Annotated in this window: 91 protein-coding genes, 1 rRNA gene, 6 pseudogenes and 1 other annotated feature; of the genes and pseudogenes, 54 read left to right on the plus strand and 44 right to left on the minus strand. The window is 40.6% G+C overall.

What is annotated here, in order from left to right; all coding sequences use genetic code 11:
• Positions 1–400: 400 nt before the first annotated feature.
• The 8 genes from M3221_RS15915 to M3221_RS15945 all read left to right on the plus strand — a co-directional run bounded on the left by M3221_RS15915 (position 401) and on the right by M3221_RS15945 (position 6,437).
• The gene (locus M3221_RS15915) at positions 401–649 is read left to right on the plus strand and encodes an HPr family phosphocarrier protein (protein ID WP_242235609.1); all 249 of its coding nucleotides are present in this window, start codon (positions 401–403) and stop codon (positions 647–649) included.
• A gap of 279 nt (positions 650–928) precedes the next feature.
• Positions 929–2,293, plus strand: coding sequence for a D-alanyl-D-alanine carboxypeptidase family protein (locus tag M3221_RS15920; RefSeq protein ID WP_396120295.1), 1,365 nt, complete (start codon positions 929–931; stop codon positions 2,291–2,293).
• Between the two features lie 123 nt (positions 2,294–2,416).
• Positions 2,417–2,653: a YgiT-type zinc finger protein gene (locus tag M3221_RS26840; protein WP_369335180.1), complete on the plus strand. Its 237-nt coding sequence runs from the start codon at positions 2,417–2,419 to the stop codon at positions 2,651–2,653.
• A gap of 145 nt (positions 2,654–2,798) precedes the next feature.
• Positions 2,799–2,999, plus strand: a complete 201-nt coding sequence (locus M3221_RS15925) for a helix-turn-helix transcriptional regulator (protein ID WP_251272719.1) — start codon at positions 2,799–2,801, stop codon at positions 2,997–2,999.
• Positions 3,000–3,003: 4 nt separating this feature from the next.
• A complete protein-coding gene (locus M3221_RS15930) occupies positions 3,004–3,444 on the plus strand; it encodes a hypothetical protein (RefSeq protein ID WP_251272720.1) in 441 nt (146 codons plus the stop codon).
• Between the two features lie 26 nt (positions 3,445–3,470).
• Positions 3,471–3,947 (plus strand): small multi-drug export protein, encoded by a 477-nt coding sequence (locus tag M3221_RS15935; protein ID WP_251272721.1) that lies wholly within the window; start codon positions 3,471–3,473, stop codon positions 3,945–3,947.
• Positions 3,948–4,453: 506 nt separating this feature from the next.
• Complete coding sequence (locus tag M3221_RS15940; protein WP_251272722.1) at positions 4,454–5,926, plus strand: protein adenylyltransferase SelO; 1,473 nt, start codon at positions 4,454–4,456, stop codon at positions 5,924–5,926.
• Positions 5,927–6,023: 97 nt separating this feature from the next.
• Positions 6,024–6,437: a YflT domain-containing protein gene (locus M3221_RS15945; protein ID WP_251272723.1), complete on the plus strand. Its 414-nt coding sequence runs from the start codon at positions 6,024–6,026 to the stop codon at positions 6,435–6,437.
• Between the two features lie 143 nt (positions 6,438–6,580).
• Here the strand turns inward: M3221_RS15945 and M3221_RS15950 are convergent, their stop codons facing one another.
• Positions 6,581–7,159, minus strand: coding sequence for a hypothetical protein (locus tag M3221_RS15950; protein WP_251272724.1), 579 nt, complete (start codon positions 7,157–7,159; stop codon positions 6,581–6,583).
• 369 nt (positions 7,160–7,528) lie between these two features.
• Between M3221_RS15950 and M3221_RS15955 the strand changes: the two genes are divergently transcribed.
• The gene (locus M3221_RS15955; RefSeq protein WP_251272725.1) at positions 7,529–8,668 is read left to right on the plus strand and encodes an NADH:flavin oxidoreductase; all 1,140 of its coding nucleotides are present in this window, start codon (positions 7,529–7,531) and stop codon (positions 8,666–8,668) included.
• 185 nt (positions 8,669–8,853) lie between these two features.
• Here the strand turns inward: M3221_RS15955 and M3221_RS15960 are convergent, their stop codons facing one another.
• Both M3221_RS15960 and M3221_RS15965 read right to left on the minus strand, forming a co-directional pair.
• Positions 8,854–9,468 (minus strand): YczE/YyaS/YitT family protein, encoded by a 615-nt coding sequence (locus tag M3221_RS15960; RefSeq protein ID WP_251272726.1) that lies wholly within the window; start codon positions 9,466–9,468, stop codon positions 8,854–8,856.
• 11 nt (positions 9,469–9,479) lie between these two features.
• Positions 9,480–9,926: a GNAT family N-acetyltransferase gene (locus tag M3221_RS15965; RefSeq protein ID WP_251272727.1), complete on the minus strand. Its 447-nt coding sequence runs from the start codon at positions 9,924–9,926 to the stop codon at positions 9,480–9,482.
• A 126-nt stretch (positions 9,927–10,052) separates the two neighbouring features.
• Here M3221_RS15965 and M3221_RS15970 point away from each other — a divergent pair, with 126 nt between their 5' ends.
• A complete protein-coding gene (locus M3221_RS15970) occupies positions 10,053–10,505 on the plus strand; it encodes a MarR family winged helix-turn-helix transcriptional regulator (RefSeq protein WP_251272728.1) in 453 nt (150 codons plus the stop codon).
• Positions 10,506–10,713: 208 nt separating this feature from the next.
• Positions 10,714–12,327 carry a PTS sugar transporter gene (locus M3221_RS15975; RefSeq protein WP_251272729.1) on the plus strand — a complete coding sequence of 538 codons (1,614 nt, stop codon included), beginning with the start codon at positions 10,714–10,716 and terminating at the stop codon, positions 12,325–12,327.
• A gap of 273 nt (positions 12,328–12,600) precedes the next feature.
• Here M3221_RS15975 and ggt read toward each other — a convergent pair whose 3' ends face one another.
• From ggt to M3221_RS15995, 4 genes are all read right to left on the minus strand, one after another.
• Complete coding sequence (gene ggt, locus M3221_RS15980; protein WP_396120291.1) at positions 12,601–14,682, minus strand: gamma-glutamyltransferase; 2,082 nt, start codon at positions 14,680–14,682, stop codon at positions 12,601–12,603.
• Between the two features lie 406 nt (positions 14,683–15,088).
• A complete protein-coding gene (locus tag M3221_RS15985) occupies positions 15,089–15,922 on the minus strand; it encodes an STAS domain-containing protein (protein WP_251272730.1) in 834 nt (277 codons plus the stop codon).
• A 338-nt stretch (positions 15,923–16,260) separates the two neighbouring features.
• Positions 16,261–17,097 carry a hypothetical protein gene (locus tag M3221_RS15990; RefSeq protein ID WP_251272731.1) on the minus strand — a complete coding sequence of 279 codons (837 nt, stop codon included), beginning with the start codon at positions 17,095–17,097 and terminating at the stop codon, positions 16,261–16,263.
• 684 nt (positions 17,098–17,781) lie between these two features.
• The gene (locus M3221_RS15995; protein WP_251272732.1) at positions 17,782–18,615 is read right to left on the minus strand and encodes an STAS domain-containing protein; all 834 of its coding nucleotides are present in this window, start codon (positions 18,613–18,615) and stop codon (positions 17,782–17,784) included.
• A gap of 536 nt (positions 18,616–19,151) precedes the next feature.
• On the opposite strand from M3221_RS15995, the gene M3221_RS16000 reads away from it, so the two are divergent.
• From M3221_RS16000 to M3221_RS16040, 10 genes and pseudogenes are all read left to right on the plus strand, one after another.
• Entirely contained in the window at positions 19,152–20,000 is an 849-nt protein-coding gene (locus M3221_RS16000) for an STAS domain-containing protein (protein ID WP_251272733.1), read from the plus strand.
• 142 nt (positions 20,001–20,142) lie between these two features.
• Positions 20,143–20,766 carry a LysE family translocator gene (locus tag M3221_RS16005; RefSeq protein ID WP_251272734.1) on the plus strand — a complete coding sequence of 208 codons (624 nt, stop codon included), beginning with the start codon at positions 20,143–20,145 and terminating at the stop codon, positions 20,764–20,766.
• Positions 20,767–20,924: 158 nt separating this feature from the next.
• Entirely contained in the window at positions 20,925–21,953 is a 1,029-nt protein-coding gene (locus M3221_RS16010) for an ROK family transcriptional regulator (RefSeq protein WP_251272735.1), read from the plus strand.
• 79 nt (positions 21,954–22,032) lie between these two features.
• A pseudogene (locus M3221_RS16015) lies at positions 22,033–22,481 on the plus strand (maltose acetyltransferase domain-containing protein).
• Positions 22,481–23,110 carry a DUF1349 domain-containing protein gene (locus M3221_RS16020; RefSeq protein ID WP_251272736.1) on the plus strand — a complete coding sequence of 210 codons (630 nt, stop codon included), beginning with the start codon at positions 22,481–22,483 and terminating at the stop codon, positions 23,108–23,110. The pseudogene M3221_RS16015 and the gene M3221_RS16020 overlap by 1 nt, the downstream one beginning before the upstream one ends.
• 50 nt (positions 23,111–23,160) lie before the next feature.
• Entirely contained in the window at positions 23,161–23,544 is a 384-nt protein-coding gene (locus M3221_RS16025; RefSeq protein WP_251272737.1) for a VOC family protein, read from the plus strand.
• Between the two features lie 214 nt (positions 23,545–23,758).
• Positions 23,759–24,682, plus strand: a complete 924-nt coding sequence (locus M3221_RS16030) for an RNA polymerase factor sigma-54 (protein WP_251272738.1) — start codon at positions 23,759–23,761, stop codon at positions 24,680–24,682.
• 15 nt (positions 24,683–24,697) lie between these two features.
• Positions 24,698–24,979: pseudogene (locus M3221_RS26845) on the plus strand (RNA polymerase factor sigma-54); the annotation flags it as partial.
• Between the two features lie 35 nt (positions 24,980–25,014).
• Complete coding sequence (locus M3221_RS16035; protein WP_251272739.1) at positions 25,015–26,094, plus strand: RNA-guided endonuclease InsQ/TnpB family protein; 1,080 nt, start codon at positions 25,015–25,017, stop codon at positions 26,092–26,094.
• Positions 26,095–26,321: 227 nt separating this feature from the next.
• A pseudogene (locus tag M3221_RS16040) lies at positions 26,322–26,540 on the plus strand (RNA polymerase factor sigma-54); the annotation flags it as partial.
• A 77-nt stretch (positions 26,541–26,617) separates the two neighbouring features.
• Here M3221_RS16040 and M3221_RS16045 read toward each other — a convergent pair.
• Entirely contained in the window at positions 26,618–28,048 is a 1,431-nt protein-coding gene (locus M3221_RS16045) for an amino acid permease (RefSeq protein WP_251272741.1), read from the minus strand.
• A 466-nt stretch (positions 28,049–28,514) separates the two neighbouring features.
• On the opposite strand from M3221_RS16045, the gene M3221_RS16050 reads away from it, so the two are divergent.
• The 3 genes from M3221_RS16050 (at position 28,515) to M3221_RS16060 (ending at position 30,645) form a co-directional block, all read left to right on the plus strand.
• Positions 28,515–28,673: a hypothetical protein gene (locus M3221_RS16050; RefSeq protein ID WP_251272742.1), complete on the plus strand. Its 159-nt coding sequence runs from the start codon at positions 28,515–28,517 to the stop codon at positions 28,671–28,673.
• A 120-nt stretch (positions 28,674–28,793) separates the two neighbouring features.
• Positions 28,794–29,648 (plus strand): YitT family protein, encoded by an 855-nt coding sequence (locus M3221_RS16055; protein ID WP_251272743.1) that lies wholly within the window; start codon positions 28,794–28,796, stop codon positions 29,646–29,648.
• 442 nt (positions 29,649–30,090) lie between these two features.
• Positions 30,091–30,645: an STAS domain-containing protein gene (locus M3221_RS16060; protein WP_251272744.1), complete on the plus strand. Its 555-nt coding sequence runs from the start codon at positions 30,091–30,093 to the stop codon at positions 30,643–30,645.
• Here M3221_RS16060 and tnpB (M3221_RS16065) read toward each other — a convergent pair.
• Positions 30,642–31,856: an IS200/IS605 family element RNA-guided endonuclease TnpB gene (gene tnpB, locus M3221_RS16065; protein ID WP_251272745.1), complete on the minus strand. Its 1,215-nt coding sequence runs from the start codon at positions 31,854–31,856 to the stop codon at positions 30,642–30,644. The genes M3221_RS16060 and tnpB (M3221_RS16065) overlap by 4 nt on opposite strands.
• Positions 31,857–32,001: 145 nt before the next feature.
• Between tnpB (M3221_RS16065) and M3221_RS16070 the strand changes: the two are divergent.
• Both M3221_RS16070 and M3221_RS16075 read left to right on the plus strand, forming a co-directional pair.
• A pseudogene (locus tag M3221_RS16070) lies at positions 32,002–32,232 on the plus strand (STAS domain-containing protein); the annotation flags it as partial.
• Between the two features lie 315 nt (positions 32,233–32,547).
• Positions 32,548–33,372 carry a hypothetical protein gene (locus M3221_RS16075; protein ID WP_251272746.1) on the plus strand — a complete coding sequence of 275 codons (825 nt, stop codon included), beginning with the start codon at positions 32,548–32,550 and terminating at the stop codon, positions 33,370–33,372.
• A gap of 104 nt (positions 33,373–33,476) precedes the next feature.
• On the opposite strand, the gene M3221_RS16080 is transcribed toward M3221_RS16075, so the two are convergent.
• On the minus strand, positions 33,477–35,054 hold the full coding sequence (locus tag M3221_RS16080) for a glycoside hydrolase family 10 protein (RefSeq protein WP_396120292.1): 1,578 nt from the start codon (positions 35,052–35,054) through the stop codon (positions 33,477–33,479).
• Positions 35,055–35,326: 272 nt separating this feature from the next.
• Here M3221_RS16080 and M3221_RS16085 point away from each other — a divergent pair, with 272 nt between their 5' ends.
• From M3221_RS16085 to xerS, 7 genes are all read left to right on the plus strand, one after another.
• Positions 35,327–35,641 (plus strand): helix-turn-helix domain-containing protein, encoded by a 315-nt coding sequence (locus M3221_RS16085; RefSeq protein WP_251272747.1) that lies wholly within the window; start codon positions 35,327–35,329, stop codon positions 35,639–35,641.
• A gap of 997 nt (positions 35,642–36,638) precedes the next feature.
• Positions 36,639–37,079, plus strand: coding sequence for a CPBP family intramembrane glutamic endopeptidase (locus M3221_RS16090; protein WP_251272748.1), 441 nt, complete (start codon positions 36,639–36,641; stop codon positions 37,077–37,079).
• Positions 37,080–37,182: 103 nt separating this feature from the next.
• Positions 37,183–38,052, plus strand: coding sequence for an AraC family transcriptional regulator (locus M3221_RS16095; protein ID WP_251272749.1), 870 nt, complete (start codon positions 37,183–37,185; stop codon positions 38,050–38,052).
• A 359-nt stretch (positions 38,053–38,411) separates the two neighbouring features.
• Positions 38,412–39,830 (plus strand): sugar porter family MFS transporter, encoded by a 1,419-nt coding sequence (locus tag M3221_RS16100; RefSeq protein ID WP_251272800.1) that lies wholly within the window; start codon positions 38,412–38,414, stop codon positions 39,828–39,830.
• 88 nt (positions 39,831–39,918) lie between these two features.
• Positions 39,919–40,842, plus strand: coding sequence for a sugar phosphate isomerase/epimerase family protein (locus tag M3221_RS16105; RefSeq protein WP_251272750.1), 924 nt, complete (start codon positions 39,919–39,921; stop codon positions 40,840–40,842).
• Between the two features lie 30 nt (positions 40,843–40,872).
• The gene (locus tag M3221_RS16110) at positions 40,873–42,060 is read left to right on the plus strand and encodes a Gfo/Idh/MocA family protein (RefSeq protein ID WP_251272751.1); all 1,188 of its coding nucleotides are present in this window, start codon (positions 40,873–40,875) and stop codon (positions 42,058–42,060) included.
• Positions 42,061–42,747: 687 nt separating this feature from the next.
• Positions 42,748–43,863, plus strand: a complete 1,116-nt coding sequence (xerS, locus tag M3221_RS16115; protein WP_251272752.1) for a tyrosine recombinase XerS — start codon at positions 42,748–42,750, stop codon at positions 43,861–43,863.
• 87 nt (positions 43,864–43,950) lie between these two features.
• Here xerS and M3221_RS16120 read toward each other — a convergent pair whose 3' ends face one another.
• From M3221_RS16120 to M3221_RS16130, 3 genes are all read right to left on the minus strand, one after another.
• Positions 43,951–44,481, minus strand: coding sequence for a methylated-DNA--[protein]-cysteine S-methyltransferase (locus M3221_RS16120; RefSeq protein WP_251272753.1), 531 nt, complete (start codon positions 44,479–44,481; stop codon positions 43,951–43,953).
• Between the two features lie 76 nt (positions 44,482–44,557).
• Entirely contained in the window at positions 44,558–45,013 is a 456-nt protein-coding gene (locus M3221_RS16125; protein WP_251272754.1) for a putative immunity protein, read from the minus strand.
• Positions 45,014–45,256: 243 nt separating this feature from the next.
• Complete coding sequence (locus M3221_RS16130; RefSeq protein WP_251272755.1) at positions 45,257–46,285, minus strand: glycine-rich domain-containing protein; 1,029 nt, start codon at positions 46,283–46,285, stop codon at positions 45,257–45,259.
• A 298-nt stretch (positions 46,286–46,583) separates the two neighbouring features.
• On the opposite strand from M3221_RS16130, the gene M3221_RS16135 reads away from it, so the two are divergent.
• Positions 46,584–48,323: a glycoside hydrolase family 13 protein gene (locus M3221_RS16135; RefSeq protein WP_251272756.1), complete on the plus strand. Its 1,740-nt coding sequence runs from the start codon at positions 46,584–46,586 to the stop codon at positions 48,321–48,323.
• 96 nt (positions 48,324–48,419) lie between these two features.
• Here M3221_RS16135 and M3221_RS26595 read toward each other — a convergent pair whose 3' ends face one another.
• The 3 genes from M3221_RS26595 to M3221_RS16150 form a co-directional block, all read right to left on the minus strand.
• Positions 48,420–49,235, minus strand: a complete 816-nt coding sequence (locus tag M3221_RS26595) for an STAS domain-containing protein (protein ID WP_251272757.1) — start codon at positions 49,233–49,235, stop codon at positions 48,420–48,422.
• Between the two features lie 349 nt (positions 49,236–49,584).
• Positions 49,585–51,549 carry a hypothetical protein gene (locus M3221_RS16145; protein ID WP_251272758.1) on the minus strand — a complete coding sequence of 655 codons (1,965 nt, stop codon included), beginning with the start codon at positions 51,547–51,549 and terminating at the stop codon, positions 49,585–49,587.
• 40 nt (positions 51,550–51,589) lie between these two features.
• Positions 51,590–52,807 carry an ATP-grasp domain-containing protein gene (locus tag M3221_RS16150; RefSeq protein ID WP_251272759.1) on the minus strand — a complete coding sequence of 406 codons (1,218 nt, stop codon included), beginning with the start codon at positions 52,805–52,807 and terminating at the stop codon, positions 51,590–51,592.
• 277 nt (positions 52,808–53,084) lie between these two features.
• On the opposite strand from M3221_RS16150, the gene M3221_RS16155 reads away from it, so the two are divergent.
• The 3 genes from M3221_RS16155 (at position 53,085) to M3221_RS26600 (ending at position 55,947) form a co-directional block, all read left to right on the plus strand.
• Positions 53,085–53,651, plus strand: coding sequence for a GNAT family N-acetyltransferase (locus M3221_RS16155; protein ID WP_251272760.1), 567 nt, complete (start codon positions 53,085–53,087; stop codon positions 53,649–53,651).
• An 81-nt stretch (positions 53,652–53,732) separates the two neighbouring features.
• The gene (locus M3221_RS16160; protein WP_251272761.1) at positions 53,733–55,079 is read left to right on the plus strand and encodes an alanine/glycine:cation symporter family protein; all 1,347 of its coding nucleotides are present in this window, start codon (positions 53,733–53,735) and stop codon (positions 55,077–55,079) included.
• Between the two features lie 49 nt (positions 55,080–55,128).
• A complete protein-coding gene (locus tag M3221_RS26600; protein ID WP_251272762.1) occupies positions 55,129–55,947 on the plus strand; it encodes an SIR2 family protein in 819 nt (272 codons plus the stop codon).
• 71 nt (positions 55,948–56,018) lie between these two features.
• Here M3221_RS26600 and thrS read toward each other — a convergent pair whose 3' ends face one another.
• The 4 genes from thrS to M3221_RS16185 all read right to left on the minus strand — a co-directional run bounded on the left by thrS (position 56,019) and on the right by M3221_RS16185 (position 60,629).
• Positions 56,019–57,953 carry a threonine--tRNA ligase gene (gene thrS, locus M3221_RS16170; protein ID WP_251272763.1) on the minus strand — a complete coding sequence of 645 codons (1,935 nt, stop codon included), beginning with the start codon at positions 57,951–57,953 and terminating at the stop codon, positions 56,019–56,021.
• A gap of 119 nt (positions 57,954–58,072) precedes the next feature.
• Entirely contained in the window at positions 58,073–58,297 is a 225-nt protein-coding gene (locus tag M3221_RS16175; RefSeq protein ID WP_251272764.1) for a hypothetical protein, read from the minus strand.
• 594 nt (positions 58,298–58,891) lie between these two features.
• A complete protein-coding gene (locus tag M3221_RS16180) occupies positions 58,892–59,752 on the minus strand; it encodes a metallophosphoesterase (RefSeq protein WP_251272765.1) in 861 nt (286 codons plus the stop codon).
• Between the two features lie 241 nt (positions 59,753–59,993).
• A complete protein-coding gene (locus tag M3221_RS16185) occupies positions 59,994–60,629 on the minus strand; it encodes a class I SAM-dependent methyltransferase (RefSeq protein ID WP_251272766.1) in 636 nt (211 codons plus the stop codon).
• Positions 60,630–60,865: 236 nt separating this feature from the next.
• Between M3221_RS16185 and M3221_RS16190 the strand changes: the two genes are divergently transcribed.
• On the plus strand, positions 60,866–61,480 hold the full coding sequence (locus tag M3221_RS16190) for a hypothetical protein (protein ID WP_251272767.1): 615 nt from the start codon (positions 60,866–60,868) through the stop codon (positions 61,478–61,480).
• Between the two features lie 109 nt (positions 61,481–61,589).
• Here M3221_RS16190 and M3221_RS16195 read toward each other — a convergent pair whose 3' ends face one another.
• Complete coding sequence (locus M3221_RS16195) at positions 61,590–62,390, minus strand: GH25 family lysozyme (protein WP_251272768.1); 801 nt, start codon at positions 62,388–62,390, stop codon at positions 61,590–61,592.
• Positions 62,391–62,700: 310 nt separating this feature from the next.
• Between M3221_RS16195 and M3221_RS16200 the strand changes: the two genes are divergently transcribed.
• On the plus strand, positions 62,701–63,084 hold the full coding sequence (locus M3221_RS16200; RefSeq protein WP_251272769.1) for a hypothetical protein: 384 nt from the start codon (positions 62,701–62,703) through the stop codon (positions 63,082–63,084).
• Between the two features lie 100 nt (positions 63,085–63,184).
• Here M3221_RS16200 and M3221_RS16205 read toward each other — a convergent pair whose 3' ends face one another.
• Entirely contained in the window at positions 63,185–63,397 is a 213-nt protein-coding gene (locus M3221_RS16205; protein WP_242235522.1) for a hypothetical protein, read from the minus strand.
• A gap of 570 nt (positions 63,398–63,967) precedes the next feature.
• Here M3221_RS16205 and M3221_RS16210 point away from each other — a divergent pair.
• On the plus strand, positions 63,968–64,378 hold the full coding sequence (locus M3221_RS16210) for a helix-turn-helix domain-containing protein (RefSeq protein ID WP_251272770.1): 411 nt from the start codon (positions 63,968–63,970) through the stop codon (positions 64,376–64,378).
• 18 nt (positions 64,379–64,396) lie between these two features.
• Positions 64,397–65,182: pseudogene (locus tag M3221_RS16215) on the plus strand (RNA-guided endonuclease TnpB family protein); the annotation flags it as partial.
• Positions 65,183–65,832: 650 nt separating this feature from the next.
• On the opposite strand, the gene ileS reads toward M3221_RS16215, so the two are convergent.
• Positions 65,833–68,907, minus strand: a complete 3,075-nt coding sequence (gene ileS, locus M3221_RS16220; RefSeq protein ID WP_251272772.1) for an isoleucine--tRNA ligase — start codon at positions 68,905–68,907, stop codon at positions 65,833–65,835.
• A 72-nt stretch (positions 68,908–68,979) separates the two neighbouring features.
• Positions 68,980–69,209, minus strand: a binding site (T-box leader).
• A gap of 246 nt (positions 69,210–69,455) precedes the next feature.
• Between ileS and M3221_RS16225 the strand changes: the two genes are divergently transcribed.
• A complete protein-coding gene (locus M3221_RS16225; protein WP_251272773.1) occupies positions 69,456–69,911 on the plus strand; it encodes a CBO0543 family protein in 456 nt (151 codons plus the stop codon).
• A gap of 534 nt (positions 69,912–70,445) precedes the next feature.
• A complete protein-coding gene (locus M3221_RS16230) occupies positions 70,446–71,645 on the plus strand; it encodes an aminotransferase-like domain-containing protein (RefSeq protein ID WP_251272774.1) in 1,200 nt (399 codons plus the stop codon).
• A gap of 71 nt (positions 71,646–71,716) precedes the next feature.
• On the opposite strand, the gene asnB is transcribed toward M3221_RS16230, so the two are convergent.
• The gene (gene asnB / locus M3221_RS16235; RefSeq protein WP_251272775.1) at positions 71,717–73,618 is read right to left on the minus strand and encodes an asparagine synthase (glutamine-hydrolyzing); all 1,902 of its coding nucleotides are present in this window, start codon (positions 73,616–73,618) and stop codon (positions 71,717–71,719) included.
• A gap of 335 nt (positions 73,619–73,953) precedes the next feature.
• The gene (locus M3221_RS16240; protein WP_251272776.1) at positions 73,954–75,087 is read right to left on the minus strand and encodes a tyrosine-type recombinase/integrase; all 1,134 of its coding nucleotides are present in this window, start codon (positions 75,085–75,087) and stop codon (positions 73,954–73,956) included.
• A 577-nt stretch (positions 75,088–75,664) separates the two neighbouring features.
• Here M3221_RS16240 and M3221_RS16245 point away from each other — a divergent pair.
• Positions 75,665–76,642 (plus strand): helix-turn-helix domain-containing protein, encoded by a 978-nt coding sequence (locus tag M3221_RS16245; RefSeq protein ID WP_251272777.1) that lies wholly within the window; start codon positions 75,665–75,667, stop codon positions 76,640–76,642.
• 248 nt (positions 76,643–76,890) lie between these two features.
• Here M3221_RS16245 and brnQ read toward each other — a convergent pair whose 3' ends face one another.
• The 3 genes from brnQ to M3221_RS16260 all read right to left on the minus strand — a co-directional run bounded on the left by brnQ (position 76,891) and on the right by M3221_RS16260 (position 80,147).
• Positions 76,891–78,249 carry a branched-chain amino acid transport system II carrier protein gene (gene brnQ, locus M3221_RS16250; RefSeq protein ID WP_251272778.1) on the minus strand — a complete coding sequence of 453 codons (1,359 nt, stop codon included), beginning with the start codon at positions 78,247–78,249 and terminating at the stop codon, positions 76,891–76,893.
• A gap of 272 nt (positions 78,250–78,521) precedes the next feature.
• Positions 78,522–78,779 (minus strand): HPr family phosphocarrier protein, encoded by a 258-nt coding sequence (locus tag M3221_RS16255; RefSeq protein WP_396120293.1) that lies wholly within the window; start codon positions 78,777–78,779, stop codon positions 78,522–78,524.
• 657 nt (positions 78,780–79,436) lie between these two features.
• On the minus strand, positions 79,437–80,147 hold the full coding sequence (locus M3221_RS16260; protein ID WP_251272779.1) for a DUF421 domain-containing protein: 711 nt from the start codon (positions 80,145–80,147) through the stop codon (positions 79,437–79,439).
• Between the two features lie 595 nt (positions 80,148–80,742).
• Between M3221_RS16260 and M3221_RS16265 the strand changes: the two genes are divergently transcribed.
• The 5 genes from M3221_RS16265 (at position 80,743) to M3221_RS16285 (ending at position 85,973) form a co-directional block, all read left to right on the plus strand.
• A complete protein-coding gene (locus tag M3221_RS16265; protein WP_251272780.1) occupies positions 80,743–80,943 on the plus strand; it encodes a hypothetical protein in 201 nt (66 codons plus the stop codon).
• 670 nt (positions 80,944–81,613) lie between these two features.
• The gene (locus tag M3221_RS16270; protein WP_251272781.1) at positions 81,614–81,838 is read left to right on the plus strand and encodes a hypothetical protein; all 225 of its coding nucleotides are present in this window, start codon (positions 81,614–81,616) and stop codon (positions 81,836–81,838) included.
• A 963-nt stretch (positions 81,839–82,801) separates the two neighbouring features.
• Positions 82,802–83,020, plus strand: coding sequence for a hypothetical protein (locus tag M3221_RS16275; protein WP_251272782.1), 219 nt, complete (start codon positions 82,802–82,804; stop codon positions 83,018–83,020).
• 632 nt (positions 83,021–83,652) lie between these two features.
• Complete coding sequence (locus M3221_RS16280; RefSeq protein ID WP_285880925.1) at positions 83,653–84,303, plus strand: 2OG-Fe(II) oxygenase; 651 nt, start codon at positions 83,653–83,655, stop codon at positions 84,301–84,303.
• Between the two features lie 404 nt (positions 84,304–84,707).
• Positions 84,708–85,973, plus strand: coding sequence for a sensor histidine kinase (locus M3221_RS16285; protein WP_251272783.1), 1,266 nt, complete (start codon positions 84,708–84,710; stop codon positions 85,971–85,973).
• 123 nt (positions 85,974–86,096) lie between these two features.
• Here M3221_RS16285 and M3221_RS16290 read toward each other — a convergent pair whose 3' ends face one another.
• Together M3221_RS16290 and tnpB (M3221_RS16295) are read right to left on the minus strand one after the other, a co-directional pair.
• Positions 86,097–86,465, minus strand: a complete 369-nt coding sequence (locus M3221_RS16290) for an HD-GYP domain-containing protein (protein WP_285880928.1) — start codon at positions 86,463–86,465, stop codon at positions 86,097–86,099.
• Between the two features lie 116 nt (positions 86,466–86,581).
• Positions 86,582–87,796, minus strand: a complete 1,215-nt coding sequence (gene tnpB / locus M3221_RS16295; protein WP_251272784.1) for an IS200/IS605 family element RNA-guided endonuclease TnpB — start codon at positions 87,794–87,796, stop codon at positions 86,582–86,584.
• A gap of 734 nt (positions 87,797–88,530) precedes the next feature.
• Between tnpB (M3221_RS16295) and M3221_RS16300 the strand changes: the two genes are divergently transcribed.
• Complete coding sequence (locus tag M3221_RS16300; RefSeq protein WP_242237686.1) at positions 88,531–88,656, plus strand: YjcZ family sporulation protein; 126 nt, start codon at positions 88,531–88,533, stop codon at positions 88,654–88,656.
• Positions 88,657–89,756: 1,100 nt separating this feature from the next.
• Here the strand turns inward: M3221_RS16300 and M3221_RS16305 are convergent.
• Both M3221_RS16305 and M3221_RS16310 read right to left on the minus strand, forming a co-directional pair.
• The gene (locus tag M3221_RS16305) at positions 89,757–90,050 is read right to left on the minus strand and encodes a hypothetical protein (protein WP_251272785.1); all 294 of its coding nucleotides are present in this window, start codon (positions 90,048–90,050) and stop codon (positions 89,757–89,759) included.
• Positions 90,029–90,349: an IDEAL domain-containing protein gene (locus tag M3221_RS16310; protein ID WP_251272786.1), complete on the minus strand. Its 321-nt coding sequence runs from the start codon at positions 90,347–90,349 to the stop codon at positions 90,029–90,031. Before M3221_RS16310 ends, M3221_RS16305 begins: the two co-directional genes overlap by 22 nt.
• 573 nt (positions 90,350–90,922) lie before the next feature.
• Between M3221_RS16310 and M3221_RS16315 the strand changes: the two genes are divergently transcribed.
• Positions 90,923–91,285: a hypothetical protein gene (locus M3221_RS16315; RefSeq protein ID WP_251272787.1), complete on the plus strand. Its 363-nt coding sequence runs from the start codon at positions 90,923–90,925 to the stop codon at positions 91,283–91,285.
• Positions 91,286–91,565: 280 nt separating this feature from the next.
• Here M3221_RS16315 and M3221_RS16320 read toward each other — a convergent pair whose 3' ends face one another.
• From M3221_RS16320 to M3221_RS26850, 8 genes and pseudogenes are all read right to left on the minus strand, one after another.
• Positions 91,566–91,733, minus strand: coding sequence for a LexA family protein (locus tag M3221_RS16320; protein ID WP_251272788.1), 168 nt, complete (start codon positions 91,731–91,733; stop codon positions 91,566–91,568).
• A 512-nt stretch (positions 91,734–92,245) separates the two neighbouring features.
• Positions 92,246–92,626 (minus strand): YmaF family protein, encoded by a 381-nt coding sequence (locus tag M3221_RS16325; RefSeq protein WP_251272804.1) that lies wholly within the window; start codon positions 92,624–92,626, stop codon positions 92,246–92,248.
• A gap of 287 nt (positions 92,627–92,913) precedes the next feature.
• Positions 92,914–93,306, minus strand: coding sequence for a DUF1259 domain-containing protein (locus M3221_RS16330; protein WP_251272789.1), 393 nt, complete (start codon positions 93,304–93,306; stop codon positions 92,914–92,916).
• Between the two features lie 168 nt (positions 93,307–93,474).
• Positions 93,475–93,720: a hypothetical protein gene (locus M3221_RS16335; RefSeq protein WP_251272790.1), complete on the minus strand. Its 246-nt coding sequence runs from the start codon at positions 93,718–93,720 to the stop codon at positions 93,475–93,477.
• A gap of 194 nt (positions 93,721–93,914) precedes the next feature.
• Positions 93,915–95,051 (minus strand): annotated as a pseudogene (gene tnpB, locus M3221_RS16340) (IS200/IS605 family element RNA-guided endonuclease TnpB).
• A gap of 354 nt (positions 95,052–95,405) precedes the next feature.
• Positions 95,406–95,546 carry a hypothetical protein gene (locus M3221_RS16345; RefSeq protein WP_251272791.1) on the minus strand — a complete coding sequence of 47 codons (141 nt, stop codon included), beginning with the start codon at positions 95,544–95,546 and terminating at the stop codon, positions 95,406–95,408.
• Positions 95,547–95,704: 158 nt separating this feature from the next.
• Positions 95,705–95,896: a hypothetical protein gene (locus M3221_RS16350; RefSeq protein WP_251272792.1), complete on the minus strand. Its 192-nt coding sequence runs from the start codon at positions 95,894–95,896 to the stop codon at positions 95,705–95,707.
• A 497-nt stretch (positions 95,897–96,393) separates the two neighbouring features.
• A complete protein-coding gene (locus M3221_RS26850) occupies positions 96,394–96,489 on the minus strand; it encodes an XtrA/YqaO family protein (RefSeq protein ID WP_396120294.1) in 96 nt (31 codons plus the stop codon).
• 691 nt (positions 96,490–97,180) lie between these two features.
• On the opposite strand from M3221_RS26850, the gene M3221_RS16360 reads away from it, so the two are divergent.
• Positions 97,181–98,374, plus strand: a complete 1,194-nt coding sequence (locus M3221_RS16360) for a hypothetical protein (RefSeq protein WP_251272793.1) — start codon at positions 97,181–97,183, stop codon at positions 98,372–98,374.
• A 328-nt stretch (positions 98,375–98,702) separates the two neighbouring features.
• Here M3221_RS16360 and M3221_RS16365 read toward each other — a convergent pair whose 3' ends face one another.
• Positions 98,703–98,948, minus strand: coding sequence for a hypothetical protein (locus M3221_RS16365; RefSeq protein ID WP_242237701.1), 246 nt, complete (start codon positions 98,946–98,948; stop codon positions 98,703–98,705).
• 203 nt (positions 98,949–99,151) lie between these two features.
• On the opposite strand from M3221_RS16365, the gene M3221_RS16370 reads away from it, so the two are divergent.
• Together M3221_RS16370 and M3221_RS16375 are read left to right on the plus strand one after the other, a co-directional pair.
• Complete coding sequence (locus M3221_RS16370; protein WP_251272794.1) at positions 99,152–99,352, plus strand: hypothetical protein; 201 nt, start codon at positions 99,152–99,154, stop codon at positions 99,350–99,352.
• A 45-nt stretch (positions 99,353–99,397) separates the two neighbouring features.
• The gene (locus tag M3221_RS16375) at positions 99,398–99,640 is read left to right on the plus strand and encodes a hypothetical protein (RefSeq protein WP_251272795.1); all 243 of its coding nucleotides are present in this window, start codon (positions 99,398–99,400) and stop codon (positions 99,638–99,640) included.
• A 103-nt stretch (positions 99,641–99,743) separates the two neighbouring features.
• Here the strand turns inward: M3221_RS16375 and M3221_RS16380 are convergent, their stop codons facing one another.
• The 3 genes from M3221_RS16380 to rrf all read right to left on the minus strand — a co-directional run bounded on the left by M3221_RS16380 (position 99,744) and on the right by rrf (position 101,695).
• On the minus strand, positions 99,744–99,938 hold the full coding sequence (locus tag M3221_RS16380; protein WP_251272796.1) for a hypothetical protein: 195 nt from the start codon (positions 99,936–99,938) through the stop codon (positions 99,744–99,746).
• Positions 99,939–100,243: 305 nt separating this feature from the next.
• On the minus strand, positions 100,244–101,161 hold the full coding sequence (locus M3221_RS16385; protein WP_251272797.1) for an LCP family glycopolymer transferase: 918 nt from the start codon (positions 101,159–101,161) through the stop codon (positions 100,244–100,246).
• 418 nt (positions 101,162–101,579) lie between these two features.
• Positions 101,580–101,695, minus strand: a 5S ribosomal RNA gene (gene rrf / locus M3221_RS16390).
• Positions 101,696–101,706: the final 11 nt, after the last annotated feature.

Raw genomic sequence — 101,706 nt, forward strand, 5'->3', positions numbered from 1 at the left:
TTGAAATCATTGGAAGCACCACCTGTATGTATTGAATTTATTATAAATGAAAAAAACCAGGTATTCGACGATTCAATCGTCGAATACCTGGTTTGGTTAAAACTATCTAGACTTTTTCAGTGCCCTCTGAGCAAAACAAGCGGGGTGTTTAACATGATTGTTATTTCCTACTGGATAAAAAACGGATTTCAACAGATATAGAAAGAAATCAAAAATTCATCAGATTGTCACCCATTCAGTCCTGATTCGTATGCCATTAAAAGTGAATCATGTTATACTAATTTGTACCAATACAAAGTATGATCTATTATTCAAATTTCAGCCATTGGATGATATTGTACATAAAGCAGCCGCGGGGTATGCTTGAAAAAAGACTACACTTTCAAAAGGATGATCTTACATGTTACTAGACAAATCAAGAGCACAGGTTGTTGTAGAAATTAACCAGACAGCCAGCAAATTCAAATCAAGTATTGTGATTATGACAGATAACCAAACAATCGATGCTAAAAGTATTCTCGGACTGACATACAGTATTTTAAATTCAAAATCATTTAAACTAGAAATTCACGGACCCGATGAGGAAGAAGCAAAAGTAGCGATGTCGAGTGTATTTTGGAAACACAGCCTGCCGGTTGAAGTAGTATAAATAAAATATTTGTAAAAAGTGCAAACCATCAAAGGGTTTGCACTTTTCTTTTTGCCCGTAGTTTAAAAGACAGGGTTAAAGCAATAAAAAAACAAATTTCAATTTGTGCAAAATTCAAAAACAAATTCTTTTTAAGTTTCTAAAAAAATGAATAGGTTCTTTCTTTTCTATTTTTACTTCCTATTTTAAAATAGAAAACGGTGTGAAAAATCGTTCGCTGTTTATGTGTTGATAATAAGAAAGAAGGTCTATTTTTTGAAAAAATGTCGTTGCTTCTCTATGAAATTCATAAAAAATGAAAAAACTGTCTTTAAAAAAATAACTGCCAGTACTTTCATTACAAGTATGCTGATTCTGCCAGTAACTCCGTTTTCCTCTCCTGCCGAAATTTCCGCTGTGGCAGCTGAAGGAACCAACGATACGGCTTCTGCAAAAGCAGACAGCGTTCCATCTGCTGATTCGCTAAACCTGCATCTTAAATCAGCTGTACTTATGGAGCCGACAACGGGAAAAGTCCTTTTATCGGTAAACGCTGATACAGCTTATGCGCCGGCCAGCATGACGAAAATGATGACTGAGTATATTGTGATGGACAAAGTAAAAAAAGGCGAAATAAGCTGGAATGATACCGTAACGGTGAAAGCAAATGCGGATCAAACAATTGGTGCCAGTGTACACCTGGCCGAAGGTGAACAGCACACCGTAAAAGAGCTGTACACAGCGATGGCCCTGCATTCTGCGAATGATGCAGCGGTTGCCCTTGCTGAATTTGCAGCCGGCTCGGAAGCCGAGTTCGTCAAGCTGATGAACGAAGAAGCGCAACGGATGGGAATGACGAAAACCCAATATATCAATGCGACAGGGCTGGACCGGTCCGATATGCCGGCTGCATTCCGTCCGGCTGAAGAAAAAGAAACAAAAATGTCAGCAATGGATGTAGCAAAGCTTGTCCAGCATATTATCCAGGATCAGCCGGAATTCAGCGACTTTACGTCTCTTCAAACCTATCAATTCCGCGAGACTGATGCGGAGCCTCTCGTGAATTCAGACTGGATGCTTGAAGCCAACAAAAATGATCCAGAGCTGAAGAAATATGCTTATGAAGGGCTTGATGGATTAAAAACAGGTTATACCACCAATGCCGGCTATTGTTTTGCAGGAACAGCTGAACGCGATGGCATGCGCCTGATCAGTGTGGTAATGGGCGCAGAAACAATGGGCAGCCGCTTTACCGAAACGAAAAAAGTGCTCGATTATGGATTTGATCATTTTGAAGTCAAACAAGTCGTAGCCGCTAAAAGTTCCGCACAGGAAGAAAAAGCCCCTGTACTGGATGGAAAAGAAACAGAGGTTTCGGTTGTGCCTGACCAAACGATACATTTTGTGGTTCCAAAAGGTGTAAAGTCGCCCAAATTGGTTGCGGAAACAGACTTTTCAAATGAAGGTTTAACTGCTCCCGTTAAAGAAGGGATCAAAGCAGGAACGGTTACCTACACGTACCGCATTAACGGGGTAGAAGGTGCCCAGACTCAAACGGTTAATCTTGTTACGGCAGAAGAAATAGAAAAAGCAGGTTGGTTCCGGTTAATGTTCCGTTCAATCGGTCATTTTTCGGCAGGCATTTTTTCTGATGTAAATGAATAATTTGTATCGATGCTTCTTTCATTTTCTATGAGAAAACCAGTTTTAAAAATGTTGTTTTCAGATCGAACCAGAGATGATATAGTAATTAAAATACAGAGATTATTATATTGGGGGTAGCAAAAGGTGTTAGCGAGTTGTAATTATTGTCATCATGGCGTTTTGTTGCCGTCTCTGGACATTGCCTGCCTTTACTATAAAGGACGAACATTGTTTATTCACAACGTGCCATATGGTCACTGTACCCATTGCGGAAACAGAGATTATGATTCTTTGCAAGCGAGCAGAGTACAGGCCTTGGAAGCATTTGAACAATACGGAATCACATCCATTGATTTCGTTCAAAGTCCTGAAAGAATATAAATTAACAAAAAGAACCAACAAATTGATTTTGTTGGTTCTTTTTTTGTATAAAAAGCAATTATATATAACATAATGCAAATAATCATTTACATTATGTTATATATCATTTACAATAAAACAAAATAGTGATGGAAGGAATATGAGGATGTTAGAAAACCGAGTACGTGAACTTCGTGCACGTTTTAAATGGACACAGCAAGACTTGGCCGATGCAATCGGAGCTACCCGCCAGACCATTGGGCTGATCGAAAAAGGAGATTATGCACCTTCAGTGATTTTAGCTTTGAAAATCTCTAAAGCATTTAATGTACCGGTTGAAGAAATCTTTTATTTAAAGGAGATGTAACTTCGTGCTTCCAAACATTCTGCGTTCGCCGTTTGTCCCTATGGCCTTGTTAGTTTTAATTATGACATTTCTGATTTTGTCGTTGTCAGGTCCTGATTCTGTACAGCAGGAATTAGCGAGATACAGCTTTTTGGGATTTACCTGTTTTTTATTTCTCTGGATTTTTTTGATCCGGTTGAATAACCGCAAAAACCCTCAAAATCGGATTCATTCCTGGGGAGTAATCCCGCCGGAATTTCGAGAAATGGATGAAGGACAGCAATGGGTAACGTTCAAGGCCTGCCGTAATGTGTATATCTATTACACTTACGCATTGCCGGCAGCAGCTTTATTTTGTTTTGTGTTTTTTAAGTGGCCCATTGCTCCTTTACTGGCTATAGGTGTTCTTGGATTAGGACAGTATTTGGTGTACTGGTTAACGATTCGGAAGCTAAATCATTTTTAACTGAATTGCTAAGGAGCTGAATGGCGATGTTAGAGTGGGCTCAAGAAGCAAATGCTATATGGCAGTATGTTGTTTTGTTTTTGCTGGGGGCAGCGCCATGGATGGATGTATCCATCATTGTGCCACTCGGTGTTTTATGGGGGCTATCACCTGTGGGAGTTGGTTTAACGGCTTTTATGGGGAATTTCCTATTAATTGTCCTGCTTGGCCTATTTTTTAAGCAAATTGAAGAGTGGAGAACAGCAAGAAAGCAAAAGAAAGGGATAATGAGCCCTACCAAAAGAGAAACCCGGTCAAGGGAAATATGGGATAAGTATGGAATCCCAGGCTTAGCTCTGCTGGCACCTATCCTTGTTGGAACCGATATTGCTGCAATCCTGGCCCTGACATTTGGGTCTTCGAAAATCGTCGTCGTGGGCTGGATGACTGTCAGTTTAGCATTATGGACTATTGTATTTGTAGTTGCCTCTATGTATGGTTTTAGTTTTTTGAATGTTATGTAAAAACAAAATGGGCATCGGTTAATGTGATCATGAACCATTCTGGGCAAGTTATTCATTGATATTTAAAGTAAGTAAATTAGAAACATGAACATTCACTCACGGTTATGGAACAGGCATTGAGGGGAAACAATATCCAAAATTAATCTAAGTATGATTGGTAAGCCAATTTTCGTAAAAATTGGCTTTTTATTGTATTGTTCGCTTGATATGATTTTCGTTTTCAAAATAATATTCCTATTGTTTTTTTTAATAATACATTTTGTGCAAAATTCAAATAGTATCCAAAAAACAATTAAACAGCAAAAGAATTATAAAATCAGCTTTTATTCCAAATCGCCATTCATCATACCATTTAAAAGCTTGATCAACGGCTGGAAAGGGTATAAGAAAATGATTAGAGCAAACATTAATCATGCTTGTAACATGATAAAATAAAATGCATTGTTTAAATGAAGCAAAAAAGGAAACCCACATAATAAAAGACACAAAAAAGAAAAGGGGATACGATGATAAAGGAAAACAAATCAACCCAAACAGGCTGGAACTTTGATAACAGTTATACCCGTCTGCCAAAAGCATTTTTCTCTGCTATTGACCCAAATCCTGTACGCTCGCCGAAACTTGTTGTTCTGAATGATTCACTGGCTGCCTCTCTTGGACTGGATGCACAGGAGCTTAGGAAAGCAGAAGAGGTCGAAGTGTTAGCCGGTAACCGGGTTCCTGAGGGCGGCGCAAAAATTGCGCAGGCCTATGCAGGCCATCAATTTGGGCATTTTACGATGCTGGGGGATGGCCGGGCCCTGCTCGTCGGCGAACAGATCACGCCTACTGGTGACCGTTTTGACATTCAGCTTAAAGGCTCAGGCCGAACACCTTATTCACGCGGAGGCGACGGTCGGGCAGCACTGGGTCCGATGCTGCGTGAATACATTATCAGCGAAGCGATGTATGCGCTCGGAATTCCGACTACCCGCAGCCTGTCTGTTGTAACAACAGGTGAAACCGTTAACCGCGAAACCGGACTAACAGGCGCGATTATGACCCGTGTAGCGGCGAGCCACCTGCGTGTCGGCACGTTTGAATTTGCGGCTCAATGGGGTTCTGAAGAAGACTTGCGCAGTCTGGCTGATTACACCATTGCACGTCATTATCCTCATATCGAGGCAAATGAAGACCGATATCTTTCACTGCTTCGTGAATTAATTAAGCGTCAGGCTGCTTTAATAGCCAAATGGCAGCTGGTCGGCTTTATTCATGGAGTTATGAATACAGACAATATGACCATCAGTGGAGAAACCATTGATTACGGTCCTTGCGCTTTTATGGACGTATATGATCCAGAGACCGTTTTCAGCTCTATTGATATTCATGGCCGTTATGCGTATAAAAATCAGCCGCCGATCGGCGGCTGGAACCTGGCACGATTCGCTGAAACGCTGCTGCCGCTTCTGCATCAAGACCAGGATGAAGCCGTCAACCTTGCTCAAAAAGAATTAACGGATTATCTTGAGATTTACCGCTCGAACTGGCTGGCAGGAATGAGAGCCAAACTAGGCATCCTAAATGAAGAAGCTGGGGATGAAGCACTTATTGAAGAACTTCTCAGCCTGATGCATAAACATCGTGCAGACTATACGAATACGTTCCGTGCATTAACATCTGATGAGCGGGAAGATACGACTTTGTTTAAAGCACCGGAATTTACCGAATGGCAAAAACGCTGGCACGAGAGACTGGACAGACAGCCGGAATCAAAAGAGGCTTCGCAGCAAGTAATGCGTAACAACAATCCGGCTGTGATCCCGCGGAATCACCGGGTAGAAGCCGCCTTAGAAGCGGCGGGGCAGGGCGATTACAGCGAGATGGAAAAGCTGGTGAAGGCTCTTTCTCAGCCATATGCTCATTCCCAGGAACAGGCGGAATATGCGTGCCTTCCGGAGCCGACTTTACGCCCATACCGCACTTTCTGTGGGACATGATAAGAAAAGCTTTTGTATGTTCAACTTAAGATCGGTTCAAAATAAGGATGCCTTTTCTAAAGGCATCCTTATTTTAAGTTTAAGGAGAATATGGCTGATGGAAGAAAAAAAATTTATATACGTGTATTATGACGAAGACGATTTGTTGTGGAAAATTAATGCTTTAAAAGAAGAAGGCTATAAGGAAGAGGATATGTACATTATCGTAAAGGATAAAGAAGAAATCCTGATGACAAAAGGGCAGATGGGTATCAATGTGGAATCAGCCGGTCTTCAATCCTGGCGGGACCGCTTTGCCGCATTCCTATTAGGGGAAAAGCCTGTCCGTGATGCTTTGCTTCGTATAGGTCTGTCTACCGGAATGTGTGAGGAAGAAGCAGAAAAACATTATACAGATGTTATCACCGGCGGCATGCTGCTTTATGTGGATACAAATTCGCAAAACAGCAGCGAAAATTTTCATCCAGCAAGCCAAGATACAAGCCAGGTTATGGAAGATTACTCAATCTGAAAAAACGGATTGCAGAAAAAGCCTGGATAAGTTCTATACTTATTCAGGCAAATATCATCAGTAACCAGTTTTGTTTAAAGGTATTCATTTATCTTTATTCTGCCATCCCTAAATCTGTCCTTTATCTGTACTGTTCCCTTTTTTCAATGATCCTGCTTCTGTTTTTTAACTTCTTTGATTTTTTTCATTTTCTGTTGGTATTGCTTTTCTACATCCTTTGTAGCAGGGATAAGCGGTTCCTGGTTATAATCCATTCTCCTGCCGTATCGAACCATTTCGTAAATAATATAACCGTTATTTGGCTTCCCATTGACCGTCTTCATCGGCACAATATCAAACAATACGTAATAAAAAGCATAAAAAATAAACCGGTCCCAAAATGTGGCATGCGTTTGCCAATAGCCGTTTGCTAAAAGCGAATTAATGGTTAAGGCAACAACAATGTTTATTAAAATGGGGCCTGCGTATACACAAACATAAACCCATCTATTTTCTTTGGTTAAGGAGTCATAAGAAAACCAGCTGTACAGGTGATAATATTTTCTAACGTCAAATATCCCAATCTTAAACAGCCTAGGACCTGAACCAATTGTAATTCTTGGATTTTCGACCCCAAAAAGGACACTGACAATTAAGTAGCCCGTTTCTCGTAACAGTATGACCATTGGCAAAATAATAAAAGCTGAAATGATTAATGATAGTAAGTCGGATAACCCGAACATCAAATATTCACCTTAGTTTCTTGCTGTAGTTTATGTCTTTATTTAACAGCTACCCCTCTTTAAAGTATACAAACCGCTTTTTTCTTCCCGAATGTTTTCATCTGCAAAATCTATCCCTTTTAATTCTTATGCCAATTTCTTCTTTTTGACTTGCTGGCTAACCTAATGAGCAGCGAATCATACAACAGTTCAGGTTGAAAAAAAGCGACCGGCTGCTCCAAGGGATCAATCAGGTTTTGTTTAATTTATAGTGAAATGTGAAAAAGGAGACATAGGTGTTTTAAAAGATGTTATCCAAAACAAAAAGTGAAAGTTTAAGAATGAATTGAACATAATAGGGTTGTGCAAATATAGGAAGGAGTTTTGACAGTGCCTGATACAAACATTTTATTTCAAAAAGTAAAACTGGGAAGTACAGAATTGGAAAACCGGGTAAGTGTGGCACCCATGACACGTACAAGTGCAACACCTGAAGGGCTTGCGACTGGCCAAATGGATTCTTACTATACATCATTTGCCCGTGGCGGTTTTGGCCTCATTATTACAGAGGGGATTTACCCGGATCAAAAATACAGCCAGGGCTATTTCAATCAGCCTGGCATCACAGATGAAGAGCAAACAGCGGCCTGGAAGAAAGTAGTCGACTCTGTTCACCAGGCCGGTGCCAAAATCTTTGCGCAGCTGATGCATGCAGGTGCGCTTTCGCAAGGAAATCGTTTTATGGAAGACTCAATCGGTCCTTCTTCAGTCCAGCCCAAAGGGGAGCAAATGGAGTTCTATGGAGGAAGCGGCTCATTTCCGAAACCAAAAGAAGCCTCAAAAGAAGATATTCAGGACGTCATTAAAGGATTCACAGAAGCGGCAGTAAGAGCAAAAACAGCTGGATTTGATGGAGTCGAAATTCACGGAGCCAACGGCTATATCCTGGATCAATTTTTAACGGACTACACGAACCAGCGTACAGATGAGTACGGCGGCTCGATTGAAAACCGGGTGCGTCTGCTTGTTGAGGTATCCAATGCTGTCCGGGAAGCGGTTGGAGAAGATTTTACGGTAGGCATCCGGATCTCGCAAGGAAAAGTGAATGATTATGAACATAAATGGGCGGAAAAAGAAAAAGAAGCCGAAATCATTTTCGACCAATTGGGGAATGCACCATTAGACTTCATTCATGTGACAGAATATGAAGCGTGGCAGCCGGCATTTCCGGAAGGAGAAGGAACCGCGGCTGTGGATTCTGCTTTTGGTGACGGCGGTCCTTCTTTAGCTGCCCTGGCTAAAAAATATGGAAAACAGCCTGTTATTGCAAATGGGCATTTAGAAAAGCCAGAACTTGCTGTCAGTATTGTTGAAAAAGGAGAAGCGGATGTAGTTTCGCTTGGTAAAGGAGCTCTTGCGAATCATGACTGGGTCAAAAAAGTCAAAGAAGGGGAGCCATTAGCGGAATTTCAGCCAGAGAAAGTGTTAAGCCCAGATGCGAAAATTAAGGATTTTGAAGCGCAAGGATAAATAGCGTTTTGTACGCCTAAGAAAGAAGCCTTACGGAATCTAATTGTTCCGTAAGGCGACTCTTATTATTTGGATAAAAGTTCACCGCAAAAAGGGAAATATGGCGAATTAGCAACATTCTGCAGTGTAAAAAAGAGCCGGTGTGGCTCTTTTTAAACGCATAAACCACGCTCTTTATTTCTCGTTTAAATGCCTGTCTGTTTAGAAGAAGGAGGTTTTAGCTTAAAGTCTGTCAAAGCCATACAGTAATGAAGAATAGGACCCCCTAAACAAACAGCTAGTATCGTTCCAACGCCAACAGGTCCTTGAAACAAAAGAGATAAAGAGAGGAAAAGAATATAAATGATTGTTTTCGTAAGCCATATGTTCATTTTGGTTAATTCCCGGATGATAAGCATAAAGCGATCAACAGGGATAGGGGCGAGATCGGCGTATAAATAAATGGCGGTGCCCATCCCTATTGTTAAAAGACCTATGCTAAAACATAAAAATTTAGTAACCCATAACTCTGGCGTAACGAAAGTGCCCAGTGAAAAAAGCCATACATCAATGCTGATTCCTGTAATCAAGGCCGTTAACAAGCCGGAAAACTCTGGTTTCTGCTTTTTTAACATCGAATTGCAGCCAATTAAGATAAAAGCAATGATCACTTCCCAGCTCCCTACTGTCAACCCTAGATTGGCGGCTAAACCGACTAGCAGAGCATCAAAAGGAGACACGCCGAGGTCTGACTGTATTGTAAGTGTAACACCAAGCGTGAGAATAACGATCCCCGTTGTGTAGTACATATATTTCGCCATTCTCAGACGCCTCATAGTGGTTCAGCAGATAATTCTTTTTTCATTAAAAGATGGGGGATACCATCTTCCATAAAAACATCAGACGCAGCATAATAGCCGAGTTTCTTATAAAAACCTTCTGCCTGTATCTGGCCATGCAGTTTAACTTGAGATGTTCCTTGTTCCTTAGCGATCGTCTCTAGCGCTTTAATGATCACTTTCCCGAGACCGAACTGACGGTAAGGTTTTAGTATACAAATTCTCTCCAGTTTACCGACACTGTCAGCCCATCTTATCCGCCCCGTTCCAACAGCTTGATCCTGATAGTAAACCAATATATGCAGAGCGGGTCCCTCAAGAGTATCAAATTTATCAAATTCGTCTTCTAAAGGTACTCCTTGTTCGTCAACAAACACTTCTTTCCTGATGGAAAAAGCTTTTTTTAATTCACTTTCTAATGTTATTTTTATTGCATCCATTTTTCTTCAGTCCTTTTCTAGATTTCTCAAAACGGTCCAGTCATAATACAGATATGACTTGTTATAATAAAAACTATAATGTATTTTTGTTGCAAATACAACAAAATTTTATAAAGGGGTTTACATATGAGGGAAATTCTTCGGGAAATCGGCATGATTGCAAGAGCGCTCGATTCGATCAGCAATATTGAATTTAAAGAGTTTGACCTTACGAAAGGGCAGTATTTATACCTTATTCGAATCTGTGAAAATCCGGGCATTATCCAGGAAAAAGTGGCGGAAATGATCAAAGTAGACCGTACCACAGCAGCGCGTGCGATCAAAAAATTAGAAATTCAAGGTTTTATTGAAAAAAAAGACGACGATCAGAACAAAAAAATTAAGAAGCTACATCCAACAAAAAAAGGCAGAGAGCTTTATCCCTTTTTGAAAAGGGAGGGGGATTATTCTAACAAAGTAGCTCTATCTGGGTTTTCAGAGGAGGAAGCTGAGGTACTTCATGATCTTCTTCAAAGAGTTAGAAAAAACGTAGAAATCGATTGGGATTTTGTGAAAAAAGGGAACAAAAGAGAGTATTAACTATACCTACCTATCCAGCCACTGAGCATTTGATGTATAAACGTAGGTAAATGGATTGAGAAAAGAATTAAAAATTCTTTTAATTTTTCAGAAAAAGAGTGTTATATTAAATAAATAAACATATTCATGTATTTTTATTCTTTTTCATCAGTCTTTATTTTTAAGGGAAAGTAGATTTTTGCTCAGTGAAGTATGGAGGGAGTGCGTTATGAAGAAGATTGCTATTATAGGAAGCAGCGGTGGGAATTTATACAATTTAGGAGGGAAGGATCCCGAAAAGCTGCTGCAGGAGATCATTACACAAAGTGATGCAGCTGGGTTAACCATTTCTGCTGTTCAGTTTATTGCTGCGGCTGAATCGATGGATTCTATTAAAGATACGACTAAAGCAAAAGTATTTACCTTTGATAAACACGGACAGCCGGCTGAAATGTTCCATGGACTTCTTGCAGAAGCCAACAAGGCAGCGGTGGAGCTGGATAAAGATATTGCTCAAAAAATTCGAAACGGGCAGATAGATGGATTAATTTTAATGAGTGCAGATCCGGAGGGCACGAACAAGCAGGCCACTGAAGCCGCTGTTGAAATGAAGCTGCCCATTGTCGGTACAGGCGGTACATCCATGGCTATGATCGGTTCAAAAGGAGCCAACATTATAGCGCAGTCGGGAACAACCGGAACAACAAGCCGGACGCGTGCTATTTCTTTTGTTACTTCCTTATGTAAGATATGGGGGATAAAATACCAGCCTATTATTGGCGCATCCAGTAAAAACCATTCCGCACAGCAGGGAAATGTATTTAAAAGAATTAATATTCGCGGAATCATGGTTTCGGCCCTTCCTGGTTTTATTGCAATGGCTATTGTGTTGGCTTTGAGCCAGGTTCCCGGCCTCTCTGGCATGAAGGAAGTGTTCGATGTAATGATTCAGGCACTTCCCGTAGTGGTGGCAGTCATAGCAGCTAAACAAGTTTCTGATTTAGATGAAGTATCCATTGTTTCCGGTGTGATTGCAGGAATTTTATCTGTAAATGGCGGCATTATCGGAGGAATTATTGGCGGTATTTTAGCTGGTATACTCGTTCAGTTTCTTTTTAAAAAATGTATTCAATGGCGCTTTCCAATGACAACCGTCAATATTGTGGCCGGAGGATTTTCAGGATTGATTGCCGGGTTAATAGTGTACTATCTGCTTGCTCCGCTGGCTTTACAGATCGGTGACGGATTCAAAGCTGCTATCGAGTTTGCGATCAATTTCAATCCAATTCTTGCAGGAGTAGTGGCAGGCCTATTAATCTGGCCAGCTATTTTAGGTGGTATTTATCATGCCGCTATTCTGCCTATTGTTTTATTGGAAATGGAAAAAACGGGAGCCAGCTTTTTAGGGGCTGTTGATATGGTAGGACTTGTTATGGTATCTGCTGGAATTAATTTAGCGAATGTGATTGCTCCAAGGGACAAGGGAGAAGCAGCGGCCGCAACTCCAGGTTTTTTGATCAATATGGGATTTGGCACCTTTGTAGAAGCCGCGTATCCTTTTATGTTTTCCAATAAAGCCGTGTTTGCAGGAGCGATTCTTTCAGCAGGGGCAGGGGGGGCCTTGGTTGGTATGTTTAATGTTCGTGGAACAGCTTATGTACCGACCTTTACAGCGCCGCTGTTAACCAATAACATGGCTGGTTTAATTATCGCGATGGCTGCTGCATTGATTTTGTCTTTTATCATAACGATTATCGCCAATAAAGCAGCAGGCTTAATGAGGAAGAAGGATAACGCAGTGAAAGGTAAGGCAGAGAATCCAAAGTCTTATAAAGCAGAATAGAAAATACACTATAAAACCTTTGTTATCAATGATTCGTTAACAAGGGTTTTTCTTTTTTTAATAACATTTAAACTTATTACATTATGTGCAAAATTCAAATAAAATCAATCAAAAACAAAGAAATAACAACAATCAAACAAGGAGATAAAAATTATCACACGCTATCTATTTTTATATATTCAACATAAAAAATACCCCTGTCGACTTTAAAAAAGACAGGGGTCATAATTTGGATTTGTAAAAATCAATCTGATACTCCACAAAATGAAATCTTTAGTGGGTAATTACCTCGTCATCTTCATCATCATTTGGATTGTCAACGTCAGATAAGTCCTTTTGGAGAAGTACTTCTTTTGTTTCCTCGTTCCAAGTCACTTCATATCCAAGTGATTGTGCCACTTTTAAAACCGGCAAGTAAGAGCGCTTATGCGGTTTGTATGCATTTAAATCGGAAGAGTCAATTGCACCTAAGCCAAGCAGCAGCTTATCTGACTGAATATAAGGTGTACCATTTAACAGCTTCATTTGATCAGCAGTGTATGGATAAACAGCGCCATTGACTTTAAGGGTAAACGGCCCTTTTTTCTCGTCTTTTATCTCCTTTGGCTGTTTAGACGTGTAGGAGACAGCATCCACCCCTAGAACCGTTCCTTCTCTCGTGTTATCTGCTCCGCCATACATTTGGCCATTTTCGTAATCAAAGATCACGGCTTGTACGTTGCCGATATTTTCAGGCTGTTCCTCAAAAACGTGTCCTTTCGCCATTAATTCCAATCTTGTATTTTGACTGATTCCCGATTCCCATCGTACCGTTGGATAGCCTGCTGAGTAAATGCGAGGCGTTAAAATGGCTTCTTGAATCGGCATCTGGTGATCAATGACATTCATGATCGTTTCAGCCACTGACGCAATAATAGTTGGTCCGCCGGGGGATCCAAGGGACATAAATGGCTGTCCGTCTTTTAACACAAGAGTAGGGGACATACTGCTTCTTGGCCGTTTGCCGGGTTCTACCTCGTTCACTCCGCCTGGAGCTGCATCAAAGTCTGTCATTTCATTATTTAGCATAAATCCATAGCCTGGAACCATGATGCCTGATCCAAATACCTGTTCAATTGTTGTGGTATATGAAACCATATTTCCCCATTTGTCCATAACCGAAAAATGAGTGGTCTGCCCGGTTGGGTTTGTTTCTTTTACCGTCACCTCAGCAGCAGGTTCTTTATTTTCATACTTCCAAGGATCGCCTTCTTTGACTACCGCTGTTGCTTTCAACGGGTTGATCAGCTTTCTTCTTCCTTCAATATATTGCTCATTTAAAAGTCCTTCTGATGGAACATCATAAAAGTCTTCATCTGCCATATAAGCAGCACGATCTGCATAAGCGAGATGCATGGCTTCAATCAAATGATGAAGGTAGGCAGGAGAATTCACACCCATTTTTTGAACATCATAGCCTTCCATTAACTTTAGAATTTGAAGAACAGTTAAACCGCCTGAGCTTGGAGGAGCAGCACTGACCACATCATATCCCCGGTAATTTGCCTGCACGGGTTCCCGCTCTTTTGCAACATACTTCGCCAAATCTTCAGTTGTCATTGTTCCGCCGGTTTTCTGCACTTCTTGTACAATCGCTTCTCCGATTTCACCGCCGTAAAAAGCATTCGTCCCTTGCTGCTCGATCAGTTTAAAGGTTTTAGCCAGGTCCTGCTGAACAAGGGTTTGTCCTTCTTTTAGCGGCTTCCCATTCGGCACAAACACATCTGCTGCCGCTTTATATTTTTGCAGTTTCTCTGCATTTTCATCAATATACTGCGCCATCGACCAGTTTACTTTAATTCCGTTTTCCGCCTGGTCAATAGCTGGGTCAATGACTTCAGACAATTCCATCGTTCCGTATTCTTCAAGAGCCATTTCAAGCCCTTTTAATGTTCCCGGAACCGCTACCGCTTTACCGGTTGTATGACGTTCCCCAAAAGGCACAGGCTGTCCGTTTTGGTCTAGGAAAAGTTCAGGCGTTACATTCGCTGGAGCCATTTCCCGGCTGTCGATCATGGTAATGTTATTTTCTGCTTTGTTATATACCATCATAAAGCCGCCGCCGCCAATCCCTGACATCATTGGTTCCACAACATTTAGTGACAGCTGAATAGCCGCTGCCGCATCTACGGCATTCCCGCCTTGTTTTAAAATTTCTTTGCCGACTTCAGCGGCTAATGGGTGAGAGACAGATACAATTCCTTCTGTTGCTCCTTTTTTCATCGAATCATCTACACCGGGAACAGCTGCAGAAACAGGGGTGATCATCATAAAAAAGCTCAATGTAGCGAAGGCACTTCTTTTTAGATGTTTCATATACATCTCTCCTTTGTCCGCATTTTTCACTGACAGGTTTATGGAAAAGTCCGAGAAACCGGCCTCCTTCTTAGTAAATAATTTACAAAATTTATTCCCTGCTTAGCTCTTTATATTAATCTATTTAACAGCAGTAATGGATTTTCCTACATAAATAACTAATAAAAGTAAAAATTCGTCTTTTGAACTACTTATCCACCAGTCATATTGTAGGCTATTTTCCTGGCATTTATTTTGGGGCAGGTGTAATAAAACACATTAAAAGGCAGGAGGGAACGTTTTTAAAAAAAAGAAACCCGGCTTCAAGAGCCGGGTTTTAAAATGAATCATCCATTGTAATGAATGATTATGTTTCATTTCATTATATTAGTGCTTCAGGCCAAACGAGTGGGGAGGAAGAAGGTCATTATTGCATTAATTTATAAGCGGAAATAGCATTTTTTAGGGTTCCTTTTACGTTAAGCTGGTCAAGAGGGACTCCTAAATTAACCATCGGCAGAGCAAGGCTGGGTTTTATACCTGTAAAGATCAAATTAATACCAATCAGGCCGAGTGACTGTTTCAGCTGAAACAGTTTATCTGTACCCATTGTATCTACCTGAGGGACTCCAGATAAATCTAAAATTAGGTCATTGATTTTTAAATCTTTACATTTAGGCAGCACATTTTCTAATAAAATGCTGGCTCTTTCTTCACTTAACTCACCAATTAAGGGAAGAACAGCTACTTGATCTGAAAGTGCGACAACTGGAAAAGACACTTCATTAAATGCTTTTTGTGCAGCTCTTATCGCTTTAGTATGATATTCCACATACGAAACACTAAAGACTTGCGCAGTTTGATCCAAAATAGCATCAATAATCCGGTTTACTTTTAACACCGAGAAAGGGTTCATAGCCTCAATGTCTATTTCTTTCTCAATATAATCCCAAATCACTCCTCGGTAACAGCGGACCGTAAGCATCAAATCATCGATTCCTACTCCATGGTGAACGGCTCCTTCAGCTGTTTGTACAGCCCAGTCAGCTACAGAATCAGTGACATGAGCGTCACTCTGATCTAAGATGGCTGTTCCAATAAAATGAATTAACTGGGCTCTCCATTTGGTAATTGCATCGTCGGCAAGCCCGCTTTCATTAAGAAAAGAAGTATATCGTTTATCTAATTTCCGGCTGATTTCTATTGATATTTCTATATGGTGGCTCCTTAATAGCTGACCCGCTGCTTCAAAAAACTTCATTGTGATAAACCACCTCTCCAGTTAGACCTCTTTAGATTTATTTATAACATGTTTGTTTATTATTACCTTTTATTGCTTTTTCGATGCTATTCATCCATGCTTCTTTACCTTCCATTCATTGTGCCATTTCTTTATAAAAGAAATCAATTGAAAATTTATAAAAAATAACGTTATGTTTATCTTTTTAGGATTTGTTGATGTTATTGATTAAAGGAATGAGGGGAGTAGTGAAAATGAAGAGAACCTGTTTTGAAGGGATCAAAACAGGTTTTTGTTCAATTACATGCAAATGAAGTCATGCTGCGCCTGAAGTTGCGTCAGGGATAGAAGCCATTACTTCACTGATATGTATAGGAACCGTAATTCGTGTAGTTGTTGTATTTGTTTGAACCAAAGTCTGAATCAATAAATTTATCTAATGGATGCCCGGCTTCTGTGATATTTTCAATGACAGGTCCTAAATAAAGATCTGTCTGCCAGTCGCCAGACGGCAGGTCAACTTGAACAGTATAAGTGCCTGGACCATACAGAGCGGTTTGGTTATCATAGCTGGTTTGATTGCCGTCACCGATTTTACGGTAGCTTGTAAAACTAAGTTCTGCCGGTTTCATTCCTTCAGGTACCGTAAATGTAACTGTTCCTTTATCTACATGAGACTTAAAAAATTCATTGTACGGCTGTTCAGGCTCCAAAATAGTATAATTTTCATTTACTTCTGTTACAGGAATGGCCTCACTCCATAACTCTCCCTTACCAGGATGGTTTGGACGCTGATACGCTTTAAATATGTAATTTCCTTCTTCACTCGGTATGTATGTTAATGTTTGTGACTCACCAGAAGCTAACTCATCTACTGTTCCTGTGTACACCACTTCACCGTTTTTAGGGTTGCCATCCGCCGCCCAGTATATTTCATACGTTACGGTACCTTCCATATCACGAGAATCCTGCCCATTCTCTATTACGGCAGATATAGAATCTGGCGTATCATTTTGTCCGGTGAAAACTAAAGAACTCTTATCCCAGCTAAGCGCTTTACCGGTTGATGATGTTTCTTTTTGTACATTCGCACTTTTTGCTGCGTCAGCAAATGCTAAATGTCCTGGCAGCGCCAAAGAACCCCCTAATAGTGAAGCTGCAAGGGCGCCCGCAGTGATTTTCGTGAATTTTTTCATAGTCTCACTCTCATTTTCAATAGATTTTTTACCGCCTGACTTTTTCGCAACGAGTTGCGTGCCTGCTTTTTCATGAAGGCTAAACTAGCTTAGCGAACATTAAAATAAGTTGTCAATTAGAGCCGTGCCGCCAAAATGAGATATGATTTTGGATGTAGAAGCGTTGATAAATATGAGGTGAAAACGCAGTCATTCAGCAGGATAGCGGTTTCAAAGAGTGGAAAAATTGATCCGAAAATCCTGTATTTTCTAATATATCATCTAGGGAAAATAACCTCAAAGAAGGAATATATTTGAAATGATTTTCGCATCTCTTTGACGTGAAGTTTTATACATCTATATACAAATAAAGGGTTGTTTAGAGAAAAAACTATATTTCTCACCATACGCTTACAAAAATCTCAAGAAGCATGATGAGCATCAAAAAAGGGAGATGCCTCGCTTTAAAAGCATTTGTTATGATTTCGTTTTATAGCTGGAGGAAGCGAGGAAGAGAGAATCTGCATTGAATAGATATTTGCAAGTTGCCAGGACATTCAGTTTTGCGATGAGGCAACAGCATAAGGCAAGCCGGCTTTTGTGCCGCTTGCCTTATGGAATGGCGGCCAAATCGTTGAAGGCTGGTTCTGTGTGATGTTCTGATGTACATACTGGAAGCGCTGCAGCCGGCAAAAGGGGTGATGCTTACAGCACTTTGGACGTAGCAATCGCATTTTTCAAGGTACCTTTTATATGAAGCTTGTTAATCGGAATCCCCAAGTTGACCATAGGTACAGCCAGTTCTGGTTTTATGCCTGTGAAGGTCAAAGAAATACCGATAATTGCAAGAGAGTCTTTTAACTGAAATAACGTATTAGCCGATATTGTATCGATACGGGGAACCCCTGATAAGTCTAAAATCAGCTCATCAATTTTTAAGTCTTTACATTTAGGCAGTACATTTTCTAATATGATGCTGGCTCTTTCTTCATCCAGTTCGCCGATTAAAGGGAGAATCGCTACTTTATCTGATAGGGCTACTACAGGAAAAGAAACTTCGTTAAATGCTTTTTTGGCAGATGCTATCTTTTGTTTATAATAATTTATATATGTAGCATTAAATAGGTAAAGTATTTGATCAAGAAGATCCTCTATAAATTGATGCACTGCTAAAACTGTAGAAGATTTTATTTGATCAATTTCTATTTCTTTTCTAATATATTTCCAAATGGTTGTTTTATAAGAGGCAAGAATAATGATTAGTTTCTCCATCTCTATTCCTTGCTCAACGGATACTCGAGCCGTTTCCTTAGTCCAATCAGTTACTTCTTCCGCTACATCGGTACCATTTTGATTTAAGATGGCTCTGCCAATCAGCCCAACTAAGTGTGCCCGTCTTTTATTTGCAATATCATTAGAAAGACCACCTTCATGAAGCAATGAATGATATTCGTTGTTCAATGCTCTGTTAATGTCTACTGCTATCTCAGCACTATTATTCTGTATCAGCTGTCCTACTGTTTTAAAAAATGACATCATGACAACCCACCTTCCTATTTTGACGATTTTTAAATAGATCGATTAATCTAAATAATAAAGAAAACCCCAATTAAAAACCATCTTTTCTTTAAAAATTCTCTATCACATATGTCTTTAATGGGCTCTGTATTGTTATGAAAAATGGTAAATCAACATTTATAGATGCAAGTGCCCGAAACATTCAATAAGAAATTCATAAACTAATAAAAAAAGCGGCGTATTCAAAATCTCTTGAAAGCGGACTGCGATTGGCAGCCGCTTTTTTTTTGTGTAAGTACACATACATAAGCGGGCTGCGTGTCTTTCAATCAGGGAATAGTAGCCGTTTGGTCCTTGTTTCTTTTAAAATGCAGACTGCAATAGGTTTCAAATTGCTTTTAACAGGGAAAATAATGTTGGTTGAATAGGCTACCCCCAGCACCCCACTCTTACTTCCTATTCTTACTCCTGAAAAACAGATTAAATTTTTTGGTTGATTGGTTTTCGTAGTAATATACATAAGAAAGATGTTACCTAATAAAAGTGAGGACATTGAAATGACAGAAAGATTAAATCCATCCCTGGATATTCGTTTTCAAGATTTTGAAGAAGCGGCGGTCCGGGTTCTTCAAATCATGGCGGAATTCATCCATGTAAATACGTTATTTATTGCCCGAAACGATGGCAAAACGAACCGCATGGTAAAGGTATTAAACAAAAGTGAAAAGCTTGTGAAGGAAGGGGATGAACGCCCATTCCCCGAAGCGTACTGCAGCTTAAGTGTGGAACATGGCGAACAGGTTCTTGTCATTCCAGACTTGAAACAGCATAAAGAAACAAAAAACATGGACGTTACAGAGAAACTTGGCGGCGGGACATTTATTGCGATTCCGATTAATTATAAAGACGGAAAAAACTACGGAACGATTTGCGGCCTCGATACAGAAAAGCAAACATTTACAGAAAAACAAATGAAGATGTTTGAGACGATGTCTGCTCTTTTATCGTACGTATTAGAGCTTGATTACACGAACAAGCAGTTGTTTACCATATCGGCGCCGGTTGTAAAGGTCGCAAAAGGTATTGCGATTTTGCCCGTTGTAGGTGACATCGATGAACAGCGTGCAGAAAGTATTATTGAAAAAGCGCTTTTTAAAAGCCGTGAATTAGAGCTTGAGCGCCTCATTGTAGACTTGTCCGGCATTTTGCATATAAATCATACAGTCGTAGCCTCACTATTAAAAATCTCCACAGTTTTAAAGCTGGTAGGTGTAGATTGCACAGTAACCGGCTTGCGTCCTGACTTAGCTATGAAAGCCGTTCAAATGAATGCAGATTTAAAAGAAATGGTGTTTGAAAAAGATTTGGAAAAAGCATTGCAGAAAATTGGCTTCAAATTGAAGTGAAAACAAGCCCGCCGGTAGAAAGCGGGCTTGTTTTCACTTTTTTCTTAGTATCTCCTAAAAACAGGAAAATGAGTCGTCCCTCATTCTAATCTTATGCTAGAATAAAAAGGAAAAAACTGAATAAAAGAAAGGATTTTGAAAAGTGTCTTTGCTAACCGTTATTTCTTTTTTAGGTACGGCTATTCTGCTTACGCTTATGCCAGGACCGGATAATTTATTTGTTTTGGCACAAAGCATCGTAAAAGGGAAACAAGCAGGAATCGCTACCGCTTTTGGGCTTTGCACCGGGCTTCTTGTCCATATTACAGCCGCTGCTGTTGGCATTTCAGCTCTTGTGTATCAATCTTCTGTTGCGTTCGCCCTGGTCAAGTATGCAGGAGCTGCTTACTTGCTGTATTTGGCGTATAAATCTTTCCGCGCTTCAGGATCCGATTTTTCTCTCAGTGGGCATGATTCCTTAAGCTATAAAGCGCTTTATAAAAGAGGCATTATTATGAATGTGTTAAACCCAAAGGTTTCTCTCTTTTTTCTCGCTCTTTTTCCCCAGTTTATCGATCATACGGCCGGCAGTATTACCATGCAGATGATCGTTTATGGCTTTATTTTTCTGATCCAGGCCTTAATTCTATTTACACTGATCAGTGTGTTTGCCGGTAAAATCGGAGAATTCCTTCGTAAAAGCCCCTCCGTGTCAAGAAAAATGAATATCATCCAAGGATCTATTTTTACTTTAATCGGTGTGAAAATAGCCTTCAGCCAAAAATAAGGAAGAGGAAGGACAATAATATCCTTCCTCTTTTATTTTACATGCTTTAAACGTCAGCCATAAAGTATCATTTGTGCTTAAAAAAAGGATGTGATACAGTATGATCGAGACTTATTAAAGAAGTTTAATAAGCGGAAGAAAAAAGAGAGGTGAGGATCATGAGCGAGATGTTTGCCACTCCCAAATCCATGAAAAAGGTGATTCTTTATCGCATTCGTAAAGCCTTATTGGAGATGGGAGGAGCGACCAAAGCAGAACTCAGCGAAAAGTTAAACATTAGTTTTCCAACCATCAGCAAGTTTCTCACACAGATGGAGAAAGACGGGGAACTGAAGCTGCTTGGGCTCGATGATTCCAGCGGCGGCCGTAGAGCAAAACGGTACGCATACAATCCTGAATTCCGGCTTGGTTTGGCCATTTTTCTGGAGAGAGAAGAAACCCACTATACGATCTTTAATTGTCTGGGCGAGATCAAGAAACAAGGAAAAGCAGGCAGTGTTTTAACAGGGGGGTTACCTATGCTGACCGCCTGCATAGAGGAAATCATGGATCAGTATCCCAAAATACGCGCGATTGCCATCGGCGTGCCGGGATCGGTGGAGAATGGCCGCATTTTTTTTATACCGGGCTATGAACAATTTCAGCAGGTTGACTTAAAAGAATATTACGAAACGCACTTTTCCATGCCTGTTGTGGTTGAAAATGACATGAACGCAGCGGTCCTCGGTTATCATCGGGAGAAGACCACGCAAACCAATTCATCACTCATTTATTTGTATTTCGGACAAAATGGACCGGGGGCTGGCATTTTGGTGAATGGGAATATTGTGCGTGGAAGCACATTTTTCTCAGGAGAAATTTCGTTTGTACCCCAGTACAATCATCAAAACTTTCAGGAAGCATTGGGAACCAATCGTTCTTCCGGTTATAGCAATCAGCAGGTAGATGCTATTAGCCGCCTGGCAGCCGCGTTTGTTTCCATCCTTAATCCTCATGCCATTATATTTTACGAAGAAGAAGCCGATGAAGCTTTGATGGAACAGATTTCGGCTCAAACTGCAAAGTACGTTCCGGCGGAGCATCTTCCGGAATTGATTGTGAGTGACTTGAAGCAGGATTACCTATATGGATTGCAAAGTCTGGGGCTGGACTTAATTATCAATGAAACAGGGCTGTCTTCTACGTAATAACAAACGCTTTTACAGAAAATGAATCATCCTCATGACTTACTTTTGAAAGGAACTGTTTTGGGATGAAAAAGAAAAAATGCTGGCTGGAGAGCTCTATAAAGCATGGGATTAAGAATTAGGGAAAGAACAGACCCATACACGAAGGCTCACGCGGTTATTTAACGAAACCATTGAAACAGGTAGCGATACTCAGAGAGAACTGTTAAAAGAGCTATTAGGCTCAACAGGTAAAGAGTTGTACATAGAGCCAGTGTTTCGCTGTGACTACGGCTAAAATATTTATGTAGGCGGGTATTTCTATGCAATTTCGACTGTATCTTTTTAGATGTCTTTGAAATCCGGATTGGTGACAGCCCCTGGAGTGCACATTTATCCGGCAGCTTATCCTAATAATGGTCGCGTGAGAAGCTGCCGTAACCAGAGAATGTGCCGGATAATGTTGTCATAGGTGGGAATCCAGCAAGAATGATTAAGGCAATCGAATCTTCAATGGAAAGTGCCCTTATGAGAAAGGAGAAAACATAATGGACAGCCTGATGATATTGTTAGAAGAATTTAACCACAAAGACATAAACAAAGGACTTAAATGGTTTTCGCCTCCCCAGCATTGGAATCATGATTCCGAATGTGCCACTTTCATGATCAGAACGGACAAGCAAACGGACTTTTGGCAGAAGACGCACTATGGATTCGAAGCTGATAATGGGCATTTTCTCTACTATGATGTAAACGAAGACTTTCGGTTAACGACGAAAGTACATTCAAAACCCAAAAATCGCTATGACCAGGCCGGCTTAATGGTGAGATATTCCAAAGACACATGGATAAAAACGTCTGTTGAGTATATACCGGGCGGAAAGAGTAAATTAGGAGCTGTGGTTACGAAGCATGGATATTCTGATTGGTCCAGTCAGGCCTTTTCCCAAGAAGACTTTTCTCTCTATTACAGAATCACAAAAAAAGAAAGCGACTTTTACGTCGAGTACTCAGTGGATGGTGATGTCTGGACTCAAATCAGAATGACCCATTTACCCGAAGCGACTCACGTCCAGGCTGGCATTTATGCCTGCAGTCCTCAGGGAGAAGGATACGAGGCAGCATTTGACTTTATAAAAATTGAAAAAGTCCATGATCAGACAACAGTATACGAGTAATGGAGAGTATCCAGCTATACTCATTAGGCATAAGGAAAGAGGTGAAAAAAGTGAAGATTGAGCACGTAGCAGTCTGGGTGAGAGACTTAGAGAAAATGAAAGCCTTCTATGTTGATTATTTTGACGGAATATCGAATGAAAAGTACGTGAATCAGGCTAAAGGATTTGAGTCCTATTTTATTTCCTTTGGAAAGGGCACTGCAAGGCTCGAGATTATGCGGAAAACAGGGATCAATCAACTCCAGGATGAAAATATGACTGGGTGGGCTCATGTGGCATTTTCAGTAGGAAGCAAAGAACAGGTAAATCAAAAAACGGAGCAGCTTCGGGATGCTGGCTATGAAGTAGCCGGAAACCCACGTGTTACCGGCGATGGCTACTATGAAAGTGTTATTAAAGATCCAGAAGGAAACCTTGTTGAAATTACGGTCTAAAAAAGTCGATCATATTATTTACAAGCTTGTAACGAACCAAAGCCTTCTTTTTTAAAGAAGGCTTTTACTGTTTTAGCTCAATTTTTTACGTAATGGTTTGAGAAGCCAAACTAAATGAAAAATCATTTAGAAAAGAAGTATGTTAGATTTTCTGCCGTATTTTTATTTTTGAAATTTGAATCATATAAGATGGAAGGAAGGGAGGAACATGTTTATGCTACACATGCAAATGCTTCAGAACCAATCAATTCAATTAAAAATTTCACCAGAGCTGTCACAAGCGATCTCTATGCTGCAGTATTCAGCAGAAGAGCTTCTGTCTTTCTTGCAAGAAAAAGCGGAAGAAAATCCGTTAATCGAATTCGACGAGCTTATGGATTATTCCTTCTTGCCTAGTCATTCTTCTCCTAATACCCAAGCTGATCCTTTGGAGTTTATCGCTGCAGAGGACATACATTTAACAGACTACTTATTAGAGCAGCTGCTCTTTTTTGATTTATCTCCTGACGAAAAGCGCTTAACGACTTATCTCATTCAGTGCCTTGATGAGAACGGTTATCTTCAGGAAGATGAAAATGAAATGGCTCTTCGTCTTCACACAACGCAGTCAGAAGTAGAAAGATGTCTCCAGCTTATTCAAAGTTTGGAGCCAGCTGGAGTGGGAGCACGCAATTTGCAGGAGTGTTTACTTCTCCAGCTTGAGAACATTCATATGCGCACGCCTCTTGCTGAACACATCCTTTCCATTCACTTTGAAGATTTTGCTTATCGAAAATGGACCAAGCTTGCAAAGCTTTTAGAAGTCGACATCGGGCAAATTCAGGATATTCATCAAATGGTTTTAACATTAGATCCAAAGCCTGGCCTTTCTTATTCAAACCAAGGGAGCCCGGCTGTGATGCCGGATTATACCATGCAGTTTCAGAATGGAAAGTTACTCGTGACAAAGAACGGACAGGGCATTTGGAATATCAGCTTAAACAAAGCGTATGAAACCATGTTACGTCAAAACAAAAAGACAGAAGAAGGCTCTTATTTACGGGAAAAATATAAAGAATTTCAATGGATTCAAAACGGGCTACATACTCGAAATAATACTATACATAACGTTGTACTCAGCTTAGCAGACTGTCAATAAAGCTTTTTTCAAAAAGGACCCGAGTATTTAAAGCCTCTTACAATGAAAGAGCTCGCCGCTCACTTAAATGTTCATCAATCTACGATAAGCCGGGCGGTTAGAAATAAATATGTCCACACACCTTTCGGCGTATTTGAATTGAGGTCTTTTTTTACAGACCTTACGAGCAGGAAAGCCCACTCCTTCAGGTGTGGGATGATAGCGAGGTCGAACCGGGCATGTCTTCAGACATGTCAAAGGTTCGGTTTTTTTCTTTTAGTTTATCTCTCTTGTGTACCGAACTCTCGTTTGGTATAATTGATATAACCTAATTTTTGGAAATGAGGAACGAAATGGAAACCATTTCTTTAAAGCTGGAACTAATGAAGCCAACCCATGCAAAAGAACAGATATACTGCAAAATGACCGAATTAAACACCGCCTTTTCCAATTGGCTTCTTCAGTATGATGAACTTTCAAAGGCCACTTCGAAGGTCTACAAACTGTTTTCTGCGGACAAGTTGCCTTCGGCCATTGTCAACCAAACCATCCGAGAAGTGAAGTCACAAAAGAAAAATCAAAAAGCAAAAGCCTTTCGCCGTTTCTGGTGTACCTTTAACAACCAAAATTTAAAAGTTGAAAAAGAAAACGGCTTATACAAACTCTCCTTTCCTACATTAGAGAAACGGGTCGGTGTTCCCGTTGTGGCAGAGCTCTATCAGCAGCATTGGCTTGATAAAATATTGTCCGGCGAAGCAAAATTAGGTGCCGGCGAGCTTTATAAGAAAAAAGGGAAATGGTATATGTCTGTGGCGGTTTCCTTTGAACCGAAGGTTGTTTCCTCTTCTTCTAAAATGATGGGTGTAGACGTAGGGCTAAATTATTTAGCTGTTGCTTCAATAGGGACAAATTCATTGTTTTTCAAAGGAAACGAGGCTGCTTTTATTCGAAGAACATTTTCTTCAAGGAGAAAAACCTTAGGAAGCAATAAGCTTCTTTCTGTTATTAAAGCCTCTAAAGATAAAGAGTCCCAATGGATGAAAAATCTGAACCATAAAATAAGCCGGCAAATCGTTCATTTCGCTGCAGAGAACGGTGTTCGCTGCATTCGAATGGAAGATTTGACAGGCATTCGCCGTAAAGCCAAATCAAAAAAAGACGCAGGCAGAAATCTGCACTCCTGGGCACATTATCAGCTTCAGCAGTTTATTGAATACAAAGCCAAAATGGCAGGGATTCAAGTTGAATATGTGAATCCACATCATACCTCTCAAACATGTAAATGTGGCCATGTAGACAAAAAGAATCGAAAAAAACACACGTTTGTGTGTGTCAAATGTCAGTATAAACTTCATGCCGATGCGAATGCGGCCATTAATATTTCGAAAGCCATCAGCGGCCTTTCAAAAAAGAAAAACAAGCAAGCAGCTTAACCTAGTCCTGTGGTAACAGCAGGACCGCCTGTAAGGTACATGTATGCCGAAGGCATACAAAACGAAGCAGGACGGGCTGATGACACCGCCCCTAACTGAAGGCGAGTTCTAAACAGAAATGGACTGGGAACGCGTTCGCACTTCAGAATCCCACCCGTTTCACCGCAAGGTGAAGGGCTTGCGGCTTCAGCCGTGGGAGTGTCAAAGGAAGTACTCAGGCGGTTAACCAGGAGGAAATATCATCAAATCAAGTGAAGCTGCTCATCAAACAAATCGTCGAAACAGAAAATAAATACAATCCGCTGTCCGATCAGCAGATTACGGCTATGCTGAAGCTGAAACATGAAATAAACATTTCGAGAAGAACAGTCGCCAAGTACCGCGATGAGTTAAGAATTTTGTCTTCTTCCAAACGAAAGCAGTTTGCCGCAAGTGGAGCTATTTAATAGATCTCTAAAGAAAAACACGACAAGAACAAGCTTGTCGTGTTTTTTGCTTTTTAGTTGTAAGTGCAAAGCGAAGTTTAAAGAAGCATCTTTCTATCAGCCGATAAATGAATCTCCTGCTGTTCTTTTTCGATCGCCTGGTTTTTCTTGATCTTCAGGTGATAGATCGCATAGCAGGCCAGCATAAATGGAACCCCGCAGTAAAGGGCAAGCCGCTGGTCCGGATTAAATGCCATGCTGACCAGGACGGCGCAGTTCAGCACGAGGCCCAGCATCGGGAAAAACGGATAAAGAGGTGCTTTGAATTTCAAGTCTGCCACATTGCCGCCTTCCCGGACATATTTTCTGCGAAACGCAATCTGGGAAGCGGTGATGGAAATCCAGCCGACCTGGGCGCCGAGCCCGGCAATAGAAAGCAGCCAGAGAAAGACGGTTTCTTCTGCAAAAAAGCCGGATAACAGCGATAGAAGGGCAATGCCAAGCGTCAAAATAAGCGAGTTCATCGGAATGCCTTTTTTGTTTACTCTTGCCAGGGCAGGAGCAGCCATGCCTTCTTTCGAAAGCGAGTACAGCATGCGGGAAGCCGCATACAGGCCCGAGTTTCCAACCGATAAAAGAGCCGTCAAAATAACAAAGTTCATGATATCAGCCGCATACGGAATACCGATGCTGTCGAGCACCAGAACAAACGGGCTTTCTGTTACACCTGCCTGGTCCGAAGGAATTAAGCCGGCCAGGACAAAAATCGATAAGACAAAGAATACAAGGATGCGCCACACCGACTGTTTGATCGACTTTGGAATGGTTTTTTCCGGGTTTTCACTTTCCCCAGCCGCAATCCCGATCAATTCAGTTCCCTGGAACGAGAAGTTAACCGCAATCATCGTAATCAGCAGGGCAGTGACGCCGTGTGGAAGCAGGCCGTCCGAGGCATAATTCGAGAAAAAGGGTGCTTCCTGGCCGCCTTTCATGTCAATCAGTCCAAACATCGCGGCGCCACCCAAAATAATAAACAAAAGGATCGCCACAATTTTAATGCCGGAGAACCAGAATTCGGCTTCCCCAAATGCCTTGGCCGACAGGGCATTGAGTGAGAAGAGCAGTCCTGCAAAGACCGCACACCAAATCCATGTCGGTGTATCAGGAAACCATCTACCCATCAGCTGTCCGGCAGCCAGAAACTCCAGGGCAACCGTGACGGCCCAGCCGAGCCAGTACGTCCAGCCGAGGGCAAAGCCTGCGCCGGGACCGATAAATTTTGTGGTATACGTCTGAAAAGAGCCGGATACCGGCATCGCCACTGCCAGTTCCCCGAGGCAGACCATCGTTAAATACATGACAAAGCCGCCGACTAAAAACGCTAAAATAGCTCCTCCGGCGCCGGCTTGATTAATCGTATAGCCCGATCCGAGGAACAAGCCAGAGCCGATGACCCCTCCGAGTGAGATCATAAATAAATGCCTGGTTTTCATGGTTCGTTTCAACTCTTGTTGATGATGTTCCTTCATGTATTCTCCTCCTATTTTGAGTAAATTGTTTTCCTGCCTTTTATACTGCAATTCTGATGCCAGACAAATATTTTCACTTTTCTAAAAAAAAGTGATGATTTTTTCCTTTTTCAAGAAAAAAACGCCAACATTTTTGGCGGATGTTATAAAAAAATCTTTGCATGCCAGTTGCTTGCAAAGATCAATGGTCTCAAATAATAGATAAAGCAAAGCGGTGCAGCCCGCCAGGCACTTAAGAGGTGAAGCAGCTCAGTAAAAGAAAAGTCCTTCTATAGGATTGGCATGAAGATTGCATTCTAAAAGGTACGATTCATTTTGATGGAGGTGAACAGCACTAAAGAGCAGGGGAGGGGACAAAAGTTCCCCAATAAAAAGAATGGAAGCCGCTAATGGAAGAAGAACACTGTTCAAGTAATGACTAAAAAGGAAAGGCGGCTCATCCGCTTATAAAGAAAGGGCGATTAGGATGTGGAATATTACAGTTTTTCTGCCAAATAAGATTTGTATGTATGAGTTTGAAACAAAACGGGAAGCAGAGGAGATGTATCAAAAAATCCATAAAGGCTCTAAAATCATTTCCGAAATCATCTACATGCAAGAAAGTAAAACAGCCATTTCAGTTTGAATGTAAAGATAAACGATTCATTTTTTCTGTTCTTTCAACAGAGAAAAACAGACTTTTTCATGGGTTAAACAAGCCGGCTCGTTTCCTTTATTTAATGAATCTGTGAAAGAGGTAGAAACAATGAAAAATTATTTGATGGAAATAACGCTTATTATAATAGGTTCGTTCTTTTTTGCAGCTGGTGTTAATTTTTTTGCTATTCCAAACGAGCTGGGGGAAGGCGGCATCACTGGCATTTCTATGATCTTATATTATCTTTTTGAATGGTCTCCCGGCCTTACTACTCTTTTATTTAATGCTGTGCTTCTCGCTGCAGGATACAAGTTACTGGAAAAAAGAGTCACCCTTTACACAATCCTTTCGATTCTGTTTACGTCCTTTTTTCTTCATTGGATTACAGGGATAGAAATGGTTTTTGATGAAAGCATTTTAGGAACTATTTTTGCCGGCGTATTTATTGGAATAGGGATCGGTCTTGTCCTGCGGGGAGGCGGCACAACAGGCGGATCGACCATTCTGGCCAAGTTTGCCAATCAGTATTTCGGCTGGGGAATGAGCACGGCCCTGCTTATTTTTGATTCCATTGTTGTCTTTTCATCCTATTTTGTGATAGGCATTGAAAATACGATGTTCACGATTCTGTCTATTTATATCAGCACAAAAGTGATTGATTACATTATTGATGGGCTGAATATGCGAAAAGCCGTCACGGTTATCTCGAAAAAGGCTCCTCAGATTGCAGGGCAAATTAATGAGGAACTCGATAGAGGAGTTACGATTTTGCCGGCACGGGGCCACTTTACGCAGGAATCCAGGGAAATCTTATATATTGTCATTAATAAGCAGGAGTTGTTTAAATTTAAAAAGATCGTCCATCACATTGATCCAAAAGCGTTTGTTGTGATTCATGATGTACGGGATGTGTTTGGGGAAGGATTTAGTTATCCAAAGTCTGCATTAAAACAAAGTATGTAGTACAACCAAAAAGAAAAAAGCACCTTTAATGGTGCTTTTTTCTTTTCGAGAGAAGTAAACGTAAAATGTAGGTTAAATTACATAGTTAACAAGCAGATAATTCATACTATATTCTTTTAAATCAAGAAATACGGTATATGTAATGTTGAAAATTTGTTAATAAAAAATACTTTATTCCTAGTAAGCTACCATAAATACTGGTATAGTGTTTTTGGAGCTGGAGGATAGACAATCTTTGAACTACCGTCCAGTTACCTGACGGTTGAAGTGGGAGTGTTCTCACCGAAAATGATAAAAGTAAAGAGCTACAGGAGTTTTTGCTGCTAAAAGCCCGTCAAATAATAGAGGAATGGTATCATTCTTTAGATAAAAGCAATCCTTCAGGGGTTTACAGCCCTACAGATCCTCAAGCTGTCTAAAGGAGCAAAACTATGAGTTTCATTTGCACTTTTGCCGGGTGTTTGTCCAGGAGGAATTCACCTTCCTGCAGGAACTCGAGGAATGGGTGTTAAAGGTAGCTTCGGATGAGCGTCACCTATCCACGCCGATTCATTTTATTATGAGGGAATTTTTTAGAACGTGCGATCAGTTTCTTCAATTTGTTCAGCATTTTGTATCGGCCAACAAAGGAAGCTATTCATGGGAAATCATCGAAATGTGGAATCAAAAAATTACGAGCACAATCTCTAAAATCGTTACTTGGTATACGGAAACATATCATGAATTCTCCGCAAAAAGATTGCAAAGCCAGCAGGAATTGATCAATGAATTAAGCTTGCCTGTCATCAGCCTTAGCCGGAACGTATCACTTCTTCCGTTAGTAGAGAATATTGACACGACCAGAGCTAAATATATTCTTAAACGGATACTAAAACAATGCTTTGAACTACCGCCCACTTACCTGACGGTTGAAGTGGGGGATTCCTGGGCAAGAGGATCTTCGACCCCCAGTAATCAGGCTAACCCCGTATTCCAACGGTTTTATGACCAAACTTAAATAGACTGAAGTGAAAGAAGCCGAAGAGCTTCTTTTTTAATATTCAGGCTTGCATTCAGGTCCCGGTCGTGACGTGCGCCGCAGGATGGACATTCCCACACTCGGACAGCGAGATTTTTTACATCCTTATGCTGGTGGCCGCACCTTGAGCAGAGCTGGCTTGATGGGAAGAACGGATCGACGTTTATGATCGTCCGTCCGTACCACTTCGCTTTGTAAGCGAGCATTTCGTTGAACCTCGACCATGATGCATCGTGAATCCCCTTGCTTAGTTTTTTGTTTTGGACGAGATTCTTCACCGACAAATTCTCCACCGCGATCACTTGGTTTTCATGAACGAGCCTGGTCGTCAGCTTGTGAAGAAAATCTTCTCTTGTGTGTTTGATTTTTTCGTGCAGTTTAGCAATCTGGGCTTTATTTTTTTTCCACGATTTCGACCCTTCTTTTTTACGTGCAAACGCACGCTGAAGAAAGGCTAATCGCTTTTCGTATTTTTGATAGTATTTCGGGTTGGCAATGGATTCACCGTTGGAGAGCACGGCAAATTCTTTTAATCCCAGATCAATGCCAACGGCATCGTTGGTGCTTGGTTTGTACGGGGAATAAGGCATCTCGCAAATGACCGAAATCGAATACCGGCCGGTACTGCTTCGGCGCACGGTGACACGCTTAATGTCACCTTCAATGTTTCGGGACTTTGAAAAACGAATCCAGCCGAGTTTCGGCAGCTGAACGCGATTGTCCACGATTTTAATATTGTTATTTGTCATTTTGGTTGTGTAGCTTTGGACCGGTTTTTTCTTGCTTTTGAATGTCGGATGGCCCTTAAAGTCATACGCCGTTGGCGTATAGCCTTCTGCACATTTTTTAGCGGCTCGTTTTTTTAATTCTTTTTTCGGCTGTTCCTTATATTTTTTGAATCCTTCGTACTGATATTCGATGCTTGCCTGAAGAGCAATACTGTCAGAATCAGACAACCATTTGAACGTTTCTTTTAGGCCAGGGAGGAGCTTTTTAGCGGCTGTTTCTGTATACCGTTTTTTTGTTTTTTCGAAACTCTTGATGTTTTCATTTAATATATAATTGTAGACAAACCGGCAGCAGCCGATCGTTTGGTTAATCAGTTGTTTTTGCTCGTCACTTGGATGGATTTTAAACCGAAAGGCTTTAAAATGAAAGTTCTTTGTTTCATCTGTTTTGGTTTTCATCATTTTTCCCACCCCCTGAACGTTTGTTCTATACCTAATTATACCATTTTAGCAATAGAGCGTTCAAGGAAAAAGAATGACTGAAAGAGCAGCGATTCATCTCCCACTTAGCGAGCTTGAAGTGGGAGTGTTCTCGCCGAAAATGATAAAAAATGTAGACCAGCTTCTTATTCATTTATCGGGTGTAGTGGTTGTTGATACGATAGTTGCCCAGCAGCTGTTTCAGCTGGTAGAAGCAATAGAGCTGATTGGAGTCAAAACATCTTTGTCTGGTATCCGTTCGGAAATAGCACAGACAGCTGCTCAGCTTGGTATAGATTTTGATACCGTTTCTATTGCAGCCAATTTATCAAGCACACTACTCACTCTCCATTTGTAACATTTTACTTTTATGTATATATAAGGTATCATTTGGTTTGTTCCTATCATCAAGTCTAACCCAGTCACGCTAGTGTGGAATGACTGGTTTTTTTGTTTTAGCAAGCGGAAAATAGGATTAAGCAAATCCATGAAAGTTCTTTTCATGATAAAAGCCCTTAACGGGTGCAGTGCCGCTGTATAAGAAACTAGGTTATAACGATGACACAAAGAAAAAGGAGGAGGCAAGATATGCTGGGTTATTTAAGGTAAAGTAATTATCTACAAATACCAACAGCTATAGAAAGAGATAATCAATTAAAAGGAATGACCGTTTGTGACTTATACGAAAGACGATTTACAAGCCATTGCGAAAAAACATGCCCGTTACTTTAACTCGGTAGTGGAATGGAATGAATTTGCGGCCGAAATGGAGCTGCCTAAAGCCCGCACATTTATTTATACATACGGAACGTGGAACCGGGCGAAAAAAGAAATATTTTTAGAGGCCTCCCACATTCACTATTCAGGTAAAGCTGCCTGTGACAGAAAAAAAGAACTGGTCGATATTGCGATTCAGCATGCGGAACATTTTGAAAAAATAAAGGATTGGAACAAGCATGCAGAAGAGATGAGCCTTCCATACAGCAGATGCTATATTTACTTGTTCGGCAGCTGGAACAAAGCGAAAGAAGCGATTTTTGGGCATCAAAAAAAGAAAAACGGTGTACTGGTGGAGAAAAAGCAATTGATTCAAAGTGCCCGCACACATATAGATGCGTTTACAGATATACAAAGCTGGAATCAATATGCCGAAGAGCGAGACCTTCCGAAAGCCCATCATTACATTCATCACTTTGGAAGCTGGAATGAAGCAAAGTTAGCGATCTTTCGCAGTACAGAAGAGGTTGAGTACAATCCTGTCCGGCGTTATGAAAAAAAAGAGCTGAAAAAACTAGCACAGGACCATGCTCATCATTTCACGACAAAAAAAGACTGGGATGACTATGCGAAAGAACGGGAGCTTCCTCGCTCTGAAACGTTTGCCAATCATTTTGGCGGCTGGAACAAAGCAAAAAAGCTAATTTTCAAAGAGAAGGCCCGAATTAGGCGAAGAAGACCTAAAAAATCCGATCCTGAAAAAGCTTATTCCATGACTTAAGCACGACAGTAAAAGAACAGACAAAAATAAAACCCTCTGTCCGGTTATCAGACAGAGGGTTTTGTGCGTTTGTTTAAAGGTGTATGCCCATCCGCACGATATTTTTATTCTTTTACAACAAAAGCATCCTTGCTTTCTATACCAGTTGCAGACACGGACTTTACGCCATATGTGTAGGTTCTGTCCGAACGTGCTGATTTATCCAAAAATACGGTTTTGCCCTTTGTATTGTATACGACATCTACAATATTACGTGCATCCTCATAAGATCCTAGTGTTTTGCCTGCAAAACGATAAATCACGTATTTACGCGGCTGTTTGCTGGCCTGGTCCTGAATCACGATTTTTCTGCCTGCTGCTTCTTTCTTTACTTGTACGGATGTCGGCTTTACAGGCTGCGATGCATCTTTCCAGGAAGACGCCGGCGTAAGGGAAGGGTACTTATACAGCTGCTGTTTTACAATCGTTGCATAGCCAAGTGAATTTTTCTTCCAGCTTTTCAGCGAAAAGTGCATTTGCCCTTTTGTCATTCGGTCTGCCCGGTTAGAAACAATTTGATTGGGCAGCTCCATTTTGTTTTTCCATGCCGGATCAGAGTCCTGTCCAACTTTATAATCGGCTACTCCGATATACAAGTTTACCGGATGTGTTTTTGCATATACTTTTACCTCATTGCTCCACCAGTTAAGAAGTGTCCCGTATTTAGCAGCAGCTAATTTTTTCGACCAATAGATTTGCGGCGTAATATAATCGACTGTTCCTTCTTTGATCCATGTACGCGTATCCGCATATAAATCATCATAATTATTTACGCCAGCTTTTGTGGCACTTCCTGTTTTATCGATCGATTGATTGCGCCAGACGCCAAACGGTGAAATACCGAACTGGACATATGGTTTTGTCGTTTTAATCGTAGAATAAATCTTTTTAACAAGATGATTCACGTTATTTCTGCGCCAGTCTTCTATTTTCTTAAAGGACTTTCCATACTTTTTAAAAGCAGCCTGGTCTGGAAAGGTTTCATTTTTAATTTTATATGGATAAAAGTAGTCATCCATATGGATGGCATCCACATCATAATTCTGCACCAGCTCTTTGACAGACGATACGAGATAGTCTTGTACTTCCGGAAGGCCGGGATTTAAATAGTACTGCTTGCCGTATTTCACGACCCAGCCAGGGTGTTTGCGTGCCGCGTTTTGAGATGACAAGTTTTTCAGCGTTTCACCCGGCATGGTCACCCGGTACGGATTAATCCACGCATGAAGCTCCATTCCGCGGCTGTGAGCTTCCGTAATCATAATTTGCAGCGGGTCATAGCCCGGGCTTGTCCCTTGCTTTTTCCCTGTGATATACGCTGACCAAGGAGCCAGCTTAGAAGAGTACCAGGCATCACTGGTCGGCTTTACCTGAAAAATAACTGTATTAAACTTGTTGGCTTTCAAGCTGTCTAATGTCTGCCGGGCCCAAGTTGTATACTGCGTTTTATTCATTCCTGCTTTTACATCACTGTTTTGAACAGATGCAATCCATACCGCCCGCATTTCTCTTTTTGGTGGTGCAGACTCCGCTGCATGAGAAAGCGACGGGATGAGAGACATACATAAAACAAATGTTAATATCCACACGAGCCAGCTGCATTTTTTCATTCTCACATTTTTCTTTCTATCTTTAAACAACATTATTCTAACTTGTTCCTCCATCCATCCTTTTTTTAGTGTTATCGACAAATACTTTGGAAAATGAAGTATTTTTTAAAAATAATGTTGGTGAATAAGCTTCTTTTTCACCTCAAAAGTTCCACTATACAGTTATTTTTAGTTTTTTGTGTCTATTTTTTATAGATAAACCGTTTTTGCACCAAATCACTAAAACTACATACAAGAAATACCGATAGAAGAGATAGAATACAAAAATAGGGTGTGATACCTATAAAGTGAACGGGGGCGCAGTTATGATTTACACAGAACAGCAAATGTCTAAAAGCTATGCAAATCAAGATCATCAGCTGAAAAAAGAAGAAGACGTAGAACAATTAATTGCCCAAAATATTATTCGCCGGAGAAAAAAGCTTGGCCTTACGCAAAAGCAGATGGCCGATCAGCTGAATACACAGCAAAGTGTCGTATCAAGAATCGAAACAGGAAACCATAATTTAACCATTGCGAATCTAAAAGGAATTGCCGAGGTCCTCGAAACAGATGTCAGTTCCCTGGTGGCAAGGGAAACAGGACTGACGCACAAACGATACAAACTTGTTAAAAGGTGAAAAGCCGAGTTGGCACTGGTGTATAGAACAAAAAATAAATGAATGTTTTTTCCTTACTTTCTTTGAAAACCAAGGCAGCCTTTCCGATAAGATGATATAATAAAAGAACAATAGAACAGGTTTTCTCAATGGTGGTCAGCAAAATCCCCTTTACAGAAAGGGGGTGGCGCTGTGACAACTTTCGAATCACTCATGTTTGCAGTTAGTTTTGCAAGCCTCGTTGTAGCGATTTTGTCATTTAACCAAAAAAAATAATCCACCATTGAGTTGAGCGCTCTGGTGGATTATCCCCTTAGACTGCTGACTCCCCATAAGGGAAGCCTGCTATTGGTAGGCCGATTTGATGTTACCAGCATCGAATCGGCTTTTTTAATATAGCTGTTTGTTACCTTCAGTATACACGATCTTTTGAGAAAAGAGAAATAGAATACGCTTTTCTTTTCCTCTGCGTGGAGCATAACTGCTTTGGCAGCTGAAAAAGGAGGAAGCTGAGCAATCAATCCCACTGCTTTCGATTAAAATAGGACTGAGCGGCTCTTTTATGGCTTTCTATACTTCCTAAATATAAAATTTACCAGCAAGCCTGGTTCAATCCGTTATAACATATATATAAAGATAATCTGCAAGGGAGGGGATCGATATACATAATGCCTTTTTGAGAAATGTCATTTTATTATCCTTATTTGTCTCTCTTCTTGTTTTCATACAGCTTCATCATTATTGGGGTATTGGGCTGTGGGCCGCTGCCGCTGTTTATTGGTTCTCGGTATTCGATCAAGCAGCGAAAAGGTTTGTTGTCACAACCCTTTTATTTGGGATCGGTTTTTATGCATATCTGATGTCAGCTCCTCAATGGGCGGAACAGTTTCAACTAAGGGAGCTGCAGATATTATTCAATAGAGGATCATTGGTTTTAATTTTGATCCCCTTATTTTGTTATTCTTTCTTTTCGCATTCTTCTTTTATAAAATATACAAAAAAACCAATGTGGCAGGAATTGATTCATTTTCCGTTTATCTGGTCAGGGTTTCACCAGACAAGCATCAAAGTCTTTTTAATCATTGCCTTGGTGATCAATATTGCTTCCCTGGCACCCTTTATGGCTCGAAGCGGCTGGGGTTATTTTGAAGAAATCTGGCTTCTGCTGCTTATCTTTTCCGTTACAAACGCTTTGCTTGAAGAACTCATCTGGAGAGGAGCGCTGCTCAGCCGCTTTTCAGAACAACTAGGCGAGAAATGGGCCGTTGTCATAACAAGCATAGGCTTTGGCTTGCAGCACTACTCTCTTGGCATTCCTTGGGCAGTATGTATTGCTTTTTCTATCGGCGGTGTGTTTTATGGAGGCATTACCGTTAAATCAGGAAGCATGATTCCTGCAATGGTTTGGCATTTTGTTTTAAATATATTGATGGTTTCAAGTGGTTTCATTCTAAATTAGGGAGGGCTTGAGATCTTATCTCGTGATCTCTGAGCTAACAAGGTTAACATACAGTAACTTAATAAAAATTAGTTTAGTACACGTATTTTAAAGGAGAAGTATCATGAACGTGGCTGCTGCTATTGATAAACTACAAAAAAGGTGTATTTACCTACAAGGAAAGAATGTCTCATTTCACATCCATTCTTGGGGGGCACATCCCAATCACCCAGATAACCCACTTCACAAACACTCCTTTTTTGAGATCTGTTATGTATTTGACGGAACAGGTCTTTATGTTGAAGACGGTCAAAGCTATCCTCTGCAAAAAGGCGTGTTCTTCTGTTCACGCCCGGAAAAACTGCATAGAATTCATAAAGGAAAAAACCTTTCGCTTTTCTGGATTGGTTTTGAAGTAGATTTGTCGTCTTCAACAGAAAAAGGAGTTTCTCTTTTTAAAAAGCTTTCCGAAACGAATAATATCCTTATTCAGGATGCTGAAGATTCGCCGGCGTCTCTCTTATTAATAACATTAATGAAGCACGGAAGCACATCCTGTTCAACCGACGTTTTGAACGCCCTTAGTCATTCTTTGTTACTTTCACTTCAGACGTTGTTTTGCGGAGCGGAGGAGGAAGAGAACGAGAGCGATATGAGTCATGAAACAAAAGGCCGGATGCTGGTCAACCAGGCTCAGTTATTTATTAGAGACAATTTAAACAGGCCTCTTTCAATAAAAGATGTAGCGCAATATCTGCATATATCAACCCGGCACCTATCCCGCTTATTTACTCATCATTTAGGGGTATCCTATACGGCTTTTATACGCCAAGAACGTGTTGACGCGGCAGCAGAGATGCTTCGGATGACGAACCTGGATATTAAAATAATTTCGGAGCAATACTGTTTTTCATCAGTCCATTATTTTACTCGTGTGTTTCAAGAAGAAACGGGTTTAACCCCGGGAAAATACAGAAAACAAGCAAGCCTCTAAGAACCCTTTAGAGGTCTTTTTTTATTCTTCATGTCCTTACATTATAAAAATTTAGTCTTTTCAGGACAAATACTTTGTAAGCGCTTTTCATTATACTCAATTTAAGTTAAGCACTTAACCATTCAAGAAAAGGAGGGGAACTTTAGAAATACGACCTTTACATCCAAGGTACATAATGGAAAGGTAGGTGGAGGATTTTTCTGTCTTCCAAATGCAAACAAGACAGGCTGCTGCCTGATGCATAAACAGATGATTACATACGTTGATGGATCTGAAAATAAGCCAGAGCAAATTCTCAGGTGAAAGAGCATCTACTACAACGCAGCCCATGGAGGTGGTTACACATGAGTAATCAAGTAATGAAGAAATCCATCAATCACAAAATGTATTTGCAAATTATTATGGTTTCCGCAACATTTGGAGGGCTTCTTTTCGGATATGACACAGGTGTGATCAATGGTGCTTTACCGTTTATGGAAAGGCCTGATCAGCTTAATCTCACACCGGTTACAGAAGGGCTTGTAACGAGTTCACTCCTGTTAGGAGCAGCATTTGGCGCCCTGATATGCGGGAGATTAGCAGATCGCTATGGACGCCGGAAAATGATCCTCAATTTATCCTTTTTATTCTTATTGGCATCACTTGGCACTGCATTTGCTCCTAATGTTTCCATCATGGTTGTCTTTCGATTTTTACTTGGTCTTGCTGTTGGAGGAGCTTCCTCTATGGTCCCGGCCTTTTTAGCAGAAATGGCACCTCATGAAAAAAGGGGCCGAATGGTGACCATGAACGAATTTATGATTGTGGGCGGGCAGCTGCTGGCCTACGTCTTTAATGCCATTCTTGGTGTCACTATGGCGGATACTGGTCATGTTTGGCGGTATATGCTTGTTCTTTGTGCTATTCCAGCTTTAATCTTATTTGTTAGTATGCTCGTTGTACCAGAGAGTCCGCGGTGGCTGGCTTCAAAAGGAAAAAATACGGAAGCGCTGCGTGTTCTTAAGCAAATACGAGATGAGAAACGAGCGAAAGCGGAATTTCAAGAAATTGAAGCAGCCGTAAAAAAAGATTCAGAGCTTGAAAAAGCCTCTTTAAAAGACTTTTCTGCTCCATGGCTGCGCCGTATTTTGCTTATTGGGATTGGTATTGCCATGGTGAATCAAATTACAGGTGTTAACTCCATCATGTACTACGGAACGCAAATTCTTGAAGAATCAGGCTTCGGCACGAAAGCGGCCTTAATCGCAAACATTGCAAATGGACTTATTTCAGTCATCGCAGTCGTAGTCGGTATTTGGCTGGTTGGGAAGGTGAACCGGCGTCCTATGCTGATCATCGGTTTATCTGGAACCACAACGGCTCTTTTTCTGATTGCCATCTTCTCTATGGTACTCGATGGATCTGCAGCACTTCCGTATGTCGTACTTTCTTTGACCGTTCTGTTCCTTGCTTTTATGCAAGGCTGTGTTGGGCCGGTGACATGGTTAGTCATTGCAGAAATCTTCCCACAAAGATTAAGAGGTCTTGGTTCTGGTATAAGCATCTTTTTCCTCTGGATCATCAACTTTGTAATTGGTTTTGCTTTTCCGATATTACTAAGCTCTGTCGGTTTATCGGCTACATTCTTTGTTTTCGTAGCTCTAGGTTTATTAGGAATCGGATTCGTATATAAATTTATGCCGGAGACAAATGGGCGTACACTTGAAGAGCTGGAAGAACATTTCCGCTCACAATCTAATAAAGGTGATAAAAGGGATTCAATTGTTAAGGCAAGATAATAATAACTGTCTACTTTAAAAAGATAATTGAAAGCGCTTCTAATTATAGGGACTTTGCATTCAGAACGATTTAGAGGAGGGTTTTAACATGGGAGTTAAAATTGCAGGGGCACCGTGCTGCTGGGGAGTGGATGATCCAAAAAATCCATATCTTCCGCCATGGGAACGAGTGTTATATGAAGCATCACAAGCAGGCTACAAAGGCATTGAACTTGGTCCATACGGATATATTCCAATGGATATTGAGCGGGTACGGGCAGAGCTATCTAAAAACGATTTAAACATCATTGCGGGGACCATTTTTGATGATTTGGTATCGCCCTCTAACTTAGAGAACTTATTGCACCAGGTAGACGATATTTGTTCTCTGATCACTAAACTTCCATTGTCACCCCCAGAAGAAGGACAAAAGTTTCCGACTCCTTATCTGGTGATTATTGATTGGGGACATGAGGAAAGGGATTATAAGGCAGGCAAGCCGGATGAAGCACAGCGACTATCTTCAGATGCCTGGACTACAATGATAACACATATACGGGCACTTGCCGATCGCGCCTGGACAAAATATGGCGTCCGTTCTGTGATTCATCCTCATGCGGGCGGCTACATTGAATTTGAAGATGAAATTAAACAGTTATTAGAAGATATACCTTATGAGACAGCCGGCCTTTGCCTGGATACGGGTCATCTTTATTACTCTAAAATGAACCCATACCAGTGGATTCAAGACTATGCAGACCGCTTAGACTACATTCATTTTAAAGATATTAACCTCGATATTTACAACGAAGTGATGGGTGAGCATATCCGTTTCTTTGAAGCATGCGCCAAAGGCGTAATGTGCCCGATTGGACAAGGCATCATTGATTACAATTCCATCCATAAGCTGTTAAAAGAAATTGGCTACCAAGGCTATATCACGATCGAGCAGGAACGGGATCCCCGTAATGCAGATACGAGTTTGCGAGATGTGAAGCAAAGTGTCGACTATCTAAAAAGCGTAGGTTATTAACGAAAACATAAAAGAAGGGGAGTATGGCAAATGATTAACGGCGAAAAAGTAATTCAACAACCAATCCGCTGGGCGATGGTAGGAGGCGGGCGCGGAAGTCAAATTGGCTATATCCACCGCTCAGCTGCACTGCGTGATCACAACTTCAAACTTGTTGCAGGCGCTTTTGATATCGATGCAGAACGTGGCAAAGACTTTGGGGTAAACTTGCACGTTTCTCCAGAGCGCTGCTATCCTGACTATAAAACGATGTTTGAAGAAGAAGCAAAACGTGAGGACGGCATTCAAGCGGTTTCTATCGCTACGCCGAACGGCACGCATTATGCGATCTCTAAAGCAGCCCTGGAAGCAGGCCTGCATGTGATCTGTGAAAAGCCGCTCTGCTTCACAACGGAAGAAGCACTGGAGCTTGAAATGTTAGCTAAAGCACAGAATCGCGTCGTCGGGATTACATACGGTTATTCCGGCCACCAAATGATCGAGCAGGCGCGCCAGTTAATCGCGAACGGTGAGTTAGGTGAAATTAGAATCGTGAATATGCAGTTTGCCCACGGCTTTCATTCGGGAGAAGTGGAAGAGCAAAATGCCAGCACAAAATGGCGTGTCGATCCTAAAATGGCTGGACCGAGCTATGTACTCGGCGATTTAGGAACACATCCGCTATTCTTGTCAGAAGTGATGCTGCCAAACATGAAAATCAAAAAGTTAATGTGTACACGCCAGAGCTTTGTTAAAAGCCGTGCGCCGCTTGAAGATAATGCTTACACGATCATGGAATATGAAAATGGCGCAGTGGGCACAGTCTGGTCTTCCGCTGTGAATGCAGGCTCTATGCACGGACAAAAAATACGGGTGATTGGTTCTAAAGCAAGTATTGAATGGTGGGATGAACAGCCGAACCAGCTTCGTTTCGAAGTCCAGGGGCAGCCTGTACAGATTTTAGAACGCGGAATGGACTACCTGTATCCACAAGCATTAGCAGACGATCGGATTGGCGGCGGCCATCCTGAAGGGTTATTTGAAGCATGGTCTAATCTGTATACTCGTTTTGCTAAAGCAATGGCAGCGTTGGACAATGGAGAAGAGATGAATGATGTTTGGTATCCAGGGATTGAAGCGGGTGTAGAAGGCGTTCGCTGGGTAGAGAACTGTGTACGCTCTGCTGATAATGGTTCTGTCTGGGTTGACTACCAGCACGAATTAAGCCCATCCAAATAAGAAGAGCGAACAAAAAGCTGCCTGACAGTAGAATGGGACTTCAGGCAGCTTTTTTGCTGCTACTTTTAGAAATAACGAAGAATAATTTTGCATAAAAGGGAATAATTATTCATTTTTGCGTAAAATATTTATTTATCACAAAGTTTGACCAATTTTGACCTTTTAACTAAAAGGACAGAACACGGCTTTCAAGACAAAAGAAACTGAACAGCATCGCTTATGTGCTGCACGTTGACTCGAAAGTTTTTTATCAATCATTGTAGAGAACTAGCTGAACACGATTTTGGTATAAAATAATCTTGTTTCTTCAGAAAAATAATGTTTGATTTTAAAATGAGCATCCAGTGATCTGGTTTATGAAATCATGTTTGGATCAAGTTTTCTGTTTATCTTTTTGCGAACAAATGTTTCGTTATAGGGGATCGATAAAATGACATGAACATGCTTAAAAGCCGATTTTTTAGGAACTCTGAAGAATTTCATGCATCATTTACGGCACACGGCCGGCTAAGTGTAGATAGCTAATGCGTAACTCATTCAAAGTAAAATCATTTAGCTCAAATCATTAAAAATATTTGCATGAAAAGCTGAATTTACCAAACGGATTGGGTATAATGAATATATACTATCTTTTCTTAAAAATTGAATTTTACGCAAAGTTGAAATTGATCGAAAGAGGTTTGAAAAATGGCTAATACACGTCAGCATCAATTACACGAAAAAAAATTAGAAGAATTAATGAATATCATGCCGTTTTACGTGGTGGAATATGTGGATCAGAAACTGGGCAGCCGGTCTCCTTCTACTCTTTTAAATTATGTGCATGATTATAAGCTGTTTTTTGAATGGCTCATTGCAGAAGGCATTACCGACGTCAAAGAAATAAAAGATATACCCATGACCGTACTCGAAAACCTTAAATTGGTAGAAGCACAAGGATTTATCCGCTTTCTGGAACGACGTGATATCCAAGTAAATAAACAGGATACGAAAAAAGCGGAAAAAGTATCGATTAATCGTAAAATCTCAGCACTTCGCTCTCTTTTTAAGTATTTAACGACGCAAACAGAAAATGAAGACGGCGAACCTTACTTTCACCGTAATGTCATGCTGAAAATTGAAGTCACCAAAGTAAAAGAAACACTAAATGCCCGCGCTGCGCGTATTGCAACGAAAATCTTTCACCAGGATGACGATATTCGTTTCCTGGAATTCCTGAAGAATGACTATGAACAGGAACTGCCTGCTGATTCACGTAAAGTTGTTTATTTTAAGCGGGATAAAGAACGGGATATTGCCATTCTTTCGCTTTTCCTCGGAAGCGGCATCCGGGTAAACGAGCTGTCTAATCTCCGCCTGCGGGACATGGACTTTGAAATGGGCCAAATCAGCGTTCTGCGTAAAGGAAATAAGCGGGACATTGTCGCAGTCATTCCCCAGGCAATGGATGACGTAAAAGCTTATCTCACCATCCGCAATGAGCGGTATAACGCAACCGGTGAAGATTATGAGTTCGTTTTTTTAACAAAAGTTAAAAATGAACCGCAGCCTCTCTCCAACCGGACCATTGAAGCCCTGGTGAAAAAGTATACGAAAGCATTTATGTCCAATAAATCGATGTCACCGCACAAACTGCGCCATACGTTCGGTACAAATTTGATGGAAGAAACAAATGACATTCATCTGCTTATGATGCAGCTTGGCCACAGTACGACTTCGACCGCTGCGCTTTATACAAATCCTGAGCAGGAAAAAGCACGTAAAGCGCTGAAAGAGTTAGGAGAAAAACGTAAAGAGCGTTAAACGTTGAATAAATAAGTGAAAGATTCGACATTGAGGTCTAGGAATGGAACATACCTGCATTCCGAAGGAGCCCCCGCCTCGGCAGCTTTATAGGCGGGCTCCCGCATATTTTGCTTCTAATTGGAGTAAATACTGCTTTAACTCCAGGCCGCCTCTGTAGCCGGTCAATGCCCCGTTTTTTCCAATCACCCGGTGGCATGGAATGGTAATCAGCACGGGGTTTGCGCCAATCGCGGCTCCTACTGCCCGGACAGCAGCCGGCTTTCCAGCAAGCTTGGCAATATCCGAATACGAATAAGTTTCTCCATAAGGAATCTGCTTGAGCGCCTCCCATATTTGCAGCTGAAAAGGTGTCCCCCTTACATCAACAGGCAAATGAAAAGTACGGCTCGCTCCGGTAAAATAAGCATACAGCTCGTCCTTGTAAGGCTTTAAAGCACTGTGATCTTCTATAAGAACAGCCGCTAGAAACCGTTTATTCACCCATGCTTCGAGCTCTTCAAACGTCTGACCTGGTGATCCTACATAACAAAGCCCTTTCCCTGTTTTGGCTATATAAAGCGATCCATGTTCATAATCGACTGTGGACCACTGGATCGCTTCTGCTTTCTTGTTCATCTTTCTCCGCCTCCTCTATCCGTATTATACAGGTAAACGAAAAACAAGGCGCTTCTTTTACAGAAGCGCAAAATAACTACATCTCTTTCTCTAAATCTAGTAAATGCTTATACTGCCAGGCACGTTCATCAGCCACCGCTTCCGTATCAAAGTGGGTTGCATGAGCAATGGCCTTTACCGCATAGGTGGATGCATGGATCGCATGGCCAAATATATGAACGGTTGCGACGGCCTGCCCTGCTGCCCGTGCAGCAGCAGTCGCTGCCTTATCATCTGTTTGACGGGCCGCGGCATGAGCTGCAAATGAAGCTTTTCGAACTTCTCTCACTTTCATAGTTCCCTGCAGCCAGGCGCGTCCGGCTTCAATGGCCTCTCTTGGGCGTCCGTCATGGGGGAACTTTTGTTCATAATACTGAATCACATGTTCTGCACAATCTAATGCCCAACGCACCGCGACTGGATGGTTAATGCTTCGAAGGTGTTCTTCGATCGTTTCTTTTATCTCTGTATCGACGAATCGCTGCGTTATCACGGCAGTTTCCTCCTTTTATTTTATTGTTTTTTTTGGATCTTTTATGTTAATCGATGGATTTCTTAGCAAGCTGTTTTCATCGCTTATTAAGAGAAGGGGTATACCATTCTCTTCCTTGTTTGCTTTTATTTAAACATCTCTTGTTCATATATGCATGGAAAAATTTGTGCATTGTATAAAAAAGCAGGGACCCATACCGGGTCCCTGCTTTTCACTGTATATTGGCTTCATCCCTGTCTTCGATTAAGAGCTTCCTCCACAGCTGCTACAGCTGCTTGAAGAACAGCTGGATCCACTATTGCTGTCAGAAGAACAAGAAGAATCATTCCCGGAGTCATGATGATCATAGCGGTCGTCACGGTCATCACTATCGTAATAACCGCCTGAACTCATGTAGTTATTGTCTTCCGGTATAGGCTCATGCAGGGCCAGGATCGAATAAGACAGCAGCAAGACAGGTGTTTGATCCTCCGGCCGGGTCGCCACAATCGTTTTAGACCGTGTTTTTTGACGGTGGTCAACATGTTCTTCTGCTTCTTCAAGAAGCTCTGCAAGCTTCTTCGTTAAAGCATGGACAAGAGGCTCATATTCTTCTGGCGCTGCTTCAAACAACTCTTTTTGAAGATACGTTTCTCGTTTCTTTCCTTTTGCTTTCTGCCACTTTTCTACAAAAGATTTGCGAAGCAGCGTTTTTCCAAATGGGCCTTGAATGGTTTCAGTGTAATCATGCTCGATGAATAAAACCGAATACACCAATTCAAAAACAGCCCGCTCGTGCTGTGATGCTCCTTTTGTTACTTTAGCTTTGTCAGTTGGAGTATGATGAATCATCGTACCATGAAATTGCTCGCAAAAAGCCGCGTAATCCTTCGTAAATAAAATCATATCATGCCAAATGGCATCGACCTTTGCGCTGTACATCGGTACATTTTTCATAATGGCAGAAAGAATGAAGAATCGCTTTAATTCAAGCTGGTACCATGAAAACGACTGCTCGGACACCATTCCTTTTTCGATCAACCGTGCTTTTATGGACGCTTCGAGACTCCGGTTCCAGGCATGCTCCAGTTTTTCAGCTAACAGTTTTCCTTCCGGCATTTTTAAGCCAAGTGTCTGTTCCAGTTCAAAAGAAAGCGGCTTGTCTATTGCCGGTCCCTTATAACTTCTTGCTTTCTGGCCGGAGCGCCTGCCAGGCGTGTTTTTTTCGCTGGCCTTTTTAATAATGATGCTGGCTATAATGGCTGCAATCACGAGGAAAAATACAACTTCCATTTCAGTCCCTCCTTTTAACTCTCCCTGCTGTTTTTTCTCTGTTTGATCTGCTCTCTTATCTCGATGAATAAAGGGAAAAAATGAAATAAATAGAATTTTTTTCTGCAGGGCTTCTCTTCTATTGTATCATGCTCTTCTATTTGTTCATGTCTCCTTGGCTAAAAAGTTTAAAACATTGTGCCGGTATTTTTTTGCAGAAAAAGGATTAAAAGAAATAAGGGAAGGGAAAAGGCTAGATAAAATTCAGTGAAACAGCTCACACTACCTGAATACATAACTGTCTATGGAGGGATTTTTTATGTTCAAGGAAGCTATTTATCACCGGCCTAAAAACAATTTTGCTTATTCCTATGACCCGGATACCGTTCATATCCGCCTGCGCTGCAAGAAAGGTGATCTCACGCATGTATCGCTGCTTCACGGAGATTCCTATATCCTTAAGGACGGTATATGGGTATATGACGAAGAAGACATGATTTTAGCTGGATCAGATATGCTGTTTGATTACTGGATGGCGGAGATTAAGCCTGCCCACCGCCGTCTCCTTTACGGATTTAAATGTGTCAGCGGGGACGAGACTATTTATTACACAGAGCGCGGCTTTTTCGATCAAGCGCCAGAAAAAACAGCGAATTACTTTAACTTCCCATACATTAACCCGGCCGATATTTTCACTGCTCCCCGCTGGGTAAAAGATACGGTCTGGTATCAGATTTTCCCGGAACGGTTCGGCAATGGCGATCCACGTCTGAATCCTCCCAATACACAGCCTTGGGGAGGAAAGCCGGAGTTTGATAACTACTTTGGCGGCGACTTCCAGGGAGTCATTGACCACTTGGATTACCTGCAGGATCTCGGCATTACGGGTATTTACTTCACCCCTATTTTTAAAGCAAACACAAACCATAAATATGATACCATCGACTATCTTCAAATCGATCCACAATTTGGCGATGAGGCACTGCTGAGAAAGCTCATTGATGAATGCCATCAAAGAGGCATTAAAGTGATGCTTGATGCAGTGTTCAATCATAGCGGTTACTTTTTTGGCCCGTTCCAGGATGTGCTTGAAAAAGGTGAAGCATCGAAATATAAAGACTGGTTCCACATTCGAAAATTTCCGCTGCAGGAAGGTGACCAGTTAAATTACGAAACCTTCAGCTTTGAAAAAAACATGCCCAAGCTTAACACCGAAAATCGGGAAGTAAAAGACTATTTGTTGAATGTTGCCTCACATTGGGTGAAGAATTTTGACATAGACGGCTGGAGACTGGATGTGGCCGATGAAGTCGATCATGCCTTTTGGAGGGAGTTCCGCCGCACGGTAAAAGCGATAAAGCCGGATGTGTATATTCTAGGTGAAATCTGGCATGATGCCCTGCCATGGCTTCAGGGAGACCAGTTTGATGCAGCGATGAACTATCGCTTTGTCCATGCCATTGTAGACTTTTTCGCCCAAAGAAAAATCACAGCCGAACAGTTTAAACAGGAAATTACCCATGTCTATCATTCTTATCCGATTCCCATCAATGAAGTTGCCTTTAACCTGCTTGGAAGCCATGATACGCCAAGACTTTTAACGGTTGCGTATGACAATAAAGAAAGCGTCAAGCTGTCTTACTTGTTTGCTCTGTCTTCCCCGGGGTCTCCATGTATTTATTACGGCGATGAAATTGGCTTAACAGGCGGACCAGATCCGGACTGCCGCAAATGTATGGTTTGGGATGAAGACAAGCAGGACCGCGATTTACGGGCCTTTATTCAAAAAGCGATTGCGCTGCGCAAACAGATCCCTGCTTTTGGAAACAGCGGCAGCTTTGCGTTTGCGGATATCCATCCGGAGCTGATCAGCTACACGCGCGAAAATAAACAAGAAAAACTTCTGTTTTTGATTAATTCAAGTGATACACCGATACAAGCTGATGTGCCGGATGTCTTTATGAATGCTCGAAATGTGTGGACGGAAGAAACACACAATGAAAAGACCGTCGTCATTCAGCCGCAGAACTTTGTAATTTTGCATAAAACAATGCAGTAAGCAGTCTTTTGCTGTAAAAAAAGGCATATAAAAAACCGGTACGCCCCCTTTTCCATCACAAGGGAGCGTACCGGTTTTATTCTATGCTATATACGATTAATCCAGGCTCTCTAATGCTCTTTTCACAGTAGAAAACGTATCTGTACCTGAAAGCTCAAGCCCGCTTTTCACCACAATTTGAGCTAAATCAGGACGAAGACCGGATGTGATGAGGTGAATACCCACTAACTTGAGCATCATGCCCAGCTGTTGAAGGTAGGCCGCCATCTTTACATCAATTTGGGAAAGACCTGAAAAATCGACAATGAGATGATCGATCTCCATATCTGATAGTTTAGGAAAAACGTGCTCTAGTATATAGTTGGCCCGGTAGGCATCCATTTCTCCTATAAGAGGGAGAATCACAATTCCTTCCCTTACAGGTATAATAGGCGCGGATAGAGCGGCCATTTCTTTTTTCGCCTGCTCTTTCTTTTCCTCATACAGCTGTTCAAATGCAAAAATGGTCTCATTTAAGCTGCTGTCCAGCATTTGATTGATACGCTTAATGATCAAAACGATTTGTTCCAGTGACAACTGAAGCTTTTGTCCGATTTCTGTAAACATATCGGTTAACACTTCCCGTGTTGGAGGATACCGGACAGCCAAAAGAGAAACCCTGCCGCCTGAAGAAGTCTGCATATCTGCATTTTTTCGGCTCCACTCTATAAAGAAATCAGGAACGCATTTTTCTTCTTTCACAAAGGAATCTCCAAAAAACCGTAAAAACTCAAGGTACATTGTACGTGCCTGCTCTTTTTCCCAGTCTGGAATCGTCAATTCCAGCTTTGAAATCACTTTTTCAACGACCTCAGTTGCTAATGCTTCTACGTTGTCATTAATATAAGCCGAAAATTTTAAAAATGAACTCACGATGGCTTCCCCTTTTTCTCTATTACATACTTTAACACATGTATTTAATGGTTGTTCCATAAAAATCTATTTTCTGTTTTCATTCCACACAAATAAAACAAAAAGCAAACATCATCCTAGTATTAAGTATCGGGTCATTTTCTTTATATTAAAGATGACTTTCTTCACAAATTAGTATTATTTATGATCAGCAATGTGCATTTATTATATAAAAAAAAGCCCATTCTTACTAGGTTAATAAGAACCAGCGTTTTTTTATGTTACCAGAAGAGCATGAAAAAACAGGTGCCTGAAAAAGCACCTGTTTTAACAGCCCAATTGTAATTATCTTACATGTATAGGAAAGTTTTTAATCAAGCCATGTATATTGTCTGCCCCAGCTTTCTTTTGCAAGAGATGTAATCTCTTCAACGATCTCATCTTCTACTGCATACGAATCCCCTTGTTCGTAAGGATTATAATGAAAAGCATACATACGTGCCGTAAATTGTGAAAACGGAAGAGATGCTTCTCCCTCCTGTTCTCCATACCCTTTTACAGAAGGCTCAATGCCCTGTCCCCAGTTTTGGCCGCTGTCGTTATTAGGATTGTAAAAATAAATGCGGTACTCTCCTGCTTCGTCTGCAGCGATCCGCTGAATAGAAACCGCGTGAAGACCTAACAGATCACCATGCACATTGGTAATATAAATACCTACTGGATTCGGATAAATTAATTCATACCCTTCGTTATAGTCAGGATGATGGGTAGAATAAAATAATCGGACAAAACCGGCGTAATCTGTTACCGCTCCGGTCGCAGGATTAATGATATTCGCAAATCCGCGCGGCACCCACTCTCCATAAAACTCGGGATTCACCCATTTATGGCCGTCTTCTCCGCGCAAAGCAGTTCGTTTCATCATTTCATTGTAAATCTTATCTAAATGGGGAACGAGAACCTTTGAAACGGGATCTAGTTCTTGATGAATCTCTGAAGCGACCCCTCCTTCAAGCGAAGAAGAGTGAAGGGGTTCTCCTTCAAAAATAATGTCTACATCGTTGTCTCTTGCTCCCCGGGCAATAAATTCAAGAAGCTGGCCAGGGCCGTGCTGTGCCCAGAGGCTGAGAGCCCGTGCAGACTGGCATGTCGGATTTAAACCCTGCCCAATTCCTAAAGGCTGGCCAAGTACACTAAGCGTTCCGGCTAAAAGAACAGCGTTCGCTGTTAAGCCTTCCCGTTTATTTTCAGGCGTAAGCAGGATTTGTTTCACTTCCGGATGAATATCAAGTTCAATCAGCCGGCGAATACTCGGAAGAAGCGGTTCCTGTGAAAGCAGTCCCCGGTCCAGTACCTTCCCAAGCCCGTAAATAGATTGAGCTGTATGAGGGTGGATAGCGACCTGAATCATGTCATGGACAAGATTGGATTGAGCATTTAAAATCGCTTCACCAGTTTCAGATAAAGAAAGAGCGGCTGGCAGAAGCTCCGGTTTTACCCGATTTAAATGTCTTAAAAAAACAGCGTGATAAGGAGAAACAAGCCCTGTATCCCTTACTGATCCGGCAAATGCTTCTGCTTCTTGTTTCAATTCCTCTTCTGACGCATTTTTTAAGCTTAAGCGGTATTCCCTAAAGCTGGACCACTCTTTGCTTAACGGGCTTGGTGCCGTAACAGCAGCCGAGTATGCCTGTAAAGACTGCTTCACTTCCTCACTAATATCACTTTCCATCATTTGTTTGGCCATCGTAATCATTTTTACAATTCGGTTGACCATGATCGGCCTTTGGACAGTCAGCCGGTCAATTTCGGCTACAATCTGATTGGCAATTGCCTGAAAAGAAAGTTCATTTCCTAAGAAGCGGAATAACCGTTCTGCCCGTTCAATATGTTCACCTGAACCAATTCTGGCTTCTTCTGTTTCTGGCGGAAAAAGAATATCTAAATTTAATGCCAGTACTTCGTTTAAAAATTCTTTCGCTTCCTGGTCAGACACTTCTTTATGCTCGTACAATCCTTTGGCAATCGCGAGCATGCGCAATTCACTAAGCAGCTCAACAATCGAATTGACGCCTTTTAGCTTTAAAGAGCCGCCGACAAAAGGGGGCTGGAGCTTTGATGCTTGCTCCCATGGACCTCCCTGGAAAACCCCTGCTTCATCAAATCGAGGGGCATAGCTGAATAATTGTTTAAGGCCATCATCGGTTCGTGCCAGATCGATGGCTTGTTGAAATACTTCTGTTTGATACAAACTTTTGGCATAAGGTTTTGCCTGCCCCAGCGTATCAAGAGCTTGTTCGAATTTTGTCGGTGCCAGTTTGCTTTCAGCGTCCATTCTATATTCCTCCCTAACCGGTCTCCAAAATAAAAGTTTTTCAAAGATAGAAATCATAGGTTTCATATTTTTTCATCAAACCGCGCATTTCTTCACTGTCTTCCCCAAAGAAGAAAATAGTCCCGTAGTGATTGCCAAATCCAACCCGCTCCGCTACTTTGCTTGTAGCCGGGATGAACATATCATGCTTTTCAAAATAAGGATGCGATTTTAATTCTTCCGGCACTTCCAGGCGGTCGATAATTTTAACGCGTGGATAAACCATCAAGCTTCCAGCATACCCTTTCGCAGAAGTTACCTCTTCAGGAAAAAACACTTCCAGCTCTTCTGCGGTTGTATCTGGGTCACTGCAAAGAACCTGGGCCTGGTATGCACTGAAACCGTATGCCCGCTCAATTAAATCAAAAATATGTCCCCCAGGGATCCGCGCTGCGACTTCTCCAAAATGAAGCGTGCCGTCAGGTGAAATGAAAAATTCCGGGTGGATCACTCCATATTTGATTTCAAAGGAAGCGACCAGCTTTTCAATTTCTTCTCGGATTCTAGGGCGCCATTCTTCTAGAGAAGGAGATGCAGGAACAAAATTAGAATGCCCTAATTGGACATATTCCGTAATGTTTAAGAAATAAACTTTCCCATTGTGAACAAACGCTTCACAGGAAAACTCCTGACCGTCTAAGTGGCTTTCCATTAAACAAGGAAAATCTTCTTGAGGAATCAGGTCAATATCAGAAGCATCCCGTATAACCCGGTGGCCAACCGTGCCGGCTTTATTTAAAGGCTTTACATGAATAGGGTCATTGATATCCCCGTCTATTTTAATTAAAGCCTCGTTCACTCGTTTTAAAAAGCGGTACACATCTTCTTTTTGGTACGCTTCTTCAAATACCCCGACTTTGATGCCGGACATTTGCGCTTTTCGCTTCATAAGCCCTTTATCTCGAAGAAGAAGAGATCGATTGAAAATACGGGGATCATCCTGGAACCTCGCGTTTAAAGCACCTGCCCATTCAACCGTTTCTTCATAGATTGGAACCGCAAGCTTTACGCCTAAAGAATACAGCTCTTTATATAGCTCCTCTGATTTTTCATTTAACCGCTCGAACTGCCAGCCGACAAACTGAATATCATTTTCTTTGGCAAACGGTTCAAATTCAGGCGGTCCTACTACAAGAAAAGGCCGGTCAAGCTTGTCTACCGCTTCAATGACAGGCAGACTCCACCCAAGAAGGGCTGTAACTTTTTTTTCATTTTCCATTTCTTCTTCCCATCCTTTGACTAAAAAATAACAAACAGGGGTATAATTCCCTATCTTACTATAAATCAAACTTTTTTGTCTGATTTTTGTTTATTTTCTAATATTTTATGGTACTAATTAATAGTTTATATATGTAAGAGATAAATATTCCAAAAGAGTAGTGTAATTACCCATTTTTAAATAAATTAAACTTTTTTTGAATTTTTTTGTTTATTTTCTACTTTTTTAAGGTAGTGATTAATAGTTTATATATGTATATGACAAAGGAGGAATGAAAATGAACACTTGGTATATGGCACTATCAGAATATTTTCCGGCAAATGAAATGAAATCAGAAGAGCATTTTGAGCGGCTTCTAAAAGACAAAGGCTGTTCCTACAAGATTGAAGAAGGTGCTGGCTATGTACTCGCTTATTTTGAACAGGAGGATTTTTTGTTTGTAGACTACGTACTGGTACATAGCCATAGCCGGAGCGCAGGTTTAGGAAGCCGAATCATGGACCAGTTAAAAAAGAAGAAAAAGCCCATCCTTCTTGAAGTAGAGCCGGAGTCGATTCACGAACCGGATACCATTAAACGGGTTCACTTTTACAAAAAAATCGGCTTTCAATGTATTGATCACATTCAATACGTGCGCAGGCACCCGATCACCAAAGAACTGAATGAAATGAAGCTTTATTGCTGGTCTTTCGCACCAAAATCAGATAGATGGATAATAGAGAAGATGGCTGCTGTTTATCAGGAAGTTCATGCTTACCAATCAAAAGCTTTGTATGGGACACAACCGCAGGCAATCAATGAAATTCTTATTCTACGGGAACATACATACAATCAGGCTAAATAAAAAGGATTTTAACTATTTTTGCATCATTGTATGCGCTTAACATGTTGAGGCGCAAATGGACAGATTTGAGGAGGAAATAATTTGGAGAGTTTTGAGCAAATCGTCGCTTCGCTGTCAGGGTGGATCTGGGGAGTGCCAATGATTATTTTATTATTAGGATGCGGCCTGATTTTAAATGTCCGGATTGGTTTTTTTCAGTTCCGGTACTTCCCTCACATTATGAAGCAGACATTTGGCAAAATGTTCTCAAAAGGAGATGCACCCGGCTCTGTTACGCCTTTTCAGGCTTCTACGTCTGCCCTGGCTTCTACAGTCGGAGCGGCCAATATTGTCGGAGTGCCTCTTGCGATTGGGCTGGGCGGGCCTGGAGCCGTTTTTTGGATGTGGCTCGTTGCGCTTATCGGCATGGGAACCAAATATTCAGAAGTGGTTCTCGGATTAAAGTACCGTACAAAAAATGAAGCCGGCGAGTGGACCGGCGGGCCTATGCATTATATTGAAAAGGGACTCGGCTGGAAACCGGTCGCCACCTTTTTTGCTTTTTTTCTTATGCTTGAAGTGATTGCAAGTACGATGGTCCAGTCTAATTCCCTGTCTACCACCGTCGAATCTTCCTTCGGTATTCCGCCGCTGGCAACAGGTATTGCGGTTTTACTGGCTGTTGGCATTGTAACCTATGGAGGTATTAAACGAATCGGTTCTGTTACTGAAAAGTTTGTGCCGATCATGGTCGTTCTGTATTTAATTTGCTCAGGGCTTGTGCTGGCTGGAAATCTGTCTGAAATCCCAACAGCCTTTGGCTTAATTTTCTATCACGCTTTTACGCCTATTTCGGCTGCCGGAGGCTTTGCAGGTGCGAGTGTAGCTGCTGCTATTCGCTGGGGGCTTGCCCGCGGTATTTACTCAAATGAAGCAGGCATGGGAACAGCGCCTATCGCCCATTCAACGGCTATGAACGATCACCCAGCCAAACAGGGCTTATGGGGCGTGTTCGAAGTACTGGTGGATACCATTATTGTCTGTACATCAACTGCACTCGTCGTATTAACATCAGGTGCCTGGAAAGAAGTCGAAGCGAATGACGCTTCGACGATGGTGATCGAAGCATTTGCCACCATTGTTGGTCATGGGGCTGCCGGTGTAATTCTTTCCATTTCTTTGTTCTTTTTCGTATTATCTACCGTACTGGTGGTTGTTTTTTACGGAGAAAAACAGGCGGAATATTTATTTGGGATTCAATTTTCCAAGCTGATGCGCGTTGTTTACTTAGTGGCTATTTTAGCCGGGGCTGTTGGGGCTCTAGAATTTATCTGGCAGTTCCTTGATTTAATGCTGGCATTAATTATTGTGCCGAATGTCATCGCTCTTGTGTTCTTAAGTAAAGAAGTTCGTGAAATAACAAAAGATTACATTAAAAAATATATTTAGGGGAAAAGCTAAAGTAACCCTGCTTGCCAGAAGAAAGGAGCCGTCAGAAGTGATAGAGGAGTTAGCCGCTGCAATCAAAAAGAAAAAAGCCATTTTGTTTGCCGGATCTGGCGTCTCTAAAAACTTGGGACTGCCGGATTACTCAGAAATGATTCAACAAATTGCTGAAAATCTCGGTTATAACCCAGACGAGTTTACAGCATGGGGTAACAATGACTTTTTAACTCTGGCCGAGTATTATTGTTTAGAAAAAGGTTCACTCGGCGAACTGCGCAGCTGGATGGACCGGAAATGGCATAACCCGAAGATTGAGCTTGAACACTCGGAGATCCATCGAATGCTGATTGAATTGAATTTCCCCTTAATTTATACAACCAATTTCGACCGCTGGCTTGAAGAGGCACATGACTTTTATGGAAAGCCGTACACGAAAATCACCAATGTTGCGGATATTACTCAAATTGAGGAAGGAAAAACGCAGATTGTCAAATTTCACGGTGACTTTGACGATGACTCCTCTATTGTGTTAACGGAATCCAGTTTTTTTAAGAGGCTGGATTTCGAAACATCCTTGGATATTAAGCTCCGTTCAGACTCATTAGAGAAATCTTTGCTTTTTATCGGCTACAGCCTTTCGGATATTAATATCCGCTATATGCTTTATAAACTGCATAATCAGTGGAAAATTTCTAAATACGAGCATTTAAGGCCAAAATCGTACATCTTGCTGAATGAACGGAATCCTATTAAAGAAACAATCCTAAAAGAAAGAGGGATTACCCCGATCATTTATGAAAATGAAAATCCCGGAAAATCCCTGCATGCTTTTTTAACGGATTTACTCAAACTTGCCCGAGAAGAATCATAAGCAAAGAAAGGGCCGCTGCTGCCCATTCAGAGCGGCCCTTTTCTCTTGCGAACCCGTGGAAATAAAACCCGTTATACTCCATCCATAGCGTTCAGACTTCGGTTTTTCACCACTTCTTTTATCTCATCTACAAATGTTTCTATCCTTTTTTGAGACGCGTCTCTTTGCCCGTAACGCCGTACATTGACCGTTTGGCTGGCACACTCTTCATCTCCTACTACTAATGTGTACGGTATTTTCTTCATTTGCGCTTCTCTTATTTTATAGCCGAGTTTTTCTTCACGAGCATCCCATTCCGCCCGTATACCGGCCTGCTGTAATTGCTGCATGATTTCTTCGGCATATGTTTGATGAACATCATTCGAGACAGCGATCACTTTTACCTGTACAGGCGCGAGCCAAACAGGAAACGCTCCAGCAAAATGTTCGATTAAAATACCAAGAAACCGGTCAAGAGATCCGAAAACAGCCCGGTGAATGACAACCGGCCGGACTTTTCGGTTTTGTTCATCTACATAGGATAAATCAAATTTTTCAGGCATTTGGAAATCCAGCTGCACCGTTGCGCATTGGTGGCTTCTTTTTAAAGCATCTTTAATATGAATGTCGATTTTAGGTCCATAAAAAGCTCCATCTCCTTCATTTACCCGGTATTCCTGTCCAAGTTTATCTAAAACCCTCTTTAACGCTCCTTCCGCCTGATCCCATAATTCGCGGCTGCCCATCGAATCAGCTGGTCTTGTGGAAAGCTCTATTTCATATGGAAAGCCAAAGATATTGTATACATAATCAATTAATTCCAGGACAGAGGCGATCTCGTCTTCGATTTGGTCCGGCCTTACAAAGATGTGGGCATCATCCTGGCAGAATGTGCGGACCCGCAGCATTCCATTGAGAGCTCCGCTGAACTCATGGCGGTGTACCTGCCCAAACTCGGCCATACGAATCGGCAGATCGCGGTACGAACGGAGTTTATCCTTGAAAATAAGCATATGTCCCGGACAGTTCATCGGCTTCAGGGCAAAACGCTGCTGGTCAACCTGTGAAAAATACATATTGTCTTTATAATGATCCCAATGTCCAGACCGTTCCCACAGCCCCTGGTTCATCATAGTCGGTGTCCTTACTTCTTGATACCGATGCTTGAATTGAAGTTCCCGCAGAAAAGATTCGAGCTCGTTCCGGATGATTTGTCCGTTCGCTAAATAAAAAGGCATACCCGGCGCTTCTTCCGAAAACATAAACAGCTCTAATTCATTGCCAAGCTTCCGGTGATTTCGGTTTTGTGCTTCCTCTAGAAAGTGAAAATAGTCATCCAGTTCTTTCTTTGAGGCAAAAGCAGCCCCATAAACGCGCTGAAGCATTTGGTTGCGGCTGTCACCGCGCCAGTAGGCACCGGATATATGTGTCAGTTTAAAAGCCTTCAAAAAGCGCGTAGATGGCAAATGCGGTCCCCGGCACAAATCAACGAACTCTCCCTGACGGTAAGCCGTGATCTTTTCTTCCGGCGGAATACGTTCCAGCAGCTCCAGCTTTAGTGGATCATCCTTAAACCACTCTTCCGCTTCCTGCCGTGTCCATTCCTCGCGGCGGATCTCCAGGTTTTCAGCAATAATTCGATTCATTTCTTTCTCAATTCTTTTTAAATCACCGGGGTTTAACGGCTGATCGATGTTTATGTCATAATAAAAGCCGTTTTCAATAACCGGCCCCACGCCTAAGTGAACGGAGCCGTACAATCGTTTTACGGCCTGCGCCAGTACGTGGGCGGCTGTATGGCGCATCACACCTGTTCCCTCTTTTGATTGGAGGTCAAATAATACAACACTGGCGGATTCGTCAATGCTTCGTTTCATGTCCCAGAGAACACCATTCACCATTCCCGCAGCTGATTTCTTTTTTAAACCCAGACTGATTGACTGGGCAATCTCTTCTAGCGTAATCCCCTGTAAAAAGCTTTTTTTCTCCCCGTTTGGAAATGTAATAATGACGTTTTTTTGATTCATAAGAAAGCACTCCTTTAATGATTATTTATATAAAAAAACACACCCATCCCTAAGAAGGGACGAGTGTGTTTTTCCTCGTGGTTCCACCCAAATTCCCACTGCTGAAAAAAGCAGCGGCTTCAGTCAGTTTTATCGCACTGCTGCGGTACCGGTTCGCCAGTACAGCTCCAAGGCGGTAAATGATTTTGCTGCGCTGGGAAGCTTTCAGCCTTGGCTTTCCTCTCTGTGAGCCGGTCAAAATCACTCATGTCCTTGTCGTCGCTTATTTCTTTATGCCTTAAAAAACAAAAAAACACACTCATCCCTAAGAAGGGACGAGTGTGTTTACCCGTGGTTCCACCCAAATTCCCACTGCTAAAAAGCAGCGGCTTCAGTCAGTTTTATCGCACTGCTGCGGTACCGGTTCACCGGTACAGCTCCAAGGCGGTAAATGTATTTTCAGCGCTGGGAAGCTTTCAGCCTCGGCTTCCCTCTCTGTGAGCCGGTCAAATACAGTCATGTCCTTGTCGTCGCTTATTTCTTTATGCCTTAAAAAACAAAAAACACACTCATCCCTAAGAAGGGACGAGTGTGTTTACCCGTGGTTCCACCCAAATTCCCACTGCTCAAAAAACAATGGCTTCAGTCAGTTTTATCGCACTGCTGCGGTACCGGTTCGCCAGTACGGCTCCAAGGCGGTAAATGATTTTGCTGCGCTGGAAAGCTTTCAGCCTTGGCTTCCCTCTCTGTGAGCCGGTCAAAATCACTCATGTCCCTGTCATTGCCTGTATAGATTACAACACTTCATGTTATTTAATCGGGGATTAAAACCAGCCTGCCTTACAAGAAATTAAGATGTGTAACATGCAAATAAATGACAGATGGCTAGTAAGATATTACAGCCACTTTATCATTTCCTTAATTGGAAATCAAGTGCCAAAAACAAAAAATCTTTAATATTATACGGCTGTCAAAGCCTTCTCATTTTCAGCAGTATTCAAGGATAGTTCGTGAAGAGTGATCTCAGGGCGGCTCCCCACTCTTATGTTAATAGAGGTTTGTCCCAATCCTTCACTTATATAAAGAGGTTTTTCATGATAATAGTGCAGCCCTTTAATCATATCCATCCGCATCATCGTTCGTCCCAGTTTTGCAAGATGGTACGGCTTCGGCCAGTAAATCTGACCGCCATGAAAATGGCCAGCCAAAAGATAATGGTATGCGTAACTCTCCATACCAAGAACAATGTTTGGATCGTGAGTTAAAACAAGGCGGTATCCTTCTTTGACACCTGAAAAAGATGCCTGCAAATCGCTTTTCTTTGTATGAAAGTCGTCCACTCCAATAATGTTAAGCGGTTTTCCTTCCACCAAAATAGTTTCATGTGCATTTTGAAGTGTTTTACAGCCGTGCTTTTCCAATACATTTTTTAAAGAGTCAAAATCCGTTTTGCTTAAACGATAATCATGGTTTCCAAATACAGCATACATACCATATTGAGGATTCAAGCGGTTCAACATATCTAAATAGGGAATTAATCGAGGGATGCTTCGTTTTTTATCTAAAAAGTCTCCGGTGAGGGCAATAAGGTCTATTCTCTCGCCTGCCAGTTTGCTATAAAGCTGCTCAGGGGAAATAGAAATATTCTCAAGATGCATATCTGAAATGTGTAATATAGCCAGAGAGCTGGTTGCGTCAATGGAATCTATTGAAGACAAGTGAATTTTTTTAAACGCCACTTCATGTGTATTCTTATAAGCCTTGTAAAAGAGGATCAGCGAAGCGATAAACAATACAAACAACAACAACAATAATTTCATTCTATTTCACCCCCGCCTATCATTATAGAGGAATTTAGAATGAACTTTTACCGGTAATTCATGGGCTTTTTAATAATGTAAAGATATTAGTGTAAAAGAATCGTTATATAACAGTTAAGCAAGCTGACTGTCTGCAGTTCAGCTTGCTTAACTGTTCATAAAAAGAAGTGTTTATATGAATCGCTGGGAATCAAGCAGGAGAACTGCAGATGAAGCCCATTTCCACTAAGGCTTCTAAACATCAGAGAAACGCTGTAAAGTACAATTCGTTATAAAGAAAGCATTTTTTAAACCTGCTGATCACATTGTAGCGAAAATGTTCCTTTGTAAAATAATCAAGATATTGTTCTTCCTTTTGAATATAATCCCCTTTATCGTTGGTTTTCATAAACCAATTACAGATCGGAGATGCATCACATAAGTAAGGTTCAATGACCACTACTTTTCCATTCGGTCTTAAAATGCGCTTGAATTCTTTGATGTAATGTCGAACCATGTCTGGCGGAATATGATGCAGAACCGCAATAATCAAAATGACATCAAAGCTGTTTTCTTCCACAGGAAGTTCATGGCCGCTAAATGCTTCAAATTGATAAGCGGCATACAGTCTTTTGGCAAAGTCAATCCTATTTGTGTCAGGATCTATCCCAACGTAATAATCTGGTGAACATAACGTGCAGTTCGCACCTGTCCCCGCTCCGAAGTCCAGCACTTTCTGCCCCGTTAAATCAAAGTGCCGCTGAATGTTATTTTGAATGTAAATTTTTGTAAACCATTTTGGCCGAACCAGTGAGTGATAAATTTTAGGGGATAATTGCACTAACAACACCTGCACTTTTTTGGATTCACGTTCAATTAGTGTTAGATTTCGTTCCATAGTATAAAAACAATACACACAACATTCATTTCTAAAAAATACAAAGGGCCAGTTTAGAAAGTACAGGGTGGTTTTCCTAACCGCCTGATGGGTCGTTATTAGATTGGGGAAAAACCTTATTTTTATGTTTTTTAAAATCATCCATCTCATGCAAAAAATAATATCCAGAATAATGAGCCTTCTATTTCACATACTACAAATGATCTTTTTCAATGAATCGTGAGGAGATGAAATGTGTGAACAACCGAAATGGCATGTTTAAATCTGTGTTGCCTATAGCTGCAACAGGTGTCGCTATCCTTGGCATCGTCAGAGGAATACGCAGCAGGTCTTTCCAGCCCTTTTTCCAAACCATTTTAAGTTCTCTAAGGGGAGCGGCTCCACAAGTTGCACAAGGTATGATGGGCGGACAAATAGGGAAAAGTTTGGCACAGCCTCTTCAAGGAATAATGAATAGCCAAGGCGCTCAACAACAGCCAGCTAATCAACAAAACCCGCAGGCTTCGCAAGGTATGACAGGTGGACAAACTGGGCAAAACATGACACAGCCTCTCCAAGGAATGATGAATAATCAAGGCGGTCAACAGCAGCCAGTCAGTCAACAAAACCCGCAGACTTCACAAGGTATGATGGGTGGACAAACTGGGCAAAACATGGCACAACTTCTCCAAGGAATGATGAAAAATCAAGGCGCTCAGCAGCAGCCAGCCAATCAGCAAAACCCGCAGACTTCACAAGGTATGATGGGTGGACAAACTGCACATAACATGGCACAGCCTTCTCTGGGAACAATGAATAATCAGGGCTCCCGGCAGCAAGCTGCAATTCCAAAAAATTCGGCCCGTCAATGAACAAATAGAACAGACATTTAAACATACCGACAGCGTACATGATGGAGAATACAATGATGATGGCAAGAAAAGACGTGTAGCCCCGGCGGGAGAACCAGGGCTTTTTTTGTTACTTATTTTCATGACGAATCTGGGGATTCAAACCGACTTTGCGGGCGATTACATTCCGGCCGGCTTCTGCCGCTTCTCTGCTTAGGAAAGTGCCTGTCCATACCCTCTTGTCTTTCGAGAATGTGTGAAAACCAGTTACTTTTTTGATTGTATCCGCCGCCGCTTCTGCGCTTTCGTCAGTTGAGAACGTACCGGTGAAAATCCGGTATGTGCCTGGTGTAGAAGCCGCTGTAATGGTACTGAGAAAAAATGCTAATGTTTTGTCGCTGTTTAACCGGCTTAAGTCAACAGGCCCAGACACACCAGCAAGCCGGCCATTATCTGTATACTGCCACAAGTCACAGGAATAATCCGGCTTTTGGCTGCTATAGCGGGGAAGCCAGACAAAGTCCGCATCTACCTGATCGGCATCAAATGCTTTGTATGTATGATGACCTGTATACAGCCCCACTTTTTTTGCGCCCAGGCGGCGTAATTCATCGAGGTAAGCCTGCGTGCCCGCTCTCATATCCTCCATCGTTTTTACTTCAACGTCCGCTATCCAAAAGAAAGCGTTTTCGTCGCCTCGGTTCCAAAAATCCTGCGCTTCTTTTTTTGCATCGTTTATAGAAACAAATCGGCAAAATGCATAATTGCCAAATGGAATGTTATTTGCTTTGCAGCCAGCCGCATTTTGGGAATAGGTTCGGTCCTGAATACTCGAGCCATCCTGCACCCGAAGAATCGCCAAATCCAATTCTTTTGCTGCAGCAGCCCAGTTAATAGTGCCTTGATGATGAGATATATCGACAATTTTCATCGTGTTTTACCACCTTTCTTGATTAATTATACGATGCTCTCTTCCAGCTATTCGAATCCCTCATAGAACACTCGTAACAAAAACTTTAAACAGCCTGTTCATACTTTTATTATTCCTGCTCCCGTCAGTACTGCATACTTTCAAACGACTAAGGGTTAGGTTTACTATTCGTATGCGTAAAAAGGCGGAAATAACGTGAAAATCAAGACTACATGCAGGCATATATGATACATTTCAAATGTGTGTAAGTTAAGATTGATCCTAATAAAATATTTTTGCGGGAAGCTTATAAAAATACAGGAGGAACAGTATGGGATATTTTAAAGCAAGAACCGCTGATAGGTTGAGGAATATATACAGTGTCATTATTGAATATACCGGAACAAAAGAATCATTGGAATCTTTGCCGCTCTCCACATCAAAGTTAATTTGGCAATATGATCACAGCCGCAGCTCTTCTTTTTTAACAGGTATGTTTAACAGAAGAAAAAAACCAGTGTTTTTGATTGATATAGTGGAGACCGATCAAATAAGTGAGAGTATGCTGGAAGATAAACGTACGGCATTATATGAATTAGATGATTTACTGACCGATGGAATATACATTGAATTTAAAGATCCAAAAGAACAAACAATATTCATGTTGGAGGCACCTCATGTTTTGAACAAGTGGGCTGCCCTTCAAAGAGTTTAACATACATAATCTTTGGAGCTTAGCAAAGCTGGATTACAAAAAAGCTGGACTGCAGAGCAGTCCAGCTTTTCTCATTTCACACTTTCTTTTTGAGCAGCCATTAAGTGCAGCCTTCACACTCATAATAATTGTCTTTCAAATCTAATACCTTCAACAGGTCGCCAATCTCGATATCTTCTTCTTCTGTCATTTCGATATCTGCTACTCTGGCTTTGATCGCCTTATGAGCTGCTTCTTCGTCAGGCATGGCTACGCTGAACTCGCCCTCAGTACCTGTTGATACTACTCGATAGGCAAACAAAAATCGTTTCATCGCTTGTTTGTCCCCCTTTCCTATATCCTGCTTTCCCATCATAAACGAAAACAATTGAATAAGGAAAAGTTTTGACTTCGAAGTAAATCAATGAAACCATTTCACTAGGCACGTATATTTTTTGTGAGCATTTCTTGTTTCAGAAAAATTTTTAAATCTTTTCACCAACATTTATGCTCATTTCATTAAGTGACAAAAATAAACATTCTTAAACATAGTGTGAAGAAATAATGATTCTCGTACAAAATTCGTGTATTTTCGACAAAACAGACCTCTACCGCATATAAAAATGTCATGATATATTTGGAAAAACTCAATCTTTGTTGAAAAGAATAGAGCCAGAGAAAAATATGTCCCCACACTTTATTCTTACCATGCTGAAAACGTTAGAAACATTTCCGACAACAGAGATATGTTTAACATTTTATAATTTTCGGCGAGAACACCCCCACTTCAAGCTTGCTAAGTGGGAGATGAATCGCTGCTCTTTCAGTCATTCTTTTTCCTTGAACGCTCTATTGCCAAAATGGTATAATTAGGTATAGAACAAATGTTCAGGGGGTGAGGAAAATGATGAAAACCAAAACAGATGAAACAAAGAACCTTCATTTTAAAGCCTTTCGGTTTAAAATCCATCCAAGTGATGAGCAAAAACAACTGATTAACCAGACGATCGGCTGCTGCCGGTTTGTCTACAATTATATATTAAATGAAAACATCAAGAGTTTCGAAAAAACAAAAAAACGGTATACAGAAACAGCTGCTAAAAAGCTCCTCCCTGGACTAAAAGAAACGTTCAAATGGTTGTCTGATTCTGACAGTATTGCTCTTCAGGCAAGCATCGAATATCAGTACGAAGGATTCAAAAAATATAAGGAACAGCCGAAAAAAGAATTAAAAAAACGAGCCGCTAAAAAATGTGCAGAAGGCTATACGCCAACGGCGTATGACTTTAAGGGCCATCCGACATTCAAAAGCTAGAAAAACCCGGTCCAAAGCTACACAACCAAAATGACAAACAACAATATTAAAATAATAGACAACTACATTCAGCTGCCGAAACTCGGCTGGATTCGTTTTTCAAAGTCCCGTGATATCGAAGGAAACATTAAGCGTGTGTCAGTGTGCCGAAGCAGCACCGGCCGTTATTCGATTTCGGTTATCTGCGAGATGCCATATTCGCCCTACAAACCAAGCACCGATGATGCCATTGGGATCGATCTAGGATTAAAAGAGTTTGCCGTGCTCTCCAACGGTGAATCCATTGCCAACCCGAAATACTATCAAAAATACGAAAAGCGATTAGCCTTTCTTCAGCGTGCGTTTGTACGTAAAAAAGAAGGTTCGAAATCGTGGAAAAAAAATAAAGCCCAGATTGCTAAACTACACGAAAAAATCAAACACACAAGAGAAGATTTTCTTCACAAGCTGACGACTAAGCTCGTTCATGAAAACCAAGTGATCGCAGTGGAGAATTTGTCAGTAAAGAATCTCATCCAAAGCAAAAAACTAAGCAAGGGGATTCACGATGCGTCATGGTCAAGGTTCAACGAAATGCTTGCTTACAAAGCGAAGTGGTACGGACGGACGATCATAAAAGTCGATCCGTTCTTCCCATCAAGCCAGCTCTGCTCAAGGTGCGGGCATCAGCATAAGGATGTAAAAAGTCTCGCTGTCCGGGTGTGGGAGTGTCCATCCTGCGGTGTGCGTCACGACCGGGACCTGAATGCGAGCCTGAATATTAAAAAAGAAGCCCTTCGGCTTCTTTCACTTCAGTCTAGTTAAGATTGGTCATAAAACCGTTGGAATACGGGGTTAGCCTGATTACTGGGGGTCGAAGATCCTCTTGCCCAGGAATCCCCCACTTCGACCGTCAGGTAAGTGGGGAGTAGTTCAAAAGATAGATCAAACGCCTGCCATCAATGTTGGTTATGTAGACAAGCCTTTTAAAGTATCATGCTTGAAGAAATGCACCAGTAAATATTATCGTGATAAATCAGCTGCGCTTTCCACTATCAACAGGGCACTAAATACACACGTTCAAGAGTCTTCAGCTTAATAGCAGCACAAATAATCAATTTCTCTAAAAGTTTTTTATCCTTATTTATCTTGTTACTCGTTATTCGCACATTTTCTCTTTACCACAAATAAAATAATTGTTTGAAATTTTTAAATATTGTTAATAATATTAAAGAGTCCTTTCCCAAGCGGAGCAGCTGACAAACGGCTGCCCCGTTTTATTTTTTAAAAGACCAAGATCCTTACAAAATTAGTATATAGGATCTGCTAAACAATAACATTAGAAAAAATACTCGAAAACGAGCTTTTCTAAAAAGCAAAACCACCTAATATGTGTTGATATTAAGTGGTATTGCTGAAACTTTGATCGGGCATTTAAAAATCGGGATTACTTAATGTTTATGGATACAGGCCTTCTATTTCTCCAAGGCAAGGTGGACTTCCTTTCCATCAATCATAAAGGCTTTCATATGTTCACGCTTCTCAAAATGGAGAGACCGCAGGACCAGGCTGCTTTGCACTAATTGATCATGTTTTTGAAGCATCTTCTGGATATTAGCGGCAGCATGGATAAATAAGTGAACTCTTAACTCTACAGGCAGGTTCAATTCTTTCCGGTAAGCCTGCACCGCCCGAATGATTTCTCTTACGGTTCCTTCTTCTTTTAATTCTTCGGTTAACGCTGTCTCCAAAACGACCGTGAAAGAATCGTTTTCTGCAAGCGCAAATCCTTCTGGTGTGTGCTTAGTGATTAACAGGTCTTCTTTTTGGAGGTTTACCCTTGTTCCATCTGTCAGTTCAAGATTCAGGCTTCCATCTTGAAGCAGCCGGCTGATTTCTTCCTTTTTCAGCCCTTCAGCTCTTTTCTTCAGTTCAACCATGTGCCTGCCGAATTTCGGCCCGGCCGCTGCAAAATTAAGCTTTACCGTATAATCGACCAGCTCTAGTGTGCCAGCGGGCTGAATGTGTTTTACATTGGTTTCATCTTGAATAATAGATGTATATGAAAGCAAATAGGATACGTCCTGATGCTTAGCGGGCAGAATATAAAGCCTGGCGAGCGGCTGCTTCGTTTTGATTTTTGCTGCGTTCCGGATTGATCTTGTCAGCTCAACCACCTGCAGAACACTGCTCATTTCCTGTTCCAGCTGCGGATTCATCCTGTTTTTTTCCGGTTTCGGATAATCGGACAAGTGGACACTTTGCCCCGTTAATCCGGAATAAATGTCTTCTGCGAGAAAGGGAGTATACGGCGCAGCTAGCTGAGCGGTTTTCTTTAAAGCTTCGTGTAGCGTGCGAAAAGCAGCCCTCTTATCCGGATTCATCCCAGCACCCCAGAAACGCTGTCTGGACCGCCGTACATACCAGTTGCTCATGTCTTCGACAAACGAAGCAATACTTCTTGCGCCGGCGGTAAAATCATACGCATCTAAAAACGCTCGTACGTCCTTGATAACGGTATTGAGGCGCGATAAAATCCACTCATCAAGGATGGATCGTGTTTCCTCTCCCTCTTCTTCAGGGTCAAACTGGTCAATCTCTGCATACAGCGAATAAAACGAATACACGTTGAGCAGTGTATCCACCATTTTTGATTTGGCCTGGCTGACTAGCCCCTTTGAAAAACGCTTGTTATTCCATGGAGCGCTGTCTGCGAGCAGTGCCCATCTGAGCGCGTCGGCGCCAAATTCTTCGATCAGTTCAACTGGATCAAGAGCATTTCCTTTACTTTTAGACATTTTCTGTCCGTTTTCATCCAGGATATGCCCTAAAGAAAGAACCCGTTTATACGGAAGTTTGCCGGTAAACAGAACAGAGACCGCCAGCAGGCTGTAAAACCAGCCTCTCGTCTGATCTACACCTTCTGCAATGACATCAGCCGGAAATTGTTTTTCAAATAATGCTTTGTTCTCAAACGGATAATGATACTGTGCATACGGCATTGAACCGCTGTCAAACCAGACATCAATCACTTCTGGAGTCCGTTTCATAGATGCGCCGCATTCACATAAAAGCTCTACTTTATCGACGTATGGTTTATGAAGCTCAATGTTATCCGGTACTGCGCCTGCAGCCCACTGCTGCAGTTCTTTGATGGAATGAGGAGCTCTTTCTTCCCCGCATTCCCCACATTGCCAAATATTTAGTGGGGTGCCCCAGTAGCGGCTTCGGCCAATATTCCAGTCGACCATATTTTCTAGAAAGTTGCCGAACCGGCCTTCTTTTATATGATCCGGAAACCATTCAACCGACTGGTTATGTTTCTGCATAAGTTCTTTGACAGCCGTTGTTCGAATAAACCAGCCCTCCATTGCATAGTAAAGAAGCGGACTGTCACAGCGCCAGCAGTGCGGGTAGCTGTGTTCGTATTTTTGTTTATGAAACAGGAGGTTTTTTCCCGCTAACAGCTTAATAATTTCTACATCGCACTCTTTCACAAATTTTCCAGCAAGCGGTGTAACCGCGTCGGTATATCGCCCTTTACGGTCTACAACATTCACAAAATCAAGCCCATTGGCCTGGACGGCCCGATAATCATCTTCTCCGTATGCCGGTGCTATATGCACAAGGCCAGTTCCGTTCGTATCTGTTACGAAGTCAGCTAAAACCACTTTATGGCCATTTTTGACCGAAACAAAGTCAAACGGTGCTTCATATGCTGTATCTGCCAGATCATGGCCCTTGATAACCTTTAAAACTTCTCCCTCCCCCTGCATCACTTGACCAACGAGTTTTTTGGCGACCACAAAAACCTCTGATCCCCGTCTCACTTTCACATAATCGATGTCTGGGTGAACAGCAAGAGCGACATTTGCCGGCAGTGTCCACGGCGTAGTGGTCCACCCCAGCAGGTACTCATTTTCTTTGCCTTTTATCCGGAACTTAGCAGTCGCAGATAAATCAGAAACGTCTTTATACCCCTGAGCGGTTTCATGAGAGCTAAGCGATGTTTCGCAATTTGGACAATACGGAACGACGCGATGCCCTTTATAAAGAAATCCTTTGTCATGAATGGAAGCTAGGATATTCCAGACCGATTCAATATAGCTGTTCTCAAGCGTAATATAGGGATCGCCCATATCTACCCAATAGCCAAGGGACTCGGTAAACTTACGCCACTCTTTTTCGTAAGAAAATACACTTTCTTTGCATTTCTCAATAAAAGATTCAACACCGTATTGTTCAATTTCATCTTTTCCGCGGATCTTCAGCTGCTTTTCTACTCCTAGCTCTACCGGCAGTCCGTGCGTATCCCAGCCTGCTTTTCGAATGACCTGATAGCCGGACATGGTTTTGTAGCGGGCTACAAAATCCTTGATTGTTCTCCCCAATGCGTGGCCGGCATGCGGCAAACCATTGGCAGTAGGCGGCCCTTCATAAAAAACAAACGTTTCCTGGCCTTCCCTGTTTGTAATGGACAGACGAAATGTCCCTTTCTTTTCCCATGCTGCCCTGATCCGAGTTTCTCTTTCAAATGCCGTCTCTTTCATTGGTCTCACCTCGTTTTTTAGAATTTAAAAACCCGATTCTGATACTGCGCAGAATCGGGTTTATAAACAAATAAACAACGGATAAAAAGAAAAAAACCATCAGTAGTGGTTTTCCTTTATCTCTCACTACGTACCATCATACGCGTTCTTTTTAACGGCAGAAACCCGTCAAAGCTTAACCTGTGTTCAGCTTTGCTTCTCGGAGAGGATTTTCACTGTGGTCTTACCGTTGACTCTCAGCAAATCGTCAACTCTCTGTAGATAAGATGGTCACAGCTACTCTTTCTCGTCATCGAATTCTCATATTTTGTTAATAGTTATTGGCTATCTTACGCTCCATATTCCCCGTTGTCAACAAAATTCAGAAAATTTATTCCTTCATCATTCGACATAAGGCGACTATTTTTCCTCATTGTGGTATAGCGATTTAAAAAATGGACAGGTTACCTCATAAGTGAATCGGCAATACATTTTTTACTGCCTGCCTGTTTAAAGCGCATACATTAGGTATCTTACCATTCTGCATTCCATGAAGGAGTTAGGGCGACATGTACTTCTCTATGACTTTGCTGGCCATACCGTGGATTATTGCTTTGTGGCACCTTTATCCAAAAGATAAGCAGCTGATCCCATTGATCGCTCCTTTTGCTGCCGTTGTATCCTTTATTGTCAACGGGCTGGGTGTGTATTTTGGTTTTTGGCGTTTTTACCCTTTTATCGAACTAAATGTTTTCGCTACGTACCCCTGTAATTTAGGTATCTTTCCTGTTTTAGGCTGCTATATGATTTACTTTGTTCAAAAAACAAAGCATCCCTATGTGATTGTTTTTGGAATCACTCTGTTCACCACGCTTCTTGAAGGGCTGTTCGTTTTAATGGGTAAAGTTGTATACGGAAATGGATGGAATCTTTTTTGGACCTTTATTTCGTATCTCTTGCCTTATCTTTTAGGATACTCGTTTTATTTGTATTTACAAAAGCTGAACATCATTAAAAGGAAGTAAACGTTACTTATTTTTTAATATATGCTTTTTTATGTATAAATTACCACAATAAGGTTCATACTGATATTGTTAGTTTCAAAACCTAACTCCTATAGAACCGAAACCATTTCGCAGCCAGGCTTTCCGCCTGGCTGTCTTTTGTCGTTTTTATTATTCGATGATAACAAACAGGAGTAACCCATATAAAAATGCTGAATCACATGAAAGGTGTATAGCCAAAGTTCTAGCGCAAAAGAGTGCTTTTACTTTAGTTTCATCCATTTTCTTTTAAAAAGCATGTCTTTCACATTATGGACTTTCGAAAAGCTCCCATGCTGATGTATTTTTTATTATATAAATATACTTTACAATTCGGCGAATAAGTTATCGAATAAATCAAAAAATAAATAATATTTCGTTGATGAAGGTTGCCAGAATGATAAATGAATGTATATTATTAGCAATAGAATCTTTTTGAAGCTTATGCATAAAATAACGTTTCTCCTATCCTTATGGACTTGATAAGTGAGAAACCAAAAAGTGGAGTGTGTAGTAATGGAAAGTAAATTTGCTAAAAGAGCGAGCCGGGTTAAGTCTTCAGAAACGCGCGAAATTTTAAAGGTAACGGAACGGCCAGAGGTTATTTCCTTTGCTGGAGGTCTACCGGCGCCTGAACTGTTTCCAGTTGAAGCGTTAAACGCAGCCTGTGAAGCTGTACTGAAAGAAGACGGGCCGGCTTCTCTTCAATACAGTACAACGGAAGGCTATATTCCCTTAAGAAACGCGATCATCAAGCGTATGAGTGCCATCGGCATTCAGGCTTCCCTGGAGCAGGTGATCATTACATCCGGTTCACAGCAGGCGATTGACCTGACAGGGAGACTGCTTCTAGATGAAGGAGATACTATTCTTTGTGAAAGCCCCACCTATCTGGCTGCAATCAACGCCTTTAAAGTGTATGATGCCAACTTTGTGGAAGTAGATATGGATGAAGACGGTATGGTTATGGAAGCGTTGGAGAAGCAGCTGCAGCTGCATCCTAACGCTAAATTTATCTACACCATTCCTGATTTTCAAAATCCGACTGGCCGAACAATGAAACTCGAAAGACGAAAAAGAATGATTGAACTTGCCAATCAATACAATGTGCTCATCGTGGAAGACAATCCATATGGAGCGGTACGTTTTTCCGGTGAACCTCTCCCTCCTGTCAAACATTTTGATACAGAAGGCAGAGTCATTTATTTAAGCACGTTTTCAAAAATCTTCACGCCGGGACTTCGGCTTGGCTGGATCTGTGCCGACGAAGGTTTTATTGAAAAATACGTAGCGTTTAAGCAGACCGCTGATTTGCACTCTGACAGCTTTGCTCAGCGAATTACCGCAAAATACATGGAGCTCTATGATATAGAAGCACATATTGAAAAAATTAAAGAAGTATATAAAGAACGATGTACCACAATGCTTGACTGCATTAATCAATTTTTCCCTAAAAGTGTCTCTCACAGCAAGCCCGAAGGCGGATTGTTTATTTGGGTCGAGCTTCCGGATTCAGTTGATTCAAGTAAAATCTTTTTAGAATGTTTGAAAAATGATGTAGCATTTGTGCCAGGTATTCCTTTCTTTCCAAACAGCCAGCAAAAAAATACACTGCGCTTAAATTACTCTAATATGCCGAAAGAGCGGATTATAGAAGGAATGAAGCGCCTGGGAGAAGTGCTTCGGCGCGAACTGCAGAAAGAGCCTGCTTCTTAAAAAGCTCCATAAACGCATTATATATACAAAAAAGCACTTAGACTTTTGCCTAAGTGCTTTTCTTTTTATGTTTATTGATACACCGGGTACTTTTTAGGCTCCATCACAAACACCTGTTCTACATCATATATTTCTTCTACATAAATCTGGTGCCAGATCATAAACACAAGAATCGTCCAGATTTTGCGGCTGTTGTCTTTTTTATTGTCTACATGCTCCTGCAGAAGGCGAAGCGCTTCCTGCTTGTTGAACAAGTAGTCAGTTCCGCTGACTTGAATTAAGTTCACGGCCCAGTCGTATAACTCATCTTTCAGCCAGTGGCGGATTGGTACCGGGAAGCCTAATTTTTTACGGTTTACAACATGGTCTGGCACAATACCTTCAGCTGCTTTGCGCAGTACATACTTCGTGGTGTTATTTTTAATTTTTTGGTCCGTTGCAATGGATGACGCTACGTCAAACACTTTTCGGTCCAAAAACGGCACGCGCAGTTCAAGCGAGTGCGCCATCGTCATTTTATCGGCTTTCAGTAAAATATCTCCCCGAAGCCACGTATGAATGTCGATGTTTTGCATTTTTGTAACCGCATCATAGTCAGCTGACTGGCGATAAATAGGTGCGGTTACGTCCGTATAGCCCGGGTTCGGCTTGTACTGGGACAGCAGGGCTCTTTTTTCCGCTTCTTCAAACATTTTCGCATTTCCGATATACCGCTGTTCAAGCGGTGTCGCACCGCGCTCGATAAAGCTTTTTCCCCTGAATCCATCCGGCAGAATACCGCTCAATGCTTTCAGTGCGCCTTTCACCGGTCCTGGAATCGATTGGAACACGCGCAAAGATTCCGGCTCACGGTAAATATTATAGCCGCCGAACAGCTCGTCCGCCCCTTCCCCGGATAGCACTACTTTCACATGTTTTCTCGCTTCACGCGCTACGAAGTAAAGCGGAACGGCCGCCGGGTCTGCCAATGGATCATCCATATGCCAGATGATCCTAGGAAGCTCCTGTACAAATTCCTCCGGCGAAATAATGTGGCTGATATTTTCTAAACCGAGCGCATCCGCTGTTTCTTTTGCTACATCTACTTCACTGAAGCCATTGCGTTCAAAGCCGACTGAAAAAGTTTTTAAATTCGGATTTACCTGCTTCGCCAGTGACACGATAAAGGAAGAGTCAATTCCACCTGATAAAAAAGAACCAACCGGCACATCACTTCGCATATGCACGTTGACAGAATCAATCATCACATTGCGAATGTCTTTAATAATCTGGTCTTCCGTTGACTTAATCGGGCGGAACGTCGGTTTCCAGTAAGATTGGATCTTCATGGCTTGTCCAGGTTTTTGCGTAAAGAAATGGCCAGGCTCAAGCTTTTTCACGTTTTCCGTCATCGTATCAGGTTCCGGAACGTACTGGAAGCTTAAGTAATGCTGCAGAGACTTGGCATCTAATTCGCCTTTTTGAGCCGGCAAAATGCTTTTCTTTTCAGAGGCAAAGTACGTCTTTTCTCCCTGCTCAAGGTAGAAAAACGGCTTGATACCAAAATGGTCGCGCGCTCCAAAGATCTGCTGTTCTACTTTGTCCCAGATCACAAAGCCAAACATTCCCCTCAGTCTCTTCACTGCTTCTTCCTTCATATCGCTATATAAAGCAATAATCACTTCTGTATCGGATTCCGTCGCAAACTCGTATCCTTTTTCCACTAATTCTTTCCGAAGTTCAACATGGTTGTAGATTTCTCCATTGAAAATAATCCAGTAACGGTCGTTTTCATACGAAAGCGGCTGGTGTCCACATTCAAGATCGATGATACTCAGCCGTTTAAACCCAAACTGCACATGATCCTCCATAAAGTAACCTTCATCATCTGGTCCTCTATGGGTAATCAAGGCATTCATTTTTTTAAAGTTTTCTGCCATTTCTTCTGTTTGTCTATATGGCCGTGCGTGCATACAACCCACAAATCCGCACATACATTACACCTTCTTAGATAAATTTAATAAAATATCGTTTCCAGCTTTATATACGACATCCCTTTGTAGAATCCCTTTTTTTGGATGAAGAAAAATCTGTATTAACTGTACTAATATAAATAGTATAGTTAAATTCACCAAAAAGCAAAGATTTACCAGGGTGGATCATTATACCATGAAAACGAACAAATTTGTATAATAACCTTTATCTACCTTTCCACCATTCCAGAGACTATAAACGGGGAAAAATGACACCGGACAAAGAATGACAAAAAGCCTGTTTTCTAAGGAAAACAGGCTTTTTACACAGTTTTATTTTTATGGTGACAGAGTGCTTATATATACTTGCCGAGCGATTCACTCGACCACTGATGAATGACATGATGTTCTCTGTGAAGAACTTTTTGCAGGTAAATCATCGTTGTGTGAATGTCTTCATGCCCGAGTGCTTTCATAATTGAAAAGACATCTGCTTTATTCAAGTGAGAGATAATCGCAAAACTATGCCTGAATACGTGGGCTGTTAATTTAATATGACCGGAATGAACAAAAGGCAGGTCCACTTCTTTGATCACTCTTTTCAAATAATGGGCGAGTCCGTCTGGTTTAAATGCCCGTCCTGTACTTGTGACAAACAGCGGTTCCTCACTGCTGTTCGGAAAAGTAACAGGACGAAACCGCGCTTTTCGATACTGAAGGATGCTCTCCAGCACTTTTTCTTTTAAAGGAATTTCCCGCCGCTTGTTTCCTTTTCCTGTGACGGACAAATAATGATGCCCCAAAATGCTGTCATACTGCACATCGGCCAGTGTCAGACGGCATAATTCCTCATTCCGCATGCCGGTGCTGACTAGTACATGAATAAGGGCAAAAGCAATGTATTGCTTTCGCTCCTCAAAGTAATCCAGCAGCTGGATTACTTCATGCGGCCCTAAATCGCGGTTCGGCCGGTCTTCGGAACGGACCGAAACGGTCAGCAGTTCTTCATGGATTGGCTTTTGGATATAGCCGCTTTTAAATAAAAAGGAGAAAAAGCTTTTCCAAATAACCGTTTTTCTTTCAAGTGTGGCAGGTGAATAGCTTCCCCTTTTCTTTACGTGCGGGCTGTCTTCCGCGACCCACTTTTGGTACCGTCGCAGGTGCCGCTTTTCTAAGCTCTTAAACAGGGAATCATCCACGATATCCAAATCTAAATGCAGCACAGGCCCATTCTCAAGCATCTGTTTAATCATCATATGTAATTCTTTTTCATACTCCCGAATCGTACGTTTGGAACGATTCGCTTTTTTGTTTAAATTGGTTTCCCGGTATAAAAAGTAATGCAGCATATCCCGGTCGTTAAAATAGTAAAAATCCGGCTTCCCTTCCCTCTCTGCCCGGTCTTTCTGATCAACCAGCGCAGAAATGGCTTCTTCCGTGTTCTCGGGAATAAGTAGACTATTTTCATTATGTATGATTAATTTGCCCATATATATCTCCTAATTATTTATAAACCCCTTTTTAATTAATATATATTTTCATTATAAAATAAATTAAATTATTTTTATACAATTAAAAATGAAATAATCATTAATTAATTTCTTTTGAATTTTAAATAAACTATCTTATATCAAAAAATATAACATTTGTTGATTTTATTACAATAGTTAATATATAAAAAATTTTTATTTTAAACATTTATTTTAAATTAAGTATTTTTTGTATTTTATTTTTTAATGAATTATAATAGGAGTATAAATACTATTAAAAATAAAGTTTATTATTATACATATTTTATTTTTGAATTGATTTATTATTTCTTTTTAAAAGCATGATCACTTTTTTCTCTGTGTATAATTAAACTTGTTTATGTAACAGCAAGGCAAAGAGAGAAAAAGAAGAGCATATATCGGATGGAACAAAGAAATGGCTTTTCACCTGATAGGAAAAGCTGTTTCTTATAAGATGTTACAAATGATTCTGCTCAGCTTGAAACACTGCTTGTAGAGAGCGGCATATATAATGGAAGAAACTCGGATTAAAATGAAGGAGAATGAATAAATAAACATGAATATTTCGGATTGCTACACCACAAAAGAAGCGGCTGAACGCCTTGGAAAATCAGTGGTTACGATCGGCCACTATATACGAACTGGAAAACTGACACCCGTTGAGGATTTTTGGGGCGGACACCGGGGGCATTTATTTGAAAAAAGCGCGGTTGATCGGCTAAAAGAGGAGCTCAATCAGGAACAGCCGAACGGAATGATGACAGGAGAAGCCGCTGCTTATTTAGGTGTAACGAGAGCCGTGCTGCAATCTTACCTCCAAGAGCAGCTTATCCCTTTTGAAAAAACGACCTGGCGCAGCCGGGAAGTTGTAACCATCAAAAAAGTCGACTTAGATTTGTTTCAAGAAACGCATAAAGAGCGTCTTGTAGAAGATCGCCTCAAGCAGCGCTTGTTTTATGACCGTAAAAAGCAGATGGCTTTTTACCAGCGCTTTTCGTCCAGCACGATTCAGGAAGCACGCCTCACTTGGGATACCCAGAAAGAATGGGTGTTTTTTATCCAGGATACCGGCGCCCAGCTATCATTTGAAGAAGGCATTTATAAGCATGATTTAACCCCAGACTACACACTTTCTTTTGGCAAACGGACTGGAACGCCTGGCTACGCGAAGCTGTCGCTGCCTTTACAGTTGTCCTTTACCCGACAGTTTCTGGATCTCTTATACGAGCAGTTTGACTTATCCAATGTTTATATGGATATACGGCAGAAAGAAAATATTATCGTCCTTTACGTTAAGGATATGCTATTAAATGCAGTGGAAAATGCGGAAACACTTGGCCATTTTTTAGAAAGCAACGCAGAAGAAGGTTTTGTAGCAGCCAATAACAGCCAAATTCGGATCGAATCGGCTGAAAAAAGTCTGTCTATTTACCTGCCGGCTGATATTAAAAAGAAAATCAAGCAGGCAGCAACAGAACAAGGCACAACCATGCAGGAGATCTCTAAAAGAATTATTATGGATTACTTTAAATAACGAGGTAAAATAAAAGATCCTTAAAAAGCGGCTTTCTGTTGAAGAAGCCGTTTTTTATATATTTTCCTTTTGCTGTTCCTTTTAAAGTTTACATAATAAATTTATCGTTAATAACAAATCAGATGATTTTATACAAAAAAACACCTTTACGCAAAAATAACGTAAAGGTGTTTTGATCTTTCGTACTCTACAGGCTTTGTGACATTGAAAGAATTATTTATTTTGCTCCATGATATCATACTGTGAGTTTATACCGCTCTTCTTCCTGGCTTGCTCTGCTCTTTTTCCTGCTTCGTTCTAGTAAACAAGCTGATGATATATCCGGCAAGTCCGCCTGCAATCGCAGGGAAGATCCAGCCCAGCCCGAATCCATAAAGCGGAAGATAATTTGTGAAAAAAGCATCGATAGCTGAAATATTCAAGCCAGCTCCTTTTAAACCATCCATGATACTCACTAAAAAGGTTAACAACATGCTGCCTTGATACACGTGGGCATGTCCTTTAAATAAAGGATGAAGGAACGTCAAAACGATCAAGACGATCGCTAATGGATAAAGAACAGTCAATACTGGTACAGAAATTGAAATTAATTGAGCTAGACCAATATTAGCGATAACGGCACTAAATACACATAATACTACGGCAATCGTTTTATACGGGATGTTCGGGAACAGTTTGTGGAAATAAGCAGAACAAGCTGTGATCAGTCCTACACTTGTTGTTAAACAAGCAACCGTAATCATTAAACCTAACAAAACTCCGCCGTATGTTCCGAAGTAGTAGTCCGAGACACTTGCCAAAACTGCTCCGCCATTATCTAGACGTCCCACACCCGTTACACTGGCAGCCCCCATATAAGACAGAGCTGTATAGATAGCTGCAAGAATAACAGCGGCGATTCCAACCGCTTTTAAACAAACGATCAAAATATCTTTTCTCGTTTTTGCACCTTTTTCTTTGATTGCATTAATAATGATGATACCAAATACAAAGGATGCAAGTGTATCCATTGTCAGGTACCCTTCCTGGAATCCATTGAAAAAGGCATTCGTTTGATACTTTTCTGCAGGCGCCTGCAGCTTACCAATTGGGTTAAAGCATGCGACTACTACTAAAATCCCGATAAATGTGATTTTGATTGGTGTAAGGAATTTTCCGACAATATCGACAATTTTCGCTGGATTTAAAGAGAAAAAGCATGTGATGCTATAAAAGATCACTGTGAAAATCAGCAAAGGTACAAACGTTGAATTTTCTGACAAAAATGGTTTTACGCCAATCTCAAAAGAAACACTTCCTGTCCGTGGAATCGCGAACAAAGGACCGATTGCCAAATAAAGAACGGTTGTAAAGACGAGACCGAAAATAGGATGAACGCGGCTCGCTAAGGACTGTAAATCCTCTTTTCCAGAAAAGCCAAATGCCATAACCCCTATTAGAGGAAGGCCTACTCCGGTTACCAAAAAGCCGGCAGTTGCTATCCAGACATTTGTCCCTGCTGACTGGCCAAGCATAGCCGGGAAAATCAAGTTTCCTGCTCCAAAAAATAAAGCAAACAGCATCAAGCCGATCACTACTATAAATGAAAATGGTATTTTGTTTGACACTAAAAAAGCCTCCTGTTGTTACTCTTGTTGTCACAAACCATCCCCTATCATACACCAATTGAATGAAAAGTGTAAGAGTTTCGTAAATATCCAGAAAATTAAATTAATATTATACTAAAATACTTTTTCCTGATTTTTCTTAAAATTTTTACAACAGTTTATATTCTTTTACACATAACAAATACCCCTGCTCTCTTAAGCGATCAGGGGTATGTTCAAGAAAAATAACATATTAATACAGTCATGTTGGATTTCCTTTTATATGCTTTGTTTTATGGGGTAGAAAGAAATTTTTCAAGCGAATCCAATGCTTTTTCCTCATCGCTTCCATCAGCAATAAGCTTCACTTCAGTTCCTGGAGTCAATGCCGCAGCCATGACACCCATAATACTTTTAGCGGCAATCACTTTTTCATTGCGGATCAGGGTAATGTTGCTGCTGAATGTATTCGCTTTTTCAACAAATCGAGCAGCAGGTTTTGATTGAAGTCCTTCTTTTAATCCAATTTTCACGTTTCTTTCTAACATCATGCAGCCCAGCCTTTCACTTTATATTTTAAAATTTGAAAACGCTTTCTAGATTATTTCCATTTTATCTTATTTTTATACCTCTTTGAAATAGGCAAAGTGCCTAAAGAATTTTCCGCTTCTTTGTGCAAAGCGTGCAGTCCTGGCCTGAATTAAAGCGTTTCCAGCTTTTTGTTTACTTACAAATATTGTTTTACTGGTTGTTGGAACAAGTAAGTAATACTGTTGGTTCACTTGAATAAAAATATATTTATTTATTCCATACAATATGCCAATAAGAATGGCCGCTTTAGCAAATAACCTTTGGCACAGTTATGTTTATTTCTCTAGGCACTGCTCCCCTATCCCTCCTCTTTATTTGTTTTTTATTTTAGCATCAACTTCTGAAAAAGGGAAATTTTTACCTTTGATTTTGTGGATTTTTAATGATGGCCCAAGAAAACAAAGTAAAATCCACGCCCTGTATCAGCAAAACAAGACTTACTAACAAATATTATCTAGTTTCTTCTTTTTTTCACAAAAATACATATATACAAGTATTTATATATATATGTATACAAATGAATGTAATTTTAGAAAAATATTTTCTTCTTTATTCCTGACTAAAATAATGGAGTAAAAAAGCAGACCATCCTTTTTAAAAAGAACGGGCTGCTCTGTTTATGACTGATCTGGATAATGATAAACGTTTAGTTTATCACCTTTTAAGGTCGCTAACAAAACGTCCGCCGCCTTTGATTCATTGTGAGCTTTTAACTGGCTGTTAAGCCACGCTTCATCTTTACCGCTTTTCTTCAATTCCTCATGGTCTATTTCCCCTTCTTTGATTACGGCCCGTGATATAGACAACGGCTTTACAGGCAGCTTCATATCAGCTGGAGTGACAGGTGCATGTTTAGGATGAAGAAAAAAGGAAATCGTTCCGTTCGGTTCCCAGATTGCATGTGAGACTTTTTGGATATCTTCAATTTGGCTTTTTCGCAGCTCAGCCAACAAGATATCAATAGAAATTCTTGCTTTTCTTAAGTTTTGGTATCTAATTTTCCCCTGCTCAATGAGCGGATAGGGAGAGGGATCAAGAAAACGCTGGAATCTTTTCCACTTTAAACTCAAATAAGTGCCCGCAATGTATAAAACCACCAACACGACCATAGAGATCATTGAGCCTTTTAATCCTAAATGTTGGTCCGATAAAGGATGAGCTAAAATATTCCCAATTAAAATGGCCATTACAAAATCAAGCAGCCTTAGCTGCGCCATCGACCGCTGGCCCATTATTTTTGCAGCCAAAAGTAAAAACAAAAAAGCAACAAGCGCTCTTAAAATCCATTGAATGGTTGTAAGAGATTCCTGGGCATGAAAAAAATCCACAAGGTTCACTTCCCCTGCCTTAACTTTGTTAAATGAGTACCTGTAGCATTCCCTATTCATGTAAATTTATAACGCAGATAATCAAAACAGTTCTTTGTCTGTTCTCCAACAAACCAGTTTTACCGCTTCTCTCAATCCCGATTCTCTATTCGATCATAGGATCTGTAAGAGGTATAATTAGAACCTAGATAAATTTTTAATAATCGGTACACCTAGACAACGTATCCCTTTACATACAAAACTGGCGGCGGAGCATTTCAGTATAAGCCTTTGAAAGTCATAGATATTCATTGAAGAAAATTCGTTTTGCATGCACAGTCTCTCATTTATAATTAGAGTTTCATTAGTATGGTAGACGGCGCCCTTGCCTCTCTCCAGGCCTCTAAGAGGTGTTCCCCGGGGACGCTAAAACGAAAACGAGTAATAAAGTGTGTGATTTGGTTGTTAGAATGATAAGGGTTAAAAATTACAATCACTTCCCTTGTATATATGACGAAAAGGTGTCTGCTGAATGTGAACACTTTTTGACTCCCTCCTTGTTTAGGATTAAACGTCAATAAAACGAGTAAACTATTAACAAAGGGAGGGATTGGTCATGAACTTGGCATACAGCTATCTGCAGTTACACAAAGAATACCTGCTCGACATAAGCGAGCAAAATCGTCCCGGTGAGATGAATCAATTTGAAGTACTTTGTTTGGATTTATATAACTGGCTGCAAAAAGAGCAAGGACTTACTGAGGCACAGGCAAAAGCAATTATAGAAGGTTCTCATATGCACGATGATGTTGCATAAGCCTACGGGCTCTTTTTTTTGTTCACTTTCTTTATTTTGCTTTACTTTTAAGTGGAGGAGTGTTGATTGTGTTATTATCTGTTTTTTAATTTATTATTGAATTTTGCACATTGTTAATTATGTATTAAATAGAGAGCGCATTTCACTTTTGACTTTTTCATTATTCTAGATGGATATCTGGATGATGATCGCTCATTTCATATTAGATTTCGCATCATTATTTTTGTTTTGCGATCCAGTAATCTGCATCTATATCCATAACCATCCTCCTTAAAAATAAATTGGAAAAAGGTTTTGTTAACAGCGCTTTATCACGCTTAAAGTATAGTTATCTATACCAGTTGATGGAATTTCACAAGTATAAACCTGTAAATTTTGATACAACAGCTACTAATTGGTATAGACAACTAGTTTTTACTCGGTTACACTTGTTCCTTCCTTTTTTCATAAAGTCTTCTGCTATAAATCTATTCGAATTGCTGTGTCCATTTTTCTTCCTAACTATATCCTTCTTTCTGAAAAACCATAACGCCCTGTTGCCTAATTAATATTTTCCAAGACAAGATTCGACAAACTATTCACTTTTCTCTTGGTACAATACTCTTCGGTAAACCAAAAGAAAACATATAAAAAGTAAAGAAAGCTGGTCAAGCGAGAGGAGCTACTATCATTGAAAGTACTAAAATCTGCACATGCCCCAGACCTATACTGTCTGTGGAACAATATTGGAAAAGAAGTAACTGAAGCTGTGGCTTATGATCGAATTATGAAAAGTATCGTAGATGAAGACGACTGGGATCCAGGTATCTTTAGGTGGGTCAGCGATAATACTCTTAATTTTGAGGAATGGCAAGAGATTGTAGTTTCACCAATTACATATACTCATCATGGATGACCGGCTTCGGCTGGTCTTTTTTTAAAATTTTAAAATAAACAGGAGAAAAGAATCCTGCTATAATCCGAATAAATTATTTTTGTTTGGCCTGTATAAGATCCTTTGAATTTGTCCATAATATGCCTATGAGCCCCCCCATTTTCTCATGCGATAACCCATAACACTGTGCAGCCAGAGATCTATCTGGCTTTTTTTGCATATTTTTCATTAATTGTGGGAAATAATCAGTATCAAGGCATTAAATAGTTCCCCTACCATTAATGCCCTTGATGCTCCTTTTAGCCTTGGAGCTTTTCAAGCTCTAAGGCCTTTTTATAGTACTTTATCCGACGGGCTACCATAGTTCTGCTGTTGATCTGTAAATGTCATGTTTCTTTAGTCAAACACCCCTCACTTGGCTATCTTCTTACACCCATTTTCCTAAAGCAGCTTTATTATGATCTAACCTTTAGCTTGAAAACATTTTTGAATCATTTTTATGAAGAAACTTCCACGATATCATTACAACTCAAAATGAAAATCCGTTAAATTATTCTCCCTTCAGATTGAATCTCTAATTATTGGTCTATCCTGTTGCTTTATGGCATATGTTAGTATGGTTAGCTTTTCATTTAGCTCCTGTAACGAATTGGTTTTTCAGTGAGTTCATTGGGCCCACTGTGTTTATTTGTGTCTTCGCACGGATAATTTTTTCCTTCTAAAACCAAGTATGGAAAAGAGAGAAAGAGAACCTGAAATACATTTATTTACTTTCCTTGAAGGATATATTAGGGTTTACCTGTTTGGACATTTTTTTAATTTTTTTGTTTATAGTTATAAATTCTTCAAAAAAGGGGTATATGCATTTTGAATAAGCAAACACTTATCCGATTAAAAATGCAACGATCAATAATCATCTTAGACTTTCACCAGCCTCTTTCCTTGTGCTTTTGCAAAGGTTAGAACCAGAGAGGAGAATTAACATTGTCATTAAATAGCCTGCAGGATTTGCTAGAAACATTGTGTTCTTTTAACACCATCAATATTACCCATACTTTCGAAAAGGATGAGCAGCCGATTGCTTCAGTTTGCTGCTTAAAAGATACTTCTATCATCCAGTTAACACTTTATGAAACCCAGTCAATTAAGCAGTATAAAAGTATTGAAGAAGCAGCAACCGCGATTGATAAATTGCTCAATTAGATTTTATCTCCTAGTAAAAAATGATTTGATTTACAGCCGTTTTCGTCGAATCCCTTCATACTGAGCAGGCATCCAAAGCATTATATAGGTTTACCTGCTTTTATAATCTGCTATAGCAAGGTGTTCCCTTCGTGAGTAAAAGAACACAACCGATGTTGATTCTTTAAACTTGATAAGTTTAAAGTTCAGAGGTATGATTCTTTCATTACCTAGAAATGGAGGGGATAAAAATGCACTGGCTTCGCTTAATCCCTGTAGCTTTTTTCTCTTTATCGGCTTTATCGCTATTTACCATTCAAGCCGAGGGAATTCTACATTCTATCCAGGAATTTATCGCTTTTTATAAGCAGGATTCCTGATTCATTTGATAAAATCCCTTTAAGGGATTTTTTTTATGTATTCCTTTAGCACTACTCTCCCAAGCAAGAAACAATCCCCTTCTTTCAAAGTAAGCTTTGCATCCTTTCCTCCATTTTTCCATTTACTTGTTAATAAAAAGTTTATATTGTTCTCATTATACTAAATCAATCACTCAAACTAAATTCGTGATATAATTCTCATAGTAAACGCTTACCCAAATACCTATCACTAAAGTAAATATTAACTTTTTAAGGGGCTGTTGAACGGTGATCATGGATAGTAACCAAGCAACCATAAAAGAACAAACCATTTTTAGCCACACAGGAAATCTTATTCAAACCGAAGATAGAGAAATTAAGGTCATTGCGCGATTTGAGGAACCGCTCATTGTCGTTTTAGGAAATGTGTTGAGCGATGAAGAATGCGATGAGCTGATCAACTTGTCAAAAGACAATGTGCAGCGTTCAAAAATTGGAGCTTCACATGAAGTAAATGAAATGAGAACAAGCAGCGGAACGTTTTTGCAAGGTGATGAAAGCGATATCATTGAAAAAGTTGAAAAAAGACTGTCCTCGATTATGAATATACCCATTGAACATGGAGATGGTCTTCACATTTTAAAATATACTCCTGGTCAAGAGTACAAAGCGCATTTTGATTTTTTTGCCCCAACAAGTCCTGCAGCGAAAAATAATAGAATCAGTACACTCGTTTTGTACTTAAACGATGTAGAACAAGGCGGAGAAACCTTTTTCCCTAAACTTAATTTTTCTGTTTCTCCACAAAAAGGAATGGCGGTCTACTTTGAATACTTTTATAACGATAAAAGCATAAACGAACTTACTTTGCACGGTGGAGCACCCGTTATCAGGGGAGAAAAATGGATTGCTACACAGTGGATGAGAAGGCAGAAGTTAAGATAAAGAGGAAAAGCCAAACTTTGACTAATCAAGGTTTGGCTTTTTAAATGAAGTTGAATAGCTGGGTCACTTATGCCTGCTGCCAAGTCGTTAACATCCCACCCTGTGAATCTTTACTTCACTTTTCCACCTTAATTGATATCGATGCTTATTGAAGGCAGCAACTCTCCTTACATGTTTCCAGATAAAATCTTTCTAGTGTAATTATAATTTTGGCAAAAATGAAATAACGTACCGTTAGTGTCGTCTTTTGTCGAAGAAAATTGATAGAATTTAGACTTTTATTGTAGGAAAATAATAATTCTAAGCAGGTAATTTTCTAATTGCTTTTCCTTGGCTTTAAAAAGTTTATACAGGTGAAGTGAGAGTAGTGATTATTACAGAGAGGACCAAAAGGAGTTACAAGCATGAATACTACATTTGAAACATTTCAAGTCCTTTTATTACACCTTCTTCTAATTCTTACTTTTTTCTTTTTATTTATATATGTTAGCCAGTCTAAATGGAACAGATTTATGAATGGATTTTTTAATATTGCTATCTCTGGGAGCTCCATTATTCTTTGCATGACTTTCCCAATTATTACGCCAAGCCATACAGTGGATTTTCGACAGGTTCCCTTTTTCATTGGCTCTTTATACGGAGGAAGAAAAGTTGCTTTTGTTCTATTTATAATTCTTATCGCCTACCGGCTGTATTTAGGGTATCCTGACTTTCAGGGAGCTTTGCTGGCCTACACTGCGATCTTAATTTTACTATGGATTACTATTCCTTTTTTTCATAAAGCAACTGTTTTAAAGAGAAAACTTTTTGTTATCTTCATGATTTCATTTATAGCTATACTAAGTATTGTGTCTACTTTTTATTTGTCTTTCCCCGAGCTAATGAATTTCAGCTACCTGGCATCTGCATCCGTTTTCTTTCTTGCTCAATTTGTTGCACTCTCTTTTTTTATCATATTTATTGAAAAGTCCAGAAGTGAGAAGCATTTAACCAAAGAAATCAGAAAATTAGAAAAGTTAAAGACCATCAGTGATATTGCGGCCAGTATTTCTCATGAAGTAAGAAATCCTTTAACTGTTTCAAAAGGATTTCTCCAAATGCTAAGAGATCCTCTTCTTAAGGAAGAGGAAAAAAACAGGTACATAGATATAGCAGTAGAGGAATTGGATAGAGCTGAATCCGTAATTAGTGATTACCTCACTTTCGCTAAACCTTCAATAGAAAATGTTAGAACATTGAATTTAAAAAAGGAACTTACTTCTGCCATCAAAGTAATTAAGCCTTTTGCCGACATGAATAATGTTTATATTGAACTGCAACAGTATCCAGATGTTTACATTGCAGGTGAAGATCAGAAACTTCATCAGTCTCTCATTAATCTTATTAAAAATGCTATAGAAGCAATACCTGAAGGAGGAAAAGTAGCTATTTCGCTACAGAAACAAAACGGCAAAGCAGTTATCACTATCGAAGATACGGGAGTTGGCATGACAGAAGAACAAATTGAGCGTTTAGGGACCCCTTACTACACAACGAAAGAAAAAGGAACTGGGCTCGGCACAATGGTGATCTTCAGCATTATAAAAGCGATGCGTGGTGAAATTAAAGTAAACAGTGAAGTAGGAAAAGGCACTCGCTTTACGATTCTCCTTCCATTGGTTGAACATTAAGGCTTGCAAATCTGCATATGATATACAACATAATCGAGATCCTGACGGAAGGGCTTATGAAAGATAGGAAATAGATAATGCTTTAGAAAGAAAAAGCCGTATCAGCATTCTAACTGATGCGGCTTAAATTATAAACTTATTGGAAAAACTGGGCTGTTTCTTCTCAAATATCCCCATTCTCTCTCTTTCCAAAATGGCTAGAAACGCTTTTGCAGTTTGAGGATCGAACTGACTCCCTATATTCTTTTCAATCTCACCCATTGTATAGTTTAAATCCATGATTGGTTTGTAGACCCGCTTTGTTGTCATGGTATCAAAAGAATCAGCGACAGCCAAAATACGCGCTGCCAGGGGGATCTCTTCTTTTTTCAAACCGTGGGGATACCCATTTCCATCGTATCGCTCATGATGATACAACACCATGTCGAGAACACCGTTTCTTTTGAAATCGGAAATATGCTTTAATGTTTCGTATCCTATTGTTGGGTGCAGTTTATTGAACTACCGCCCACTTACCTGACGGTTGAAGTGGGGGATTCCTGGGCAAGAGGATCTTCGACCCCCAGTAATCAGGCTAACCCCGTATTCCAACGGTTTTATGACCAAACTTAAATAGACTGAAGTGAAAGAAGCCGAAGAGCTTCTTTTTTAATATTCAGGCTTGCATTCAGGTCCCGGTCGTGACGTGCGCCGCAGGATGGACATTCCCACACTCGGACAGCGAGATTTTTTACATCCTTATGCTGGTGGCCGCACCTTGAGCAGAGCTGGCTTGATGGGAAGAACGGATCGACGTTTATGATCGTCCGTCCGTACCACTTCGCTTTGTAAGCGAGCATTTCGTTGAACCTCGACCATGATGCATCGTGAATCCCCTTGCTTAGTTTTTTGTTTTGGACGAGATTCTTCACCGACAAATTCTCCACCGCGATCACTTGGTTTTCATGAACGAGCCTGGTCGTCAGCTTGTGAAGAAAATCTTCTCTTGTGTGTTTGATTTTTTCGTGCAGTTTAGCAATCTGGGCTTTATTTTTTTTCCACGATTTCGACCCTTCTTTTTTACGTGCAAACGCACGCTGAAGAAAGGCTAATCGCTTTTCGTATTTTTGATAGTATTTCGGGTTGGCAATGGATTCACCGTTGGAGAGCACGGCAAATTCTTTTAATCCCAGATCAATGCCAACGGCATCGTTGGTGCTTGGTTTGTACGGGGAATAAGGCATCTCGCAAATGACCGAAATAGAATACCGGCCGGTACTGCTTCGGCGCACGGTGACACGCTTAATGTCACCTTCAATGTTTCGGGACTTTGAAAAACGAATCCAGCCGAGTTTCGGCAGCTGAACGCGATTGTCCACGATTTTAATATTGTGATTTGTCATTTTGGTTGTGTAGCTTTGGACCGGTTTTTTCTTGCTTTTGAATGTCGGATGGCCCTTAAAGTCATACGCCGTTGGCGTATAGCCTTCTGCACATTTTTTAGCGGCTCGTTTTTTTAATTCTTTTTTCGGCTGTTCCTTATATTTTTTGAATCCTTCGTACTGATATTCGATGCTTGCCTGAAGAGCAATACTGTCAGAACCAGACAACCATTTGAACGTTTCTTTTAGCCCAGGGAGGAGCTTTTTAGCAGCTGTTTCTGTATACCGTTTTTTTGTTTTTTCGAAACTCTTGATGTTTTCATTTAATATATAATTGTAGACAAACCGGCAGCAGCCGATCGTTTGGTTAATCAGTTGTTTTTGCTCATCACTTGGATGGATTTTAAACCGAAAGGCTTTAAAATGAAGGTTCTGTTTTTCATCTTTTTTGGTTTTTATCATCTTCCTCACCCCCTGAACGTTTGTTCTGTACCTAATTATACCATTTTAGCAATAGAGCGTTCAAGGAAAAAGGATGACTGAAAGAGCAACGATTCATCCCCCACTTAGCAAGCTTGAAGTGGGGGTGTTCTCGCCAAAGATGATAAAGTACAATAACAATCTGGCACAGAAGAATTTGAGCCAGATTTATTTCGGGTAGTTCTATGAATATTATGAGGACATCTTAAACGTTGTTTTTATTTGTTGTCTCCGTTATGCACCTGCCTTTCGAAGGAAGCCAAACCTATAGAGGCTGCACTACATTCAAAGTAAAATGCTCTATCAGAATCTTTAATTTAGGTGGAGAGGTCTGAGGATCATATTTGTCAGTCTTTATTTTTTCATCATTAACGGACTGATAGTGTAATAAGAGGTTATTTCAAAGAGGTTGTGTCTCACCATACATTAAATGCTTTCTTGATTTTTTTATATATTTGAATTTTGCACATTGTTAAATTTGTTAAAATAACTATCTCATTTATCCTGTAATAAATTCATCTTCATACTTTTCTTAAAAAACATGGTTTTATTTTGTATAACAAGAGAAGGTCTATTCTGGCAAGTCTTTATATCCTGTCGAATTCGTATTATCACCTTTTGCTTTCTTAAAAATAAAACTTTTTGTTATACTATGGTCATTTATACAGGCTTCCCTTAAACTCCCCCATACTATGTAAAAGTGGGAGGTGATAATCGTGAGCTGTGAAAACAATGGTGGGTACGGATCTGGCTTTGCACTAATTGTTGTTTTGTTTATTCTTTTAATCATTATCGGTGTCTCTTATGTTGGAGGCGAATATGGTGGTGGCGGATACTGCTAAGTGTCCAACACTGGCCTGTAAAACATTTCAAGTTAGTCGAGCTTTTCAGCTGTTCCCCCGCTTCCTTCTTTAGCTCCCTATTTGATATATAGTTGACTGTATTAAATAATACAGTCTTTTTTTGTTCAAATTTTTTTATAGATAGTGATAAGTCGGTTCATTCTTATGAGAGCCTTAACTCACTGCCTTTCCTTCAGTCAGATCCCTCGCCAGGCTGCTTTTATGAAAATCCCCACCACTTCTTTGCTTCATGCAGCCAGATGTCAGCTAAGGATAACCATTAATCATTTCTTACTCAGCAAGCCCTTGTTTAAGGTCACGCTCATATTGCTGCTTATTGGGTCTCGTCAGGCATAGGGCATTTCTTTTTATTCACTGTTCTTCGAAAAGCGACAAGCATAATCCTGGTCTGCTTTTTTCACTTAAACCAGCCTTTTTGATTCAAACTTTCCTTTACAATAAGCTTGTATCTCTTTTGGTGTTCATTGCTGTTTAGCGACTGCTCCGCAACATGGCTATTGTTGTTTACCTCTCCCCAAGTCTAATCACGGTTTTCCTCCTCAAAACACGCTATTTTAGTTCTCATTTCCCACATATAAAATCGTTTATTTTTCACTAAACTGGGTATTTTAATTATGATAAAATCACAATATTTATTTTGTGGAGGTTTTCTTTATATGTCTTCAAACGAATTAACTTTATGGATATTTCTAACAATTTTGGAGCTTATTCTTATTTATCCAATCATTTTGAGGCTAATAAAATCTGAAAGGTTTTCAACACTTCAATATAAACAGTCACAAAACATTAACCCTAAACCTAAAGAGAAAGATACATACTTTAATTAAAGCGCTTCTGGCGCTTTTTTCATTTTTATAGAACCCTCCTGAACTTATCCAACATACTTGGCATGTAAAAACGCTGATTTTCCCATTTGATAACCCATAAAGCTATACAGCCAGACCTACGTGGGGTGTTCTTTACCGCCAGCACATCCACTTTTGCTTTTTTTCATTATTAAAGGATAATTGATAATTAGTACGATCAAGCAATCCCCCTGTGGTACATGCTTGATAGTCCAGGAGCATTGCTTCTGGGTTTTATTGAATTCCCCACCGTTTCTTCTTCGCATCCAGCACTCCCTGTGTTAAATCCTCATACCTCGCTAAAATATGCTCATCGTTTAATCCTTTTGCAACAAACTTTTCGTACTGGATTTTACTCAAGTTCCCTTTTGAATTGACCGGGCGTTTCCCTCTTGAAGAAAACCTGTTACCTACCCGTTTATCAGCTTCTCTTACATATGCCGGGCGTTTCGCTTCAAATTTCCTGCAATATGCTTCCACTTCTTCTGGGGTCCATTGTTGTTTAATTACTGCTCTACGGTATGCCATTTCTGCTTTTCCCCCGTCAGTTCTTTGAACCACTCTTTGTCACCTGTTTTTAAAGCTAGGTCAATCAATGTTGATTTATCTTGGTGCTTGTCCCAAAAATCACCGATCGGTTCCAGCTGCTCTTCTGTGAAGATGCCTGGTGATGGTTTTTTTAACATGTATTTATTGTCCTTAATCCAAATCACTTTTGTTAACTCAACTCGTTTACTGTGCCAGCTAAAATTAATGATGTTGCTTACATATCCAACGGCTGTCATATCACCAATTTTGACTGCTTTCCAATCTCCAATGTTTAACAAAGCTTTCACCTCCAGTTTTCTTACTTTCTTTATTTCTCTTTTTATCTGAATTTATTCATTCTAAGACACAAACATATGATAATATCTTCTTAAGCTGGTGCTGATTTATGTTCACAAACCCACATATAACGCTCGCAGTGAATTCTCGCTTCCAAATTTCGAACTACAAAACATACATATCCTTAACTGGTCACACCATCGTGATTTGTTGCCAGAAGTGTCTGGATTAAAGTGGACCAGCAAGCCTGACTCTTTGGAATACAAAACTTACAGATGGGATAAGAAGAGGGGCATCCCTCTCCAACTAGCCCAATAGCGCTGTCTTGCCTGTCTTTCACTTCCCGTAGCACTCCTTCTCCCAATTCGGCAGCTGATTTTCCTTCTTACCCTTGCTTGTATATTTGTATATATGTTAACTCTCCATTTTATACACCTTTACATGCAGCTTTTAGACGTCTTGTTAGGTAACAAACTCCTTTCTAATAACTAATTTTTATTTAATTCGGTAATAGGCTTCTATTTAATTTTAAATTTTGTATAATTGGCTTAATCTTAAGAAAAAGGATTGGAATAATGATACAAGCATTTTGGACAATATACTTAGGGATTTTAGGTGTTTCTTCCATTGGATTTCTTGTTGGGGGCAAATATAAAACTATTCCTGCTAAATTAGACTTTGTAATTTCCATCATTACGTGGATTGGCTTATTTGGGTACGTCACTGATAATCAATTCCTTACTCCGCTTCTATGGAAAATTGTATTTGTAGTTGGCTTGCTTTGGGATGTCATTTTCAGCTTTAACAGTAAATATTACAGCGGTGATAGAACGCTTGATGAAATTTCCCAACCTTTTAGAAGCATTTTTATCGTAGTTATCCTTATTGTGACAATTGGTCCTTTGTATTATGGATTGTTCCATTATGCATTTAAATAAATTAAAGATCTTATTTAAAAGGAGACATCAACGACGTCTCCTTTTTTGTTTGGATTACTTAAATTATTTAATTGCCTGATATATTACGCATGATCTATTTATGTGTCCGCTGTCGCTCTATAAGAGCCTTTTTAGGACTTGTACCTAAAGTGTTTAGACAATGTTTTTATATATTTTTTCACAAAAAAAACCCTAGTTTTTACCGGGGCTTTTTTTATCATACGATTACTCCTTCTCTAACCACTTGTAATGTACGTGGCTTTCCTTCCTGCCAAGTAGGTTAGCCTTTAATTCGCAGGCTGTACAAATGACCTTGCACGGTAGAGGTTGATTTCAAATTAACCCCTTCCCCAATCTCACGAACAGATGGAAGATAATGGTTTGCTTCAATAAAGCTGCTTACGTATTCAAAAATAGTTTTTTGACGAGCGGATAGTGGTTTACGCATAACCTATACCCTGCTTTTGTCTAGGCTTAGCAGCTGCCAAAATGTTTTCTCGTTTAAACGTCCGCAATCTGCCCTGTTTTAGGCAGTACGCCCGAATATAATCCTTTGCGATCTTTCTCACAATAATATTACAATCAGTAATCTCTAGGTTTTCTGCCATGTACATGATTAAAACAGGCTGATTTGTTTTGAATGACGTTTTAAACAATCCTTCCATTTTAACTGCTTCATTCGTTAATCTAATTATACAGAACATACGTTTTATTCCCGAACAAAAAACAAACGTGCTTTCGTATTTTTATTTACGCCCAATTAATACATGTAGTGAAGCAGGAATGAAAACAAAGGAACCCCCGAGAATTACCTCGAGGGAGTGGAAAAGACAAGAAAAAATAGGCTTTTGTTCTGTCACTAATTTAATTTCTCCTAAATAAGTGTAAATCGAAACACTTTTCGTATTCATTTATTCTTTATGAAAGGCTATCGGGCTATCCGACAGCCTTTTTTAAGTTTTAAACGCTAGTATTGCCACTATACCTGTGAGAATGAGGATAAGAACCATTAACAGTTGTTACTCCTCGGAAAGTATGATAATGTCTGCCATCAGGCAAGGGAATAGCTGGACCAGTTACCCCTCGGATTTCATGTTCATGCCCATCATCAAATGAAGTCACTGTCATATATCGATGAGTATGAGGGACGCCAGTAGGAGCTGGTGCCGTTATTCCAGCATATTGATGACGATGTCCAGCATCAAAAGAGGTTAATCCTGAAAAATGATGGGTATGAACAGGCTGCCCATTCCATGTTGTAATATACAAATGATGAGAATGATGAGAATCTGAATTTGGATCGTCTGAATCAATGATCAATCCAGTTACCGGTATCTCCATATATGTTTTTACCACCTTTCCTATCGCTTTTTCCATGTTATGAACGCAAAGTTTATAAATTCCTGTATCTTAAGATAAATGAGAAGAAGCAGGTGATTTTTCATACTAATACGCGGTAAAAAGGTATACTGCATAGGTGGTATTTCCAGTTCCCTTCAAAATTTTTGTTCATAAAGGAACTTAAATATAGGGTTTTGAGCAGCTTTGATTTATGTATATTTTGTTCCTTAGTAAATGGAGCAGCTAGAAGAAGTTGCCCTCTTTAAAAGAGGGCGCATATTGCAGGTTTATTTCAATAAGCCTGCTTCTCTTGCCGCGTCATAACTATCTTCAGCAAATGCAACAGGATCGCCAACATCTTCCCAGTGCATATACATTAAGCGTGGATTGTCAAAAAGCCAGTGGTTGTGAACCGCTGTGATAGTAATCCCTCTACGTCGTAACGCAGTCATAAATCGGTTAATTTCTGATTGAAGGATGACGGTTTCTCCTAGATTAAGAGTCTTTCCACCAATGTTATTTTCGAATGATAGGGCAAATGGAAGTGCCAGAGGAGAGCGGGTGCGGCGTCCTAAAATGGTTGCATCTATATTTCGAAGACTTTGTACCACACAGACGGGAGTTGAAGTGATAACCTGGCCTCCAATTATATCAGCGAGCCGTTGACAAGGTAATGACATGATTGTTCCTCCTTTCTACTTATTTGTTATAGTGTATGTAAGAAGTAATAGATTTGTATAGGTTTATGTAGAAAGATAAAAATTAAGAGAATACTAGTTTCCTGATTTTAGCCGGAAGCAATCAAAAGCAGCTGCCTTTTTCATTTCCTTGTTTTGATGGTTCACGTGTCATTTATCTAGCAAAGGTAAATGAGGCTGGAACCGATCATGAACCAGAATGATTCCCCACATACCCTGCTCAATTCCCCAGCGGATGTTGCCGGAGAGGTGAAAGGTGTTGGCTCGTCTTCGTTCAGAATGATCGTCGCCGTTTTCCACCCACATAACTTTTTGAGCACAGATGATCGCAGTGTATTGAATAACGATTTGATCCCAAATGAAATCAAGCGGATCTGCCTGGCACACTTCATCCATGATTTTCAAAAACTCTTCTGGAAGATGCTTGGCTTGAATTACCCCCAGTTACTCACTACGTTCTTTGAACATGGGGGATTCCTAAGTATAGGAACCTATCGGCCCCTAATTCATTAGGCTACACCCGTCACTCCGACGGTTGGCAGTACGAACGACTTTGCAGCAAGTCTCCTGCAGAAAATCAAATTGTGTGACTAAACCATGGATAAATCATGGATATTCCGGGAAGCATTGATGTCCGCGTTTTCGGAATGACCGCAGGAGATACAAGTAAATACCGCTTGTGTTCGACGGTTTTCTTTCGCTGTATGTCCACATGAGTGGCACTTTTGGGAAGTGTAACGAGGATCAACCGCGATCACCTTCTTGCCGTACCACTTCGCTTTGTATTCCAGCATCGCGCGGAATTCCGACCAGGAAACTTCGCTGATTGCTTTGGATAATGTACGGTTATTCAGCATATTTGACACTTTCAGGTCCTCAATACCGATAACATCGTGGTTTTTGATGATCTCGGTCGTGATTTTCTGCAGGTAATCAGTCCGTGCGTTCGCAATCTGTTCATGAATACGTGCCACTTTGATACGCTGCTTTTGCACATTTTTCGCTTCTGATACCGGTCTTTTTTGCTGAATGGCTAGGCGCTGGCTGCGGGAAAGAATGCGTTGTGCTTTGGCGAGCTTCTCTTCTAACGCTCTAAAAAAGTTTGGATTTTTGTACACTTTCCCATTCGAGAGAATGGCAAAGTCTTTTAAGCCGACATCAATCCCAACAGTAGAATCTGTTTTGGGCAGGTCTTGCACGTCTGTTTCAACAAGCAAGGAAACGAAGTATTTGCCCGAAGGGTTTTTCCGTATCGTTGCGTTTAAAATGCGTCCTTGCACGTCACGGCTGTTCGCAAAACGAACCCACCCCAGCCTAGGCAGTTCCATACGATTGCCCAAAATGCTTACCTCCGGAAGCTGATTCTTTTTTTCAATATTTGTCGTGTAGGACTGCACTTTATTCTTCTTACTCTTAAATCGCGGAGCCTTGTTTTGCTTCTTGAGGAAACGGTCAAATGAGTCTGCAAGATGTTTCAAGGATGACTGCAGGGAATGTGAATCAACTTCTTGCAGTCAACTTAGTTCTTTCTTGAGTTTTGTAAGCTGGGCTGAACAGGCACTGTACGATAAGTCTTTTCCAGTTGTTTGATAGTTTTCGTTCCATAAGGAAAGGAAGCGGTTGAACACAAAACGCGAGCAGCCGATGGTTTTCGCAATCAGCACTTCTTGTTCTTTGGTTGGATATAGGCGAAAGCGATAGGCTTTGTTAAAGGGGTACTCTTTCAGTAAAATCTGATAGAAGCCATGTTTCAGAACATTTGAGTTTCGTTTTGGAGGAGCTGCGTGTTTATTCCCTCGATTGCCTTTTCCATTAGAATTACCAACGGGTGCACCCTTTTTCTTGGTTGCAACCTTTTCGCTTTTAGTTGCATTCTTTTTCGTTAGATCTCTGGACCAACCTTCACGGCTTTGTTTTAGATCATGCTTTTCCGCTAATGCAGCAAGCGTGATCTTGGTTGTTTCCCATTATGTTTTGATATCATCCCAGTTTGCCACTTCACATCACCACCACCTCCGAGATTATTTTTAAGCAAAGAAAAAAGCATCCCGCAGGATGCCTATAGAAAACGAAATTAAAATTCATGTCATACTCATAATTTTTAATTTGTCTTTATTCGTAGCCAGCTTTTTGATCAATGCTTCTTTAACTAATGCACTCACACTATCACTTGAGTCTGGATCAATCTCTACTTGTTCGTAAAGTTGACGTCCTTCTGGCATCCCATCACAGTCTAAGGTATAATAACTCACTTTAATTTTTATAAGAACATCTCCTTTCCCCTTATATTCGACAAAAGAAGCTAATTTTCCTCTTCAACATTACTTTGCGTACTTGAACATAAAAATAGCATCCCGTAGGATGCTTGAATTCTGCTATATTAATATTCCTTCACTCTTACATAATCGACATTCTCCATATTTGCTTGGATAAGCGCGTCGTCTTTATCAACAAACGTGTAAACTTCTCCATCTTTTATGGACCTTAATGCATTTTCTGGCGAATCGGCCTTTACTTCTTGAACAAGTTCTTTTCCAGATGAAAAAACAAAAGTCAGTCTATAGGTTTTCATTCTCTACCTCCTTTGCCTTACCATACCACAAAAGAAGTTAAATAACTTTATTCATATAAACGAAATACAGCAAGAGCGTCCCCTGCCGATTAAACAGTTTTACTATCTTTGCCATGTTATACCTAGTTTCTGTCTCATTTCTGCTTAATCCAACCTTCCACCCGTTTGTAGGCGGGTCTATTTGTAGCCATCAGCTCACGAATGTCTCAATCTGTTTACTTTTCCTCTTTCGGTTTTTGGTTTCCCCCCATTCTCTCACCGTCTATGTTTTTTCTCTGTTTAAGCCATAATTTCTACATAAAGAAAAACACTCACCAGCACCAGTGAGCGCTTCCTTCTTTGTAGGATATTTGCAAGCATGAAAATTACAAACTAAAAATTAATTCAGTAAGTAAGTGTGAACTCTGCTGCTACAGAAGAAGAACCGAATGTATTCTTGATTCTATATTCTCCCGCTGTTATTAACGTTCTAAATCTAGCAAACGAACTATTTACTTTCAGGGTTTCGCCTGGTGCGTGACGATCTTGTATTCCCCATGTGGAGGCAGCTCTCTGACCTTTACCTTCCCATCACAGATCACACAACCACACATACTTTCGGTATTTCCATTATATCCAATTCCAGCTTCATTGTGGAAGGATCAATTTTAATGTCTTTCATAGATGAAAAGCCCTAGTCTGTTAAAATAAAAGTGCGAGTAATATTTCAAGAGCCGTGGACTTGTTCTCGGCTTTTTTGTATAAATTTTTCTTTAATGGTCTATACTAGCATTGTTCGTTCGGAATCCAATTCCCATGAATAAAACCATTCCCCCAGCCAGGTTCCCGCCTGGCTTTTTTGCATTATTAATCAAAACAAAACATATACTTCATACGGGAAGAAGGAAGCAGGTTAGCCCTTCCTTCATCCTGTACATAATGGACACACTGCTGATTATTCCGTTAATTTTAAATCCAACTCCTAAGGATCGAAGTCATTCTCTGCAGTCAGAGCCCCCTCTGGCTGTTTTTTCTGTGTCCGGATCCTGCTTGTGATACAATAATCTGTGACACTATGAAAGAAAGAAGGATATGAAAAGATCAATGAATTTGATCAGCCTTAATCCTTGCTTGTAAGGAGTGCTGCAGCACTCCTTGAGACACCTTGCAAGCTCGGGTATTTCAAGGAAGCTGACCTGTATGAAAAACCGATCCAAAGTGTATACCCGTCACCAGCGGGAAATAATCAACAGCAATATATCAATAACTTTAAAGCTAGATCTTTTTAATTAAACAGGAGTGCACATGAAAAAAATTTTTTGGATTTTTGTGGTACTTTTCATTTCTACAGTCGTTAGTGTTTCTGCATACTTAGCGAATCAATCTGATGAACAGAAGAATCGAATTGTGGTAAATGGGATCGAAAACCTTACTTTTATGAACGAGATTTCCGAAGATCACTACCTTTTATTTTATCCTTCTGACTCAAGAACCTCACAGGAATTTACGCTGGTTAAAGAAGTAGCAAAGACAGGCAAAATTATAAAGGAATATGAGGTTCACGATGATACAATCAGAAGAATAAATGTTCATCAAAAACCAACGAACCTTAACGAGCTTTATATTTCTTTCTTTGGAGAAGCGGTCATTGAAAACTGGTATTATATGTACGACATCCAGAAGCGTTCCTTTAAAAAAGTGGATCTTCCTTATTTTAAATACGACATAGGTGTCGATCATATTATGCACTACGGATCTGATGTGCTGCTGCAAAATCTTGTTTCTCATAAAACCGGAGACCAAAACCTAAATGAAGAAACAGGCAATTTTCAGATGTCTATTACGAATGACACCGAGCAAAAAAGTTATGAAACAGACTACAAACTTGTACCTCTTTGGAGCCCACTTTTAGAATTAGGAAATAAAATTATTTATGCTGGAAACGGAGAGGAAAACAATCTGGGAGCAGCAAAAGGTGCTATTGGCTTGATAGACCGCAAAACTAGTGAAACCGTTTATATGGATTTCGGCCAAAAGTCGTCTCAATTCTATACAGTTTATGGAACGGAGAATCATGCCTATATTATCAGTAATAAAGGAAAAATGTTTGTTCTTAATCAAGATCTAACAGTCAAAGAATACGATACCTTCAAAAGTGTACCTGTACAGGATTCTTATTTTACTGATTCTTCAGGAACTCTTCTTATAGATCAAGATAGAGCTCTTCACTTTGTATATAGTGAACAGAATGGTCCCGTTCTCGGCCTGTTATTACTTAAAGGAGAGCCCACTTTCTCACCAATGGACAAGCCTTACATTCAATCGGATATGAATTATCGTATTTTATATCAAGACACTCAACAGGGTGAAATTTATATGATTGAATCAGATGGAGAAGAAAAAGGAAACCTGCTCGTTATTGATCATAAAACATTTGATTTAGTGTATAAAATTCCGGTTGAATATGATCACTTGCTTGATTTTGTAGTAAAAAAATAATAATCGTTCCAGAAGGATTCCGTTATATCTTTCGATGTTTTCTCAAGACACCCTAAATTAAAAACCCTCAACCTCAAATGGCGGAATTGGCCGCCATTTGAGACAAGGACTAAAATACCTTCAAAGCAGCCAAATGTTCATTATATACGGCAGCCTGCTGCTTAAATTCACCACCCAAAAGCTTTTCAACTTCTTCCGGCTCAATCTCATCCCTTAACAGCTTTACCTGGACTTATCTAATAGGATCAATTGTCGGCACTGTTTTTCAGCGCTCCTGCACTCAATCATTTACACTCACGTATTGGCGGATGCCAGCAATTCTAATCCGTTATTTTTCCTGGATGAATTTCACCACATCATACCCGCACTCGTTACAGACCATTAAATGAGGACAAATCTGATCTTTCGCTGTGTTGGGATAGCCATCACCCATTTTTACCGTCTCTTCATCATTATAATGACCGTACGGGTCTAAAAAATCTGATACCTTGCCTGAATCATCTAATTGAGTATTACATTTTGGACAATTAATTTCTAATACTGCTAATGAGTTACATAAAGGACACATGGCCATAAATATCACCCCTTTTAACTTTCAACTGTAGTATTCATTTTTTTAGCAATACTATGTACCCTGATCAAAGGTGAATCGATTCCGCGTTTTTAACTGGTTCAAATTCAAAAAAAAGTTTAAAGATAAAAAAGCAAATGGAAGGGCCATTCTTCACCCTACCCATTATCTCCGCCGGCAGAACAGCCAAATAAGGAATTTCCCTTATGGCTGACAACGGGGCGGCTTGTTTGGCACTGGCATACACGAACGAAAACGGGACGTTCCCCTTATCTACATATGGCCGCTCAGCATGGAATGTAGAAATTCACACAGAAGACGCCAAAAAGCTCTCACTTATGCCTGGAGAGCTGGTTCGCCTTTTTTTCACCGAGCGGATGGATGGAAGTGTTTGCAAGAATGGGTGACGCTCTACAGCCAGGCCTTGTGTTTGTCCCATTTCATTTTGGCAGATGAAAAAAGAAGCCGCCAATGAATTAACAGCTGGTTTTGTAGATCTATTATCGAAGCAGCAACGTTTAAATAATCAGCGTGTAAAATTGAAAAAATACGCAGAAAACACGAAGTTGCAGCTGATGAATCGCTGGATTTTATTGCAAAACTCACGGCTTATCCGCCCAAGACCTAAAAGATGCCAAAATAAACATTTCGCTAAAACCGTTTATGCCCTATCGTCAAAAAATTTAACTTTGTAAAAGTGATTTCTCTTATTTTATAAAGGGGAATCGCTTTTTTCACTTCCTGGATTTCGCTGCCTGAAGTAACGTTTATGTACAAGCGCTTTCTGCAAAAGGAAGCTTAGATACAGCGAAGAAAACGCCATTTGACTTTTTCAGCGTACGTGTCTCTATCTTCTTTTGTTTTCACATGGAATCCTTCTGTGTACAGCACATTGGTGTTTTCTTCATCCATAATAAAAATCGTACAAGTAATCTGGTCTTTATGCTCAGCTGCATTATCCACTACAATCATTTTATAATTATTTATATTCAATAGCTCTTCACTCCTAGCATGGCTTTTTCCTTTCCACTACTATTACCAATAATGAAAAATAGTATTCAGAATCTAGCCAAAAACAGAATGAAAAGACTTGGTATATCATAGTTTCTTATGTTCTTTCTTGCTCCGCTGAGCCAGAAGTATCTGAAAAGTCACCCTTCTTATTATTTAAAACGTGGCCCGCCCTATAGGGTGGCTATGCTTGTGCACAGTATAAATAAAAAAGCGTTCATCATCATGAATTCTATGTAGTCTCTTTCTTAATTAAAATAAAGAATCAGCTCTTTTAAACTGATTCTTTATTTCAAATTCAAATGTTCTTTAAACTCATTTGATACACGTACCACTTCTTCATCTTCCACCACATAATAGTAAACGCCGCCCATTTTCGTACTAGTACCGTCCATGGTAACGGTTTGGATGTGGTTACGCGCTGATGTGTAATTTTTTTGAATCGCGAGCATGTCGCTGATCGATAAATTCGTTTCAACATTGTCCCCAATCGCCTGCATGACATCTGTTAATTGCAAAATGACTGCCGGGTCACTCCCTTTGTCCAAGATGCCTTCCATTACCTGACGCTGCCGGACCTGTCTGCCGAAGTCACCATCTGGATCTTCCTTGCGCATCCGTATATAGTTCAATGCTTCAGATCCGCTTAATGTAATATGCCCTTCAACAAAATGATCGCCTCCGTAAGAAAAGGCGGAATCATTTTGCACTTCCACACCGCCAACAGCATCTATAAGTTCTTTCATGCCTTCCATATTCATTTCCACATAATAATCGACCGGCATCTCCAGAAAATTTTCCACTGTCTCCACGGCCATTTTCACACCACCGAATGCATAGGCATGGTTGATTTTATCTTTTGTCCCTTTTCCCACAATCTTTACTCGTGTATCCCGTGGAATGCTTAGTATTTTCGCTGTATTATTGTCCCCGTTTACGGACACAAACAGCATGGTATCCGACCGGCCTACATCCCCTTTGCGCTTATCCACACCAAGCAAAAGAACGGTAAACGCTTCTTTTTTCTGTAGTGAGACATCTTCCGTCCGCTTGTTTGAATGCAACACTTCCCCGCCCAATGTATTTTGAAAGGACTGGTAGACCGTAAACGCCAAACCTGCTCCAATCAGGAGTAAGACCAAAAAGAAACCTAATATAAACCGTCCTTTATTTCGCTTTTTTCTTCGCTTGTCTTCTCTTCCCACAGACACGACCCCTTCATGAGATGTGAATTGGGAATAGCTTGCCCTCGAAAAGGATTTTCACAACAATTTTTTTTAAATTACTCCTTTCTTTTTAAAAGAAAAGGGCTAGAGGGTGAACAAAAAGCTATCCAGCATATGAAGATAAGCATAACCGTGATAGTGACAGACGGGCAGTTGAAAAAGTTAAACATTTATATCTAGCCAACCTGCTCCTTATCGGTACAAGTATTTTCCTTTAGACTATCAGGGAACAGACACTTCTACTGAAAACTTTATTTGTCTTTACAGGTCGTTTTCTTCAAATGAAAAGTGGTGATTCTCATTTTTTTAAAGCGAGCTATCTACATAGAAAGCGAAAACCCGCCCACAAAATGATAAAACAAAAAAGACAACCTGATTTCTCAAGTTGTCTTATCTTGCCAGGCGGCGTCCTGCTCTCACAGGGGGAAACCCCCAACTACCATCGGCGCTGAAGAGCTTAACGGCCGTGTTCGGGATGGGAACGGGTGTGACCTCTTCGCTATTGCCACCTGACTATGAAGTTT

The organism is Domibacillus indicus (genome assembly GCF_023715895.1).
In the GTDB taxonomy this organism is placed as follows: domain Bacteria; phylum Bacillota; class Bacilli; order Bacillales; family Domibacillaceae; genus Domibacillus; species Domibacillus indicus_A.

Excerpts from the sequence above, each read along its gene's own strand:
- M3221_RS15915 (WP_242235609.1), top strand. The coding sequence starts at position 401 with ATGTTACTAGACAAATCAAGAGCACAGGTTGTTGTAGAAATTAACCAG.
- M3221_RS15920 (WP_396120295.1), top strand. The coding sequence starts at position 929 with ATGAAATTCATAAAAAATGAAAAAACTGTCTTTAAAAAAATAACTGCC.
- M3221_RS15925 (WP_251272719.1), top strand. The coding sequence starts at position 2,799 with ATGTTAGAAAACCGAGTACGTGAACTTCGTGCACGTTTTAAATGGACA.
- M3221_RS15935 (WP_251272721.1), top strand. The coding sequence starts at position 3,471 with ATGTTAGAGTGGGCTCAAGAAGCAAATGCTATATGGCAGTATGTTGTT.
- M3221_RS15940 (WP_251272722.1), top strand. The coding sequence starts at position 4,454 with ATGATAAAGGAAAACAAATCAACCCAAACAGGCTGGAACTTTGATAAC.
- M3221_RS15945 (WP_251272723.1), top strand. The coding sequence starts at position 6,024 with ATGGAAGAAAAAAAATTTATATACGTGTATTATGACGAAGACGATTTG.
- M3221_RS15950 (WP_251272724.1), bottom strand. The coding sequence starts at position 7,159 with ATGTTCGGGTTATCCGACTTACTATCATTAATCATTTCAGCTTTTATT.
- M3221_RS15960 (WP_251272726.1), bottom strand. The coding sequence starts at position 9,468 with ATGGCGAAATATATGTACTACACAACGGGGATCGTTATTCTCACGCTT.
- M3221_RS15965 (WP_251272727.1), bottom strand. The coding sequence starts at position 9,926 with ATGGATGCAATAAAAATAACATTAGAAAGTGAATTAAAAAAAGCTTTT.
- M3221_RS15970 (WP_251272728.1), top strand. The coding sequence starts at position 10,053 with ATGAGGGAAATTCTTCGGGAAATCGGCATGATTGCAAGAGCGCTCGAT.
- M3221_RS15975 (WP_251272729.1), top strand. The coding sequence starts at position 10,714 with ATGAAGAAGATTGCTATTATAGGAAGCAGCGGTGGGAATTTATACAAT.
- ggt (WP_396120291.1), bottom strand. The coding sequence starts at position 14,682 with ATGAAACATCTAAAAAGAAGTGCCTTCGCTACATTGAGCTTTTTTATG.
- M3221_RS15985 (WP_251272730.1), bottom strand. The coding sequence starts at position 15,922 with ATGAAGTTTTTTGAAGCAGCGGGTCAGCTATTAAGGAGCCACCATATA.
- M3221_RS15990 (WP_251272731.1), bottom strand. The coding sequence starts at position 17,097 with ATGAAAAAATTCACGAAAATCACTGCGGGCGCCCTTGCAGCTTCACTA.
- M3221_RS15995 (WP_251272732.1), bottom strand. The coding sequence starts at position 18,615 with ATGATGTCATTTTTTAAAACAGTAGGACAGCTGATACAGAATAATAGT.
- M3221_RS16000 (WP_251272733.1), top strand. The coding sequence starts at position 19,152 with ATGACAGAAAGATTAAATCCATCCCTGGATATTCGTTTTCAAGATTTT.
- M3221_RS16010 (WP_251272735.1), top strand. The coding sequence starts at position 20,925 with ATGAGCGAGATGTTTGCCACTCCCAAATCCATGAAAAAGGTGATTCTT.
- M3221_RS16020 (WP_251272736.1), top strand. The coding sequence starts at position 22,481 with ATGGACAGCCTGATGATATTGTTAGAAGAATTTAACCACAAAGACATA.
- M3221_RS16030 (WP_251272738.1), top strand. The coding sequence starts at position 23,759 with ATGCTACACATGCAAATGCTTCAGAACCAATCAATTCAATTAAAAATT.
- M3221_RS16035 (WP_251272739.1), top strand. The coding sequence starts at position 25,015 with ATGGAAACCATTTCTTTAAAGCTGGAACTAATGAAGCCAACCCATGCA.
- M3221_RS16045 (WP_251272741.1), bottom strand. The coding sequence starts at position 28,048 with ATGAAGGAACATCATCAACAAGAGTTGAAACGAACCATGAAAACCAGG.
- M3221_RS16050 (WP_251272742.1), top strand. The coding sequence starts at position 28,515 with ATGTGGAATATTACAGTTTTTCTGCCAAATAAGATTTGTATGTATGAG.
- M3221_RS16055 (WP_251272743.1), top strand. The coding sequence starts at position 28,794 with ATGAAAAATTATTTGATGGAAATAACGCTTATTATAATAGGTTCGTTC.
- tnpB (WP_251272745.1), bottom strand. The coding sequence starts at position 31,856 with ATGATGAAAACCAAAACAGATGAAACAAAGAACTTTCATTTTAAAGCC.
- M3221_RS16080 (WP_396120292.1), bottom strand. The coding sequence starts at position 35,054 with ATGTTGTTTAAAGATAGAAAGAAAAATGTGAGAATGAAAAAATGCAGC.
- M3221_RS16085 (WP_251272747.1), top strand. The coding sequence starts at position 35,327 with ATGATTTACACAGAACAGCAAATGTCTAAAAGCTATGCAAATCAAGAT.
- M3221_RS16095 (WP_251272749.1), top strand. The coding sequence starts at position 37,183 with ATGAACGTGGCTGCTGCTATTGATAAACTACAAAAAAGGTGTATTTAC.
- M3221_RS16100 (WP_251272800.1), top strand. The coding sequence starts at position 38,412 with ATGAAGAAATCCATCAATCACAAAATGTATTTGCAAATTATTATGGTT.
- M3221_RS16105 (WP_251272750.1), top strand. The coding sequence starts at position 39,919 with ATGGGAGTTAAAATTGCAGGGGCACCGTGCTGCTGGGGAGTGGATGAT.
- M3221_RS16110 (WP_251272751.1), top strand. The coding sequence starts at position 40,873 with ATGATTAACGGCGAAAAAGTAATTCAACAACCAATCCGCTGGGCGATG.
- xerS (WP_251272752.1), top strand. The coding sequence starts at position 42,748 with ATGGCTAATACACGTCAGCATCAATTACACGAAAAAAAATTAGAAGAA.
- M3221_RS16120 (WP_251272753.1), bottom strand. The coding sequence starts at position 44,481 with ATGAACAAGAAAGCAGAAGCGATCCAGTGGTCCACAGTCGATTATGAA.
- M3221_RS16130 (WP_251272755.1), bottom strand. The coding sequence starts at position 46,285 with ATGGAAGTTGTATTTTTCCTCGTGATTGCAGCCATTATAGCCAGCATC.
- M3221_RS16135 (WP_251272756.1), top strand. The coding sequence starts at position 46,584 with ATGTTCAAGGAAGCTATTTATCACCGGCCTAAAAACAATTTTGCTTAT.
- M3221_RS16145 (WP_251272758.1), bottom strand. The coding sequence starts at position 51,549 with ATGGACGCTGAAAGCAAACTGGCACCGACAAAATTCGAACAAGCTCTT.
- M3221_RS16150 (WP_251272759.1), bottom strand. The coding sequence starts at position 52,807 with ATGGAAAATGAAAAAAAAGTTACAGCCCTTCTTGGGTGGAGTCTGCCT.
- M3221_RS16155 (WP_251272760.1), top strand. The coding sequence starts at position 53,085 with ATGAACACTTGGTATATGGCACTATCAGAATATTTTCCGGCAAATGAA.
- thrS (WP_251272763.1), bottom strand. The coding sequence starts at position 57,953 with ATGAATCAAAAAAACGTCATTATTACATTTCCAAACGGGGAGAAAAAA.
- M3221_RS16180 (WP_251272765.1), bottom strand. The coding sequence starts at position 59,752 with ATGAAATTATTGTTGTTGTTGTTTGTATTGTTTATCGCTTCGCTGATC.
- M3221_RS16185 (WP_251272766.1), bottom strand. The coding sequence starts at position 60,629 with ATGGAACGAAATCTAACACTAATTGAACGTGAATCCAAAAAAGTGCAG.
- M3221_RS16195 (WP_251272768.1), bottom strand. The coding sequence starts at position 62,390 with ATGAAAATTGTCGATATATCTCATCATCAAGGCACTATTAACTGGGCT.
- M3221_RS16200 (WP_251272769.1), top strand. The coding sequence starts at position 62,701 with ATGGGATATTTTAAAGCAAGAACCGCTGATAGGTTGAGGAATATATAC.
- M3221_RS16205 (WP_242235522.1), bottom strand. The coding sequence starts at position 63,397 with ATGAAACGATTTTTGTTTGCCTATCGAGTAGTATCAACAGGTACTGAG.
- M3221_RS16210 (WP_251272770.1), top strand. The coding sequence starts at position 63,968 with ATGATGAAAACCAAAACAGATGAAACAAAGAACCTTCATTTTAAAGCC.
- ileS (WP_251272772.1), bottom strand. The coding sequence starts at position 68,907 with ATGAAAGAGACGGCATTTGAAAGAGAAACTCGGATCAGGGCAGCATGG.
- M3221_RS16225 (WP_251272773.1), top strand. The coding sequence starts at position 69,456 with ATGTACTTCTCTATGACTTTGCTGGCCATACCGTGGATTATTGCTTTG.
- M3221_RS16230 (WP_251272774.1), top strand. The coding sequence starts at position 70,446 with ATGGAAAGTAAATTTGCTAAAAGAGCGAGCCGGGTTAAGTCTTCAGAA.
- asnB (WP_251272775.1), bottom strand. The coding sequence starts at position 73,618 with ATGTGCGGATTTGTGGGTTGTATGCACGCACGGCCATATAGACAAACA.
- M3221_RS16240 (WP_251272776.1), bottom strand. The coding sequence starts at position 75,087 with ATGGGCAAATTAATCATACATAATGAAAATAGTCTACTTATTCCCGAG.
- M3221_RS16245 (WP_251272777.1), top strand. The coding sequence starts at position 75,665 with ATGAATATTTCGGATTGCTACACCACAAAAGAAGCGGCTGAACGCCTT.
- M3221_RS16255 (WP_396120293.1), bottom strand. The coding sequence starts at position 78,779 with ATGATGTTAGAAAGAAACGTGAAAATTGGATTAAAAGAAGGACTTCAA.
- M3221_RS16265 (WP_251272780.1), top strand. The coding sequence starts at position 80,743 with ATGAACTTGGCATACAGCTATCTGCAGTTACACAAAGAATACCTGCTC.
- M3221_RS16280 (WP_285880925.1), top strand. The coding sequence starts at position 83,653 with ATGGATAGTAACCAAGCAACCATAAAAGAACAAACCATTTTTAGCCAC.
- M3221_RS16285 (WP_251272783.1), top strand. The coding sequence starts at position 84,708 with ATGAATACTACATTTGAAACATTTCAAGTCCTTTTATTACACCTTCTT.
- tnpB (WP_251272784.1), bottom strand. The coding sequence starts at position 87,796 with ATGATAAAAACCAAAAAAGATGAAAAACAGAACCTTCATTTTAAAGCC.
- M3221_RS16305 (WP_251272785.1), bottom strand. The coding sequence starts at position 90,050 with ATGGCATACCGTAGAGCAGTAATTAAACAACAATGGACCCCAGAAGAA.
- M3221_RS16315 (WP_251272787.1), top strand. The coding sequence starts at position 90,923 with ATGATACAAGCATTTTGGACAATATACTTAGGGATTTTAGGTGTTTCT.
- M3221_RS16320 (WP_251272788.1), bottom strand. The coding sequence starts at position 91,733 with ATGCGTAAACCACTATCCGCTCGTCAAAAAACTATTTTTGAATACGTA.
- M3221_RS16325 (WP_251272804.1), bottom strand. The coding sequence starts at position 92,626 with ATGGAGATACCGGTAACTGGATTGATCATTGATTCAGACGATCCAAAT.
- M3221_RS16330 (WP_251272789.1), bottom strand. The coding sequence starts at position 93,306 with ATGTCATTACCTTGTCAACGGCTCGCTGATATAATTGGAGGCCAGGTT.
- M3221_RS16335 (WP_251272790.1), bottom strand. The coding sequence starts at position 93,720 with ATGGATGAAGTGTGCCAGGCAGATCCGCTTGATTTCATTTGGGATCAA.
- M3221_RS16345 (WP_251272791.1), bottom strand. The coding sequence starts at position 95,546 with ATGCCAGAAGGACGTCAACTTTACGAACAAGTAGAGATTGATCCAGAC.
- M3221_RS16350 (WP_251272792.1), bottom strand. The coding sequence starts at position 95,896 with ATGAAAACCTATAGACTGACTTTTGTTTTTTCATCTGGAAAAGAACTT.
- M3221_RS26850 (WP_396120294.1), bottom strand. The coding sequence starts at position 96,489 with ATGTGTGGTTGTGTGATCTGTGATGGGAAGGTAAAGGTCAGAGAGCTG.
- M3221_RS16360 (WP_251272793.1), top strand. The coding sequence starts at position 97,181 with ATGAAAAAAATTTTTTGGATTTTTGTGGTACTTTTCATTTCTACAGTC.
- M3221_RS16365 (WP_242237701.1), bottom strand. The coding sequence starts at position 98,948 with ATGGCCATGTGTCCTTTATGTAACTCATTAGCAGTATTAGAAATTAAT.
- M3221_RS16370 (WP_251272794.1), top strand. The coding sequence starts at position 99,152 with ATGGCTGACAACGGGGCGGCTTGTTTGGCACTGGCATACACGAACGAA.
- M3221_RS16375 (WP_251272795.1), top strand. The coding sequence starts at position 99,398 with ATGAAAAAAGAAGCCGCCAATGAATTAACAGCTGGTTTTGTAGATCTA.